108 protein-coding genes, 1 tRNA gene and 1 pseudogene (1 of these 110 cut by a window edge) are annotated in these 111652 nt (G+C 68.9%); 42 read left to right on the top strand and 68 right to left on the bottom strand.

The window, feature by feature from the left end; all coding sequences use genetic code 11:
* The 3 genes in view from VEC11_RS13680 to VEC11_RS13670 are tightly spaced (at most 60 nt apart) and all read left to right on the top strand, a layout consistent with a single transcriptional unit that may run on beyond the window.
* Positions 1 to 192, top strand: the 3' portion of a protein-coding gene (locus tag VEC11_RS13680; RefSeq protein WP_464132307.1) for a DUF3618 domain-containing protein. Its footprint begins 117 nt before the window's first position; only the last 192 of its 309 coding nucleotides appear in the window; its start codon lies beyond the left edge, outside the window; its stop codon occupies positions 190 to 192.
* Positions 193 to 252: 60 nt separating this feature from the next.
* Positions 253 to 636 carry a hypothetical protein gene (locus VEC11_RS13675; RefSeq protein ID WP_464132305.1) on the top strand — a complete coding sequence of 128 codons (384 nt, stop codon included), beginning with the start codon at positions 253 to 255 and terminating at the stop codon, positions 634 to 636.
* Between the two features lie 46 nt (positions 637 to 682).
* A complete protein-coding gene (locus tag VEC11_RS13670; protein WP_464132304.1) occupies positions 683 to 910 on the top strand; it encodes a DUF4170 domain-containing protein in 228 nt (75 codons plus the stop codon).
* 40 nt (positions 911 to 950) lie between these two features.
* Here the strand turns inward: VEC11_RS13670 and VEC11_RS13665 are convergent, their stop codons facing one another.
* The 6 genes from VEC11_RS13665 to carA form a co-directional block, all read right to left on the bottom strand.
* On the bottom strand, positions 951 to 1598 hold the full coding sequence (locus VEC11_RS13665) for a rhomboid family intramembrane serine protease (RefSeq protein WP_464132302.1): 648 nt from the start codon (positions 1596 to 1598) through the stop codon (positions 951 to 953).
* Positions 1599 to 1615: 17 nt separating this feature from the next.
* Positions 1616 to 2095 carry a transcription elongation factor GreA gene (gene greA, locus VEC11_RS13660; RefSeq protein ID WP_464132300.1) on the bottom strand — a complete coding sequence of 160 codons (480 nt, stop codon included), beginning with the start codon at positions 2093 to 2095 and terminating at the stop codon, positions 1616 to 1618.
* Positions 2096 to 2177: 82 nt separating this feature from the next.
* A complete protein-coding gene (gene carB, locus VEC11_RS13655) occupies positions 2178 to 5513 on the bottom strand; it encodes a carbamoyl-phosphate synthase large subunit (protein WP_464132298.1) in 3336 nt (1111 codons plus the stop codon).
* On the bottom strand, positions 5513 to 5809 hold the full coding sequence (locus VEC11_RS13650) for a hypothetical protein (RefSeq protein ID WP_464132296.1): 297 nt from the start codon (positions 5807 to 5809) through the stop codon (positions 5513 to 5515). The genes carB and VEC11_RS13650 overlap by 1 nt, the downstream gene beginning before the upstream one ends.
* 91 nt (positions 5810 to 5900) lie before the next feature.
* Positions 5901 to 6515 (bottom strand): hypothetical protein, encoded by a 615-nt coding sequence (locus VEC11_RS13645; RefSeq protein ID WP_464132294.1) that lies wholly within the window; start codon positions 6513 to 6515, stop codon positions 5901 to 5903.
* Positions 6512 to 7702, bottom strand: coding sequence for a glutamine-hydrolyzing carbamoyl-phosphate synthase small subunit (carA, locus tag VEC11_RS13640; protein ID WP_464132292.1), 1191 nt, complete (start codon positions 7700 to 7702; stop codon positions 6512 to 6514). Before carA ends, VEC11_RS13645 begins: the two co-directional genes overlap by 4 nt.
* A gap of 138 nt (positions 7703 to 7840) precedes the next feature.
* On the opposite strand from carA, the gene VEC11_RS13635 reads away from it, so the two are divergent.
* Genes VEC11_RS13635 through rpoD form a run of 3 tightly spaced genes read left to right on the top strand, consistent with a single transcriptional unit; the run spans position 7841 to position 12223 of the window.
* Entirely contained in the window at positions 7841 to 8296 is a 456-nt protein-coding gene (locus VEC11_RS13635) for a GatB/YqeY domain-containing protein (RefSeq protein WP_464132290.1), read from the top strand.
* 16 nt (positions 8297 to 8312) lie between these two features.
* A complete protein-coding gene (gene dnaG, locus VEC11_RS13630; RefSeq protein ID WP_464132288.1) occupies positions 8313 to 10178 on the top strand; it encodes a DNA primase in 1866 nt (621 codons plus the stop codon).
* A gap of 26 nt (positions 10179 to 10204) precedes the next feature.
* The gene (gene rpoD / locus VEC11_RS13625) at positions 10205 to 12223 is read left to right on the top strand and encodes an RNA polymerase sigma factor RpoD (protein WP_464132285.1); all 2019 of its coding nucleotides are present in this window, start codon (positions 10205 to 10207) and stop codon (positions 12221 to 12223) included.
* Between the two features lie 51 nt (positions 12224 to 12274).
* Here the strand turns inward: rpoD and VEC11_RS13620 are convergent, their stop codons facing one another.
* Positions 12275 to 12688, bottom strand: coding sequence for a hypothetical protein (locus VEC11_RS13620; RefSeq protein ID WP_464132283.1), 414 nt, complete (start codon positions 12686 to 12688; stop codon positions 12275 to 12277).
* A gap of 212 nt (positions 12689 to 12900) precedes the next feature.
* Between VEC11_RS13620 and VEC11_RS13615 the strand changes: the two are divergent.
* Positions 12901 to 12999: pseudogene (locus VEC11_RS13615) on the top strand (sigma-70 family RNA polymerase sigma factor); the annotation flags it as partial.
* A gap of 176 nt (positions 13000 to 13175) precedes the next feature.
* Here the strand turns inward: VEC11_RS13615 and VEC11_RS13610 are convergent.
* Positions 13176 to 13736 (bottom strand): VOC family protein, encoded by a 561-nt coding sequence (locus VEC11_RS13610; protein WP_464132281.1) that lies wholly within the window; start codon positions 13734 to 13736, stop codon positions 13176 to 13178.
* A 193-nt stretch (positions 13737 to 13929) separates the two neighbouring features.
* Between VEC11_RS13610 and VEC11_RS13605 the strand changes: the two genes are divergently transcribed.
* From VEC11_RS13605 to VEC11_RS13590, 4 genes are read left to right on the top strand one after another with little or no spacing between them, the layout of a single operon-like run.
* Positions 13930 to 14265, top strand: a complete 336-nt coding sequence (locus VEC11_RS13605; protein WP_464132279.1) for a hypothetical protein — start codon at positions 13930 to 13932, stop codon at positions 14263 to 14265.
* 51 nt (positions 14266 to 14316) lie between these two features.
* Entirely contained in the window at positions 14317 to 14949 is a 633-nt protein-coding gene (locus tag VEC11_RS13600) for a VanW family protein (protein WP_464132277.1), read from the top strand.
* Between the two features lie 10 nt (positions 14950 to 14959).
* Positions 14960 to 15742 carry a hypothetical protein gene (locus tag VEC11_RS13595; protein ID WP_464132275.1) on the top strand — a complete coding sequence of 261 codons (783 nt, stop codon included), beginning with the start codon at positions 14960 to 14962 and terminating at the stop codon, positions 15740 to 15742.
* A gap of 2 nt (positions 15743 to 15744) precedes the next feature.
* On the top strand, positions 15745 to 15981 hold the full coding sequence (locus tag VEC11_RS13590; RefSeq protein ID WP_464132273.1) for a hypothetical protein: 237 nt from the start codon (positions 15745 to 15747) through the stop codon (positions 15979 to 15981).
* A gap of 25 nt (positions 15982 to 16006) precedes the next feature.
* Here VEC11_RS13590 and VEC11_RS13585 read toward each other — a convergent pair whose 3' ends face one another.
* Positions 16007 to 17332: a hypothetical protein gene (locus tag VEC11_RS13585; RefSeq protein WP_464132271.1), complete on the bottom strand. Its 1326-nt coding sequence runs from the start codon at positions 17330 to 17332 to the stop codon at positions 16007 to 16009.
* A gap of 173 nt (positions 17333 to 17505) precedes the next feature.
* Here VEC11_RS13585 and VEC11_RS13580 point away from each other — a divergent pair, with 173 nt between their 5' ends.
* From VEC11_RS13580 to VEC11_RS13565, 4 genes are all read left to right on the top strand, one after another.
* Positions 17506 to 18165 carry a DUF6975 family protein gene (locus VEC11_RS13580; RefSeq protein WP_464132268.1) on the top strand — a complete coding sequence of 220 codons (660 nt, stop codon included), beginning with the start codon at positions 17506 to 17508 and terminating at the stop codon, positions 18163 to 18165.
* Positions 18166 to 18317: 152 nt separating this feature from the next.
* A complete protein-coding gene (locus tag VEC11_RS13575; RefSeq protein ID WP_464132266.1) occupies positions 18318 to 19163 on the top strand; it encodes an AAA family ATPase in 846 nt (281 codons plus the stop codon).
* An 82-nt stretch (positions 19164 to 19245) separates the two neighbouring features.
* Entirely contained in the window at positions 19246 to 20220 is a 975-nt protein-coding gene (locus VEC11_RS13570; protein ID WP_464132264.1) for a hypothetical protein, read from the top strand.
* A gap of 5 nt (positions 20221 to 20225) precedes the next feature.
* A complete protein-coding gene (locus tag VEC11_RS13565; RefSeq protein ID WP_464132262.1) occupies positions 20226 to 21353 on the top strand; it encodes a hypothetical protein in 1128 nt (375 codons plus the stop codon).
* A gap of 18 nt (positions 21354 to 21371) precedes the next feature.
* Here VEC11_RS13565 and VEC11_RS13560 read toward each other — a convergent pair whose 3' ends face one another.
* A complete protein-coding gene (locus VEC11_RS13560; protein WP_464132260.1) occupies positions 21372 to 22778 on the bottom strand; it encodes a methyl-accepting chemotaxis protein in 1407 nt (468 codons plus the stop codon).
* 141 nt (positions 22779 to 22919) lie between these two features.
* Positions 22920 to 23750 (bottom strand): helix-turn-helix transcriptional regulator, encoded by an 831-nt coding sequence (locus VEC11_RS13555; protein WP_464132258.1) that lies wholly within the window; start codon positions 23748 to 23750, stop codon positions 22920 to 22922.
* Positions 23751 to 23931: 181 nt separating this feature from the next.
* Here VEC11_RS13555 and VEC11_RS13550 point away from each other — a divergent pair, with 181 nt between their 5' ends.
* From VEC11_RS13550 to VEC11_RS13535, 4 genes are all read left to right on the top strand, one after another.
* A complete protein-coding gene (locus tag VEC11_RS13550) occupies positions 23932 to 25611 on the top strand; it encodes an alpha/beta hydrolase family protein (protein ID WP_464132256.1) in 1680 nt (559 codons plus the stop codon).
* On the top strand, positions 25502 to 27565 hold the full coding sequence (locus VEC11_RS13545; protein ID WP_464132254.1) for a S9 family peptidase: 2064 nt from the start codon (positions 25502 to 25504) through the stop codon (positions 27563 to 27565). Before VEC11_RS13550 ends, VEC11_RS13545 begins: the two co-directional genes overlap by 110 nt.
* A gap of 228 nt (positions 27566 to 27793) precedes the next feature.
* Complete coding sequence (locus VEC11_RS13540; protein WP_464132322.1) at positions 27794 to 28972, top strand: vWA domain-containing protein; 1179 nt, start codon at positions 27794 to 27796, stop codon at positions 28970 to 28972.
* Positions 28969 to 30423 (top strand): M16 family metallopeptidase, encoded by a 1455-nt coding sequence (locus tag VEC11_RS13535; protein WP_464132250.1) that lies wholly within the window; start codon positions 28969 to 28971, stop codon positions 30421 to 30423. Before VEC11_RS13540 ends, VEC11_RS13535 begins: the two co-directional genes overlap by 4 nt.
* 83 nt (positions 30424 to 30506) lie before the next feature.
* Here the strand turns inward: VEC11_RS13535 and VEC11_RS13530 are convergent, their stop codons facing one another.
* Genes VEC11_RS13530 through VEC11_RS13505 form a run of 6 tightly spaced genes read right to left on the bottom strand, consistent with a single transcriptional unit; the run spans position 30507 to position 36876 of the window.
* Positions 30507 to 32075: a sodium:solute symporter gene (locus VEC11_RS13530; RefSeq protein WP_464132248.1), complete on the bottom strand. Its 1569-nt coding sequence runs from the start codon at positions 32073 to 32075 to the stop codon at positions 30507 to 30509.
* Positions 32076 to 32097: 22 nt separating this feature from the next.
* Positions 32098 to 33399 carry a M24 family metallopeptidase gene (locus VEC11_RS13525; protein WP_464132246.1) on the bottom strand — a complete coding sequence of 434 codons (1302 nt, stop codon included), beginning with the start codon at positions 33397 to 33399 and terminating at the stop codon, positions 32098 to 32100.
* Positions 33399 to 34595 (bottom strand): exo-beta-N-acetylmuramidase NamZ family protein, encoded by a 1197-nt coding sequence (locus tag VEC11_RS13520; RefSeq protein WP_464132243.1) that lies wholly within the window; start codon positions 34593 to 34595, stop codon positions 33399 to 33401. The genes VEC11_RS13525 and VEC11_RS13520 overlap by 1 nt, the downstream gene beginning before the upstream one ends.
* A complete protein-coding gene (locus tag VEC11_RS13515; protein ID WP_464132241.1) occupies positions 34592 to 35110 on the bottom strand; it encodes a DOMON-like domain-containing protein in 519 nt (172 codons plus the stop codon). The genes VEC11_RS13520 and VEC11_RS13515 overlap by 4 nt, the downstream gene beginning before the upstream one ends.
* A 39-nt stretch (positions 35111 to 35149) precedes the next feature.
* A complete protein-coding gene (locus tag VEC11_RS13510; protein WP_464132238.1) occupies positions 35150 to 35578 on the bottom strand; it encodes a GFA family protein in 429 nt (142 codons plus the stop codon).
* 11 nt (positions 35579 to 35589) lie between these two features.
* Positions 35590 to 36876, bottom strand: coding sequence for a glycosyltransferase (locus VEC11_RS13505; RefSeq protein WP_464132236.1), 1287 nt, complete (start codon positions 36874 to 36876; stop codon positions 35590 to 35592).
* A gap of 152 nt (positions 36877 to 37028) precedes the next feature.
* On the opposite strand from VEC11_RS13505, the gene tyrS reads away from it, so the two are divergent.
* The gene (gene tyrS / locus VEC11_RS13500) at positions 37029 to 38246 is read left to right on the top strand and encodes a tyrosine--tRNA ligase (protein ID WP_464132233.1); all 1218 of its coding nucleotides are present in this window, start codon (positions 37029 to 37031) and stop codon (positions 38244 to 38246) included.
* Positions 38247 to 38321: 75 nt separating this feature from the next.
* Here the strand turns inward: tyrS and VEC11_RS13495 are convergent, their stop codons facing one another.
* From VEC11_RS13495 to VEC11_RS13485, 3 genes are read right to left on the bottom strand one after another with little or no spacing between them, the layout of a single operon-like run.
* Positions 38322 to 38843: a DUF3828 domain-containing protein gene (locus tag VEC11_RS13495; protein WP_464132231.1), complete on the bottom strand. Its 522-nt coding sequence runs from the start codon at positions 38841 to 38843 to the stop codon at positions 38322 to 38324.
* A 36-nt stretch (positions 38844 to 38879) separates the two neighbouring features.
* Complete coding sequence (recG, locus tag VEC11_RS13490; protein ID WP_464132227.1) at positions 38880 to 40934, bottom strand: ATP-dependent DNA helicase RecG; 2055 nt, start codon at positions 40932 to 40934, stop codon at positions 38880 to 38882.
* The gene (locus VEC11_RS13485) at positions 40934 to 41716 is read right to left on the bottom strand and encodes a prolyl hydroxylase family protein (RefSeq protein WP_464132225.1); all 783 of its coding nucleotides are present in this window, start codon (positions 41714 to 41716) and stop codon (positions 40934 to 40936) included. The genes recG and VEC11_RS13485 overlap by 1 nt, the downstream gene beginning before the upstream one ends.
* 200 nt (positions 41717 to 41916) lie before the next feature.
* On the opposite strand from VEC11_RS13485, the gene VEC11_RS13480 reads away from it, so the two are divergent.
* Positions 41917 to 42189, top strand: coding sequence for an FAD assembly factor SdhE (locus VEC11_RS13480; protein WP_464132223.1), 273 nt, complete (start codon positions 41917 to 41919; stop codon positions 42187 to 42189).
* The gene (gene mfd / locus VEC11_RS13475) at positions 42186 to 45635 is read left to right on the top strand and encodes a transcription-repair coupling factor (protein ID WP_464132220.1); all 3450 of its coding nucleotides are present in this window, start codon (positions 42186 to 42188) and stop codon (positions 45633 to 45635) included. The genes VEC11_RS13480 and mfd overlap by 4 nt, the downstream gene beginning before the upstream one ends.
* Positions 45636 to 45649: 14 nt before the next feature.
* On the opposite strand, the gene VEC11_RS13470 is transcribed toward mfd, so the two are convergent.
* Positions 45650 to 45892 (bottom strand): hypothetical protein, encoded by a 243-nt coding sequence (locus tag VEC11_RS13470; protein ID WP_464132218.1) that lies wholly within the window; start codon positions 45890 to 45892, stop codon positions 45650 to 45652.
* Between the two features lie 221 nt (positions 45893 to 46113).
* Between VEC11_RS13470 and VEC11_RS13465 the strand changes: the two genes are divergently transcribed.
* A complete protein-coding gene (locus VEC11_RS13465; RefSeq protein ID WP_464132216.1) occupies positions 46114 to 46659 on the top strand; it encodes a CHAP domain-containing protein in 546 nt (181 codons plus the stop codon).
* Here VEC11_RS13465 and VEC11_RS13460 read toward each other — a convergent pair.
* Genes VEC11_RS13460 through VEC11_RS13450 form a run of 3 tightly spaced genes read right to left on the bottom strand, consistent with a single transcriptional unit; the run spans position 46656 to position 51657 of the window.
* The gene (locus VEC11_RS13460) at positions 46656 to 47975 is read right to left on the bottom strand and encodes a M10 family metallopeptidase (protein ID WP_464132214.1); all 1320 of its coding nucleotides are present in this window, start codon (positions 47973 to 47975) and stop codon (positions 46656 to 46658) included. The two genes, VEC11_RS13465 and VEC11_RS13460, sit on opposite strands and share 4 nt — an antisense overlap.
* 60 nt (positions 47976 to 48035) lie before the next feature.
* A complete protein-coding gene (locus tag VEC11_RS13455; protein WP_464132212.1) occupies positions 48036 to 49667 on the bottom strand; it encodes an alkaline phosphatase family protein in 1632 nt (543 codons plus the stop codon).
* A gap of 1 nt (position 49668) precedes the next feature.
* Entirely contained in the window at positions 49669 to 51657 is a 1989-nt protein-coding gene (locus VEC11_RS13450; protein ID WP_464132208.1) for a putative bifunctional diguanylate cyclase/phosphodiesterase, read from the bottom strand.
* A 104-nt stretch (positions 51658 to 51761) separates the two neighbouring features.
* On the opposite strand from VEC11_RS13450, the gene VEC11_RS13445 reads away from it, so the two are divergent.
* Both VEC11_RS13445 and VEC11_RS13440 read left to right on the top strand, forming a co-directional pair.
* Positions 51762 to 52541 (top strand): NAD kinase, encoded by a 780-nt coding sequence (locus tag VEC11_RS13445; RefSeq protein ID WP_464132205.1) that lies wholly within the window; start codon positions 51762 to 51764, stop codon positions 52539 to 52541.
* A gap of 67 nt (positions 52542 to 52608) precedes the next feature.
* Positions 52609 to 52683, top strand: a tRNA-Asn gene (locus VEC11_RS13440).
* An 8-nt stretch (positions 52684 to 52691) separates the two neighbouring features.
* On the opposite strand, the gene VEC11_RS13435 is transcribed toward VEC11_RS13440, so the two are convergent.
* The 3 genes from VEC11_RS13435 to VEC11_RS13425 are packed head-to-tail and all read right to left on the bottom strand — an operon-like array spanning position 52692 to position 55881.
* Complete coding sequence (locus VEC11_RS13435) at positions 52692 to 53462, bottom strand: toll/interleukin-1 receptor domain-containing protein (protein ID WP_464132203.1); 771 nt, start codon at positions 53460 to 53462, stop codon at positions 52692 to 52694.
* A 43-nt stretch (positions 53463 to 53505) separates the two neighbouring features.
* Positions 53506 to 54570 carry a YARHG domain-containing protein gene (locus VEC11_RS13430; RefSeq protein ID WP_464132199.1) on the bottom strand — a complete coding sequence of 355 codons (1065 nt, stop codon included), beginning with the start codon at positions 54568 to 54570 and terminating at the stop codon, positions 53506 to 53508.
* Between the two features lie 36 nt (positions 54571 to 54606).
* The gene (locus VEC11_RS13425; protein WP_464132196.1) at positions 54607 to 55881 is read right to left on the bottom strand and encodes a TIR domain-containing protein; all 1275 of its coding nucleotides are present in this window, start codon (positions 55879 to 55881) and stop codon (positions 54607 to 54609) included.
* 175 nt (positions 55882 to 56056) lie between these two features.
* Between VEC11_RS13425 and VEC11_RS13420 the strand changes: the two genes are divergently transcribed.
* Positions 56057 to 56674 carry a hemerythrin domain-containing protein gene (locus tag VEC11_RS13420; RefSeq protein WP_464132193.1) on the top strand — a complete coding sequence of 206 codons (618 nt, stop codon included), beginning with the start codon at positions 56057 to 56059 and terminating at the stop codon, positions 56672 to 56674.
* A 103-nt stretch (positions 56675 to 56777) separates the two neighbouring features.
* On the opposite strand, the gene secA is transcribed toward VEC11_RS13420, so the two are convergent.
* From secA to VEC11_RS13385, 7 genes are all read right to left on the bottom strand, one after another.
* Positions 56778 to 59504, bottom strand: a complete 2727-nt coding sequence (gene secA, locus VEC11_RS13415) for a preprotein translocase subunit SecA (RefSeq protein WP_464132189.1) — start codon at positions 59502 to 59504, stop codon at positions 56778 to 56780.
* A 106-nt stretch (positions 59505 to 59610) separates the two neighbouring features.
* Positions 59611 to 59859, bottom strand: a complete 249-nt coding sequence (locus VEC11_RS13410) for a hypothetical protein (protein ID WP_464132187.1) — start codon at positions 59857 to 59859, stop codon at positions 59611 to 59613.
* A gap of 78 nt (positions 59860 to 59937) precedes the next feature.
* On the bottom strand, positions 59938 to 60282 hold the full coding sequence (locus VEC11_RS13405) for a thioredoxin family protein (protein ID WP_464132185.1): 345 nt from the start codon (positions 60280 to 60282) through the stop codon (positions 59938 to 59940).
* A gap of 32 nt (positions 60283 to 60314) precedes the next feature.
* The gene (gene trxA / locus VEC11_RS13400; protein ID WP_464132182.1) at positions 60315 to 60659 is read right to left on the bottom strand and encodes a thioredoxin; all 345 of its coding nucleotides are present in this window, start codon (positions 60657 to 60659) and stop codon (positions 60315 to 60317) included.
* Between the two features lie 52 nt (positions 60660 to 60711).
* Positions 60712 to 64110 carry a double-strand break repair helicase AddA gene (gene addA / locus VEC11_RS13395; protein ID WP_464132180.1) on the bottom strand — a complete coding sequence of 1133 codons (3399 nt, stop codon included), beginning with the start codon at positions 64108 to 64110 and terminating at the stop codon, positions 60712 to 60714.
* Between the two features lie 67 nt (positions 64111 to 64177).
* Complete coding sequence (locus VEC11_RS13390) at positions 64178 to 64300, bottom strand: hypothetical protein (protein ID WP_464132178.1); 123 nt, start codon at positions 64298 to 64300, stop codon at positions 64178 to 64180.
* Positions 64301 to 64312: 12 nt separating this feature from the next.
* Positions 64313 to 64873 carry a methylated-DNA--[protein]-cysteine S-methyltransferase gene (locus VEC11_RS13385; RefSeq protein WP_464132173.1) on the bottom strand — a complete coding sequence of 187 codons (561 nt, stop codon included), beginning with the start codon at positions 64871 to 64873 and terminating at the stop codon, positions 64313 to 64315.
* A gap of 237 nt (positions 64874 to 65110) precedes the next feature.
* Between VEC11_RS13385 and VEC11_RS13380 the strand changes: the two genes are divergently transcribed.
* Together VEC11_RS13380 and VEC11_RS13375 are read left to right on the top strand one after the other, a co-directional pair.
* Positions 65111 to 65506, top strand: a complete 396-nt coding sequence (locus VEC11_RS13380; protein ID WP_464132169.1) for a twin-arginine translocation signal domain-containing protein — start codon at positions 65111 to 65113, stop codon at positions 65504 to 65506.
* A gap of 123 nt (positions 65507 to 65629) precedes the next feature.
* Positions 65630 to 65815, top strand: a complete 186-nt coding sequence (locus tag VEC11_RS13375) for a hypothetical protein (protein WP_464132165.1) — start codon at positions 65630 to 65632, stop codon at positions 65813 to 65815.
* A 17-nt stretch (positions 65816 to 65832) separates the two neighbouring features.
* Here the strand turns inward: VEC11_RS13375 and VEC11_RS13370 are convergent, their stop codons facing one another.
* Positions 65833 to 66783 (bottom strand): PilZ domain-containing protein, encoded by a 951-nt coding sequence (locus tag VEC11_RS13370; protein ID WP_464132163.1) that lies wholly within the window; start codon positions 66781 to 66783, stop codon positions 65833 to 65835.
* 169 nt (positions 66784 to 66952) lie between these two features.
* On the opposite strand from VEC11_RS13370, the gene VEC11_RS13365 reads away from it, so the two are divergent.
* A complete protein-coding gene (locus VEC11_RS13365; RefSeq protein WP_464132161.1) occupies positions 66953 to 67723 on the top strand; it encodes a sulfite exporter TauE/SafE family protein in 771 nt (256 codons plus the stop codon).
* Here VEC11_RS13365 and addB read toward each other — a convergent pair.
* From addB to VEC11_RS13340, 5 genes are all read right to left on the bottom strand, one after another.
* Entirely contained in the window at positions 67713 to 70667 is a 2955-nt protein-coding gene (gene addB, locus VEC11_RS13360) for a double-strand break repair protein AddB (RefSeq protein WP_464132159.1), read from the bottom strand. The genes VEC11_RS13365 and addB overlap by 11 nt on opposite strands.
* Positions 70668 to 70772: 105 nt before the next feature.
* Positions 70773 to 71537 (bottom strand): nucleotidyltransferase family protein, encoded by a 765-nt coding sequence (locus VEC11_RS13355; protein WP_464132157.1) that lies wholly within the window; start codon positions 71535 to 71537, stop codon positions 70773 to 70775.
* The gene (locus tag VEC11_RS13350; protein ID WP_464132153.1) at positions 71534 to 72526 is read right to left on the bottom strand and encodes an aminoglycoside phosphotransferase family protein; all 993 of its coding nucleotides are present in this window, start codon (positions 72524 to 72526) and stop codon (positions 71534 to 71536) included. Before VEC11_RS13350 ends, VEC11_RS13355 begins: the two co-directional genes overlap by 4 nt.
* Complete coding sequence (tsaE, locus tag VEC11_RS13345) at positions 72523 to 72957, bottom strand: tRNA (adenosine(37)-N6)-threonylcarbamoyltransferase complex ATPase subunit type 1 TsaE (protein ID WP_464132149.1); 435 nt, start codon at positions 72955 to 72957, stop codon at positions 72523 to 72525. The genes VEC11_RS13350 and tsaE overlap by 4 nt, the downstream gene beginning before the upstream one ends.
* Positions 72954 to 75347 (bottom strand): sensor histidine kinase, encoded by a 2394-nt coding sequence (locus VEC11_RS13340; protein ID WP_464132146.1) that lies wholly within the window; start codon positions 75345 to 75347, stop codon positions 72954 to 72956. The genes tsaE and VEC11_RS13340 overlap by 4 nt, the downstream gene beginning before the upstream one ends.
* A 240-nt stretch (positions 75348 to 75587) precedes the next feature.
* Between VEC11_RS13340 and VEC11_RS13335 the strand changes: the two genes are divergently transcribed.
* Positions 75588 to 78770, top strand: coding sequence for a TonB-dependent receptor domain-containing protein (locus tag VEC11_RS13335; RefSeq protein WP_464132143.1), 3183 nt, complete (start codon positions 75588 to 75590; stop codon positions 78768 to 78770).
* A gap of 134 nt (positions 78771 to 78904) precedes the next feature.
* Here VEC11_RS13335 and VEC11_RS13330 read toward each other — a convergent pair whose 3' ends face one another.
* The 6 genes from VEC11_RS13330 to VEC11_RS13305 form a co-directional block, all read right to left on the bottom strand.
* Positions 78905 to 80086 carry an aspartyl/asparaginyl beta-hydroxylase domain-containing protein gene (locus tag VEC11_RS13330; protein ID WP_464132141.1) on the bottom strand — a complete coding sequence of 394 codons (1182 nt, stop codon included), beginning with the start codon at positions 80084 to 80086 and terminating at the stop codon, positions 78905 to 78907.
* A gap of 96 nt (positions 80087 to 80182) precedes the next feature.
* On the bottom strand, positions 80183 to 81595 hold the full coding sequence (gene ahcY, locus VEC11_RS13325; protein WP_464132138.1) for an adenosylhomocysteinase: 1413 nt from the start codon (positions 81593 to 81595) through the stop codon (positions 80183 to 80185).
* Positions 81596 to 81813: 218 nt separating this feature from the next.
* Positions 81814 to 82272 carry a hypothetical protein gene (locus VEC11_RS13320; protein ID WP_464132135.1) on the bottom strand — a complete coding sequence of 153 codons (459 nt, stop codon included), beginning with the start codon at positions 82270 to 82272 and terminating at the stop codon, positions 81814 to 81816.
* A 196-nt stretch (positions 82273 to 82468) separates the two neighbouring features.
* Positions 82469 to 83356 (bottom strand): sigma-70 family RNA polymerase sigma factor, encoded by an 888-nt coding sequence (locus tag VEC11_RS13315; protein ID WP_464132130.1) that lies wholly within the window; start codon positions 83354 to 83356, stop codon positions 82469 to 82471.
* A complete protein-coding gene (locus VEC11_RS13310; RefSeq protein ID WP_464132127.1) occupies positions 83353 to 83817 on the bottom strand; it encodes a carboxymuconolactone decarboxylase family protein in 465 nt (154 codons plus the stop codon). Before VEC11_RS13310 ends, VEC11_RS13315 begins: the two co-directional genes overlap by 4 nt.
* Before the next feature lie 84 nt (positions 83818 to 83901).
* Positions 83902 to 84462 carry a YqgE/AlgH family protein gene (locus VEC11_RS13305; RefSeq protein ID WP_464132125.1) on the bottom strand — a complete coding sequence of 187 codons (561 nt, stop codon included), beginning with the start codon at positions 84460 to 84462 and terminating at the stop codon, positions 83902 to 83904.
* 93 nt (positions 84463 to 84555) lie between these two features.
* Here VEC11_RS13305 and VEC11_RS13300 point away from each other — a divergent pair, with 93 nt between their 5' ends.
* On the top strand, positions 84556 to 85038 hold the full coding sequence (locus VEC11_RS13300; RefSeq protein WP_464132121.1) for a redoxin family protein: 483 nt from the start codon (positions 84556 to 84558) through the stop codon (positions 85036 to 85038).
* A gap of 27 nt (positions 85039 to 85065) precedes the next feature.
* On the opposite strand, the gene VEC11_RS13295 is transcribed toward VEC11_RS13300, so the two are convergent.
* The 11 genes from VEC11_RS13295 to VEC11_RS13245 form a co-directional block, all read right to left on the bottom strand.
* Positions 85066 to 85254 (bottom strand): hypothetical protein, encoded by a 189-nt coding sequence (locus VEC11_RS13295; RefSeq protein WP_464132118.1) that lies wholly within the window; start codon positions 85252 to 85254, stop codon positions 85066 to 85068.
* A 399-nt stretch (positions 85255 to 85653) separates the two neighbouring features.
* Entirely contained in the window at positions 85654 to 86190 is a 537-nt protein-coding gene (locus VEC11_RS13290; RefSeq protein WP_464132116.1) for a YbjN domain-containing protein, read from the bottom strand.
* Between the two features lie 8 nt (positions 86191 to 86198).
* Positions 86199 to 86984, bottom strand: a complete 786-nt coding sequence (locus tag VEC11_RS13285) for an SIMPL domain-containing protein (protein ID WP_464132114.1) — start codon at positions 86982 to 86984, stop codon at positions 86199 to 86201.
* A 44-nt stretch (positions 86985 to 87028) separates the two neighbouring features.
* A complete protein-coding gene (locus VEC11_RS13280) occupies positions 87029 to 88933 on the bottom strand; it encodes a M2 family metallopeptidase (protein ID WP_464132112.1) in 1905 nt (634 codons plus the stop codon).
* Positions 88934 to 88997: 64 nt separating this feature from the next.
* The gene (locus VEC11_RS13275; protein ID WP_464132110.1) at positions 88998 to 89750 is read right to left on the bottom strand and encodes an alpha/beta fold hydrolase; all 753 of its coding nucleotides are present in this window, start codon (positions 89748 to 89750) and stop codon (positions 88998 to 89000) included.
* The gene (locus VEC11_RS13270; protein ID WP_464132108.1) at positions 89747 to 91006 is read right to left on the bottom strand and encodes an MFS transporter; all 1260 of its coding nucleotides are present in this window, start codon (positions 91004 to 91006) and stop codon (positions 89747 to 89749) included. Before VEC11_RS13270 ends, VEC11_RS13275 begins: the two co-directional genes overlap by 4 nt.
* The gene (locus tag VEC11_RS13265) at positions 90987 to 91430 is read right to left on the bottom strand and encodes a GFA family protein (protein ID WP_464132106.1); all 444 of its coding nucleotides are present in this window, start codon (positions 91428 to 91430) and stop codon (positions 90987 to 90989) included. The genes VEC11_RS13270 and VEC11_RS13265 overlap by 20 nt, the downstream gene beginning before the upstream one ends.
* A complete protein-coding gene (locus VEC11_RS13260) occupies positions 91423 to 91857 on the bottom strand; it encodes an acyl-CoA thioesterase (RefSeq protein ID WP_464132103.1) in 435 nt (144 codons plus the stop codon). The genes VEC11_RS13265 and VEC11_RS13260 overlap by 8 nt, the downstream gene beginning before the upstream one ends.
* A gap of 11 nt (positions 91858 to 91868) precedes the next feature.
* A complete protein-coding gene (locus VEC11_RS13255; protein WP_464132101.1) occupies positions 91869 to 92996 on the bottom strand; it encodes an iron-containing alcohol dehydrogenase in 1128 nt (375 codons plus the stop codon).
* A gap of 54 nt (positions 92997 to 93050) precedes the next feature.
* Complete coding sequence (locus VEC11_RS13250; RefSeq protein ID WP_464132098.1) at positions 93051 to 93509, bottom strand: DUF1465 family protein; 459 nt, start codon at positions 93507 to 93509, stop codon at positions 93051 to 93053.
* An 86-nt stretch (positions 93510 to 93595) separates the two neighbouring features.
* A complete protein-coding gene (locus VEC11_RS13245; RefSeq protein ID WP_464132096.1) occupies positions 93596 to 93808 on the bottom strand; it encodes a YdcH family protein in 213 nt (70 codons plus the stop codon).
* Positions 93809 to 93957: 149 nt separating this feature from the next.
* On the opposite strand from VEC11_RS13245, the gene VEC11_RS13240 reads away from it, so the two are divergent.
* A complete protein-coding gene (locus VEC11_RS13240) occupies positions 93958 to 94122 on the top strand; it encodes a DUF465 domain-containing protein (RefSeq protein WP_464132094.1) in 165 nt (54 codons plus the stop codon).
* 109 nt (positions 94123 to 94231) lie between these two features.
* On the opposite strand, the gene dksA is transcribed toward VEC11_RS13240, so the two are convergent.
* The 3 genes from dksA to VEC11_RS13225 all read right to left on the bottom strand — a co-directional run bounded on the left by dksA (position 94232) and on the right by VEC11_RS13225 (position 96581).
* Positions 94232 to 94672, bottom strand: a complete 441-nt coding sequence (gene dksA / locus VEC11_RS13235) for an RNA polymerase-binding protein DksA (protein WP_464132092.1) — start codon at positions 94670 to 94672, stop codon at positions 94232 to 94234.
* 647 nt (positions 94673 to 95319) lie between these two features.
* Positions 95320 to 95769 carry a hypothetical protein gene (locus tag VEC11_RS13230; RefSeq protein WP_464132090.1) on the bottom strand — a complete coding sequence of 150 codons (450 nt, stop codon included), beginning with the start codon at positions 95767 to 95769 and terminating at the stop codon, positions 95320 to 95322.
* 371 nt (positions 95770 to 96140) lie between these two features.
* Positions 96141 to 96581 (bottom strand): host attachment family protein, encoded by a 441-nt coding sequence (locus tag VEC11_RS13225; protein ID WP_464132088.1) that lies wholly within the window; start codon positions 96579 to 96581, stop codon positions 96141 to 96143.
* A gap of 90 nt (positions 96582 to 96671) precedes the next feature.
* On the opposite strand from VEC11_RS13225, the gene surE reads away from it, so the two are divergent.
* Positions 96672 to 97436: a 5'/3'-nucleotidase SurE gene (gene surE, locus VEC11_RS13220; protein WP_464132086.1), complete on the top strand. Its 765-nt coding sequence runs from the start codon at positions 96672 to 96674 to the stop codon at positions 97434 to 97436.
* Positions 97433 to 98491, top strand: coding sequence for a potassium channel family protein (locus VEC11_RS13215; RefSeq protein WP_464132084.1), 1059 nt, complete (start codon positions 97433 to 97435; stop codon positions 98489 to 98491). Before surE ends, VEC11_RS13215 begins: the two co-directional genes overlap by 4 nt.
* A 39-nt stretch (positions 98492 to 98530) precedes the next feature.
* On the opposite strand, the gene VEC11_RS13210 is transcribed toward VEC11_RS13215, so the two are convergent.
* Positions 98531 to 98698, bottom strand: a complete 168-nt coding sequence (locus VEC11_RS13210) for a hypothetical protein (protein ID WP_464132082.1) — start codon at positions 98696 to 98698, stop codon at positions 98531 to 98533.
* A gap of 231 nt (positions 98699 to 98929) precedes the next feature.
* Here VEC11_RS13210 and rimO point away from each other — a divergent pair, with 231 nt between their 5' ends.
* The 4 genes from rimO (at position 98930) to VEC11_RS13190 (ending at position 102996) form a co-directional block, all read left to right on the top strand.
* Entirely contained in the window at positions 98930 to 100276 is a 1347-nt protein-coding gene (rimO, locus tag VEC11_RS13205; protein ID WP_464132320.1) for a 30S ribosomal protein S12 methylthiotransferase RimO, read from the top strand.
* Positions 100277 to 100285: 9 nt separating this feature from the next.
* On the top strand, positions 100286 to 101674 hold the full coding sequence (locus VEC11_RS13200; protein WP_464132079.1) for a leucyl aminopeptidase family protein: 1389 nt from the start codon (positions 100286 to 100288) through the stop codon (positions 101672 to 101674).
* Between the two features lie 121 nt (positions 101675 to 101795).
* Complete coding sequence (locus VEC11_RS13195; protein WP_464132077.1) at positions 101796 to 102170, top strand: MarR family transcriptional regulator; 375 nt, start codon at positions 101796 to 101798, stop codon at positions 102168 to 102170.
* Between the two features lie 91 nt (positions 102171 to 102261).
* On the top strand, positions 102262 to 102996 hold the full coding sequence (locus VEC11_RS13190; protein WP_464132075.1) for a C40 family peptidase: 735 nt from the start codon (positions 102262 to 102264) through the stop codon (positions 102994 to 102996).
* A 9-nt stretch (positions 102997 to 103005) separates the two neighbouring features.
* On the opposite strand, the gene VEC11_RS13185 is transcribed toward VEC11_RS13190, so the two are convergent.
* The 5 genes from VEC11_RS13185 to VEC11_RS13165 all read right to left on the bottom strand — a co-directional run bounded on the left by VEC11_RS13185 (position 103006) and on the right by VEC11_RS13165 (position 106704).
* Entirely contained in the window at positions 103006 to 103485 is a 480-nt protein-coding gene (locus VEC11_RS13185) for a hypothetical protein (RefSeq protein WP_464132073.1), read from the bottom strand.
* 2 nt (positions 103486 to 103487) lie between these two features.
* On the bottom strand, positions 103488 to 104474 hold the full coding sequence (gene mltG / locus VEC11_RS13180; protein ID WP_464132071.1) for an endolytic transglycosylase MltG: 987 nt from the start codon (positions 104472 to 104474) through the stop codon (positions 103488 to 103490).
* Between the two features lie 14 nt (positions 104475 to 104488).
* Positions 104489 to 105745 carry a beta-ketoacyl-ACP synthase II gene (gene fabF / locus VEC11_RS13175; protein ID WP_464132069.1) on the bottom strand — a complete coding sequence of 419 codons (1257 nt, stop codon included), beginning with the start codon at positions 105743 to 105745 and terminating at the stop codon, positions 104489 to 104491.
* Between the two features lie 108 nt (positions 105746 to 105853).
* The gene (locus VEC11_RS13170; RefSeq protein ID WP_395613342.1) at positions 105854 to 106090 is read right to left on the bottom strand and encodes an acyl carrier protein; all 237 of its coding nucleotides are present in this window, start codon (positions 106088 to 106090) and stop codon (positions 105854 to 105856) included.
* 95 nt (positions 106091 to 106185) lie between these two features.
* Positions 106186 to 106704 carry a hypothetical protein gene (locus VEC11_RS13165; protein ID WP_464132065.1) on the bottom strand — a complete coding sequence of 173 codons (519 nt, stop codon included), beginning with the start codon at positions 106702 to 106704 and terminating at the stop codon, positions 106186 to 106188.
* 98 nt (positions 106705 to 106802) lie between these two features.
* On the opposite strand from VEC11_RS13165, the gene VEC11_RS13160 reads away from it, so the two are divergent.
* Positions 106803 to 108020: a glycosyltransferase family 87 protein gene (locus VEC11_RS13160; RefSeq protein ID WP_464132063.1), complete on the top strand. Its 1218-nt coding sequence runs from the start codon at positions 106803 to 106805 to the stop codon at positions 108018 to 108020.
* Here VEC11_RS13160 and fabG read toward each other — a convergent pair.
* Together fabG and fabD are read right to left on the bottom strand one after the other, a co-directional pair.
* Positions 107995 to 108732, bottom strand: a complete 738-nt coding sequence (gene fabG / locus VEC11_RS13155; protein WP_464132061.1) for a 3-oxoacyl-[acyl-carrier-protein] reductase — start codon at positions 108730 to 108732, stop codon at positions 107995 to 107997. The genes VEC11_RS13160 and fabG overlap by 26 nt on opposite strands.
* 29 nt (positions 108733 to 108761) lie before the next feature.
* Complete coding sequence (gene fabD, locus VEC11_RS13150) at positions 108762 to 109685, bottom strand: ACP S-malonyltransferase (RefSeq protein WP_464132059.1); 924 nt, start codon at positions 109683 to 109685, stop codon at positions 108762 to 108764.
* Between fabD and VEC11_RS13145 the strand changes: the two genes are divergently transcribed.
* The 3 genes from VEC11_RS13145 to rpsR form a co-directional block, all read left to right on the top strand.
* On the top strand, positions 109639 to 110913 hold the full coding sequence (locus VEC11_RS13145; protein ID WP_464132055.1) for an alpha/beta fold hydrolase: 1275 nt from the start codon (positions 109639 to 109641) through the stop codon (positions 110911 to 110913). The genes fabD and VEC11_RS13145 overlap by 47 nt on opposite strands.
* Before the next feature lie 144 nt (positions 110914 to 111057).
* Positions 111058 to 111465 (top strand): 30S ribosomal protein S6, encoded by a 408-nt coding sequence (gene rpsF / locus VEC11_RS13140; protein ID WP_464132318.1) that lies wholly within the window; start codon positions 111058 to 111060, stop codon positions 111463 to 111465.
* 17 nt (positions 111466 to 111482) lie between these two features.
* Positions 111483 to 111652 (top strand): 30S ribosomal protein S18 (gene rpsR / locus VEC11_RS13135; protein WP_464132316.1); only part of this gene is annotated, 170 nt, incomplete at its 3' end.

The following is a 111652-nucleotide window of genomic DNA, read 5'->3' as shown; positions in this document are numbered from 1 at the left end:
GCCTGGACCGGGGTCAAGGACAAGACCGCCGAAGCGGCGGGCAACGCCGTCGACGCGGTGAAGCAGCGGCCGAGGACGGTGGCCCTGGTGCTGGGCGGGCTGGCGCTGTTCCTGGCGCGCAAGCCGATCGGCCGGGCTGCGACGAAAGTCGTCTCGCGCCGCAAGCGCAAGGGAAACCGGGACGGGGATTGAGGGTTTGATCGTGCGGGCGATCTCGCGCCCGCGCCAGTATGCAGGAAGGACGATTTGGACATGGCCGAAGACAGCGACGCGCCCCGGGGCAAGGCAGCCAGCGCACTCGCCGCAGCGCGCGACCGGACGGCATCCGCCTATGAGGCGGCGCGCAACCGCGCCTCGGACGCGACCCGCAAGGCGAACGAGCAGCTCAGCATCTATCCGCTGAGCGCCGTGGTCGGCGGCTTCCTGCTCGGCGCCCTGGCCGGCGCGATGATCCCGCGGACCGAGCGCGAGACGAAGCTGATGGGCAAGGCCGGCCGCAAGGTCGCCGGCGCGGCCAAGGATGCCGCCCAGCGCGGCATCGATGCCGGCCGCGAGCAGCTAGACCAGCTCAAGTCCAGGGCAGCCGAGACGGTCAGCGAGGCGGTGTCCAGCCTGGCGGGCGGCAAGAAGGACTGACGGGCGTGCTTGCGCGCCGCTCGCTTCCCTCCTACCGCCCTCGCCCATGAGCAAATTGCATTTCGTGTTCGGCGGGCGGGTCAAGGATCCGCGCGGCCTCGACTTCGACCTGGCCACGATCGACATGGTCGGCCTCTACCCCGATTATGCGAGCGCGCTCGACGCCTGGCGCGGCAAGGCGCAGCGCACGGTCGACGATGCCGAGATGAAATATGTCGTCGTCCACCTGCACCGGCTGCTCGATCCGGCGGCCGAGGAAGCGGCGAAGGCCTAGTTCGTCATTCCAGCTTTGGCCGGAATGACGGTTTTTCGCGTCAGGCCTTACGATATTTGAACAGCAGCAGCGGGTTCGCCAGCAGCAGGCCGACGGCAAAACCGCCGATATGGGCGGCGACGGCGATCGTCACCCCTTCGCCGCCGGTGACGAAGGTCGCGCCGCTCAAAGCGACGCCGAGGCAGATCTGCAGCACCACCCAGGCGGCCATCAGCCAGAGCGCGTTGAGCCAGAGCGCGAGCGTCGGGCTGGACACCTTCACCTTGTTGCGGCCGAACAGCATCGCATAGGCGCCGAGCACGGCCGAGATCGCGCCGCTCGCCCCGATCATCGGCGCGATGGCCAGCGGATTGGCCAGATATTGCGCACCGGCCGCCGCATAGGCGCCGAGGACGTAGAGGACCGCCAGCGCGGGCGTGCCGAGCACGGACTCGACGGGACGGCCGCAGAAAACCAGCACGATGATGTTGAACAGGAGGTGGCCGAGACCGGCATGGACCAGCGTCGCCGTCAGCGGCTGCAGCCAGACCGGAACCGGTCCCGGCGCCGGGTTTGCCGGCCAGAAGCCGAACATGTCCGCCGCCCAATATTCCTGCTGGAACAGGGCGGCGAGCAGCCAGGCGCCGACCGTCGCGATCGTCAGCACGGCGGTCAGGGGAGCTTTGCTCCAGGTGTCGGGCAGGCGCATGGCCGCTTCCGCGCGATCTAGACGAACTGGATCTTGCTGATCTCGTAATATTTGTCGCCGGACGGGGCCGAGAACTCCACCTCCTCGCCCTTCATCCGGCCGATCAGCGCCCGGCCGAGCGGCGAGGCATAGGAGATGCGGCCGACCTTGGCGTCCGCCTCGGTCTCGCCGACGATCTGATATTTGATCTTGTTGTCATTCTCGTCGATCAGATGGACGGTGGCGCCGAAGATGACCTTGTCGCCCGAGAGCGTCGTCGGGTCGATCACCATCGCCCGGCTCAGCCGGTCCTCGAGATCGGCGATCTGCGCCTCGATCTGGCCCTGCCGCTCCTTGGCGGCATGATATTCGGCATTTTCCGAGAGGTCGCCATGGGCGCGCGCTTCCTCGATCGCGTCGATCACCGCGGGGCGCTCGACCGTCTTCAGGTGCCGCACGTCGGTCTGGAGCTTCTCATAGCCCTCGGCCAGCATCGGCAATTTATCGACCGTCGCCATTCAACGATGCCTTTCACTTCAAAAACATTCCCGGAGCGACGCTGCGAGAGCACCGCCTGATCTTTCGCCGATTGTGGAAGGATCATGCTCCGGAGGTGGAATAATAGTCCTGGAGCGAGCGCACTTCAAGGCCGCGCTCCCTGAGCACCGCGATTGCCCTCGCCACCGCGTTGGCGGAGGAGGCCGTGGTGAAATAGGGAACCTTGCCCATCAGGGCGGCAGCGCGGATCGAGGCGGAATCCTTGTGGCTCTGCCAGCCCTCGGTGGTGTTGAAGACGATGTCGACGCCATTGTCCTTGATCCGGTCGACGATGTGCGGCCGGCCCTGCGCCACCTTGTTCACCCGCTCGACCGGCAGGCCGCGACCGGCCAGATAGCTGGCGGTGCCGCCCGTCGCGATCACGTCGAAGCCCAAGGCGAGCAGCGCCTCGACGGCGGGCACGACGATCGGCTTGTCGCTGTCCTTGACGGAAACGAACAGAGTACCCGAGGTCGGCAGGTCGAGCCCGGCGCCCTGTTGCGACTTGAGAAAGGCTGTGGCGAAATCGCTTGCGATTCCCATGACTTCGCCAGTGGATTTCATTTCCGGCGAGAGGACTGGGTCGATGCCGGGGAAGCGGGCGAATGGGAAGACGGCCTCCTTGACCGCGATATAGGAAAGGTCGCGGCCGAGCGCCGGCAGGTCCTTCAATTTCTCGCCCGCCATCACGCGGGCGGCGAGCTTGGCGACCGGCGCGCCGATCGCCTTGGCGACGAAGGGCACGGTGCGGCTGGCGCGCGGATTGACCTCGATCAGATAGACGACGCCTTCCTTCACCGCGAACTGCACGTTCATCAGCCCGATCACGCCCAGGCCTTCGGCCAGCAGGCGCGTCTGCCGCTCGATCTCGGCGACGATCGCCGGCTCGAGGCTGTAGGGCGGCAGCGAGCAGGCGCTGTCGCCCGAATGGACGCCCGCTTCCTCGATATGCTGCATCACGCCGGCGATGACGACGTCGCTGCCGTCGCAGATCGCGTCGACGTCGACCTCGATCGCGTCACGGAGATATTGGTCGATGAGCACGGGGCTGTCGCCCGACACCTGCACCGCGGTGTGGATGTAATCGTCGAGCTGGACCGGGGAATCGACGATCTCCATCGCCCGGCCGCCGAGCACGTAGGAGGGCCGGGTCAGCACCGGATAGCCGATCCGCTCGGCCACCATGATCGCCTCGTCGCGGCTGCGGGCGATGCCGTTGAGGGGCTGGCGCAGCCCGAGCCGGTCGACGAGCCGGGCGAAGCGCTCGCGGTCCTCGGCCAGGTCGATCGCGTCGGGCGAGGTGCCGAGAATCGGGATGCCTTCCTCGGCCAGCGCCTGCGCCAGTTTCAGCGGCGTCTGCCCGCCGAACTGGACGATGACGCCGTGGAGCGTGCCCCTGGACGCCTCGACATGGAGGATCTCGAGCACGTCCTCCACAGTGAGCGGCTCGAAATAGAGGCGGTCGGAGGTGTCGTAATCGGTGGAGACCGTCTCCGGATTGCAATTGACCATCACGGTCTCGAAGCCCGCCTCCTTCAGCGCGTAGGCGGCGTGGACGCAGCAATAGTCGAACTCGATCCCCTGGCCGATCCGGTTCGGGCCGCCGCCGAGGATAACGACCTTCTTCCGGTCGGAGGGCTGGCTCTCGTCCTCGGGTTCCCCAAAGCTCGGCGCCTCGTAGGTCGAGTACATATAGGGCGTCTTCGCCTCGAACTCGGCGGCGCAGGTGTCGATCCGCTTGAACACCGGGCGGACGCCGAGCCGGTGGCGCAGGCGGCGGACCTCCGTCTCCGTGGTCGCGCCGATCATCGCCTTCACCGCATCGTGAATCAGGCCGTGGGAGCGCGCACGGGTCTTGACCCCGCCGCCGGCGATGTTCGCCGACTTGAGGTTGAGCTCGGCCAGGCGGCGATCGGAAAAGCCCATCGCCTTCAGGCGGCGCATCCCCTGCGCATCGGCGGGCAGGCCGTCGCGGCAGATCGCTTCCTCCTCCTCGACCAGCTCGCGGAGCCGCTCGAGGAACCAGGGATCATATTTCGTGACCGCATGGACCTCGGCGACGCTCAGCCCCTCGCGCAACGCCTGGGCGGCGACGAGCAGCCGGTCCGGCGACGGCACGGCCAGCGCGGCCTCGATATCCTCCTTCGCGGCGCCATAGAGGCTGCGGACCCCGTCAAGGCCGTTGAGGCCCGTCTCCAGCCCGCGCAGCGCTTTCTGCAGGCTTTCGTGGAACGAGCGGCCGATCGCCATCACTTCGCCGACCGATTTCATCGCGGTCGAGAGCAAGGCCTGGCTTTCCTTGAACTTCTCGAAGGCGAAGCGCGGGATCTTGGTGACGACATAGTCGATCGTCGGCTCGAACGAGGCCGGGGTGACGCCGGTAATGTCGTTCTGGATCTCGTCGAGCGTGTAGCCGACGGCGAGCTTGGCAGCGACCTTGGCGATCGGGAAGCCCGTGGCCTTGGAGGCGAGCGCGGAGCTGCGGCTGACCCGCGGGTTCATCTCGATGACGACGAGCCGGCCATCCTTGGGATTCACTGCGAACTGGACGTTGGAACCACCTGTTTCGACGCCGATTTCACGCAGCACCGCGATACTCGCGTTGCGCATGAGCTGATATTCCTTGTCGGTCAGGGTCAGCGCCGGTGCGACCGTGATCGAATCCCCGGTATGGATCCCCATCGGGTCCACATTCTCGATCGAGCAGATGATGATGGCATTGTCGTTGCGGTCCCGCACGACCTCCATCTCATATTCCTTCCAGCCGAGCACCGATTCCTCGATCAGCACCTCGGTGGTCGGCGAGGCCTCCAGCCCGCCGCGGACGATCTCCTCGAACTCCTCACGATTATAGGCAATGCCGCCGCCCGTCCCGCCGAGGGTGAAGCTGGGGCGGATGATGGCGGGCAGGCCGACATGCTCCAGTGCCGCCATGGCGTCATCCATACTATGGGCGATCCGGCTGCGCGGGCTTTCGAGCCCGATCCGGTCCATCGCCTCGCGGAACTTGAGCCGGTCCTCCGCCTTCTCGATCGCCTCGGCGTCGGCGCCGATCAGCTTCACGCCGTACTTGTCGAGCGTCCCGTCCTTGTAGAGCGCGAGCGCGGTGTTGAGCCCGGTCTGCCCGCCCATGGTCGGCAGCACCGCGTCCGGCCGCTCCTTCGCGATGATCTCGGCGACATAGGCCGGCGTAACCGGCTCGACATAGGTCGCGTCGGCGGTCTCCGGATCGGTCATGATCGTCGCTGGGTTGGAGTTGACGACGATGACCCGATAGCCCTCCTCCTTCAGCGCCTTGACCGCCTGGCTGCCGGAATAATCGAACTCCGCCGCCTGCCCGATGACGATCGGGCCGGCGCCGATGATGAGGATGGAGGAGATGTCGGTACGCTTGGGCATCAGTCGCGGGCTTCCACAATGGTCAGGGTCACGCCGTGCTCGCGCGCCCAATGGGTCATGCAGGCGATGCGCCCCGCAATGGGCGCCTGGTCGCGCGCAGCATAGGCGGCAGTCGGCAAAGCGAGTCGATAGCGCCTGGGCGAACCGGTCAGGGTGGCGCCCGTCAGCTCGCAATTGACGAGGAGCTCCGCATTGGCCTCCTCTTCGGCGGCGCCGCGGATCAGGCGCTCTTCCGTCGTCTCACAGGCGCCCAGCATCAGCCCGGTCGCCGCGATGGTCAGCCATGCTCGACTCACCGGAAGTGCCCATGAATTTGCCGGCCAGGCACAGGCTGTCCCCCGGGCCCGATCGCCCGCGGATGATGGTGCCGGCTGAACACCCCGCCCCTCATTTGTCCTGCGCCGATTGCGCGGCGCGGCGAATTTCCTCCTCGCGCTGATGAAGGAAGGCGAAACCCTTGCGCGGATCGGGGGGCTGGCGGTCGCGCTCCCGTTCTTCCAGATAGGATCTGTAGCGATCGACGATCAGCGTCGCCAATCGGTCCGGATCGGTCCAGAGCGGCCGCGCATAGACGTCGACAATGTCGTCGCGCAGCCTCGGACCGATCGCCTCCAGCTCGTCGCGCGAGGAAAAGAGCCAGAGCTCGTATCGCGCCTGCACTTCGGATTCCGGGATCGCGTACCAAAGACCGATACTGTCGAAGCCGGCAGGGATGGCAGGCGGGCGAGGACCGCGCCGGAACATCCTCAGGAGGCTCTGGGTCAAACTCCAACGCCGGGTCAAACCGATGGTCAGCATCGGCGAAAAGCGGGGCGCGTCTTCGACATAGTGGTGAAGCTCGAGCCAGCAGGGCTTGCAGCCATAGCGCACGGCGGTGGCGTCACTCTTTACGAGCCTGAAGCCTTGCCGCTCGAAATAGGCGTCGAATGTCGCCCGGCAGACGGGCTCGAAATAATCGGTGGCGAGCGCGGACCAGTCCAGTTCGGGCACAGGCTCTCTCATCGGGGCGCCTTCGCAGGGGAACCTGCCGGCAGCAGCCCGACGAACTTGCCGAACAGATACTGGCTGTCCTGCGGCCCCGGGCTCGCCTCCGGATGATATTGCACGCTGAACGCAGGCCGGTCGGTCAGCTCCAGCCCGCACAGGCTGCCGTCGAACAGGCTCACATGGGTCGGCCGCGCATTCTCCGGCAGGCTCTCCGCCTCGACCGCGAAACCGTGGTTCATGCTGGTGATCTCGACGCGGCCATCGGCGAGGCGCTTGACCGGATGGTTGGCGCCGCGATGGCCCTGGTGCATCTTCACCGTGCGGCCGCCGACGGCAAGGCCCAGCAATTGGTGGCCGAGGCAGATCCCGAAGAGCGGCTTGCCCGTCTCCAGCATCGAGCGGATGACGGGCACCGCATAGTCGCCCGTCGCGGCGGGATCGCCGGGGCCGTTGGAGAGGAAGAAGCCGTCCGGCTGGTGCGCCATCACCTCGTCGAAGCTGGCGGTGGCGGGGAGCACGGTCACCCGCGCGCCGGCATCGGCGAGGTTGCGGAAGATGTTGCGCTTGGAGCCGTAATCGATGGCGACGACATGGGGGAGCTGCTCGTCATGCTCCCGTTCCTCATAGCCCTCGCCAAGCCGCCACTTGCCGCCCGCCCAGCGGTACATCTGCCGGCAGGAGACCTCCTTCGCCAGGTCCATCCCCTCCAGCCCCGGCCAGGCGCGGGCCTTCTCGAGCAGCGCCGGAACGTCGAACCCCCCGTCCTCGCGATAGGCGATCACGCCATTGGGCGCGCCCTCCGTCCGGATCTTGCGGGTCAGGGCTCGCGTGTCGACGCCGGAGAGGCCAACCCGCCCGTTCGCGCGCATCCAGTCGACGAAGGTCTGCACCGCCCGGAAGTTGCTCGGCGCGGTGACGTCCTGCCGCACGACGCAGCCCAGGGCGAACGGATTGTCCGCCTCCAGGTCCTCGTAATTGGCGCCGACATTGCCGATATGCGGGAAGGTGAAAGTGACGATCTGCCCGGCATAGGAGGGATCGGTCATGATCTCCTGATAGCCGGTCATCGCGGTGTTGAAGCAGACCTCGCCGACCGCCTCGCCTTCGGCGCCGAAGCCTCTGCCCCAGATGATGCTGCCGTCGCTGAGAACCAATACGCCCGTGGCCCCTTCAGGCGCAGGCGTGGTCGTGGCGTCGGCCATCGTGGCGGGCACTCCTTCTCGGGTTTCGCGATGTCGCTAAGTCCCTGCCGCTAGAGCCCGCACCGGGGAGCGTCAATCTATTAAAAGCCGGGCCGGTTCTTTATGCTGGCGGTTTCCCTTTTCATGCCCCGAGGGCTCATGATTCGCGATGACATCAAACAGGCGCTGGTCGGCGCCATGAAGGCCGGCGACACTGCAAAGCGCGACGCGATCCGCCTGATCCAGGCGGCGCTGAAGAACCGCGACATCGAGCTGCGCGGGTCGGCCAACCCGCCGGAGGACGACGTGCTCGTCACCGAGGTGCTGCAGAAGATGGTGAAGCAGCGCCGGGAATCGATCGCCATGTACGAGCAGGGCGGCCGCAAGGAGCTGGCCGAGGCCGAAGCCGCGGAAGTTGCGGTGATCGAGACCTTCCTCCCCCGCCAGCTGGACGATGCCGAGCTCGCCGCCGCGGTGGATGCGATAGTGGGCGAGACCGGGGCGGAGAGCGTCAAGGACATGGGCCGGGTGATGGCGCTGCTCAGGGAGCGTCACGCCGGCGAGGTGGACATGGGCAAGGCCAGCGGCGCGGTGAAGGCGCGGCTTTCGGCATGAGGGGAGCCGGCGGCCGGTGACCCTTTCTCCTCAGTTTCTCGACGAGCTGCGCGCCCGGACGACTTTGTCCAGCCTCGTCGGGCGGACGGTGAAGCTCACGCGGGCGGGGCGGGAGTTCAAGGCCTGCTGCCCGTTCCACAACGAGAAGACACCGAGCTTCTATGTCAATGACGAGAAGGGCTTTTATCATTGCTTCGGCTGCCAGGCGCATGGCGACGCGATCCGCTGGCTGACCGACCAGCGCGGCCTGCCCTTCATGGATGCGGTGAAGGAGCTGGCGGATGCGGCGGGGATGGAGGTGCCGGCGCCGGACCCGCGGGCGCAGGAGAAGGCAGAGCGGGCAGCGGGGCTCTACGAGGTGATGGAGGCGGCGGCTTCGTGGTTCGCGGAGCAGCTGGATGTTGGCGAAGGTGCCGCGGCGCGTGACTATCTGGAGCAGCGGGGAGTCGGGGGGGAGACCAGGCGACGGTTCGGGTTCGGGCTGGCACCGGATGGGCGAGGCAGGCTCAGGGGTGCGCTGAAGAAATTCGGGAATGACAAGCTGATAGAGACCGGACTCCTCATTAAACCTGAGGACGACCGCGAACCTTATGACCGGTTTCGCGGGCGGTTGATGTTTCCGATCCGGGACGCGCGCGGGCGCTGTATCGCCTTTTCGGGACGAATCCTCGGCGACGGGGAGCCCAAGTATCTCAACTCCCCGGACACCCCCCTGTTCGACAAGGGCCGGACCCTGTTCAACCTGCACAATGCCGGGCCCGCGAGCCGCCAGCTCAGGCGCGTGATTGTGGTCGAAGGGCAGATGGATGTTGTCGCATTGGACGGGGTAGGGTTCGCGGAGACGGTCGCGCCGCTCGGCACCGCGCTCACCGAGGCGCAGCTCGCCTTGCTCTGGAAGCTCTCCCCTGCCCCGCTCATGTGCTTCGACGGCGATGCGGCCGGGCAGAAAGCCGGTGTGCGCGCGGCGCTGAGGGCCCTCCCCTATGTCGCGCCGGGCCGCTCGCTGAGTTTCGTCACCCTGCCGGCGGGCCAGGACCCGGACGACCTGGTCCGCGCGGGCGGGCGCGCCGCCTTCGAGGCGCTGCTGGCGACGCCGGAGAGCCTGGTCGACCGGCTCTGGCGGCACGAGCGCGACGCCGAGCCGCTGGCGACGCCCGAGCAGAAGGCCGGCCTCAGGCGCCGGCTGATGGACCATGTCGCCACCATCCAGGACCCGGACGTGCGCGAGCAATATCGCCACGAATTGATGGGCCGTTTCCAGGCGCTCACCCTGCCGCAGCGGGAGCGGCGGCCCTGGACGCCCGGCGGCGGCAGGGGCGGCTTCGCGGGCGGGAGCCCGGGTGGCGGCCGCTTCCCGGCGATTCGCCCCACCAGCGCGGAGGCGAAGACGCTCGGCCGGACCGGCCTCAGCCCGGAGCTGAGCCGCGCCGTCCTGCTCGGCCTCGCCCGTTTCCCGGCCCTGATCGGCGAGCATGCCGAGCAGATCGCCTCGCTTCATTTAAGCGATACTGCCGCCGCCCGTTTGCGGGATTTGATGGTGGAGGCGGCGATGACGCACGCCGCGCTTGATCCGGAGGCGCTCAATACCATATTGGCCGACAATGGCGGGGCGTCTCTGCTGGAGACGCTCGGCCGCAAACGCGGACTGGGATTTTCCTTCACGCGACGTGACGTCGAGCCGGACCGCGCCTGCCGCGATCTGGCTCTTGCCATAGAGACGCTCGCGGCCCGACCCGGGCTGGACGCGGCACTGGAAGCGGCCACGGCGCGTTTGAAGGATGAAGGGGACGAAGCGGCGTTCGACGAGCAGCAACGGCTACGGACGGCGCGCGACGAGGCAGACCGGCAGCTTGCGACATTGTTCGAGGCCGGCGGGGACTAAGAGCCCCAAAGAGATAAGGCTGGTAAATGGCGAAGACGAATACGGCGGAAACCGAAGAGAAGACCGAAACCGGCGACGCGCCGCTCATCGATCTCAACGAGGCCCAGCTGAAGAAGCTGATCAGCCGCGCCCGCAAGCGCGGCTACATCACTTATGACGAGCTGAACGACGCGCTGCCGCAGGACCAGATGTCCTCCGAGCAGATCGAGGACGTGATGTCTGCCCTCAGTGAAATGGGGGTGAACATTGTGGAAAACGAAGAGGCCGACGAGGACCAGGAGCAGGACCAGGACAGCGGCCCCGAGGAGATGGACGGCGGCGTCGAGACCTTCGTGCTCGAGAAGAAGAAGGAAACCGTCGACCGCACGGACGATCCGGTGCGCATGTATCTGCGCGAGATGGGCGCGGTCGAGCTGCTCAGCCGCGAGGGCGAGATCGCGATCGCCAAGCGCATCGAGGCCGGCCGCGACACGATGATCTGGGGCCTCTGCGAAAGCCCGATCACCTTCAACGCGATCATCGACTGGTCGACCGCGCTCAACAACGGCCAGATGCAGCTGCGCGAGATCCTCGACCTCGAGGCCATGCTCTCCAAGGGCCCGACCGCCGAGCAGGTCGAGGGCGCCGAGAATGAGGATGACGGCGCCATTTCCGAAAGCACCGCCGGCCCCAGCTTCAAGGAAGAGGAAGAGGTCGAGGAGGCTCCCGAGGAGGAGGACGAGGATTCGATGGTCGAGCGGCGCGCCCCGCGCCCGACCGAGGACGATGACGAGGACAACACGCTCTCCCTCGCCCAGATGGAGGAGACGCTGAAGCCCGCCGCGCTCGAGAAGTTCGCGGCGATTACCGACCTCTACAAGAAATTCTCGAAGCTGCAGCAGGCGCGGATGGACGCCATGTCCGGCGCGCAGGAATTCTCGGCGAACGACGAGAAGAAATACCAGAAGCTCTCGGAGCAGCTCACCGCCGAGGTGGAGAGCGTCCAGTTCCACGGCGCCAAGATCGAATATCTGGTCGACCAGCTCTACAGCTACAACCGCCGGCTCACCACGCTCGGCGGCCAGATGCTGCGCCTCGCCGAGCGCCACAAGGTGCCGCGCAAGGCCTTCCTCGACGCCTATATGGGCCATGAGCTGGACGAGGGCTGGGCCGAGCGCGTCTGCGGCATCGACAAGAAGTTCGCCGCCTTCTGCGCGGCCGAGGCCGGCGCGATCGAGCGCATCCGCACCGAGATCGCCGAGATCAGCCAGGCGACCGGCATGAGCCTTTCCGAGTTCCGCCGGATCGTGAACCAGGTCCAGAAGGGCGAGCGCGAGGCGCGCATCGCCAAGAAGGAGATGGTGGAGGCGAACCTGCGCCTCGTCATCTCGATCGCCAAGAAATACACGAACCGCGGCCTGCAGTTCCTGGACCTGATCCAGGAGGGCAATATCGGCCTGATGAAGGCGGTCGACAAATTCGAGTATCGCCGCGGCTACAAGTTCAGCACCTATGCGACTTGGTGGATCCGGCAGGCGATCACCCGCTCGATCGCCGACCAGGCCCGCACCATCCGCATCCCGGTGCACATGATCGAGACGATCAACAAATTGGTCCGCACCAGCCGGCAGATCCTGCACGAGATCGGCCGCGAGCCGACCCCGGAGGAGCTGGCCGAGCGCCTCTCCATGCCGCTCGAGAAGGTCCGCAAGGTGATGAAGATCGCCAAGGAGCCGATCAGCCTCGAGACGCCGATCGGCGACGAGGAGGATTCGCACCTCGGCGATTTCATCGAGGACAAGAATGCGGTGATCCCGGTCGACGCGGCGATCCAGTCCAACCTCAAGGAGACGGTGACGCGGGTGCTCGCCAGCCTGACGCCGCGCGAGGAGCGCGTGCTCCGGATGCGGTTCGGGATCGGGATGAACACCGATCATACGCTGGAGGAAGTTGGGCAGCAGTTCTCGGTGACGAGGGAGCGCATCCGGCAGATCGAGGCGAAGGCGTTGCGGAAGCTGAAGCATCCGAGCCGGTCGCGGAAGATGCGGTCGTTCCTCGATCAGTAGGGCAAGTCAGAGAAGGCGAATGCGCGGCATTCGCCTTCTTCGCATTCGGCGCTAGCTCCTCGTGCAGGCCCTCAGCGTGACATAGGGGGCGTTCGTGCCGGGTCTTACCGTCTCGCCCTGGTTTCTGGGTGTCGCCGCACCCACGTTCACATCCGCGTAAGACCAACCATTATCGTCATCTGCAGAGGCGTCCTCTCTACGCCCCTGCCGATCGATAAGACGGCCGGCATGACCGTGATCCCCGGTTACCCGGTTCTCGCCTGGAGAAAGCGCCTCACCTACCAGCTGGCCACGCCCCTCGTTGCCCATCACGACATAGCGCCCGTTCCAGTCTCCGGTGACGGCGGCCCATCCTTGCGGGCATCCCTCGGTGTTGAAGAACCCGACCATGTCGCGCGGGACATGAGCGCACCCGCCGACCAGGACCACCGCCAGCAGGGTGGTCGCCACCTTCATATTCATCATCGCCTCTCCCTTCTTCGGTCAATTCGTTACCCTGTGCCGCCGGTCCGGCTTGCGATCAGGTCGACGCCTCGATGGGCGCGACGAGTTCTCGCCGATCGGGGCGCGACCGAGCGCTACCCGAGATCAGCGACGCGACGCGTGACGGCGATCACGCGGTCGGGCGGTCGGGCTGTCGAGCTGTCGAGCTGTCGAGCTGTCGGGCAGCAATCCCGGTCACGAGGGAGCGGACCAGGCAGTTTGACACGAAGGCATTGCGCAAGCTCAAACACCCGTCTCGGTCCAGAACGATGCGCTCGTTCGTCGACCAGTGACGCGCCGCCGCAGCCGGATGCCGAAATCAGCGTTTCGATATGGAAGAGAACGCGATCGGAAAAGCCGCGCAACTGCGCAACTTGCTCGTCGGACGCCTCCTGCTCATTAGGTCCAGGCTGCAGCTTGAGGTGGATCCCGGATCAAGTCCGGGATGACGAGGATGGGATACCTGATCTCAGGTCATCCCATGCGCCGCCGGGATCGGCGAAGGTTCGCCGACCGGCTGCACCAGCAGACTCTCCTCCGGCTCCCCGCTCATCAGCCGCGCGACCAGCGCCTCGGGGTCCCACAGCACCCCCACCGGATTGTCCGTCGCCGCGAGCAGCGCCCTCCCCTCCTCCGCGCTGCAGGCGTCGACCTGGAATTCCATGCGGTTGCCGTCGGGATCGACGTAGTAGAGCGACAAGGTGGTGCCGTGGTGGACCGGCCAATAGGGGTGGATGCCGGCCGCCTTCAGCCGCTCGTACGTGCCGAGCAGGTCGGTGACATTGGCGTAAGTGTAGGCGACGTGGTTGACGCCGATCTGGCCGCGCTCGTCGGGACCGCCGCCGCCGGGCTTCAGCAGGTCGAGATTGGCGAAGGCGAAGCGGTGATGCTCGTCGTCATAGGTGAGGAAGGCGAGCGCCGGGTCCATGTTGACGATCTCGGCCTCGAACACGTCCCGATACCAGGCGATCATCGCCTCGTAGCGACGGGTCTGGTAGACGACATGGGCGAATTTGACCGGTCTGGCCATGGCGGGCTCCTGTTCTTTCGAGGAAGATAAGCCAGGCTGACGGGCCGCGCGGCCGTCCCCCCGGCCGCCGTGCGGAGACGAGGCTAGCATCGGCGCGGGGCGATGTCCAAGCGGGCGGGCCGGGCGGTGCCGGCGCGGGTGCGGACCGGGTGCGCAGCTTGACATAAGCGGGGGACCGTCGCCTGCTCGGGCGATGTTCCGACTGCTTTCCCGCTTCGGGCCGTGGGTGCTGCTCGCGGCCTTCCTGTTCGTCACCGGCCTCGTCCTCGCTCTGCTCGGGCTGCTGCTCGGCTTCGACCTGGGCGACGTCGATGCCTGGCTGGAGGCGCAGGGCGGGGTGTTGAACGCCGTGGGGGTCCTGCTGCTCAGAATCCTTTGCGGGATCGTGCTGCTGCTTTGCGTGCTGGCGCTCGTCGCGCCGTTTTTCTGGCGGAAGGACAAGGATGCGGACCGGCCGGGCTGGGGCTGCGCCCTGCTCGCCATTCCGGTGGGCTGGTTCGCCTGGGTCGGGATGACGATGTCCTATTAGGGCGCGTGGCAGGTTATTGCGTCCGCCCGCCCTTTCTGTTTCCCTTCCGCAATGTCCGGAGGGGAGATCGCGCTGGAGCCCAGGCGGGCGCATGCCGCCCGCGGACGCTTCGTCTTCTGGGCGAAGTCGCGGCTGCTGATCCTCAGGCGGACGGTGCAGAACCTCCTCGCAGGGCCGCCGCGGCTGCAGCGGGCCGCCCTTCCCGCCGGTGCGCGCCTGCTCGCTCATGACGAGCACCGGCTCTACAGCCTCGCCGATCCGCGCGAGCGGGCGCTGGAGCTGGGCAAGGTGCAGAACCTGCGGGTCGCGGCGGCGGCGGTGGACGGGCTGGTGCTGGCGCCCGGCGAGACGTTCAGCTTCTGGCGGGCGGCGGGGCGGCCGACGCGGGCGAAGGGCTATGTGACGGGGCGGGAGCTCAGGCTCGGCTGCATGATTCCCTCGGTCGGCGGCGGCATCTGCCAGCTGACCAACGCGCTGTCGCGGGTCGCGCACCGGGCGGGGCTGGAGATCGTGGAGCGGCACAGCCACAGCGTCCATCCCGAAGGCTTCTTCATCGACGACGCGACCGACGCGACGGTGTTCTGGAACTATGTGGACCTCCGCTTCCGCAGCGAGCGGCGGGTGCGGATCGGTGCGGTGCTGACCGAGACCACGCTCGTCGTCCGGCTGGACGCGCTGGCATGAGCCGCCGGTCGTGATCGGGGCGCCGCGCAGCTGCACGAGCTGCGGGGAGACGGGCTGCGCGATGCAGCGGCGGCACGGGATCGAGGCGCCGGCGGGGGCGCGCTCGGCCTGGCTGCTCGACGAGGTCTGGCCCGAATATGCGAGCATGGTCGCCGCGATGCGCGGGCCGGAGGACCAGTTGCTGGCGCCCGGGCTCCGGGGCGCGCGGCCGGGGCGCTATGCCTGGCCCGGAGCGGTGCGCCATCCGGCTGGCTTCGCGACGCTCGGGCGGCATCTCGCCATGCGGCGGGTGGCGAAGGCGCCGGGCGGGGTAAGGCAGCGCGCCTATCTGGTCCACGACCGCAGGGTGGCGCGGGCGCTGGCGCGGCGGATCGACTATCGCTGCAGCCATCTCGTCGTCGCGCAGACCCTTTTGCCCTGGCTGGACGAGGCGGGCGTGCTGGGCGGGCGCAGCTTCGACGTCATGATGAGCCGCCATCCGCTCGCCGAGATCCATCGCCGGCTGGACGAGGCCGCGGCGGCGATGGGGCCGTCGGCAACGATCGGGGATTTCCGCGCCGACCCGGGGCTGGTCGAGCGGGAGAGCGCGCTGCTGGCGCGGGCGCGGCGGATCTTCACGCCGCATCACGAGATCGCGGCCCTGTTCCCGGCGCAGGCGGCGCTGCTGGCCTGGCACCGGCCGGCGGCGACGGCGCGCGTGCCGGGGGAAAGGGTCGCCTTTCTCGGGCCGACCATCGCGCGGCAGCGGCCGGATCTGGTGCGGGCAATGGCTGGGGCCTGCCGGAGCCGCTGATCGTGTTCGGGGCGATGCTCGAGGGGGCCGAGGCCTGGGCCGGGGTGACGATCGAGCGGCGCGGCTTCGGGCCGAACTGCCTCGACGGGATCGGCGCGATCCTCCACCCCGCCGCGCTCACCGCCCAGCCGCGACGGCTGCTGCAGGCGGCGGCGAGCGGGGTCGCGGTCTATGCGACGGCGGCCTGCGGGATGGACCCGGGGGAGTGGCGGCCGCTCGAGGACTTCCGGCGGGGCTAGCCCGCCGCGGCCGGGCGCTGCAGGTTCAATCCCATCCGGTTTCGGCGTGGGCACGGTGCCAGATCAGCGCCGCGTCATAGCCGTGGATAGTGCGGACCAGATCGGGGTTCAGGGCCTCGGCGCCGCGCGCCGCGAGCGGGCGCAGGGGTCTGAGATCGATGACCTCGTGGCCGGTCGCAGCGGTGCCGGCAAGCGCCCGGTCGAGCCGGTTCTCGCCCGCGCGAAGCTCGTCATAAGCGTCGCTGGCGACGGGCGTCGGGGCGAAGTCGCGGCCCGGCACCGCCAGGCTGGAGCCCGGCCCGGGCAGGACGAGGAGATGGAAGGAGCGGCCGCCTTCGAGCGCCGCGAGCTCGGGGGCGAGCGCGCCGAGATCGAAGATGTTGAAGTAATTGGCGCCGCGGATCAGGTGGTTGTGGCCGAATTTCACCATCACCCTCGGGACCGGGCCCGGCGCGCGGGCCTCACGGAGGTTGCGAAGGAGGTTGCTCCGGTGGAGGGCGGCGCGGCGCTCAAGATACTGGTAGAGGCGCGTGTGCGACAGGGAGCCGATCACCAGGCTCTCCTCGAGCGTCTCGAGGATGAGGCCGCTTTCCGGATCGGGGCGCGGCCACGCGGCGCGGACCGCGGCGGCCAGGGCCGGGTCGGCGGACAGGCTGAACATGTTGTCCGGATTCGGATCGGGGCTTCGCGCGAGAGCGGCCCAGGATTCGGTGGACGCAGCCTGCAGGCGCTCGAAGGCGGCGCGGGCGGAGGCGGGCACGCGGGGCGCGAGCTTCGCGATCAGATAGCGGTCGTTGAACAGGTCGCGGTCGAGCCCCCAGATCCCGCGCGCCGCCGCGGCGCTCCGGACGAAGAATTCCATGCCCTGGCGCCAGCCATAGAGGCCGCCCGCGACGCCGGCTTCGGCCATGAAGCGACGGAGGCCGGCGATCCCGCCGCGCCCCGCGGCCGCCGCCATGTCCCGGGCGACGGTCGGCGCGAGCTCCAGGGCAAGCGCGCCATAGCCCGCCGGGATCAGCGCCTCGAACAATGCGGCCGCCAGCCGCTCGGTCTCGACGACCCCGTGCACCTCGCCGAACAGAGTGAAGCGCGCGGCGGCGGCCTCGCCGAGCAGGAAATCCCAGCCGGCTCCCGAGGGCCGGCCATCCTCCAGGGCGAGCGGCAGCCGGCCGCGCTGCAGCCCCTCGAGCAGCCGCTGCCGGGCTGCGGTGCGCCGCTCGTCGGGTCCGGGCGGCGTCGGCGGCACGGCAGGCTGGGCCAGGACCGGTGCGGCCGGCAGGACCGCAAGGCCGGCGGCGCATAGCAGCGTGCGGCGATCGATGGCGATGGCTTCCTCCCTTCCGGAAAGCATGCGCAATGGGCGGGCCCGCCCCACATGCCACAAATGTAGCGGGCCTGCAAATGATTGCCGGAGGAGTGCGACAGGGCGGGACATCCCCGCAATGGTCGTAAACCTCCTCTTTACGCCGGTTGATATATGTCAGCCCCGAGACAGGCCGCTGCGCGGGCCCGGAGGTTTTGTTGATGGCTTCACTCTCGGTCGAATCGGCGGGCGTAAGGACTGGCAGCCTGCTTGCCGACTGCGTCGCGCAGCATGGCAGCGCGACCCATCCATGGTTCCACAGCGAGGCCCTGCTCGCGGGGCCCGAGGCGTCGCGCAACCTGGCCGACGCGATCCACCTGCTCTGCGCGCTGCACGGGCGCCATCCCGGCGTGGTCGACCATGCCGCGACCCGCACAGTCGAGCCGGGAGGCCGGTCCTGGCTGGTCGCCGCGACCGGCGCGGCGGCGGCGGAGCGCACCCTGCTCACCCGGCTCGCCGTGGCGGCGGGGCCGATCCCGTCAACCCCGGGCGGCGGCGGCAGCGAGGCGGCGATCCAGGCGCAGCGCGGCGCGCTGGCGACGCTCGCCCAGTCCGACCGCAGGGGCACCGCTCTGGGCGCGGCCCTGGCCTTCGCCTGCGACTGGGCGCCGGTGCGCCGCAACGTGATCGAGGCGGCGGCGAGACGGCTCGGCGTCGAGACGGCGCCGCACGGCTTCGGCGACGAAGAGGTCTGGCGCATGGTCGCCGACGGGGCCGGTGCCAGCGAGCGGGCGCTTCTGTTCGGCGCGCAGCAGCTCGCCCTCCAGCACCGCGCGCTTTGGGACCTGCTCGAGGCCCGGGCGCAGGCGCGGCTGGGCTGATCGTCACCCCGGACCTGATCCGGGAACTCCCTGCCCGCGCCGACCCTGCCAGGCGAAAGGAGATTCCAGCTTTCGCTGGAATGGCGGGGACGGTTCGCTGGAAACGACGGGGAAGGTTGCGCCGCTTGCACCCCACCGCTAGGCCGGGCCCCATGCGCTTCGAAGGCACCAAATCCTATGTCGCGACCGAGGACCTGAAGGTCGCGGTCAATGCCGCGGTGACGCTGCGCCGGCCTTTGCTCGTCAAGGGCGAGCCCGGCACCGGCAAGACCATCCTCGCCCATGAGATCGCCGCCGCGATCGGCGCGCCGCTGATCGAGTGGCACGTCAAGTCGACGACCAAGGCGCATCAGGGGCTCTACGAATATGATGCGGTGGCGCGGCTGCGCGACGGCCAGCTCGGCGACGAGCGCGTCCACGACATCCGCAACTATATCAAGCGGGGCAAGCTCTGGGAGGCGTTCACCTCGCCCGAGCTGCCGGTCCTGCTGATCGACGAGATCGACAAGGCCGACATCGAGTTCCCGAACGACCTGCTCCAGGAGCTCGATCGCATGTCGTTCGACGTCTACGAGACGCACGAGACGATCGCGGCGAAGGAAAGGCCGATCGTCGTCATCACCTCGAACAACGAGAAGGAGCTGCCCGACGCGTTCCTCAGGCGCTGCTTCTTCCACTATATCCGCTTCCCCGACCGCGAGACGATGCAGGCGATCATCGACGTCCACTTCCCGGGTATCCAGAAGCTGCTGGTGCAGAAGGCGATGGACATCTTCTACCAGGTCCGCGAGGTGCCCGGGCTCAAGAAGAAGCCATCGACCAGCGAGCTGATCGACTGGCTGAAATTGCTGCTGCACGAGGATCTGCCGCTCGACGTGCTGCAGTCCAGGGACCCGGCCAGGGCGATCCCGCCGCTGCACGGCGCCCTGCTCAAGAACGAGCAGGACGTGATGCTGTTCGAGCGCCTCGCCTTCATGAGCCGGCGCCCTGGCAACTGAGGCCCCGGCTGAAAAGCCGATTGCTCCCAAAATCTTGCGCCTATAGGCTGGCCTCCTGAATGTCCTGGGGAGGGGAGCGGGCATGCGTATCGTCTGGATCGTGGCGGCGGCCCTGGCCGCGCTGGCGCCGAATGCGGCTGCGGCCGAGGGCTGGCGGCACCGGCCGAGCGGGGTCAACGTCCCCGATCTGCCGCAGGGCTTCTCGCTCGGCCGGGCGACGGAACGGCATGAGGGCGGCGACGTCTTCGTCCAGTTCGGCACGGAGCAGGAGCCGGTCACCGTCTACGTCTACCGCTCGGCCTGGCCGAACGTCGCGCTCTGGTTCGAGCGCACGCGGCTCGCGATGAACGTCAATGTCGGCTCGGGCGAGGCGGCGGTCGAACCGCGCAGCTTCACGCTCGGCGCCTCCCCTGCCCCGAACGGCCTGCGCGAGGAGATCGCGCTTCCCGCGGGCGGGCGCTTCCGCTCGACCGCGGTCGCAATGGCCCAATATGGCGAGTGGATCGTGAAGGTGCGGATCACCTCGGCCAACCTGGACCAGGCGGGGGTGCGCGCGAAGATGGACCGGCTGCTCGCCTCGATCCAGCTGCCGGGGACCGTCCCCGCGCCCCATCCGATGCGGGTGCCGGGCCTCTGCCCCGACGACGGCAATTTCACAGGCCGGGCGCTCACCAGCAGCGACCTCAATGCCGGCGCCGGCGCCGCGCTCCGGCTCGCGGCGGCGGAAGCGCGCGGCCGCGGCGGCCTCGCCGCCAATCCCGATGGCTGGTGCCGGGCGCGGGCGCCCATGCCGAGCCAGCTCGGCACGCTCTACCACCGGCGCGACGGACGCGGCTGGACGGCCCTGCTCAGCGATGCCGGGATCGGCATCGCCGCCTATCCGATCGACCTCCCGGACGCCGACGGCGCCGCCACCTTCGCGGTCAATCCGGGGATGACCGGGCTTGTCCAGATCTTCGATCACGTCCCCCCGCCCCAGTCGGCGCTGGAGGCGGGCATTCAGGTCCTGGTCGGCCGTGCCCAGCCGCAGAGCCGGCTCGAGGCCAACGGGCGCTGAGAAGGATGCTCCGTTCCCTGCTGCTCGCGCTGAGCCTTGCGGCCGCCGGTCCGGCGCTCGCGCAGACCAGCGAGGCGCCGCCGCCGCGCACCTATACGCAGGCCGATATCTGGAGCCGGAGCGGCGACCGGATCCGCTTCACCCTGGCCGGGATCAGCGTGCCGGCCGCATTGGGCACGCTCCGCTTCGGCCGGACCGCGGAAGCGAGCCGGGAGGGCCAGGCGCTCGACAATGCCCTGCTCTACGCATCCGCGGACCAGGCGGTGTTCGCCACGGTCTATATCTACGCGCCGGCCTTGCCCGATGCCGCCCTCACCGCCTTCATGACCGACCATGCGATCCATCTCCAGTCGGGGTCCGAGCTCAGGGTGCTGCGCCGCAGCGTCGCCGCCGCGGGCGGCCGCGAGGGCGTCGCGATCCGCGCCGATTATGCCGGCTTCCGGCAGGACCGGCTGGCGAGCAGCGCCGCGTTCCTCCGGGTCGGCCGCTGGATCGTGAAGCTGCGGGTCTCGGGCCCCGAAGCGCGCCGCGCCGAGGTCGAGGAAGCGATGAACAGCCTGCTCCGGGACATCCGCTTCGAGGGCCGCGTCATGCCGGCGGCGGCAACGCCCATTGCTGTCGGCAATTGCGAGCGCGCCCCCGAGCGGGCCGGCCGGCCGATGCCGTCGGAGGATGCCGACACGATGGAAGATGCGATCATGGCGGTCTTCCTGTCCGAGGACGACGTGGCGGAGGGACGCAGCGCCCCGCCGCCGCCGGCGCGGGTCGGGCCGGGCTGGTGCCGGTCGGAAGGCTATAGCATTCCCGATGCGCTCGGCCCGACGCCGGTGCTCCGCGACCCGAACGTCGCGACGGGGGATGACATCAGGCACAGTATCGCGATCGCGCTCTGGGGCGACAACGGGACGATGCTCGAAGTGGTGGAGCGGCGCTTCCGGCAGCGCAGGCGCTTCGTGCTGGTCCATCACCAGATCGGACAGACGACGATTCTCGGGGCCTATGATGCGGTGCCGACCGACGCGCAGCTCAGGGACGTCGCCATGGGCACCGACCGCGAGGGCGGCCGGATACGGGCGTCGATCGTCTACCGGGCAGGCGGCGGCAGCGACGTCAATCTCGGGATCGGGCGCTAGCCGGCCGGGACCGGCGCGTCAGCGCAGCCCGTCGCGATAGGCGAGCTCGAAATTGCCCCAGCGGCGGCCCTGGATCCAGAGCGGCACGAACACATTCTTGACCGCGAGATGGCCGCCCGAAAACTCCATCGAATAGGTGGAGAGCATCGCCTCCTTCTCGCTCGCGATCGCGCGCCGGGTGATGTCGTCGACGAAATTGCGGCGGTTGCGGCAATGGTCGGCATTCCAGTCGGGATCGTTCGGCCGCTGCGGCTGCGAGCGCTCGGTGATGTGCGTCGGCAGATAGCCGTTAATGTCGGTGAGCGCGGTGGCGATCAGCCTTTGCTCGTCCCGCATCAGCCGGTCGAGGATCGGCCGGACATAGGCGTCGGCGAAGGCGCAGAAGCGCACCTCATACTGAATCGGATTGGTGCCCGGCATGGCGATGTAATCGGTGTCGAACACGTCGTCGACGCTGACCTCGCCGCGCGCGATCCCCGCCTCGATGACGTCGCGGATCTCCGCGCAGGCGCGCTGCGCATATTCGATGAAGGGCGTGTCGTCGATGCGGACGCCCGACGAGGCGAGCTTGTCGAGCATCTCGTTGGAGAGCAGTTCCAGCTTGGTGAGCCGGTCATGGGTCTCGCGCAGCTGCCCGCCATTGTCCCGCGCGTCGGCGGCGAAGCTGGAGAGGCCGCTCTTCACGCTGTCGACGCTGGCCTGGATGTGGCTGGTCGACTGCGCGATGCCGTCGGTCTGGCGGTCGACCAGAGCGACGATGTCCGAGACGTCGCGCACCGTGTCGTTAATCGTGGAGAAAGTCGACTTGGCGACGCGGCTCTTCTCGACGCCGGACTTGATCTCGGTGGTCACCGCCTCCGCCTCGCGGGTCAGCGAGGCGATCGTGCCCGCAATCTCGCCGGTGGCGGCGCGGGTATCGTGGGCGAGCTTCTTCACCTCCGCGGCGACCACCGCGAAGCTGCGCCCGGCCTCGCCGGCGCGCGCCGCCTCGATCGTGGCGTTCAGCGCCAGCATGTTGGTCTTGCTGGCGATCGATTCGATGCTCGAGGAGACGCTCTGGACGCGGGTCATCGCCTCGGTGAAGCCCGCCATGCGCTCGCCGAGATGGCCGACGAGATCGGTGAGGCCGGAGAAGATGCGGATCGTCTCCTCGATCGCCGCCCGCCCCTGGTCGAGCTTGGCCCGGGCCTGTTCGGCGAGCACGCGCGCCTCGTCGGTGGAATCGGCGACGCGGGCCTGGTCGGCCATCAGCCGGGTGGTGACCTCCTCGAGGCCGTCGAGCATCCTGAGGTTGCGCGAGATGCGCTCGTTGACGCCCGCGACATAGCCGGCGACGTCGCTGCATTCGATCGACAGGGACCCGCAATCGCGGGCCACCTGGTTGATCGCTTCGCCGTCCGTCCGCTCGCTCGCGCTGCTCGCCACAGAGAGTCCCCGTTCTCGTTGTGACGGATGGGCTAAGCCGAATTGGTTGAAACGGCGTTAACTATGGGATGCGGGAGGGCACGTGCCCGGACCTCTCCCCTCAATCGAGCTTGACCGCGACAGGAGCGGCGCGCCCGCGGCTCATAGCTCCGCGGGGATGATGAAAATGCGCGGATCGCCATCCAGCTTCAGCCTGCGATAATGGCCCGGCGTAATCCCGGTATGGCGGACGAATTCGTGAATCCCGTGCGCCTGATCCACATAGCTCGGCTCGATCAGCTCGTCCCTCGCGCCCCACGAACTGGGATGGAGCTCGCGCACGCGTGCGGCGAAGCGTTCGAGAAGCGCCCAGCGCTTCGGCTTGACCCCCAGTTCCTGCTGGAAGGAGGTTCTGAGCCTGTGCCGCGAACAATCGAGCGAGTCCGCCAGCTGCGGAAGCCGCACGTCCCCGGCGGACCGCCGGCAGAGGTTGAGGCCGGCCCTCACCAGCGGATCCGACTGCCGGGCGGCGATGGTCCGCATCATCGCCTCCTCCAGCAAGGCGAGCCCGGCGACCGGCTCGCGGAGCCCCGAGAGCCGGTCGTAGAGCCTGCGGGCTTCGACGCGCCACAACGGTTCCAGATCGACGACCCGGTTATGGAGTTCGGCGGCAGGGATGCCGAACATTCCCGCGATCGCCCAGGGTTCGAGCAAAGCGACGAAATACTCGGCCCGCGTCGCCGCCGGGTCACAGCCCTCGGTCCACGTCGTCGAAGCGCCGCGGAGGGCGATGCGGGGAAAAGCCTGCCATTTGCCGCCCGGCAATCGCCAGTCGCCTGGCTCGCTGAACGTCACGACGAGGCTGACCCAGGGCAGCGGCAGCCGCCTGTAGCCCAGGTCGGACTCGGCGCTGCAATGATATTGGAGGAGGAACAGACCGCGCTCGCGGGCTTTTCGCGAGCATCGCACGAACAAGGCGTTCTCGGGTCGCATCGCGCCCTTCCTCCCTGTCCCCAGGGCGAAGATGCTGCCGGTCTCCCCCTCTGTCAATCGGCTCTCCGACGATGGCATCGGGCGTGCCGCGGACGATGGGCGTACATTGCACTTTTTCACAATTCGCGGCGCGAGGCCGGCGCTACGATAGCGGAGGGGACCGACAGGAGGAGTATGCGTAATGACCAGCCCTATCGGAAAGCTCGTCCGACCGTGGAGCCTTTTCCTGGCGGTCGCCCTGCCCGCCGCTGCCCTTGCCCAGCCGGCAGCAGTTGCCCAGCCCGCATCAGTTGTCCAGCCGGTTTCTTTCGCCGGCGGCTATGCCGGCGGCTACGGTATTCCGGGCACCACCTTCACATACACGACGATCCGGCTCAGGGAGCCGGAGGCGTCTCTTACCGGTCGCATCGGCCAGGCCTACAACCGCACCGACGCGCCCGACATCACAGGGCTTGAGCGACAGGGAGCGCGGATCCGCTTCGAAGCCGGTGGTCTGCGCTTCGATCTCAACCGTACTGCGACTGGCTTACAAGGCACGGTGCAGCCGCCCGGAGGCGTGCCGCAGCCGGCCTATTTCGCGATTCGGCCGGGTGCGGTGCCAGTGGAGCAGGTCGCACGCTACGAGGGCACCTATGCGCTGGGTGGCGGGCGGCTGCTTTCCCTGGCGCGCAACTCCTACGGTTACAATTTGTGGTATCTGGAAATGCCGTCCGGGCGCACCGGCTTTCTGTTCAACCTGTCCAGCACCGACCGGGGCGGCGACTGGATCGGCGGTCCATGCATCTTCTGCGCCGGGCCCGAGCGCCTGCGGATTCGCCTGCTGCCGGAGACCGACGCAGAGCCGGGGCCGCGAATCGCGGTCACGCTGGACGGCCGCGAACGGACGCTGCGCCGCCTGGCGACCTACCGGGCCGAGGAGGTCAGCTTCACTTCGCGCGACGGCACCCGCCTGACGGGCACGCTCTTCCTCCCTTCCCGCGGCCGTCGGCACGCCGCGGTGGTGGTGACGCATGGCTCGGGAGCGACCGGCCGGAACGGGTTCAACGGCACGATCCGCTTTATTGCCGAGGCCTATGCCCGACGGGGAATCGCGGCGCTTATCTACGACAAGAGGGGCACCGGCAGCTCCACCGGAGATTGGGAGCGAGATGGCTTGGACGACCTCGCCGACGATGCGGCGGCGGCGTTGCGGTTTCTCGCGGGCCGCGCCGACATCCGGGCGGATCGGCTCGGCCTTTCCGGCGCAAGCCAGGCCACCTGGGTCCTCCCGATGGCGGCCAGCCGCTTTCCGGGCGTCCGCATTCTGCAGATGCGGGTCGGCTCGGCACCGATGGGCGTTGAGGAATCCGAGCGCATGCGGCTGGAAAGGCAAATGCGGAGTGACGGCTTTCCGCAATCGGAGATCGAACAGGCACTGCGCATCCGCTCGATGATGGATGACTATGCCCGGACCGGGCAAAACTGGGATAGCCTTGCCGCCGCGGCCGAGGCGGTAAAGGACAGGCTCTGGATGACCCGCTATATCGCCGGGCTTCCTGCGCGGGATGCCCCGGACTGGCCGTGGCTGCGCGAAGCGTTCGCCGTCGACGTCCGCCCCGATCTTGGGCGGTTCCGCGGCAGCATCCAGATGCTGTACAGTGGAAAGGACGAGCTGCTCGATCCTGCCGAACCGATGGCAATGTTGCGTGCCGCGCTGCGCGGCGGCGCGGCGCGCGATGTCCAGATCGAGGTCATTCCAGATGCGAATCACAATGGCCTGGACGCAGTGGAGGGCACGGAACGGGAATTTCCACGCCTGCAGCGTTACATGCCAGGCTATATCGACAAGATCGTCGACTGGGCGGTGCGTCGCCTGCGCTGAGGGAGGCGGTGCGCCGCTGCTCGTTTTGCGGGGGAGGAGACTGATGAAGCAACATAGGGGTTTTGCGCCGTTCGCTTCGGCGGCTCTGCTGCTTGCCTATCCGCCCGCGGCGTCGGCCCAGGCGCAACCCGCACCTTTCGCGTCCGCGGGCGACATCGCGAGCACGGTCGAAGCGATCGCGCGCATTCGTTTGGCCATGTCGCCCAGCTTTTCGCCGGACGGGCGCACCATCGCCTTTCTTTCCAATGCCAGCGGCAGCCCGCAAATCTGGCTGATGCCGGTGGCGGGCGGAGAACCGAGGCAGCTCACCAACCTCCCGGATCCGGTAGAGAGCGTGTTCTGGTCGCCCGCCGGCGACTGGCTCGCCTACAGCGTTTTGCCCGGTGGCGGCCTCAATGCCCAGATCTACGTGATGCGTCCCGATGGCAGCGGCGCCCGCCGCCTGACCGCGGGCGGCCGGGAAACCAATTCATTGTCCGGCTGGACCGACGACGGGCGCCGATTGCGGATGGGCTCCAACGCGGCCAGCCCGAATGGTATCGACGCCCAGCTGATGGATCCCGCGACCGGTGCGGTGACCCGGGTCGCTTCCGGTGGGCTCAACACGATCACCGATGTCAGCAGCGATGGCCGCTACGCCATCGTTTCCCGGTTGGTCAGTCGCGGCGACGACAACCTCTATCTGGTCGACCTGCGCACCGGCACCGAAACCCTGCTGACTCCCCATGAGGGGCCAGGGGAATTCGGCTGGGGCCAGTTTTCGAACGACGATCGGCGCATCCATCTGGTCTCCAACGCCGGTCGCGACCTGACCGCGATCGGCACGATCGAGCTTGGCGCTGACGGCGTGCCGGGTCCTATCCGGATTGTCGTTGCACGCGACGACGCCGAGGCCGATGGCGGCTTGCTGTCGCGCGACGGCGCGCGTGCCGCATTGGTCTGGAACGCGTCCGGCCGGACCGAGGTCGACATTCTCGAAACGGCCACGGGCCGAACCACGCGAGTCGCCTTGCCGTTCGACGTAAATAACGGCCGCATGGAATTTTCTCCCGACGGGACGATATTGGCGCTGGGCGGGATCGGCGCGACCAAGCCCAACGACATCTACTTCGTCGATCTCGCCACCGGCGCCGTCTCGCAGCGGACCCACAGCAGGCATGACGGAGTCGACCTCACACGCCTCGTGTCGCCGCAACTCATCACCTATACCGCTCATGACGGACTTCCGCTGTCGGGCTGGCTCTATCGGCCGGCCGGCGCCACCGGGCCTGGACCGATGGTGTTCGACTATCATGGCGGCCCGGAATCGCAGGCCCGGCCGGCGCTGAACAGCACCATCCAGGGACTCGTCGCCAGCGGCATCAGCGTTTTCGTGCCCAACGTGCGCGGCTCCAGCGGCTTCGGAAAACGGTTCGTGAATCTGGACAACGGAGCGCTCCGCGCGAACGCGGTTCGCGACATCGAAGCGACCAGCCGGGCGATGGTGGAGCGCGGCATCGCCGATCCGCGCCGGCTCGGCATCAGGGGCGGATCCTATGGCGGCTACATGGTGATGGCCGGGATCACCGAATATCCGGATATGTTCGCCGCGGCCTCCAATTCATTCGGAATCGTCAATTTCGCGACCTTCTTCGCCAATACGGAACCCTATATCGCCGCCGCTTCGACCACCGAATATGGCGATCCGGTCAGCCAGGCCGATATGCTGCGCGCCTTGTCTCCGATCCATAAGCTCGATCGCATCCGGACGCCGCTGAGCGTTCTTCACGGCGCCAACGATACGAACGTGCCGGTCGTCGAGGCCGAACAGATCGTGGCCAACCTCCGGTCGCGCCGGATACCGGTCGAGTATATCCTCTTCCCCGACGAGGGACATGGCTGGCGGCAATTGCCCAACAGGGTCCGCGCGACGGTTTCCATCGTCAATTTCTTCAACCGGTGGCTGAACCGCTGAGGAAGGGGAGGCTGCATGAACTGGATGAATCGACTCGCCTTCGGGCTTGCCACCTTGTCATGCCGACCTTCCAGACCGACAGATCTCGCATGCGGTCCCGCCCGATCGCTCACTCATGACCTTCCCCGATGCGAGGAGCCCAAGCCGGCGATAGCGCGTCCGATGTCGGTGCCACGTGCCCTCCCCGGGGTGACGTTGAAGGCCGAATGGAATACAGCCTTCGGTGCCATGTTCTTCTCCTTCGTCGACGAGCTTCGTGCCGCGGGAATTCCCGCCTCGATGAAGGAGCATCTGACGCTGCTGGAGGCGCTGGACGCGGACGTGATCGGCGCCAGGCCCGAGGACTTCTATTATCTGGCGCGGGCGACCTTCGTGAAGGACGAGGGGCTGCTCGACCGCTTCGACCAGGTATTCGGCAAGGTCTTCAAGGGGCTGGAGGCGAGCTACGGGCCTGACGCGGCGCCGGTGCCCGAGGAATGGCTGAAGGCGGTCGCGGCGCTCTATCTCACCGAGGAGCAGATGGCGGAGATCCGCTCATTGGGCTCCTGGGAAGAAATCATGGAGACGCTCAAGAAGCGCCTTGAGGAGCAGCAGGGGCGACACCAGGGCGGCAGCAAGTGGATCGGCACGGGCGGCACCTCGCCCTTCGGCAATTCGGGCTACAATCCGGAAGGGGTGCGGATCGGCGGCGAAGGCGGGCAGAAGCGCGCGCTTAAGGTCTGGGACAAGAGGGAGTTCCGCAACCTCGACAACCAGGTCGAATTGGGCACGCGCAACATCAAGGTCGCGCTGCGGCGGCTTCGGCGCTTCGCCCGCGAGGGCGCGGCCGAGGAGCTGGACCTGGACGAGACCATCTCGGGCACGGCGCGCAAGGGCTGGCTCGACATCCGGATGCGGCCGGAGCGGCACAATGCGGTGAAACTGTTGCTCTTCCTCGACGTCGGCGGCTCGATGGACCCGCATATCCAGCTGACCGAGGAATTGTTCTCGGCGGCCACCGGCGAGTTCAAGAATCTCGAATTCTTCTACTTCCACAATTGCCCCTATGAGGCGCTCTGGAAGGACAATCGCCGCCGCTTCCAGGAGCGCACGCCGACCTGGGAGGTGCTCCACAAATATGGCCACGACTATAAATGCGTGTTCGTCGGCGACGCCTCGATGAGCCCCTATGAGATCAGCCATGCGGGCGGCTCGGTGGAGCATTATAACGAGGAGGCCGGGGCGACCTGGCTGCAGCGGCTGACCACGACCTATCCGGCCGCGGTGTGGCTGAACCCGGTGCCCGAGAAATATTGGGGCTATACGAGCTCGATCCAGCTCGTCCGCCAGCTCATGCAGGACCGCATGTACCCGCTGACGCTGCAGGGGCTGGACGACGCGATGCGGACGTTGAGCCGGAAGGCATGAGCCTGGCGGGACTGCTGCTCGTCGCGCTGGGGCTAACCGCCCAGGCCCCGCCTCCCCCTTCCCCCGAAGCCCGTGCCGCCTGGCAATTCGACCGGAGCGACCTCACCCCCGATCCGCGCATCCGCTTCGGGGTGCTGGCGAACGGGATGCGTTATGCGATTCTGCCCAACCGGACGCCCGCGCAGGCGGTTTCGATCCGGCTGCTGGTGCGGGTCGGAGCGACGGCGGGGGCGCCGGGCGAGGCGCATTATCTGGAGCATATGGCGTTCATGGGATCGCGGAACGTGCCGGAGGGGGCGCGGGCGCGGCTGAGCGGGCGGGAGCGGCTGCGCGAGGGCACCGAATATAACGCGCATACCGGCGACTATGACACCTATTACCGGTTCGACCTGCCGGGGCCGGACCGGGCGCAGCTCGGGCGCATCCTGTTCCTGCTGCGCGAGATGGTCAGCGAGCTGACCTTGAGCCCCGAGGCGGTGGTGCGGGCGCGGGCGGAGATCCTGGCGGAGGTGCGCCAGCGCTCGGGGCCGGACGACCGGCGCGACCGGGACCAGATCGCCTTCTTCCTGCCCGGCACGCGCATCGCCCGGGCGACGCTCACGGGCAGCGAGGCAGAGGTGGCGGCGGTCGGCGCCGAAGGCCTGCGGCGGCTCTACGAGGCCTATTATTCGCCGGAGCGGACGACCCTGATCGTCGTCGGCGATGTCGACCTTGCCCGGCTCGAGGCGCAGATCGCCGAGCGGTTCGGCGACTGGCCCGCCGAAATGGACGCGATGGATCCGCCGCCGGAGCGGATCGAACCGACCGAGGGCACGCGGTTCCGCATCCTCGTCGCGCCGGTCGGGCCGACCTGGGCGACGGTGGCGGTGACCGGGCCGCGCGGGGGCGATGCGGCGGGGCCGCGGGACCAGGGCTTCCTGCAGTCGCTGGCCGCGGACATGCTGGCGGCGCGGGTGACCGGTCATCGGGGCGGCGACCGGCCGTTCATGGATACCGACGCGGCGGTCGAGGATTATTACCGCACGGCGCGGATCGCGCGCTTCGCGGTGCGCGCGCTCGACAATGACTGGCGGATGGCGGTGCGGGTCGCCGAGCAGGAATTGCGCTGCGCGCTGGAGAACGGCTTCACGCATGACGAGCTGGCGATCACGCTGGAGCGCGAGGCCGAGCGGCTGGCGGCGTTCCGCGGACCCGAGACCAGCAGCGCGATCGCCGACCGGCTGACCGAGATGGTGGGCATGGGCGTCGTGCCGACGGCGCCGGGCCGGGTGGAGGACACGCGCGCCTATCTCGGGAGGATCCGGCTGGAGGCGGTCAACGCCGCCTTCCGCGCTGCCTGGGCCGCGCCGGGGCGGCGCGTCCATCTCGCGCACGACCGGCCGGTCGAAGGGGGCGAGGCGGCGGTGGCGGCGGCGTGGCGGGCGGCGGCGCCCTGCCCCCGCCCCCAATAGTCATCCCGGCGCAGGCCGGGACCCATGAACGCCGAAGTAGCAAAATGAGTCCCTGCCGCCTTCTCTCATTCAAGGCGCGGTGTTCATGGGTCCCGGCTTTCGCCGGGATGACTAATTTCTTCCCTTCCCTCCATCCTGCGCTGCTTGCCGACGATGCAGGTCGCGAAGGCGACGGCGGTGCCGAGACAGAGCTGCCAGGGGAAGGCCAGGGATTTCCAGGACGCGGGCAGGCCGAGCAGGTCGACGACGTAGCTCTGCTGAAGGCCGATGGCGACGAAGCCGGCGACGAGCGCGGCGATCACCGAGGCGGTCGAGCCGCGCCTGGTGAAGAGCAGGGTGAAATAGACGCCGAGCAGGCCGGAATAAGCGAAGGTCATCACCCCGAGCGCGAAATCGAGCAGCGGCGCGGCGGTGTAGCGCTGCCAGTAGAAGCAGAGCACCGACATGCCGAGCAGGGCCAAAGCGAGCAGGACCATACCGATCCGGCCGGCGCGGACATAATGCGCCTCGTCCCGCGGCCCGCGCCGCTCGGCCAAGGGCCGGTAGAAATCCTGGATCAGCACCGAGCTCATCGAGATCAGGCCCGAATTGACCGCGGCCGCGGCGAGCACGCCGACGGCGACGAAGCCGCGGATGCCGGGCGGGATCTGGGTCAGGATATAGTGCATGAAGATGGTGATCCGCTCGCCCCCGAACTCGCGCGAGGCGGCGGCGGCGCCGGGGCCCATCAGGTCCGGCCGGTCGTAGACGATGTGGAGCAGCGAGCCGATCATCAGGAAGAGGAGGACAACCGGAACGGCGGCGACGACCGAGGCATAGAGCGCGCGCTTCGCGTCGCCGGAGTCGCGGCAGGCGAGGAAGCGCTGGGTATTGTCCTGGTCCAGGCCCTGGCTGGCGAAGAACAGCAAAGTGATGCCGGTGACGATCGCGAGCATCGAGAAGGATGAGGTCAGGTCGATCGAGAAATCGACGAGCCTGAGCTTGTCCGCGCCCTGCAGGGCCGAGACGATCTCGCCGGTCGGGGCCGGGATGCTGGTCCACAGGATGATGAGGACGACCAGCGCCGCGCCGACATAGAGCAGGACCTGGACGAGATCGCTCCAGATCACCGAGCGAAGCCCGCCGATGAAGGTGAAGACGAGCCCGAGCACGACCAGGGCCGCGGAGGCCGCCAGCACATAGCCCGGTCCGATATCGGCGAAGATGATCATCGAGACGGCGATCGCGGCGAGGTAGAGCCGGGCGCCGCTCGCGAAGATCCTCCCGATCAGATACATGGCGCCGGCTGCGCGCATCGCCGTCGCGCTGAAGCGGCTGCGGAGCAATTCGTAGACAGTCGTCACGCCCTCCGCGTAGAGGCGGGGGATCAGGAAGCGGGAAAGCAGGAAGGCGGCGAGCAGCGGGCCGAGGAAGCTGGTGAGATAGGTATAGTCGCCGCGATAGGAGAAATCCGGGGCGCCGAGGAAGGTCGCCGCCGACTGGGTCGTCGAGAGCACCGAGACGGCCACGAGCCAGACCGGCACGCGGTGGCCGGCGAGGAAATAATCCTCGGTGCTGCGCTGGCGGCGGGTCGAGAGGATGCCGGCCAGCGCCAGCACGACGATATAGCCGCCGACGATCGCCCAATCGAGGAGGGTGAAGCGGGCGTCCATGCCGGTCCCCCCTCCCCGCCCGTCAGCGCCGGATCAGGTGGAAGCGGGTCTGCCGCTCGTCGAGCCAGCGGACCGCGCGGCCGTCGAAATAGGCGTCCTGCTCGAGCCGGAACTCGATCTCCTGCCCGCCCCATTCGGGCACCGCGCGGCGGACGTTGAGCTCGATCGACCAGGCGGTGTCGGGACGAAGCCGGTGGGCGCCGCGCGGGTCGGCATTCTGGTTGTCCCAGAAGCCGATCGCGGCGCCGGCGCCATGGCCGTGATAGCCGAGCGGATGGGAGTAGATGGTGGCGCGGATGCCGGCCGCGCGGGTCCGGGCGAGCGCCGCGGCGAGGATCTCGTTGCCGCTGAGGCCGGTCCGGAAGCTGGCGCGCAGCATGTCCTGGACCCGGTTCGCCTCGGCCATGCCCGCGCGCAGGCCCTCGGGCGCGTCGCGCTCGCCGGGGCGAAGGACGTAGGCGAGCTGCTGCGTGTCGGTGTTGAGGCCGAGATAGGTGATGCCGAAATCGGTCCAGAGCATGTCGCCGGGCTGGATCACCGCATCGCCCTCCAGCGGCTCGGGCGACCCGCGGCGGACGATCTCGACCGAGGGGTGGAACCAGGTGGCGAGGCCGAGCGCGGCGATGCGCTCGCGATACCACCATTGCAGGTCCGCGGCGGTGGTGGTGCCGGGGCGGATCGTGCGGCCGGAAAAACCCTCGGCGATGATCGCATGGGCAATGCGCACGATCTCCGGATAGCGGGCCATTTCCGCCGGGATGCGCGTTTCCAGCCAGCCCACGGCCAGCTCGTCGGTCGGCCGCACGCGGGCGCGGAAGCGCGGCGGCAGCGCGGCGATGAAGGATTGATACTGGCTGTGCGTCAGGCCGTCGGCGAAGGCGGTATTCGGCGAGACGTTGATCGCGATCCGGCGCGGATTGCGCTGCGCGACGAGCGCCGCGAGACGGCGGAACTGGTCCGGCTCGGCGGCGGGATCCCAGGACGGCTGGAACAGGCCGGCGAGCCCGTAGCGGCTGACCGTCAGCCGCTCGAGCGGCCCGCCGCCGGGATCGAAGAAGACCAGGATGGTGCGGCGGCGGGCGCGCATGCTCGTCGCGTTGAGCATGGTCGTCATCACGGGGTCTTCGAGATATTCGCGGGCGATCAGCACCCACATGTCATAGCCCTGCTCGCGCATCAGCCGCGGCACCACCGTATCCAGCCGCTCGGCGAGCCAGGCGTCCTGGACGCGGGCGCGCTCGCGCAGCGGGAGGATGTCGGGCATATCCTGCGCCAGTACCGGGACGGGCAAGAGCAGGGCCAGGAGAGCGAGGAGCCAGCGCATCAGTAGAGCAGGTGCGGCCGGCGGGCCTCGGCCCAGGCCTCCTCGTCGGGGACGGTGACGGCGTCGAGGTCGCCGGGCGAAGCGGCCGCATCGTCCACCCATTCGCGCAGGCCCGGGCCGCCGTTGATCACGTCGATGGCGAGCTTGTCGAACTCATATTCGTAGGGGAAGTCGCGCCAGAGATCGTAGTCCGGCTGGAGCGCGCGGATCGCCTTGAAGCCGAGCGCCTGCAGCCGCCAGGGGCGGAAGGCGCGATGGTCGTAGGCGCCGCCCTCGGCGTGGATGAAGACGCCGGAGCAGAGCTTGCCGACATGCTTGTGGAAGGTCGGCTGGAACCAGATGTCGCGCAAGGTGCAGCCGGCGAGCCAGTCCGGCGCGGTCCGGCGCATCCCGGCGATCACCTGCTTCGCGTCCACGTCCGGGGCGCCGAACAGCTCCAGCGGCCGCGTCGTGCCCCGCCCTTCCGACAGGTTCGTGCCTTCGAGCATCACCGTGCCCGCATAAGCGCGGGCCATGTTGAGAGTCACGGCATTGGGGCTCGGGTTGATCCAGACCCGCTCGGGCGGCCAGCCGAAGCCGGGCCCCTCGTCCGGCTGCCAGCCCTCCATCGCGATCACGCGGTAAGCCACGTCGAGCCCGAAGTGGGCGATGAACCAGTGGCCCATCTCGCCCAGCGTCAGGCCGTGGCGCATCGGCATCGGCCCGGCGCCGACGAAGCTCTCCCAGCCGTGGCGGAGGGTCAGCCCCTCGACCGGGCGGCCCGCCGGATTGGGCCGGTCCAGCACCCAGACCGCCTTGCCGTGCTGCGCCGCGGCCTCGAGCACGTAGAGCAGGGTCGTGACGAAGGTGTAGATGCGGCAGCCCACGTCCTGCAGGTCGACGAGAATGATGTCGAACGTGCCCATGGACTGGCCCGACGGCCGCCGCACCTCGCCGTAGAGGCTGAACACCGGCATGCCGTAGGTGGGATCGGTATAGTCCGGCGACTCCATCATATTGTCCTGGAGGTCGCCGCGGACGCCGTGCTGCGGCCCGAACACCGCCGAGACGTTGAGACCCGTGGCGATGAGCGCGTCGAGGCTGTGGGTCAGGTCCGCCGTCACCGAGGCCGGGTGGGCGAGCAGGGCGACGCGCTTGCCCTCGAGCGGCTTGCGGAGGTCCGCGTCGGCGAGCAGGCGGTCGATCCCGGTTTTCATGCGCCCGGTGCTGGCGGCAGTTCGAGCGCAAAGCAAGCGTCGTGGTGGAAATCGGGCTCGCCCGGCGGATGCGCGAGCGCCCACCAGGATTTGCTGCCGTCCTTCGCTACGATGATCGCGGAAAGGCCCATCGGCCCGAGCACCGGCATGGCGAGCGCAACACGCATTTCGAAGCGGTCCACGCCAATCAAAGTCTCGATGTGCGGGGGATTGATCGCGGCAGCTCGCATGCCGCTGCGGTGGCTGTCGAAGCGCCAGGCCGCCCATTCGGTCGAGGGCGAGAAATTGAATTCGAGATAGCCGGGCGCGTTGGCGAGGAAGGCCTCGAAGCAGGTCTCCTCCCACAGGCCGTCCCTGCGCTCGGGCGGACGCGGGCGCGGCATGGCGATCGCGGCGGTGGTGCCCCGGACGAGGTAGCGAAGCGTCAGCTGGCGCGGGCCGGGACGGTCGACCTCGACCTGGATCGACCGGACAGCATCGCCGGTTGAATCGGGATGGGGAAGCAGGGAATACATGGCGCCCCGATAACGCGGCGCCCCCCTCCCGTCATCCCGTCACTCGGCCATCGTCTCGCCCGAGCCGCCGATCTCCGCGGGGAAATCGCGGAGCTTGGGCAGGCCGTCGCGCATCGGGTGGCGGGTCGAGGCGTAGTTGAGATGGGCACTCGGCGCGAAGTCCAGGCTCGGCAGCTTGCCGGCGGGGATGTCGACGAGGCCGAGCGTCGGATGCTGGATGAAGGCGGCGCCGCCGCACTCCGCGCAGAAGCGGCGGTTGCTGAAGCCGGTCCGGTTATGGCCGCCGAGCCGGTCCTCGCCCTGCGTGACGCTGACCGCGTCCGCCGGCCAGAGCGACCAGCCGGCCAGGGGCGCGCCCGACCAGGCGCGGCAGTCCTCGCAATGGCAATAGCCCATGTCGAGCGGCGCGCCGCGCGCCTCGAAATGGACGGCGCCGCAGAAGCAGCTGCCTTGGTGAGTGTCGGTCATGTCAGCCTCCCTCAGGCGGCCTCGAGCCGGGCGCAGCCGCGGACTGCGAGGCACTCCAGCGTCTCGGCCACCGTGGACTTCTCTACTTCCTCGGCCACCCGGGCGCCAAGCGCCGCTGCCGCCGCGGCGTAACCGGGATCGGCCAGCACGGACTCGATCGCGCCGCGGAAGGCATCCGCCGCCGCGGTGGCCGGGAGCATGAGGCCGGCGCCGCGGGCGGTCACGCGGGCCGCATTGTCGTTCTGGTCGCGGCCGTGCGGCACGACGATCAGCGGCTTGCCGTGCATGAGCGCGCGGGTGACGGTGCCATGGCCGCCATGGGTGACGACCAAAGCCGTCTCCGGCATCACCGCATTGTGCGGCGCGCTGTGCACGAGCGCAGTATTGGGGCCGGGGAACAGCTCCTCCGGCGCGATCGTGTCGCCGAGCGTGACGAGCAGCCGCACCGGCAGGGCCGAGGCGCCGTCGATCACCGCCTGCAGCACGCCGACATGGTCCTGGAAGGTGGTGCTGAACGCGGCGAGGACGAGCGGGCGAACGTCGTCCGGGCTCCAGGGCGACTGCCAGGGCGCGGCCCAGGGCGGATCGGCGAGCTGCGGGCCGACATAGGCCATGTTCTCCGGGAGGGAGGGCGGCGCGAAGTCGAAGGCCTCGGCGGTACCGAGCAGCAGCGCCTCGGCCGGCTCGAGTTGGTCGGCGAGCCGGGCGAGCGGACGCAGGCCGAGCAGCCGGCGCGCGGCGTTCAGCGCCGGCAGGCCCATGGCGAACAGCGCCTCGTTGCCCGCCGCGACCTCGCGATGCAGGGCCTCGTCCTCGGGCGTTTGGGCCGGTACGAGGCCGGGCCCGACCGGGGGCACGCCGGGCGTCCCGAACAGGTTGATGTTGCAGGTGAGCGCGACGAAGCGCTGGCCGATCGCCTCGCAGCCGGCCATCACGCCCATCAGCATCTCGCTGGAGATGACGAGGTCGGCGGGCTCGCGGCGCAATTCCTCGACCACGTCCTCGGCATAATCGAGCGCCGGGCCGGCCCAGACCCGCTCGAGCACCAGCCGGATCTGGTCCTGCGGCGTTTCCGCCTTCCAGTCGCGGAAGCTGTCGCTCTCCCGGCTGCGGTCGGGGCGGCTGGGCGCGCGGGTCCAGGGAATGAAGGCGGCGCCCGCCGCCTCGGCCTCGGGCCGGTTGCACCGGTCGCTCATCACGCGGACGCGGTGGCCGCGGTCGGCCAGCTTGCGGGCGACGGTCAGCATGGGCATGACCGAGCCGCCACCTTCCCAGGTGGCGATGAGGAAGTTCGTCATCTCGTCTACTCCTGACGCTACACGCTTCCCCTTGTGGCGGCCGCCAAAGCCCATGGCCGCCCGCCGAACAATGGCGGCGAGACGGAGATGACGCTTGCTGCGACGAAAGCGACGGATGACCGCGGGCGAATCTGTGCTAAGCGCCGCCGGCCATGACGACCTACGCATCCGATCTCCTGCGCCTGCTCGCCGAGCGCGGCTATATCCACCAGATCACCGATCCGGAGGGGCTGGACGCGCTCGCCGCCAGGCAGGTCGTGCCCGGCTATATCGGTTTCGACGCGACCGCGCGGTCGCTCCATGTCGGCAGCCTCGTGCAGATCATGCTGCTCCGGCGGCTGCAGCAGGCCGGGCACAAGCCGATCGTGCTGATGGGCGGCGGCACCTCCAAGATCGGCGACCCGAGCTTCAAGGACGAGGCCCGCAAATTGCTGACCGCGGAGACGATCGACGCGAACATCGCCTCGATCCGCCGGGTGTTTGAGGCCTTCCTGACTTTCGGGGACGGGCCGAGCGACGCGGTGATGGTCAACAATGCGGACTGGCTGGACGCGCTCGAATATATCCCCTTCCTGCGCCAGATCGGCCAGCATTTCTCGGTCAACCGGATGCTGAGCTTCGACTCGGTGAAGCTGCGCCTCGACCGCGAGCAGTCGCTGAGCTTCCTCGAGTTCAACTACATGATCCTTCAGGCCTATGACTTCCGCGAGCTGGCCCTGCGCGCGGGCTGCCGGCTGCAGCTCGGCGGGTCCGATCAGTGGGGGAATATCGTCAACGGCATCGAGCTGACCCGGCGGATGGACTCGGTCGAGGTCTATGGCGTGACCACGCCGCTCATCACCACCGCGGACGGCGGCAAGATGGGGAAGACCGAGAAAGGCGCGGTCTGGCTGAATGCGGACCAGCTCAGCCCCTACGATTATTGGCAATTCTGGCGGAACACGCAGGATGCGGACGTGGGCAAGTTCCTGCGCCTGTTCACCGACCTGCCGCTCGATGAGATCGCGCGGCTGGAAGCGCTGGAGGGCGCCGGGATCAACGACGCCAAGAAGGCGCTGGCCGACGCGGCGACGGCGATGCTGCATGGAGCGGAGGCGGCGGCATCGGCGGCCGAGACCGCGCGGCGGACCTTCGAGGAAGGCGCCGCCGGCGAGGATCTGCCCACGCTGAAGGTGACGGGCGAGATCGGCCTCGTCGATGCCCTGGTCGGCCTGGGCCTCGTCGCCTCGAAGAACGAGGCGCGGCGGCTGATCCAGCAGGGCGGCGCCCGCGTGAACGGCGAGGCGGTCACCGGGGACGGGCCGGTCGCCGTGTCAGGCGAGGTCCGCATCTCGGCCGGGAAGAAGAAGCACGGGCTGCTTGTTTCCTGATCGTCATTGCGAGGAGCGCAGCGCCGCGGCAACCCAGACTGGGTTGCTTCGCTTCGCTCGCAATGACGCCGAAGGCTACCGTCTGCCGCCCGCGAGCAGGCTGTCGCTGCCCTCCTGGATGTCGGCGACCAGCCAGCGGTCGTTGCGGTGGTCGAGCAACAGGGTCACGCGGTGGCTTTCGCCCAGATTGGTGAAGGAGATCACCGCCCGCGCCCCGCCATTGTCGCGGCGCTCGACCGACTGGATGGTGTAGCGGAAATTCTCGAAATCCTGGCAGCGGCAAAAGGGGTCGTAGCCGAGCCCGGTGTCGCCGTCGCTCTGCCGGGCGATCGCGACAGCGAGCTCGGGCGTGTAGAGATTGCCGGTCCGGGGCGTCTCCCCGCGCAGATAGGGCTGGTAAATCTCCCCGATCAGGACGCGGGCGCCTTCCAGGTCCGGCGCAGGCGCGGCGGCGGCCGGAGGCGGCGGCGCGGAAGCTGCCGTGTTGGTGGCGAGCTGCGCCGAGGCGGTTCCCGCGCCATTGTTGCTGGCGGCCTCATTATTGTTGCAGGCGGCCATGGGCAGCAGCGCCAGCCCGGCAGCGATCGTCAGTCTCATGCGCCGATCCCCCTCGTCGCGGGGGAGCCTATGGCCTCACCCGCCGCGCAGCAAGCCCACGGCAGCGTCGCGCTCCATCAGATAGAGGAGGATGCGGGCCGCTTTGCCCCGCTCGCTGTCGAGGCCGCCGTCGCGGTCGACGAGCAGGCGGGCATCGTCCATCGCCATGGGCGCGAGGTCGCGGATCTGCTCTGGCGTGGCGAGGCGGAAGACGGCCTCGCCCGACTGGCGCGTGCCGAGAATCTCGCCGGCGCCGCGCAGGCGCAGATCCTCCTCGGCGATGCGAAAGCCATCATTGGTCTCGCGCATCAGGGCGAGGCGAGCCCGCGCGGTTTCGCTGAGGACATTGCCGCGCAGCAGCAGGCAGATGCTGTGCTGGTCGCCGCGCCCCACCCGCCCCCGCAGCTGGTGGAGCTGGGCGAGGCCGAAGCGGTCGGCATGCTCGACGATCATCAGGGTCGCATTGGGCACGTCGACGCCGACCTCGATCACCGTGGTCGCGACCAGCACGCCGATCCGGCCCGCCGCGAAGGCGTCCATCACCGCGTCCTTTTCCGGCCCCTTCATCCGGCCGTGGACGACGCCGACCTTGTCGCCAAAGCGCAGCTGCAGGAGGCGGGCGCGCTCCTCGGCGGCGGCAAGGTCCAGGGCCTCGCTCTCCTCGACGAGCGGGCAGACCCAATAGGCCTGCTTGCCCTGCGCGAGATGACGGCCGAGCCCGTCGACCACCTCGAGCAGGCGCTCGTCGCTGATCACTCGGGTCTCGATCGGCTGGCGGCCGGGCGGCATCTCGTCGAGCCGGCTGACGTCCATCTCGCCATAATGGGTGAGCGTCAGCGTCCGCGGGATCGGGGTGGCGGTCATGACCAGCAAATGCGGCGGGCGCTCGGCCTTCTGGCTCAGCATCATGCGCTGGGCAACGCCGAAGCGGTGCTGCTCGTCCACCACGGCGAGGCCGAGATTCCGGTACGCGACATGCTGCTGGAAGATGGCGTGGGTACCGACGAGGATGTGGATCGAGCCGTCGGCGAGGCCCATCAGGCAGGCCTCGCGCGCTTTCCCCTTCTCGCGGCCGGTCAGGATGGCGACGTTGACGGGCAGGCCGGCGAGCATGCGCGAGAGCGTGTCATAATGCTGCCGGGCGAGAATCTCGGTCGGCGCGAGCAGGGCCGCCTGGGCGCCGGCCTCGACCGCCGAGAGCATCGCCAGCAAGGCGACGAGCGTCTTGCCAGAGCCGACATCGCCCTGCAGCAGGCGGAGCATCGGCACCTCCTGCTGCAGGTCGCCCTCGATCTCGCGCACCGCCCGCTGCTGCGCGCCGGTGGGCATGTAGGGCAGCTGAAGGCGGTCGCGGAGGCTGCCGTCGCCGCGAAGCGGGACGCCCTTGCGGCGGCGCGAGGAGGCGCGGACGAGCATCAAGGCGAGCTGGTTGGCGAAGACCTCGTCATAAGCGAGCCGCTCGCGCGCCGGCGCCGCGGCGGGATCGCGATGGGCGATGGCGAGCGCCTCGCCCCAGTCAGGCCAGCCCTGCTGCGCCTTCAGGCTGGGCTCGATCCACTCGCCCAGGTCCGGCCGCCGGCCGAGCGCCTGCGCGGCGAGATCAGAGAGGCGATGGTTGGTGAGCCCTTCGGAGAGCGGGTAGACGGGCTCGCGCTCGGGGATCGTGCCGGCCTCCGCGGCGGGCAGCACATAGTCCGGATGGACCATCTGCAGCTCCTGGCCGTAGCGGTCGAGCCGGCCGGAGACGATCTTCGTCTCGCCGAGCGGCAGCTGCTTCTTCGCCCAGCCGGGATTGTTGAAATAGGTGAGCGTCACATAGTCGCCGCCCTCATCCTCGGCGAAGATGCGCAAGGGACCACGCCCGCTCTGGCGGAAGTCGCGCGGGGTCAGCGCGACGGTGATCACCCGGCCGACATCGGCCACGTCGAGCCGGCCGACGCGCTTCCGGTCGATCCAGTTGACCGGCAGGTGGAAGAGGATGTCGACGACCCGGTCCAGCTTCAGCCGGTGCAGCGGCTTCGCCAGGGTCGGGCCGATGCCCTTAAGCACCTCCACCTCCGCGAACAGGGGGTTGAGGATGTCCGGGCGCATCAGGCCAGGTCTTCGGGCCGGAAGGGAAAGGGCTTCGCCCTGACCCACTGCGAGAGCACCCATTTGCGGCCGCGCGTCGGCGGCAGGCCGCAATGCCGGGTGTTGAAGTCCGGGCTTCCGTCCGGGAGCACGTTGACGAAGACGATCGCGTCCCCGACCCCGCCCCGGAAGGTCACGCCGGCATCGGGGAAATGCGTCTCCGCGCCCTCGAAATCCGTGTTCAGATAGGTGACGATCGTTGCCGTGCGCTGGCCCATCGACTGCAGCTCGGCCTGAAATTCCGGGACGCGCGGATCGATATAATCGACGTGCAGGCCGAATTCCTGCCCCGGCTCGTAGCTGATGATGTTCGGCGGCTCATGATAGTCGACGGGCAGGCTGACGAGGCGCGCCGCGCGTTCCTGGATGATCGCCACGACGAGATCGCGCTGCCGGGGGCCGAAGGCAAAATCGCGGGCCGAGCGCACCACGGTAACGTCGCCGGCCTGGTTCACCGAGGCCGGCACCAGCCGGTCGCGGGCCCGATCGATCAGCCATTCGGCGAAGCCCGGCGGGGCGAAGCCGCGGCAGGCGGCGATGGCCGCGACATCCGTCAGCCGCTCGATGCGCGGGGGTGTCAGCAATTCTTCGATCGGCGCCTGGGTTACCAGCTCAAGCTGCCGCCCGGCCCCTTCCTCGCCGGCCTTGGCGGCGTCCGCCAGCAGAGCAAGGGCGTCCGCCCAGCTCTGCGGTCGATGCCACCCGTACGCCGCCCGAACGGCCTGTTTCGCCAGCCCCTCCATCCCGCATCTCTAGCGCGGGCTCCCCTTCCCGTCATGCCGGACTTGATCCGGGTTCACCTTCTTGTGCCGGCCAGGATGAAAAGGTGGCCCCCGGATCAAGTCCGGGGTGACGAAGTGGGAGAACGGCACTACATGCCTCACCCGAACTGATCAGCCGACTGGCCCTCAAAAGCCTGCCGGCCAATTGCCTATGGAGCTCCATGGACCGCGACGCCCGCCTGAAGCGCCTGAGATTCCGTGCCTGGCACCGGGGGGTGCGGGAGGCGGACATGCTGGTGGGCGGCTATTTTGACCGCTGGCATGGCGCCTGGTCCGACGCGGAGATCGACTGGTTCGAAGATTTCCTCGAGGAGCAGGATGTTGACATCCTCGCCTGGGCGATTGGAACCGTGGCGGTGCCCGCGCGCTGGCAGGGGGAGATGATGACCCGCCTCCAGCGCCTCGATTACATCACCAATCCCCGGCACTTATGAGCGACGATCTGCAGAAGATCCTGACGGCCAGGGCGCCGATCACGCTGGCCGGCGTGCCGGGCGGATTCATGCCATGGCTGGCGGCCGACCTGGCGCGGGCAGCGAAAGGGAGGGCGGTGTTCGTCGCGCCGGACGAGGCGGCGATGCGGGCGCTGGCCGACACGGCCGCCTATTTCGCGCCGGAGCTGGAGGTGCTGACCTTCCCGGCCTGGGACTGCCTGCCCTACGACCGGAGCTCGCCTTCGCTGCGCAGCACCTCGGAGCGGCTGGCGACGCTGCACGCGCTGCAGCGCCAGACCACGAAGCCGCAATTGCTCGTCACCACCGTCAATGCGGCGACGCAGCGGACGCTGACGCCCTTCCGGATACGCCAGCTCGTCGCGCGGCTCGCGCCGGGGGAGCGGATCGACCTCGACCGGCTGGCGGCCCTGCTGCAGGCGAACGGCTATGGCCGCACCGAGACGGTGCGCGATCCGGGCGAGTTCGCGGTGCGCGGCGGGCTGGTCGATCTCTTCCCCGCCGGGGAGGAGCAGGCGCTTCGGCTCGATTTCTTCGGCGACGAGATCGAGAGCGTGCGGCGCTTCGACCCCGGCACGCAGCGCACCGTCGACCGGATCGAGGGCTTCACCCTGCTCCCCGCCTCCGAGACCCTGCTCGACGAGGCGAGCGTCAAGCGTTTCCGCGCCGCCTATCGCGAGCTGTTCGGCGCCACCGCCACGGGCGACCCGCTCTACCAGGCGGTGTCGGACGGGCGGCGGATCGCGGGAATCGATCACTGGCTGCCTTTGTTCGAGGAAAAGCTCTCGACCCTGTTCGATCATCTGGCCGACGAGGACGTCATCGTCCGCGACGCGCATGACGGCGGCGCGGTCGAGGCGCGGTTCGAGGCGATCGCCGATTATTACGAGAATCGGCAGCGCGCGCAGACCAGTGACCCCGGCTCCTACCGGCCGCTGGCGCCGGAGACGCTCTATCTCGCGCGCGAGGAATGGGATGCGCTCGTCGCCCAGCGGCCGCTTCACCAGCTCACCCCGTTCCACGAGCCGGCGAGCGCGACCGTCATCGACCTCGGCATGGATGCCGCGCGCGACTTCGCGCCGGAGCGCGCGCAGGGGACGAACGTCTACGAGGCGGTGGTCGCGCATGTTGCCGCGCTCAGGCGGGAGAAGAAGAAGGTCATCCTCGCCTCCTATTCGGGAGGCTCGCGCGAGCGGCTGAAGGGGCTGCTGCACGATCATGGCCTGACCAAGGTCGTCGAGGCGGAGAGCTGGCAGGAAGCGCTGGGGGCGCAGGGCGTGGCGCTCGCGGTGATCCAGCTCGACCACGGCTTCAGCGGCCGCGACGTGGCGGTGCTGACCGAACAGGACATGCTCGGCGACCGGCTGGTCCGCCGCCGGAAAAAGCGGAAGGGCGCCGACGCCTTCCTCTCCGAGCTCGCCACGCTCTCGCCGGGCGACCTCGTCGTCCACGCCGATCACGGCATCGGCCGCTATGAAGGCCTGACCCAGATCCCGGTGCAGAAGGCACCGCACGATTGCGTCGCGATCGAATATGCGGGCGGCGACAAGCTCTACGTCCCGGTCGAGAATATCGACATCCTCTCCCGCTACGGGGCCGAGAGCGAGGGCGTGGCGCTGGATCGGCTGGGCGGCGAGGCCTGGCAACGGCGCAAGAGCCGGATGAAGGAGCGGATCCGGGAAATCGCGGGCGACCTCATCCGGATCGCTGCCGAGCGGGCGCTGCGTCCCGGCGCGATCGCGGAGCCCGATACCGGCTATGCCGCCTTTGCCGACCGCTTCCCCTATGAGGAGACGGATGACCAGGACCGGGCGATCGACGATGTTGTCGGCGATCTCGGCGCCGGCCGGCCGATGGACCGTTTGGTCTGCGGCGACGTCGGCTTCGGCAAGACGGAGGTGGCGCTCAGGGCAGCCTTCGTCGCGGCGATGGCAGGGCTGCAGGTGGCTTTGGTCGCGCCGACCACCCTGCTCGCCCGCCAGCATTTCCAGAATTTCAGGGAGCGCTTCCAGGGCTTCCCGATCGAGCTCGGGCGGCTCTCGCGCCTCGTCCCCGCGGCCGAGGCCAGGGCCACCAGGGAAGGGTTGAAGGCCGGCAGGATCGACATCGTGATCGGCACCCATGCGGTGCTGTCGAAGACCGTGGAGTTCAGGAAGCTCGGCCTCGTCATCGTCGACGAGGAGCAGCGCTTCGGCGTCGCGCACAAGGAGCGGCTGAAGACCCTGCGCACCGACGTCCATGTGCTGACGCTGACCGCGACGCCGATCCCGCGGACGCTGCAGATGGCGATGTCGGGGCTGCGCGAGCTGTCGGTGATCCAGACGCCGCCGGTCGACCGCCTGGCAGTGCGCACCTATGTCATGCCCTGGGACCCGGTCGTGGTCCGCGAAGCGCTGCTGCGCGAACATTATCGCGGCGGGCAGAGCTTCTTCGTGGTGCCGCGCATCGCCGATCTGCCGGACATCGAGGAGTTCCTGCGCAACGAAGTGCCCGAGGTCCGCTATGTCGTCGCGCACGGGCAGATGGCGCCGACCGAGGTTGAGGAGCGCATGTCCGCCTTCTACGACCGGAAATATGAGGTTTTGGTGTCGACCACGATCGTGGAGAGCGGGCTCGACATTCCCTCGGCGAACACGCTGATCGTCCACCGCGCCGACCGCTTCGGCCTCGCCCAGCTGTATCAGCTGCGCGGGCGCGTCGGGCGGGCGAAGATCCGCGCCTATGCCTATTTCACCACGCCCGCCAACCGGCTGCTGACCGAGACCGCGGACAAGCGCCTCAAGGTGCTGGCGGGCCTCGACAGCTTGGGCGCCGGGTTCCAGCTCGCCACCCACGATCTGGACATCAGAGGCGCGGGCAATTTGCTCGGCGACGAGCAATCGGGGCATATCAAGGAGGTCGGCTTCGAGCTCTATCAGTCGATGCTCGAGGAGGCGATCCTCGAGGCCAAGGCGGGCGGGCTGGAGCCGCGCGCCGAGCAATTCTCGCCGCAGATCACGGTCGACGCGCCGATCCTCATCCCCGACGATTATGTCCCCGATCTCGACCTGCGCATGGGCCTCTACCGGCGCATGAACGAGTTCGAGACGCCGGAGGAGATCGATCCGTTCGCCGCTGAGCTGATCGACCGCTTCGGCAAGCTGCCGGCGGAGACCGCGAATCTGCTCAAGGTCATCGAGATCAAGATGAACGCGAGAAAGGCGATGGTCGCGAAGCTGGACGTCGGCCCGAAGGGCGCGCTCGTCACCTTCTACAACGACCAGTTCCCGGATCTGCCGGGGCTGCTCGCTTATGTGGAGCGACTGAAGGGCACGGCGAAATTGCGACCGGACTCGAAGCTCGTGATCACGCGGTCCTGGCCGGACGCAGAGGGGCGGCTGAACGGAGCGCTGCAGCTATCGAAGGGGCTGGCGCGGATCCTGTCCTAGCGCGCGCTCGCCTTTCACGGGCTGGCCGGCATTGCATCGGAGCCGCTGTCCGCGAGCGCGACGACGGCGGCGATCAGGAAGAAGAGCAACACCAGCCCGCCGATGATGACATAGCCGCCGCCGTGATGGTCCAGCTGGCCGCGATCAGCGATCGACAAGGGGGCGGCGGTTGGCGCGGGCATCGTCTGTGCTGCCGCAACCGGGCTCGCCGCGAGCGAGATCGAAGCCAGAGCCCCAATGAACAGACGGGAAGCCATGAATTCCTCCATCAAAGCAACGGGCACAGGATGGCGCGGCCGCTTTCGGCCCGTCAACCGGCTTTCCCGGACGGCCGGACTGACCGATCGTTAACCGCTTCCGACGGGAGAGGCCGCCTGCCGGGACGAACCGTTCACCGGCCGGGACGCGCCGACCCCGACCCGGGCTATTTGCTTCACTGAATCCCGCTAGGGTGGCGACATCCGATCCGGGGGGATTCATGTCGATTTCTGCCTTCCTTTCGCGCTTCCTCGTTCGCGCGCTGCTCGCTCTGGGCCTCGCCACTGCCGCCGCCTCGCCGGCCGCCGCGGCGCTGCAGTGCGTGCCTTATGCGCGGGCCCAGTCGGGGATCGAGATCCGCGGCAATGCCGGGACCTGGTGGGCGCAGGCGGAGGGCCGCTACAATCGCGGCGCCGAGCCGCGGGTCGGCGCGGTGCTGGTCATGCGCCCCTCGCGGGCCATGCCGATCGGCCATGTCGCGGTGGTCGCCGAGATCGTCGACGAGCGGACCATCTATCTGAACCACGCCAATTGGTCCGGCCCCGGCCGCATCGAGCGCCGGGCGCTGGCGGTGGACGTCTCGGAGAATGGCGACTGGAGCAGCGTCCGGGTCTGGTACGCGCCGCAGGGCTCGCTCGGCCTGCGCACCAACGCGACTTTCGGCTTCATCTATAACGAGGCGCCGGGAGCGCCGACCGCCGTCACGCCGCGGCTGACGATCGCCTCGGTGGTCCTGGCCGACCTGCCGGTGCGCGGCACCAACTAGAAGACGAAATCGCCGGCGAGGATCGCCGGCGCCGAAGCGACGATGATCAGGTCGGCAAAGCCGTTGCCGTCCGTATCCCCTTCGATCCTGACCTGGCCGCCGACCGCGACCGCGCGGAGCTGGCCGGCGACGTTCGTGAAGGCGGCGGCGCCGATCCAGCTGAACGCGTCGTTCGCCTCCGTCCCGCGCACGGCGTCGATCGCCGAGAGGTCGATCCGGTCCTGACCCGAGACGAAATCGGCGATCGTGTCGGGCAGCATCTTCTTGCCGTCGGAGCGCAGCCAGCCCGCCTGGGCGTCGCGCTCGGTGAAGGTGAAGACGTCGCCGCCGCCCCCGCCGGTCAACCGGTTCTGCAGCTCGTTGGCGATGATGGTGTCGCCGGCCGCGCTGCCGACCGCATTCTCGATCTCGGCGCCGAACGCGATGGAGATGTTGGCGGTCAGCTCGCCGGCGTCGCTGAACGCGCCCTGGTGCAGGTCGATCCGCGCCGGGTTGATAAAGCCCGAGAGGTCCAGCGTATCGCGGCCGCCCGCATCCCAGATGGTGAACACGGCATTGGGATGGAGCGCGAGATCGAACACCTCGCGGCCCGCGGTGGAATTGAAGCCGTAGACCGTATTGCCGGTCCGCGTCGTCATGTTCGCGCCGTAGAGATATTGGAGCGCAGCGACGTCGTAGAGCAAGGGCGTCGAGGCGAACCAGGGGACGCCGTTGCCGTCGACATGGTCGGCGCCGGTGACGCTCGCGAGCCAGTAGGACATGACGGTGAACTGGTTGCTGTCCTGCTGGAACAAGGCCTGCGTCTCATAATCGGCGCTGTCGCCATTATAATTGCCGGCATGGTCGAGCCCGAGCGTGTGCAGCAGCTCGTGCATCAGCTTGCGCGGGTTGGATTCACCGATGCTCCAGCCGCCCTGCTGGTTGGCGCGCCAGAGATTCACGGCCGAATTGACGCCGTAAATCTCGCCATTGGGCTCGGTTTCCGACTGCACCGAATAGTCCTTGGCGACGCCCCAATAGGGCACGTTGCTGCCGTTGACGTTGTAGAAGCCGATCCGCTTGTTGCCCGGGCCTCCCGCCAGGCCGTTGTCCGGCACCTCGACGAAGCTCAGATTGGCGACGTCGGAGATGAGCTGCATGTGCCGCGCGAGCGCCGCCCGCTGGAGAATGCTGAACTGGCTGAAATTCGGGCTCGAGCCCAGATAGGCATAAGGCTGGGTGAGGAAGGTGTAGGCGATCGGGCCCTGATTGTCCCAGCGCGCCTCCCAGTTGGTGAGCTGCGCGACGATCTGTTCCGACGTCCAGACAGGCTTCATCACACTCCTCCCGCGAGTGCCAGCAGCCCCGCGCAGCATCGCCCCCGCGAGGGCGAAATGTCAATGGCTTAGGGCGATCGGCAACGGGACTGGCGCCGCCTCCGGATCGGCGAGCGCCGGCTGAACCCGTCCGTCCACATCGGCCAGCGTCACGCCGAGGCGGGCGGCGATGCTCGGCCCCAGATCCTCGACCGCGACCGGGGGCAGCACCTCCCCCGCCCCGAAGCCCGCGCCGCGCGCAAGCAGCAGGCCGCCCGGCAGATGATCCCCGGTCCGCCACATCGTGTAGGGGATGTGGAAGCGGCCGGTCCTGGGCGAGGACAGGGTCTCGACCGGCGCGCTCCGGTCCCATTCGACGAACAGGTCCGGCAGCGTGTCCCCGGGCGTGCGCGCATAAAAGGAGTCGGCGCGCGTCACCTTCAGCACCGCCGGCCGGCCGGTCGCCTCGTTGACCAGCGCCAGCAGATCCTCCTCCAGGCCGGCGCAGACCCGTTCCACCTCGTCGGGGCGGATCACGCCGTCGGGCTCACGGCCGACCAGGTTCAGCCTGATCCCGCCGATCACCGAATTGTTCGGCGCCTTGAAGAAGGCCTGGGCGGCGCGGACCCGCGCGGAATCGCGCTGGGCGGGGCGCGCGGCCAGCCGGCGCAGCGGGCCGGGAAGCCGGGCCCGCTCGACCAGCCGGCGGACCCTGCGCACCGCGGCGGTACTGAACCGCGCCCGCCGCGGCGCCGCGCCGGGGCGCGCCGCGTCGAGCCGGCGCAGCAGCTCCTCGAGCAGATGATCGCCGTCATGATGGGCCGTCATGCCGTGGCTGCAATGGACGAGCAGCAAGGTCTCCGGCCCCAGCTCCTCCAGCAGCGCGCCGAGCGCCGCGTCGATCGCGCGATAGACGTCGAGCAGCGGATCGCCGCCGAGCCGGGCCCGCGCCGCCATGTCGAAGCGCGGATGCGCGGGATCGTGCAGGTGCCAGAGCTGATGCCCGATCGCATGCGCCTCCCCGAACACGGCGAGGAAGAAGTCCCACGGCTCCGCCGCCAGCAATTCACGCACCAGCCGGCCCTTGCGCACGGCGCCGGCAGTCGTCGCCGCGACCAGCGCCTTTTCCTCCGCCGCCGTGCGGTGCAGGCCGCGGCGGAAGACATGGTCGTCGGGCGCGAAATGCCGCTCGCCAATGGGGTGGATGCCGAGCACCGGGTGCAGGCCATGGGCGGCCGCGACCTGGCCCGCCAGCGCGGGAGGCTGGCTGTGCAGCCCGTAATGGCGGTCGTGGCAGCCCCATTCGCAGAGCTCGACGCCGTGGAGCGACGCGGGCGCGCGGCTGTGCGGCACGTCGACCGCCGCGACCCGCCGGCCGGCATCGCCGATCCGCTTCCAGAAGCTGTCGAAGCGCTCCGGCATGGGCGGACAGTCGCGAAAGCCGTAGCCGCCGGGCGCGATTTCCTGCCAGCAGTGGAAGCCGTGCCGGTCGGGCCGAAGCGCCGAGGCGAAGTTGACCCAGAGCGCGCCGACGAACAGGCCGTAGGGATTGGCTACCTCGCAGCTGGCCGCCTCCCGGAACAGCCGGCCAAGCACGGGCAGGTCGCCCGATGCCGCCCAGCGCCGGGTCAAAGTCGGATCGAAGGCGTCGAGGCCGATCATCACGACGCGCTCGCGCGGTCCGCCGGCGCCGTCGAAGGATGACCCTGTCACGCTAGGTTCGATCATCGACGAGGGAAGCGAGCCTCCGGCCGTCTATGGGCGGCGAGCAGAGGAAGCCTTGGTAGAGGGTGCAGCCTTCCTGGGCAAGGAGACCCAGCTGCTCCTCCGTCTCCACGCCCTCCGCGATCACGTCGAGGCCCAGCGAGCGGGCCATGTCGATCACGCTGCGCACGACGATCCGGTCGCGGGTGGAGCCGGCAATGTCCTGGCTGATGCGCTTGTCGAGCTTGAGATAATCGAGCGGCAGCGCCTTCAGATAGGCGAGGTTGGAATAGCCGGTGCCGAAATCGTCGATGGCGACGCGCAGCCCGCCCTGGCGCAGCGCCGCAAGCAGGTCGGCGGCGGCGGCGAGGTCGTCGATCAGCCCGCCCTCGGTGACCTCCACGGTGAGCCGGGCGGGATCGAAGCCGCTGTCCCTGACCAGGGCGAGGAAGGAGGCCGCGAAGCCCGGGCGGAGCATGTCCGCTGCGGTGATGTTGACCGAGAGCCGCAGGTGCCCGAGCGCCGCGGGCCAGGCGGCCGCCTCCTCGATCGCCTTGCGCTGCACATGGTCGGAAAGCTGGACGAGATAGTCCGAGCCCTCGGCGACGCTGAACAGGGTCAAGGCGCCGAGCTCGCCATATTGGGGATGGTTCCAGCGGGCGAGCGCCTCGACGCCGGTGACCGCGCCGGTCGTGACCGAGACCTGCGGCTGGTAGCGAATCTCGATCTCGTCCTGGTCGAGCGCGCGGCGGAGGTCGATCTCCAGACGGTCACCGCGCGCGGTGGCGGTCTCCGCGCCTTCCTCGAGCACGCGGACCGGCGCACTGTCGACCTCGCGCGCCTCGGCCAGAGCGGCGCTGGCGCGGCGGAGCAGGGCGGCGGCATCGTCCCCGCTCTGGGCGGCGGCGACGCCGGCCTTGGCGCCGAGCGTGATGACATGGTCGCCTGAGGCGAAGGGCCGTCCGATCGCCTCGACCAGCTCGCCGGCGAGGAAGCTGCCCTCGTCCAGGGTCGCGGGCGGGGCGAGCAGCAAGGCGAATTCGGCCCCGGCCATGCGCGCGACGAGCCGGCGGCGCCCGTCCGCCTCGACATGGCGCTCGATCCGCCGCGCCGCCGCCTGCAGGACGGCGTCGCCCGTCGCCCGGCCGAAGGCGGCGTTGATCGCGTCGTAGCGATTGACCGAGAGCAGGACGACGACCGGGCCTTCCCCCTGCTTCAGCTGCTCGCCGAGCCAGAGGCGGGCGGCACGGCCGTCGCGCAGGCCGGTCAGCGGATCGCGGCCGGCCGGCAGCCGCTCGGGCGTGTCGAGCGTCTCGGCCCGGCCGAATATCTCGCCGGCGCCGCCCACCTGCATATGATGGGCGATCCGCCCCTCCCCCGCCTCGCCGCGATGGGCGAAGGCGGTGGCCTGGCCGGTGCCGAGCAGCCGGTCGACGGCGTTGCGCGCGGCGCGGCGGCCGTCGGGATCGAGCTTGCGGAACAATTCCATCAGGCTGATCCGCCGCCCGTCATCCTCGCCGAGCCCGGCCTGGCGGGCGAGCGCGGGGCTGAGCTCCACGCTGCGCGAGCCGGGCAGCCAGCGCCAGGAGGCGCCCTCCCCCTCGTCGCGGCGCCGTGCATCGCCGCCGGCCCGCTCGGCATGGCGCCGCGCGAAGAGCAAGGCGTGGAGCAGCTGCGGCTCGGTGAACGGGCTCACGAGAAAGTGCGTCGCGCCATGCTGGTGGAAGGCGTCGAGCGCGCCGGCGTCCTTGCGCGAAACCAATACGAGCAGGGCCGCCGCATTGGCCTCGACCGCGTCGGCGATCGCGCGCACCGCCGCCAGCCCCTCGTCGAGCGCGCCACGCGCGTCGACCAGGGCGACCGACGCCCCGGACGCGACGAACCGCGCCTCGACATTGTCCGCCCGCCGCGCCGCGATCGGCTGCCAGCCCGCCCCCTCGACAAGCCGGGTCAGCTCGTCGCGGTGGCGGAAGGAGAGAATGAAGAGCGCTGCCCCCATGAACCGAGGTCTAGCCCGCCCGCGTCGCCGCGCCAATCACCCGGCCCGCCTGCATCCCGCGTTGGCACATTGACGGCGGCGGGTCCTGCCCCGTAGCTAGCCCTATGTCCGGACAGGCTCGGAAGATGGCGCTGGTCGCCTCCAATGCCGAGGCGGCGCAGGCGGCGGAACTGCTGCTGCGCGAGCGCTACCACTTCGTGCCGATGGAGGAGGCCGAGCTGATCGTCGCCCTGGGCGGCGACGGCTTCCTGCTGCACACCTTGCGCGACCGCCTCAGCCTCGGCGAGGTCTGCCCGGTCTTCGGGATGAACCGCGGCACGGTCGGCTTCCTGATGAACGAGTTCCGGCTCGACGGCCTGATGGAGCGGATCGAGCGGGCGAAAAGGTTCACGGTGAAACCGCTGGAGATGAAGGCGGTCACCGACGATGGCGAGACAATCAGCCATCATGCGATCAACGAGGTCTCCCTGCTGCGCGAGACGCGCGAGACGGCGCGGATCGAGGTGACCCTGAACGGGCGCGTGGTGATGCCGGAGCTGGTCTGCGACGGCGTGCTGGTGGCGACGCCGGCGGGCTCGACCGCCTATAATCTCTCCGCGGCCGGGCCGATCCTGCCGCTCAACTCGAAGCTGCTCGCTTTAACCCCGATCAGCCCGTTCCGGCCGCGGCGCTGGCGCGGCGCATTGATCCCCGACGACCTGAAAATCTCTTTCCGCGTGCTCGATCCGGAAAAGCGGCCGGTCTCCGCCGTGGCCGACCAGATCGAGGTGCGCGACGTCGCCACGGTCGAGGTCTGCGTCGATCCGACCGACGTGCTGACCCTGCTCTTCGACCCCGAGCATGCGCTCGACGAGCGGATCACGATGGAGCAGTTCGCGGTCTGAAATCAGGATGCGGCAACGGGTTGCGTTATCCGAAAAGCCCGTGCTAGAGGCGCGCCCTCGCAAGTGTTCCCCGGTAGCTCAGCGGTAGAGCATCCGACTGTTAATCGGACGGCCGATGGTTCGAATCCGTCCCGGGGAGCCACCCTTCTCTCAATAATCGCTGCCCGTCTCCGGCGCTTCCTCGGCGGGCTCGACCTCGCCGCTCTCGGCGGCTTCGTCTCCCGACCCGACGGGCAGGTCGACCGTCACCGTCTTCGGCGGCGTGATGGCGGGCGCCGGCGCCTGGGCGGGCGCGGGAGATGCGGCCGGCGCAGGCGCGGCGCTGGCCTGTGCGCTCGGCGGCCCCTTCAGCAGCACCAGCCCGCCGACCGTCAGGATGACCGCCAGCGAGGCGGCGATCGTCACCCCGGCGAGGCGATGGGCGCGGCTGCGCGACCTGGCCGGGCGCTGCGGCGGCCGATAGACCGCGGCGGGCGGCAGCTTCGCCGCCGGCACGGCGATCGGCGCCGGCTCGATGGCCTCCACCGGTGCCGGTCCGCACAGAGCGGCGAGGCTCGCCTTCGCCTTGCGCCAGCCGGGATGATCGTCCTCGCCCGCCCAGTCCCCGATCGCGGCATACTGGATCTGGTTGAACGGCAGAGGCGGCGGGCAATCGTCGATCGAGGTCTGGATCAGTTTCTTCTGGTTGCGGGCCATGTCGGCCTCGGCGCGGACCCATTCGGAGGCCGCCGATTCGGCCGACCAGACAACGAGCGTGGCCCTCGCCTCGACGATCTTCGCGGTGATCACCTCGCCATAGGAAAGGTGCGCGGGCAATTCCTCGTCCCACCAGACGACATAGCCGAGCCGGCCGATCGCGTCGGCGAGGCGGCAGACGATGTCGCGATTGGCGCGGGAATAAGAGATGAAGACGTCGACCATCGCCGCCGCCCTACAGCGAAAATTTTAACTTAACGTCACCCGGCTAGCGGTTCTCGGCGGCGCTGAGAAATTCGACATTTGCCTGCTCGACCGGGCTCAGCGCGACCTCGTCGCTGGTCGGCTCATACCAGGAATAGCGAGAGAAATGGGCGCTCAGGGCCGGATCGGCGAAGGTGCGGCCGTGCCGGGCATAGATCTCGTTCCGCGCAAGGCGAAGCTGAGCGACGCTGAGCCCTTCGATATCGTCTTCGGTGAGCCGCCGGCTGTCCGATCCCGGCAGGGTCTCGGACGGGTCGCGCCCGGTGTCGGCGGCGCTGCGGCCGTCCGCCGCCTCCGATCCGTCTTGCCTCTCCTCGCGGCCTTCGCCGGATGCATTGGCCGCTCCGGTCTGGGCATTGCCCGGCGCAGCGGCCGCAGCGGCGACCGCATTGGCCGGGACGGTACCGGCCGGCGCGCGATTCCTGAACAAGGTGATGCCGCCGATCACCAGGATCACGGCGACGGAGGCGGCGATCGCCGCGACCAGCACGGTGTTCGATTTCCGCGGCGCAGGGGCAAAGACAATGACTGGCTGAGTCCGCTGGGTCGGCTCATGCAGGGGCGGCGCGACGACTGGGGGCGCGGTCGGCTCTGATAGCGAGGTGGGCGCGGGCGGCGCTTCGGGTGGCGGCGGTGGCGCGGGCGGCTCGGACAGCGATGTCCCGCTCTCCCCGGGCGGCGGCCCGCACAAGGCGGTCAGGCTGGCCTTCACCTTGCGCCATCCCGGATGGTCTGAAGCCCCGTTCCAGTCGCCAATCGAGGCGAACTGGATCTGGTTGAACGGCATGGGCGGCATGCAATTGTCGAGCGCGGTCTGGATCAGTTTCTTCTGGTTGCGGGCGAGATCCGCCTCGGCGCGTACCCATTCCGAGCCGATCGAGCCCGCGGACCAGACCACGATGGCGGCCTTCGCCGCGCCGATCTTTTCGGTGATGACGTCGCCATAGGAGAGGTGCGGCGGAAGCTCGTCATCCCACCATACGACATAGCCGAGCCGCTTCACCGCCTCCGCCAGCTGCCGGACAGCGTCCTGGTTGCCCCGCGAATAGGAAATGAAGACGTCGACCATCACCTCCCCTTCCCGACCAGAAGCGGGCAGCCTCCCCTAGTCGGTCCGCTGCCGCCGGCGGGGGCTCAGCCCGAGCTGGCGGCATTGCGGAGTGCCCGCGCCCGCACCCTTGCAATAATCGTACATTACGCCGGCATTCTCGCTGTTGATCCGCGGATCGGGCCGCGGCCGCCTGTCCTCCCGCGGCGGGCGGGGCCGCTGCTGCTGCGGGTTCTGCTGCTGGGGCGTCTGCTGTTGCGGATTGGCCGGCGCCGGGGCCGGCGCGACCTGGTTGCCGGGAGCCGGCGCCGCCTGGTTGCCCGGCGCGGGCTCGAGCGGCGGCACGGCGACCGGCGCGCGCATGCGGATGCGGGCGCGCTCGATATAGCCGATCAGGCCGCCGGCAATGCGCACGCGCCACCACACGCCGTCCTGCTGGTAGGTGCTGAAGGTCTCGCCGGCATTGATCCGCGCCACGATCGGCGCGTCCGCGGCGGGGCCGGAACGCACGTTGGCGAACTCGTCCTCGCCCTGCAGCACCGCCTCCTGGCTGAAATTCTCGCCGGGCGCCGGCGCCATCCCGTTCTCGGCCGGCCCGGCGACATTGCTGTCATTGCCCGGCGCGGCCGAGCCGCCGCCCTTCATCAGCGCGAGCACGCCGACCGCGCCGATGATCAGGACTGCGAGGACGATGATGATGATCAGGAGCTTGTTGCCGCCCGTGCCGCGCGGCGCGGGAGCCGCGGGCGGGGGTGGAGGTGACGGGGGTGCCGGAGCCGGTACCGGCGGCACTGGCACGGGAGCGGGTTCCGGAACCGGAGCGGGCGCGGCGGGCGGCTCGGGCGGCGGCGGCGCGGCGGCGACGGCTGCCGCGGCGGCGACCGGGGCGACGGGCGGAACCGTCGGCGCCTCGGCCGGCGGCGGCGCGGCCGCGGCCGCCGGCGCGCCGGCCAGCGCGGCGAGGCTTTCGCGAACCTTGGCCCAGCCCGGATGATCCGCCTCGCCCTGCCAGTCGGCGAGCGAGACATAATGGAGCTGGTTGAACGGCATGGGCGGCTCGGCGCCGTCGATCGTCGTCTGGATCAGCTTCTTCTGGCCACGCGCCATGTCGGCCTCGGCGCGCACCCATTCCGACGCGGCCGCATTGGCCGACCAGACCACGATCGCGGCCTTCGCGCCGCCGACCTTCTGCGCGATCACGTCACCATAAGCGAGATGCGGGGGCAATTGATCGTCCCACCAGACATCATATCCCAGCGCCTTTACGGCCTCCGCGAGGCGGCGCACGACCTCCTGATTGTCGCGCGAATAGGAAATGAAGACGTCGCTCACTCGCTCTCCCCTTCGGCCCAAGCGTAGCAAATGCCGGGGGCCGGGAAAACCCGAGCCAGGGCCGCCCCGCCGTCCAGCCGGCAAACGCGATATTACGCCGTTGAAACGAGACGTTTTGCGGGAACCGGCGCCAGTCCCGGCGGGTTGCCCGCGCAGTTTTCTGAAGGAGAGTGACATGGCCACACGTTCGCGTTCGCGCGCCTCGGCGCGAGGATCTTCCGGCAATTCGGAGGGCTCTGCCTTCAGCTGGGGCAACCAGGCCGGCACGCTGGCGCTCGCCGCCGTGGCCGGGGCCGCCGTCGGCCTCGCCGCCAATTTCGGCCGCAAGCTGATGGTCCAGGGCATCGCCGGCAAGGCCGGAGCCTGGGACGAGGTGCTCCACATGGAGCATGAGACGGTCCTTGCGCTGTTCGACCAGATCCAGGCGACGAGCGACGACCAGGTCCGCACCCGCACCCACCTGCTGGCGAAGATCAAGGCGGCCCTCGGCAAGCATGCGCTGCAGGAGGAGAATGTCATCTATCCGGCGCTGCGCGAGTTCAACAATGCGCACGACGCCGACGCGCTCAACGGCGAGCACGGCTATGTGAAAACCTTCCTCTACGAGCTCGAGAACAGCGATCCGGCGAGCACCGACTGGCTCGCCAAGGTCCGCACCTTCCGCGCCATGCTGGAGGAGCATATCCGGATGGAGGAAGACGAGGTGTTCCCCGCCCTCAAGGCCGGGCTGGACGAGGCGGGCAATGCCAAGCTCGGTGCCGCGATGCTGAAGGAAGGGATGAAGCTGGCCTAGACCAGCCTACCTCGTCATTGCGAGCGCAGCGAAGCAATCCAGCGCGGTTTCGAGGCCGTCTGGATTGCTTCGTCGATTATGCTCCTCGCAATGACAGCTGCGGTTACGCCACCGCGCCGTGGCAGTGCTTGAACTTGCGCCCGGAGCCGCATGGGCAGGGCGCGTTGCGGCTGGCGGGAGCGATCACCTCGCCGTCCGGCGCCGGATAGTCCGGCTGCGGCGTCTGCAGCGGCGGCAGCCGCGAGAGGATCGCGCCGGTGCCCGCGTCGATGTCCGCAGTGTCGTCGTCGCCGCTGAACGGATCGATATGGGTGGTGAGGAAGGACGGCAGCACCGGCAGGTCCGGCAGGTCCTGCGGCGCGATCTGGGCGCGGGCCAGCACGCCGGTGACGTCCTCGCGGATCACGGCAAGCATCCGCTCGAACATCGCGAAGGCCTCGTGCTTATACTCGTCGATCGGCTTCTTCTGGGCATAGGCCCGGAGATGGACGACCTGGCGGAGCGCATCGAGCATCGACAGATGCTCCTTCCAGTGATGGTCGAGGCTCTGCAGCAGGATCTGCTTCTCGAAATAGACCCAGTCCTCGGCATGCACCTCCGCGACCTTCTCCTCCATCTGCTTGTCGACCAGCGCCTGGAGCCGCTCGACGAACATTTCCGGCTCGACCGACTCCTCCTTCACCCACTCATCGAAGGGGGGCTGGAGCATGAACACGCGTTCGGTCCGCTCCTTCAGCCGCTCGATGTCCCACTGCTCCGGATAGGAGTTGGGCGGAATCGCCTCGCCGACGATCGCGTTCACCGTCTCGGCGCGCATGTCGCTCACCACCTCGCCGACCGTCTCGGCGTCCATGATGTCGGCGCGCTGCTCGTAGATCACCTTGCGCTGGTCGTTCATGACGTCGTCATATTCGACGACCTGCTTGCGGATGTCGTAATTGCGCGCCTCGACCTTCTTCTGCGCGGTCTCGATCGCCTTGGAGATCCAGGGCGAGATGATCGCCTCGCCGTCCTCCAGATTCTTGTTGAGCAGGCGCGCGAACATGGTCTGCGAGCCGAAGATGCGCAGCAGATCGTCGTCGAGCGACAGGTAGAAGCGCGACAGGCCGGGATCGCCCTGGCGGCCGGAGCGGCCACGCAGCTGGTTGTCGATGCGCCGGCTCTCGTGCCGCTCGGTACCGAGCACGAACAGGCCGCCGGCGGCGATCACTTTCTCCTTCTCTTCGGCAACCTCGCGGCGGATCTTCTCGATGGCGGCGTCGCGCTTCGGCCCGGGCTCCATATCCTTAAGCTCGTCCTCGATGCGGAACTCGACATTGCCGCCGAGCTGGATGTCGGTGCCGCGGCCGGCCATGTTGGTGGCGATGGTGACGGCCTTCAGCCGGCCCGCCTGCGCCACGATATGGGCCTCCTTCTCGTGGAAGCGGGCATTCAGCACCTCGTGCTTGACCTTGGCCTTCTTGAGATAGTCGGAGAGCATTTCCGACTTCTCGATCGAGACGGTGCCAACGAGGATCGGCTGACCGGTCGCCTGCTTCTCCTTGATCGCCTTGACGATGGCGGCGAACTTGTCGCCCATATTCTTGTAGAATTCGTCCTCGTCGTCCGCGCGGCGGACCGGCAGGTTGGTCGGGATCGAGACCACGTTCATCTTGTAGATGTCGAAGAATTCCGCCGCCTCGGTCGCCGCCGTGCCGGTCATGCCCGAAAGCTTGGGATACATGCGGAAGTAATTCTGGAAGGTGATTGAGGCGAGGGTCTGGTTCTCGGGCTCGATCTCGACGCCCTCCTTGGCCTCGACCGCCTGGTGCAGGCCTTCGGACCAGCGCCGGCCGTCCATCATGCGGCCCGTGAACGGATCGATGATGATGACCTTCTCGTCCTTCACGATATAGTCGATGTCGCGCTTGTAGGCGACGTTCGCGCGCAGCGCCTGGTTCAGGTGATGGACGACCTGCGTGTTCTCGTAATCGTAGAGGTTGGAGCCGATCAGCAGCCCCTGCTCCTCGAGCAGCCGCTCCATCCGCTCGGTGCCGTCCTCGGTCAGGAGGACGCGCTTGTCCTTCTCGTCATATTCGTAATCGTCGGAGGGGATCTCCTTCACGATCCGGTCGAGCGACAGATAGAGCTCGGACTTGTCCTCGGTCGGGCCGGAGATGATGAGCGGGGTGCGGGCCTCGTCGATCAGGATGGAGTCAACTTCGTCGACAATGGCGAAGTTGAAGGGGCGCTGCACCATCTGCGCGCGCTCATATTTCATGTTGTCGCGCAGATAGTCGAAGCCGAGCTCGTTGTTGGTGCCGTAGGTGATGTCGCAGAAATAGGCGGCGCGGCGCTCGTGATCCGGCAGGTTCGGGACGATCACGCCGACGGTGAGGCCGAGGAAGCGGTAGATTTGCCCCATCCAGTCCGCGTCGCGCTTGGCGAGATAGTCGTTGACGGTGACGACGTGGACGCCCTTCCCTTCGAGCGCGTTCAGATAGACGGCGAGCGTCGCGACCAGGGTCTTGCCCTCGCCGGTACGCATCTCGGCGATCTCGCCCCGGTGGAGGACGATGCCGCCGATCAGCTGAACGTCATAATGGCGCTGGCCGAGGGTGCGCTTGGCCGCCTCGCGGACGGTGGCGAAGGCCTCGGGGAGGATGTCATCGAGCGTCTCGCCCGCCTCCAGCCGGTCCTTGAACAGACGAGTCTGCTCGCGCAGCCCCTCGTCGGTCATCACCTCGAGCTGGGGCTCGAAGGCGTTGATCTTGTCCACGATCTTGCGGAGCGACTTGACGTAGCGGTCGTTGGACGACCCGAAAATGGCTTTGGCAATCCCACCGAACATGCTGGAAATCCTGATCTATATGGATACGCCCCGCGCCGGGCCGGGACAGAAACGAGACTGAGGCAACTGGGCCCAAAGCGGGCCGGAAAAGCGCGCGGGGCGCGGCTTATTCGAGCAGCCTGTCGGTCTCGACCGGCGCGGAGGGGAGCGGCGCGGCCGGCGCCGGCACGGGCGCGGCCTGCACGATCTGCGCTGGAATCGCCTGGGTCGGCCGCGCCGCGGGGACCGCGACGGTCGCCGACGGCGCCGCCACGGCCACGCTCTGCGTCGCCGCGGGCTGATGCAGCCGCGCCTCGGCCGGGCGCGTGCCGGCGAAGGCGCCGGTCACCGCGCTGAGCAGCGCAGACAGGATCATCAGGAATTCCATCGCGGCGTCACATAGTGGCGCGCGCGGGGAAGGTCCAGTTATGTCCATGCGATAAGGTGGGGAAAATCAGGACAGGGCCGTCTGCAGGTGCGGCCCCAGCAGGGTCTCGATCTTGCGCAGCGGCATATAGCCGTCGAGCCGCTCGATCTCCTCGCCTTCCCTGAACAGGATGCAGAGCGGATAGGTCTCGACCCCGAAGCGGTCGGCGGTCGCGGGATTGGCGTCGACGTCGAGCTTGCCGACGACCAGCCGGTCGCGATGCGTCGCGGCGAGCGCGCGCAGGGCCGGGCTCAGCAGCTGGCAGGGGCCGCACCAGGGGGCGCCGAAGGCGAGCAGGACCGGGCGGCGCGCGCCGAGCACGTCGCGTTCGAAGGACGCGTCGGTGACGATCCGAACGATCCCTGCGCCCATGACGGCATTCGACCCCCCGGCTGGTCGAGACGCTAGGCGGCGCTGGCGGTCGAGCCGGCGAGCGCGTCCTCCAGCCAGGCCTGGATCCTGCTCTTCGGCTCGGCTCCGACCTTGGTCGCGGCGGGCTGGCCGTCCTTGAACAGGATCATGGTCGGGATGCCGCGCACGCCGTAGCGGCCCGGCGCCTCCGGATTCTCGTCGATGTTGAGCTTCACGATATTGACCCGGTCGCCGAGCTCCGCGCTCAGTTCCTCGAGCGCCGGCGCGATTATCCGGCACGGGCCGCACCATTCCGCCCAGAAGTCCACGAGCACGGGCTTGTCGGCCCCGAGCACGTCGGACTGGAAAGAGGAATCGGTGACGGAGGTGGTGGCCATGGACTGTCTCCTGAGAGGGCTGGTCCGGATGTAGGATGCGGCGCGCCGCTGCTCAACCACCGATCGGCATGTATGGGTCCAGCAGCGCGTCGGGCAAGGCATGGAGGACAGGGGCCGCGGTGTAGAGCAGGGCCGTCTCGACCTGACGGTCCGGGAAGATGACGCGCAAGGCCGCGCGATAGGCGGCCATCTGGCGCAGATGGGCGGGCGGGATCGAACCAGGATCGGCGGGCGCGCTCCGGCCGGTCTTGAAATCGGCGACGAGGATTCGATCGTCGGCGACGAGCAGCCGGTCGACCGTGCCCGAGACCACGGTGCCGCCAGCGACGACGGCGGCGATCGGCGCCTCGGCAAGCGCCTCGGGCGCGAACAGGTCGGCGAAGCGCGGGTCGGCGATCACGGCGCAGGCGGCTTCCGCCAGGGCCTCGCGCTGCGCTGCATCCGCGACGCCGGCCGAACGTTCCAGCCAGGACAGCGCAAGCGCCTTCCGTTCGGCCGGCGCCACCCCCGGCAGGCGCTCGAACAGAGCGTGCAGCCATTTGCCGCGCTCGGCGGCGGCCCGCTGGGCCGGGCCGGGCGGCGGATCGGCGACGTCGTCCTCGCCGAGCGACGAGGGGGCGAGCGGGCGCGGGGGGCGTTCCTCAGCCGGCGCCGGCCGGTGCAGCCAGTCCGGAAGCGTTGCCGTGCGCTGCGCCGGCAGGCGTATGGCGCGGGGCGGACCCTCGTCCGTGCCGAAGCGGAGGGCGCGGTCCCAGAGCGGCGCCTCGGCCCAGGCCGCGCCGAGCCCGGCCAGCGCCTTCTCCACCGCCGCATACCAGCTCGCCTCGGGCGGGCCGTTCCGATCGCGCGTGCCGAGCGCGCCGCCGATGTAGAGGCGCTCCTCGGCCCGGGTCAGCGCGACGTAGAGCAGCCGCCAATGCTCCTCACGGTCGAGCCGGTCCTGGCGCTCGACCTCGCTCCTGAGCGGCTCGGCCAGCTCGTCCTTCTTCGGCCGGAAGACGGGCACGGACGGCTCGCCCTCACCGAGCGAGAGCCCGGCGAGGCGCAGCCCGGGATTGCCGGCGCGGTCGGGATCGGCGCAGGCATCGGCGAGGATCAGCACCGGCGACTGCAGGCCCTTGGCACCGTGCACGGTCATCACCCGCACCGCGTCCATCGGCGCCGAGGGATCGCGCACGATCTCCACCTCGCCACGCGCGAACCAGTCGAGAAAGGCCTGGAGCGAGGCGGCGGCATTGCCCTCGAATTCCAGCGCCGAGGAGAGCAGCTCCTCGATCGGATCGCGCGCCTCGGCGCCGAGACGCTCGAGCAACTTGCGGCGGCCGTCGAGCGGGCCCGAGAGGATGGTCTCGAAGAAGGGGTGCGGCGGCGCATAATCGGCCATGGCGAGGATCGACTGCAGCCCGGCCAGGCGGTCGGGCGGCTGCCGGGCGCGCAGGTGCGGCCAGAGCGCGCCGGTGCGGCCGAAGGCGGCGTCGTAGAGCGCATCCTGGGTCCAGCCGATGAGCGGCGAGACGAGCAGGCTGGCGAGATTGAGGTCGTCAAGCGGCTGGGCGGCGAAGCGGGCGGCGGCGAGCAGGTCCTGGACGGCGAGCGGCGCGGAGAGCGAGAGCCGGTCGACGCCGGCGACGGGCACGTCCAGCGCGTGCAGCCGCGCGACGATCAGGCTGGCCAGCTCGCCGCGGCTGCGCAGCAGGATGAGGATGTCCTCGGGGCGCAGCGGCCGGTCGCGGCATTGGAGGAAGAAGGGCTTGTCGAGCCAGTCGCGGATCTGACGGGCGAGCTTCGTCGCCAGCTCCTGCCGCGCCGGGCTGACCCAGCCCTCCTCGCCCGCATCCTCCGCGGTCTCTTCCGAGCGCGGCAGCCAGAGCGTGACCGAGCCGCCCCGGCCGACATGGCTGCTCTCGTGTGGATTGGCGGCGCCGGGCAGGCCGAGCGCGTCAGGACCGAGCTCTGCCATCACCCGGTCGACCATTTCGAGGATCGGCGGCGAGGAGCGGAAGCTCCGGTCCATGCTGAGGTCGAGGAAATCCTGCTCCGCCGCCTCAGCCTCGCGGGCGAACCAGGCGCGGGCGACGTCGAAGCTCTGCGGATCGGTCCCCTGGAAGCCGAAGATCGCCTGCTTGTAGTCGCCGACGGTGAAGATGGTGCGCGGGCCGCGCGCCGCCCCCTCCCCCGCAAAATATTCGAGAGCGAGCGCGCGTACGATGTTCCACTGGCTGGTGTTCGTGTCCTGCGCCTCGTCGACGAGGATATGGTCGGTCTGCTGGTCGAGCTTGTAGCGCACCCAGTCGCCCATGCCGTCGGTCAGCAGCAACTTCTCCGCCTCGCGGATCAAATCGTCGAAATCGACAAGACCGGCGGCGCGCTTGGCGCCCTCGTAGGCGCGGGCATAGGCCTGGCCCGCGCGCAGGCCCGCGGCGAGTGGCGCGACCATCGCCGCGGTCCGGCGCAGGAGCAGAAGGCGGCCGCAGCATTGGAAGGCCGCCTCGGCCAATGCCGGATAGTCCAGGTCCTGCGGCGCCTGGCCCTTGGCGAAGCTGCGGAGCTCGCCGTCCGACTTGCTCCACACCCGGTGCAGTTGCTCCAGCAGGCGCGCGCGTTCGGTCGGCGTCGCGGCAAGCCATTGTTCGCATATGGAGGCGCGGTCGCTGCCCCCCTTGGTCGCCCATTGCGCGTTCATCGCGCCGATTCGGCGCAGCGCCGCTACGTCGAACACTTCGTCCGCGCATTCGCGCGCGATCGCCTCCTCGACGTCGCCGAGCGGCAGGCCGAACAGGTGGCGGAGCCGCGCCTCCACGCCCTCGCGCGACCCCAAGGCCGCCATCCCCGCGGGCGCGCGGGCACATGCGCGCAGGAAGGCCTCGGCCCCGCCCTCGCCCAGCCTGAGGCTCAGCGCCTGCAGGTCGCGGATCAGGCCGAGATCGCCTTCCCGCTCCGCCGCGACAAGCAGCTCGGCGAGCGTGGCGCGGGCGAGCAATTGCTCCTCGCGCCCCTCGAGCGGCCGGAAGCCGGGCACCAGCCCGGCCTCGGACGGGAAGCCGGCGAGCAGGCTCTGCGCGAAGGCGTGGATAGTCTGGACGCGGAGGCCGCCGCCGGTGGAATCCAGCAACCGGGCGAAGAGGGTGCGGGCCCGGTCACGGGCCTCCGGGGTGTGATCCTCGCCAAGCGCGATCAGTTCGGCGGCGAGGTCGGTGTCCTTGAGCCGCACCCAGCGCGCCAGCCGCTGATGGATCCGCCCCGCCATCTCGGCCGCGCCGGCCTTGGTGAAGGTGAGGCACAGGATCGAGGCCGGGTCCGCGCCCGAGAGCAGCAGCCGCAGCACCCGCGCGGTCAGCACATGGGTCTTGCCCGTGCCCGCCGAGGCCGAGAGCGCCGCGTGGCCGCCGGGCCGCGAGGCGAGTTCCTGCGCGCCTTCGAGCGGTTTCAGCGGCTTCAGGCGATGGCCCATCCCCTCCTGTCGCGCAGGGCGGGGCCCGGCGCAAGGCGGGTCAGGGCGTCAGCAGCCGCAGGCCGTCTCAGAAAATCCAGGCGCCGGCGACGAAGCCGATGATCGCGCAGACCCAGTCCCGCACCTCGATGCGCCGAATGATATCCATGAAAGCCTCCTGTGCCCTTTGTGTATTGCTGACATAATACACTAAGGCAGGAGTTCAAGGGTCAGGGCTGGAGGAAGCGAAGAGCGGCAGGGAGTCGGCGGCGAGCGCGCCCTCCAGCTCGAGCAACTTGAGCTTGGTGCGCTGCCCGCCCGGCGCCGAAAAGCCGCCCATCCAGCCGCCGGCGCCGGTCACCCGATGGCAGGGAATGACGATCGGCCAGGGATTGCGGCCCAGCGCCTGCCCGACCCGGCGCGCATGGCGCACGTCGCCGAGCGCGGTGGCGATCGCGCCATAGGTCGAGGTCGCGCCGGCGGGGATCGCCCGCGTTTCCTGATAGACCGCGCGGTCGAAGGCGCTCACCGCCCGCCAGTCGAGCGCGAGGTCGGCGAAATCGTCCTTCGCGCCGCCGAGCGCGGCCGCGATCCGCGCCATCGCTGCCGCGATCGCCGGCGGCGGCGCGCCGTTATGCGCCTCGGGAAAGCGCCGCTGAAGGCGCCGGGTCGCGTCCCCGCGACCGGCCTCGGGCAATTGCGTGCCGGTGATGCCGCGCGCGTCCCAGACGATCGCGCAGAGCCCCAGCGGCGTGTCGAAGAAGGCGAAGCTCGATCTCTCCATGACGAGACTTTAGCCGATCAGTGCCGCGCGCGCGTCCTGCTTTTTGCGGTGAAACACTCCCCGCCGGGGCCGAGGAGCTAGCAACGGCAGCGCGACCTCCCTCTTTTGCCTTGTAATCATGACGGTCCCGCAACTTCTTGACAGGACGCCGCGCCCGCCTAGTGTGTGCCCGTTCGCGGTTCCGACACCATTGCAGGCTGCCTGGGTCGGGGGCTGTCCGCGGGCGGGGAGAGACCAATGAAACCCACACGCAAATTGAGCCGGCGCTCCTTTCTGGGCACCGTCGCCGGCGGGGCGATCGCGGGCGGCGCGGCGCTGACCGTCCTCACCGGCCCCGCGGAAGCGATGCAGGGCTGCAGCGACTCCGACAGCGGCCGCTATGGCGATCCGGCCGGACGGGGACGGCGCTGCGGCGGCTGCACCGACCGCGATACGGGCCGCTATGCGGACGGCGTCGGGCGCGGACGGCGCTGCGGCCGCTCGGGCCTGACCGACGGCGATTCGGGCAACCACAGCGATCCGGGCGGCAACGGACGCGGCCCGCGCCGCGGCCGGGCGACCGGCGTGACCGACGGCGACAACGGGCGCTATGCCGACCGCGCCAATTTCGGACGCGGCCCCGCACGCCGCTAGGCTGCTTCGCATCGCATCAAGGGGATGGCGGCCCTGGCTGCCGTCCCCTTTTGCCATCCGGCCCTTGGCATTGCCGCGCGCGAGCGTCTAGGGTCGGGCCCCGGCAACCGACGAGTGAGCATGATGGCCGACGACGACAGCGACTCCGAGCATCCGACGAGTGCCGCCAGGGCTGCGGCGGACCAGGCGAAGGACAAGAGCGCCCGGAACAAGCGCCTGATCACCGGCGCCGCGATCGGGATCGGCTCCGCGGCCTTGGTCGCCGCCCTGCTCTACGCCAATCGGTCGCGCAAGTCGGGCCGGAGCTGAGCTTCGCCCCTCAGGGCCTAGTCCCGGCCCGCCTTCGCCAGCTTCAGCACGCGCTCCAGCACCGCGGGATGGAGCGGCTGGGTGAATTCGCAGGTGAAGCGATAGCCGTTCACCGCCACGATCCGCGCCGGCCAGCCTTCGAGGCCCGGCAGCACGATCCACAGCAACGAGCCCATGCCGAGCGCGGCGAAGCTGTCGAAGCTTACGGTCCGCGTCGTGATCGAGTTGACGTCGATCGACCAGCGGCGCGTGCCCTCGCGCACCCGTGCCGGCAGGTTGAGCTGGATGCCCTCCTCCTGCTCGGGCTCCGGGACCGGCGGCGGCGCGGCCGGCTCGGGCGCGGCCAGCGGCGCCTCGCGCTTCCTGCGGCGCCTTTCCTTCAGCCAGACCATCAGCTCCTGCCAGCGCAATTCGGGCAGGAAGGCGATGCCGGCGACATGGTCGGTCGACCAGCGCACGACGCCGGGCTGCGGCGGCAGGCCGTCGAGCGTGATCAGCACGCGCTCCTCGACCTTGAGCTGGAACGGGACGTCGAGCTTGGCGCCGCCCTGCGAGATGTCGCGGGTGGTGACCAGCTCGGTGCCCTGCTGCGTCTCGAGCAGGGCCTGGACGACGAGCTCGACGCGCGGCATGCGGCGGCGCTCGCCGGGCTGCGAGACGATGTCCTGCGCGATCACCGCGAAGACGTCGATCGGCTCGTCGAAGCGCAGGGCGACCTCGCTGCCGCGCTGCCAGGCGATCGTGCCGCCCAGTTGCTCGCCGGTCATCAGCTCGAGATCCAGCCGCTCGCCGGGAATGACCGGCCCGTCGACCTGGACGATGGCGCCGCCCGCGGAGAGTTTGCGGATCGAGCAGACCTGGCGGATCGAGCCCACGGTGAGCGCGCCGGGCCAGAAATCGGCGGTGTCCGCCCCGGCGACATCGTCCACCGGCGGCACGTCGCCGGACAGGGAGTAGATGGTTTCCACGCGCAATCGTTCCTTGCCGATGGGCCGCCCCATTGCCCTGTTGCGCGTAGTTTCCGCCCCCGGAGGTTTACGTTTCCCTAAGCCTGCGCCGAAAGATGCGCGGCGAAGCGGATATTTGCACCGGCCCGGCGCATCTCTATGGGGACAACAGATTCGCCGTCCGGCGTCGATGGAGTCCTGCTTGCCCGAACTGCATCTCGCCGAGATCCTGCCCTTCATCCTGGTGGGATTTGCCGCGCAGCTCGTGGACGGCGCGCTCGGCATGGCCTTCGGGGTGATCTCGACGACCCTGCTCGTCAGCCGCGGCGTCGATCCGGCAGTCGCCTCGGCCAGCGTCCACGCGGTGGAGGTGTTCACGACCGGCGCCTCGGGGATCAGCCACACGATCCACGGCAATGTGAACTGGCGGCTGTTCCGCCGGATCGTCATCCCCGGGATCATCGGCGGCGTGCTCGGCGCCTATGTCCTGACCCAGATCTCGGCGGCGACGGCGCGGCCCTTCGTGCTCTCCTATCTGACTGCGATCGGTTTCTACCTGCTCTGGCGCGCGATCCGGCACCAGCAAAGGCACAAGAATCCGCGGCTGGTCGAACCGCTCGGCCTGGTCGGCGGCTTCCTCGACGCCGCGGGCGGCGGCGGCTGGGGACCGGTGGTGACCTCGAACCTGCTTGCCCAAGGCGCGCATCCGAGGAAGGTGATCGGCACGGTCAACACCGCCGAATTCTTCATCGCGCTGACCATTTCAGCGACCTTCCTGGTCTCGCTCAAGGCCGAGGCTTTCACGACGGCGATGGCGGGGTTGCTGATCGGCGGGCTGGCGGCCGCACCGGTCGGGGCTTTGGTCGCCAAGAGGCTGCCGACGCGGCCGCTGCTGATCCTGGTCAGCATCGTGCTGATCCTGACCAGCGCCTACGGGATCTACACCTCGCTCAGGGGCTGAGGTCCTCGCGGCCATACCATTCGTCGAGCCGCATCAGCTGGTCGTAATCGCCATACGGCGCATATTCGGGGTGGAGCTTGGCGGTGAACGGCTCGCTGCCGGTCAGCCAGCTCTCTGCCGCGGCGATGAAATGGGCGGCGGCGAGCGCGGTGAAATCCGCCGCGTCCAGCCCGTTCCGGCCGCCGATCGGGCTGGCGACATAGCCGCGCTGCCCCGCCCGCTCGCCGGAAGGCGCGCGCGCCAGCGACCAATATTCGAAGCAGGCGGCGGCGCCGTCTATCCCCTCGAAGCCGCCTTGCTCCGCGATCAGGCCGAGCAGGCCGAGCTGCAGCGAATAACCGGCGCCGACCGCCTTCTTCTGCGGCGGCTGGCCGGTCTTGTAATCGACGATGGCGAGGCCGCCGTCCGCCATCCGGTCGACCCGGTCGAACTTGCCGCCGAGCTTCACCCCGGCAATCTCGATCGCACCCCAGCGCTCGGCGGCGAGCGGGCGGCGGCCTTCCTTCTGGTTGGCCTCGACCTGGCCGGCAATGAAGTCGATCGCCTCGCTGAGCAGAGGCTGCCAGAGCGCGCGCATCAAGGGGTGCGCTTCCTGCGCCTCCAGCAACGCGTCGGCGCGGGCGCGCAGCTTCGCCGGGTCGCACTCGTCCTCCTTCATCCAGGCCTCGAGCACCTCGTGTACGGCGCTGCCGCGCCAGGCCGCGGTGGGATCGGCGTCGACCGGATCGAGCGCCATCAGGTTCAGCAGCTTGCGGGCGTAGAAGGCATAGGGATCGGCCTTCAGCCGGTCGACCTCGGTGACCGAGATGGTGCGCGGTCGCTCGGCGCTGTCAGGTGAAGGCGCCGGACGATTCGCGGGCCGATGGCCCGCCGGCCGGTCGATCGCCTCCGCCCATTTGCGAAGCGCGGGCGCGCGGGTGAGGCCGCCCGTCATCGCTTCCAGCCTGAGCCAGAAGCGCGACGCGATGGCGGGAGCGCGGGCGTCGCGGCGGGCGCGGGTGACGAGCACGCGCGGGGCGCCCAGCGCGGAGGCGAAATCGTGCGCGGCAAGGCCGATCCGCCGCTCCAGCGAGGGCAGGCCGAGCTCGGCGCGGAGCCGCGGCGCCAGCCAGGGGTCGGGCGCGGGCAGAGCGGGCCAGGTGCCCTCGTTGAGGCCGCCGAGCACGAGCAGGTCCGCATGCTGCAACCGGGCCTCGAGCAGACCCCAGATGAACAGGCGCGGATGCTGGCCATAGGGCGGGCGCACCGCCTCGGCGGCGAGCAGCGAATCGAGCAGGGCCGGAAGCTCCGCCGCCTGCACGCGCTCGGGCCCCTGCGCCGCCGCCAGCTCGTAATCGGCGAGCATCTGCGCCGCCGCCCGCCCCTCGGGCCGCGCCCAGGCCGCGTCGCCGGCCAAAGCCGTCACCGCGGTGCGGAGCGCGGCGAGCAGGTCGGCCAGGCTGGCGGCCGTCTCCGCCGCCTGCTCCAGCGGCGCGAGCAGGGGGACGGCCCCTGCCCACCAGCGCGCCGCCTCCGCGCGCAGGCGCGCGGTCCGGTCGTCGCCCTCGGCGAGCCGGGCGGCGATCCCGTCAAGGCCGGCGGGCGGGCGCGGCCCGCGCAGCGCCAGGTCGAGCAGGCGCACGCCGTCGAGCCAGCCGAGCCGGTCGCCGCCGGCCATGACCAGGGGATGCTTGAGGAAGGCGAGCAGCGCCACCGGCGCGAAGCGTTCGGCGGCGGCGCTGGCGGCGGCGAGCAGCAGGGTCCCGGGCGGCGTCTGTGACAGCGGGCGGCCGGCCGAATCGTCGGCCTCGATCCCCCAGCGGCGCAGATGCGCCGAGACCCGGCGGGCGAGGTTGCGGTCGGGGGTCACCAGCGCGGCGGTCCGGGCCGGTTCCTCCAGCGCCTCGCGCAGCGCCAGCGCAATCGCCTGCGCCTCCTCGGCCGGATCGGCCAGCTCGAGCGCGCGGACGCCGGTCAGCCGGCGCTCGGCGGCGTTCAGCGCCTGCCATTTGCTGGTGAAAGCGGGCGGCGCCATGGCATGGGCGATGGCGCGGCTGCGCGCGGCGGGCGCGTCCCTGCCGCCGCCCCGCCACCAGCGCATGACCTCGCCGCGGCCGACGCCCATCCGGTCGAGCAGCAGCTTCAGGTGGAATTGCGGATGGGTCTCGAGCGACGGCCGGCGGCGGCCGGTCGACTCGTCCGCATCGTGGGGGCCGAGCGCGCGCCATTCGCCCTCCGGCATGGCGAGATCGAGCCCGGGGAGCACCACCGACCCCTGCTCCAGCCGCGCGACGGCGGCGAGCAGGCGGGCGACGGCCGGCGCTGAAGTGGTGATGCCAGCCGCACAGACGAAACCGGCCGGGGGCCGGGAGCGCCAGCGCGCGGCGACGGCATCGAGCAGGCGGTTGCGCCGCGCAGCGAGGTCGAGCCGGCCGAGCCGCGCCAGCTCCGCCGGCCAGTCGGCGAGGATGAGCTGGAGCTGGTCGAGCGATTTCTGCCAGTGGATGGAGAGATCGGGGAGGTCCTGCGCGAAGCCGCGGAGCCGCGCCGGCTCCACCTCCTCGATCAGCAGCTGGTCGAGCGTCCGGCCCAGTTCCCCGGCAAGCCGCAGCGCCTCGGCGGCGTCGCATGAGCGGTGGCGCTGGACGAGGCGGGCGAGCAGCATCAGCCGCCGGGCCGGCTCGATCGCGGGCGGCACCGGCGCGCCGTCCAGCGGCTCCAGCATGCCGCCGATCCTCTCGTCGAGCGCCGGATCGCCGACCGGCACCAGCCGCGGCAGCAGCAGCCCGCCGCCCGAGCGCCGGACGAAGGCGTCCTGGATCGCCCGCGCCGCGCGATTGTTCGGCACCAGCACGATGCCTTGGGCAAGGCCGGTGACGGCGCGGCCATGCTGCGCGATCAGACCCGCGGCGAGCGCATCCGCGAAAGCACGGTGGGGCGGAATGGTGAAGACCTTCGGCGTCACGCGGTCAGGCTAAACGGCACCCAACCGTCATTCCAGCGAAAGCTGGAAACTCACTTCCTGAAGGCAAAGGGATTCCAGCTTTCGCTGGAATGACGAGAACCTGGCCTAAGCCGCTTCCAGCAGCGCCTCGGTCACCGCGATATTCTCCGGCTGGCCGATGTCGAACCACAGGCCCTGATGGACCGCGCCAAAGCAGCGCCCGGCCGCGATCGCCCGGTTCCAGAGCAGGTTGGTCGAGAAGGGCCCCTCCGGCACGTCGCCTTCGAACAGCCGCTTCGAAACCATTTGAATCCCGGTGTAAACGAAGGGCGCCACGCCATTGGGCTTGCGGCGCCTGAGCGCGCCCTGGGCGTTCATGTGGAAGTCGCCGCGGCCGCGATGGCAATTGGCGCGGGCATGGGGGACGACGAGCAGCAGCGCGTCCATGGTCGCGTCGTTCCAGTGCGAGGCGAGCAGGCGCAGCGTGTCCACCGGCCCGTCCACCCAGAAATTGTCGGCATTGATGACGAGGAACGGATCGGCGTCGATCAGGGGCAAGGCCTTGACCACGCCGCCGCCGGTTTCGAGCAATTGCTTGCGCTCGTCGGAGACAATGATCTCAATATCCTTCACGCGGTTCTTGAGATGCGCCTCCAGCTGTGGAGCGAGATAGTGGACGTTGACCACGGCCTTTCGGACGCCGGCCGCTTTCAGATGGTCCAGGCAATGATCGATCAGGGTGACTCCGGCCACGGTCACCAGCGGCTTGGGCCGGGTCGCGGTCAGCGGCCGCATGCGCTTGCCGAGCCCGGCCGCCATCACCATCGCGGTCCTCGGCACCGCCGCCTCCGGATCCGGCCGGAGGGCCAGGGGTTTCCTGTAGCGGCTCATGCCGCGATCTCCTCGAGCCAGGGGGCGGCGCGCGCCGCTTCAGGGATATGGGTATCGAACCAGGCGCGGACCGGAGCCAGCGACGGCTGCACCAGGTCACGTTCGAGCAGCCCCCACATGCGCGGCTGGAACTTGCGGTAGCCGGGCTTGCCGTCGCGCTTCCACAAGCGCGTGAAGACGCCGAGGATGCGGGTGTTGCGCTGCGCGGCGAGCGCCCAATAAGCGCGTTCGAAGTCAGGACCTTGCCCCGTGGCCCTCAAATAGCGATCGATCATCGCCCGCTCGACCGAAGGGGTGACGTCGCGCCGCGCATCCTCGAGGATGGAGACCAGGTCGTAGGCCGGGTGGCCGGAGACGGCGTCCTGAAAGTCGAGCAGGCCGAGACGGGCGATGCCGTCGCGTCCGGCGATCAGCATGATATTCTCCGCATGATAGTCGCGCAGCACCGTCACGGGGCCGAGACCGTCGGCGGCGACCGGCGCGAGCACCTCGGTCCACGCGGCCTCCCAACCCGGCATGTCGGGCTCGATGCCGAAGGTGGGACAATACCAGTTGGTGAACAGGTGAAGCTCGGACAGCCATTCGTCGAGCCCGTGCGGCCTCAGGCCCGGCATGGGCGGCTGGCGATGCAGATGGACGAGCAAATCCGTGGCGGCCTCGTACAGCGCCGTTTCCCGGTCCAGCGCCACATCGAGCGCCTCGCGGAGGCGGTCGTCGCCGAAATCGTCGATCAGCAGCAGGCCGCGGTCGAGATCCCGGCCGATTATAGTCGGCGCCGAGAGGCCGGCGCCGCCCAGCCATTCGGCGACGGCGATGAACGGCCGCGGATCCTCGTGGGGCGGCGGCGCGTCCATGAGCACGGCACGGCGCCCCGCGCCGACGACCCGGAAATAGCGCCGGAAGCTGGCATCGCCGGCCAGCGGCCTGATCTCGCAATCGCCCCAGCCGAGTCCGGCAAGGAATTCGGGCGCTTCAGGGGGGGGAATCATGGGGGCGGCCATCGGCCTCCCCAAGCGGGCGGCACCTCAGCTGTCAAGGCGCGCGCGCCGTCCGGCCGGATCGCAAGGCTGAGCCGCAGGCAATCGTCCCAAAGCCGGGGCAGCCGCTCGGGCCATTCGATCAGAAGCACCGCGTCGATCCGGGCGTCGTCCAGGCCGAGCTCGGCAAGCTCCTCCTCATGCTCTATCCGGTAGAGATCGACGTGCCAGAGCGGCGGCACGGTGTCGTAGACCTGCACGATCGGGAAGGTCGGGCTCGCCACGTCGCCGGCGAAACCGAGCCCGCGCAGCACGCCCCGCGCCAGGGTGGTCTTGCCCGCGCCGAGCGTCCCGAACAGGGCAACCGCGTCGCCGGCGCGGAGTTGCGCGGCGAGGGCGTGGCCGAGACGTTCGGTCGCTTCCGCATCCGGCAGCAGGATCATTCCGCGACCTGCGGTACCGGCCAGTCGGCCTGCTGCTCGGCGGTGCGCGGCAGCCGGATGGTGACCGTCGTCCCCTCCCCGACCGCGGACTGCAGCGCGATCGAGCCGCCATGCGCCTCTACGAACTGCTTGGCGAGCGGCAGGCCGAGGCCGACCGCCGCCTCCTCGCCGGTGCGCCCCTCGACGGTGCGGCTGAAGCGGTCGAACACCCGCGCCTGGTCGGCCGGGGCGATGCCGGCGCCATTGTCGGAGACGATGATCCGCGCCTCGTCGCGGTCGCCTTCGGCACGGAGCAGGATGCGGCCGCCCGCCTGGGTGTAGGAAATGGCGTTCTTGAGGATATTGCCGAGCGCCTGGCCGAGCCGGCGCGGATCGCCGGTGACAATCCCGACCTCGGGCTCGATCTCGGCGACGAAGGTGATGCCGCCGCGCACCGCCGCCTGCTCGACGGGCCCGGCAATGTCGGTGCAGAGCAAAGCGAGATCGACCTCGTCCTCGGCAAGCAGCAGGCTGCCGGTCTCGCTCTGGGTGAGGTCGAGCACATTGTCGATCAGCGCGCCGAGACGGACGACGCTGTCGAGGATCGCCGTCACATATTCGGTGGCCACGGGCGGCAGCGCGCCGCCATAGCCCTCGGCCAGCATCTCCGCGAAGCCGCCGATCGAGGTCAGGGGGGTGCGCAGCTCGTAGCTCATGTTGGAGACGAAGGCGGTCTTCAGCCGGTCCGCCTCCTCCAGCGCCTCGGTGCGCTCGCGCAGCGCCGCCTCGACCTTCCGGCTGTCGGTGATGTCGAGCATGATGAAGAGCGCATTGCCGTCAGGCAGTGGCACCGCGGCAAACTCGAACTCCCGCCCGTCGACGAGCGCCACGCGGCCGCTGCGCTGCTTGCGCTCGACGGTGGCGCTGCGGACCAGCTCGCGGACCAGGCCGGCATGGCTGGCGCGCTTCAGCTTCGGTGCGAGCAAAGGCGTGAGCGCGTCGACGCGCGGATGGCCGGCGAGCTGCTCCTCCTCCAGACCCCACAATTCCTTGAAGCGGTTGTTCCAGAGGTTGAGCCGGCCGTCGGCCGCGAACACGCCGACCGCCTCGAACAGATTGTCAAAGGTGGCGGTGCGCACGCGCAGCAGGGTGTCGCGGGCGGAGGCGAGCTGGATCTGCTCGGTCCGGTCCTCGAAGATGGTGAGCAGGCCGCCGTCGGGCAAAGGCTGGGCGACGACGCGCAGATGATTGCCGCCGGGCAGCAGCCAGTCCTCCTCCTCCGCCGCCAGGCCCGAGGTGAACCACTGGCGGTGCTCCTCCTTCCAGTCCGGGAAGTCGCGGACCTCGGGCAGGTTCCCCGCCTCGCGCATCGCATCGATCACCCGGTCGAATTCGGGCCGGTCGGCGAGGAAGTCCGGCGTCAGCGAGAAGAGCCGGGCGAAGGGCTGGTTGAAGAAGATCAGGCTGCGGTCCCGGCCGAACTGGGCCACGCCGGCGGAAAGCCGGTCGAGCATGTCGCGCTGGGCGCGGACGAAGCGGTTCAGGTCGACGCGCGCCTGCTCCTGGTCCTCGACGTCGATCGCATAGCCGGCGACGCCGCCCTGGCCGAGCGGCACCTCGACCACCTGCATCATCCGCCGCTCGCCCGAGATGGTGGCCGGGACGGTGCGGATCACCGCCTCCTGCCCGTCGCGGACCCGCGCCGCCGCCGCTTCCGGGCCGAGCCCGTCGGTATCGTCGGTCAGCTCGATTCCCGCCCGGATCACGTCGCCGGCGTCCTCGCCCTCGACCGCCCGGACATAGGCGCCGTTCACCATGGCGAGCTTCAGGTCCGGACCGCGGTGCCACATCGGGAACGGCGCGGCCTCGAGCAGGCCGGACAGAGCGTCGAGCGCGGCCGAGCGCCGCTCGAGCCGGCCGGCGAGCGCCGCCGACGCCTCCTCGGCTTCGGTCACGTCGATGAACCAGAGCAGGACGGCGCGCTCGCCATGACCGGCCGGCGCCGGGCCGCCGTCGACCCGGAAGCTGCGCGTCGAGCCGGCCGGGCGCAGGGTCAGGGTGAAGCTGCCGCCCGCCGCCGCGTCGGCGACATGGCCGCCGAGTCCGGCCGCCGCGTCCGCGGCGAAGGGCGCGTCCTCGCCGAACAGGCCCATCCAGCGCGCCGGCAGCGCGGCGAGGCCGAGCGCGCCCGCCAGCCGGGGCGAGCCGGCAATGCTGCCGTCCGCAGCGACGATCAGAGCCATGGCCGGCCCGGCTTCGAGCAGGGAGGCGAGCCGCTCGCTCTCGCCGGCAACCGCCTCCGCCCGCTGCGCCGCGTGCCAGGCGCGGCGCGTCAGCCAGAAGGCGGCGGCGAGCCAGGCGCCGGCGACCAGGGCGACGAGGATCAGAAGAAGCAGTGAGGGGGCCGGCATCGCGCCTGTCTAAACGCCGCGAGGGGCAAGCGGAAGTCCGGCCGGGAAGCCGCCCGGGCGCGCGGCCGGCGGCCGCATATGTGGGCCGAAACAACATGTTGCAAAAGCGCTACACTGGCTGAACTTTCGATGAACGTCCGCACGATCCTCTTGAATCGCAGGGGTAAGTGGGCTGTGGCTGCATGGTCTACCTGGCACATGTCGTGTTCCGGTGCGATTCTCTTTGGGGGAGAATAGATAATGAAGAAGTTTGGACTGCTCAGCTCGAGCGCTATGGGCTCCGCTGCGCTCTTTGGCCTGTCGCTGGCGTTTGCGGCGCCGGCCTACGCCCAGGACGATCCGGCCCCGCCGGCCACTGCGTCCGATCAGGACCAGGCCGATGACCAGGGTGGCCAGAACGTCGAAGTGACCGGCACCCGCATCCGCCGGCCGAACATCGAATCGAACGTCCCCATCGTCTCGGTGACGGCGGACGAGATCGCCGACGGCGATCCCAGCGTCGGCGACGCCCTCAACGACCTGCCGTCGCTGCGTTCCACCTTCAGCCAGGCCAACTCGGTCCGCTTCATCGGCACGACCGGCCTCAACATCCTCGACCTTCGCGGTCTCGGCACCGCCCGCACCCTGGTGCTGGTCAACGGCCGCCGTCACATCACGGCGAGCCCGGGCGACTATCTGGTCGACGTCAACACCATCCCGAGCGACCTCATCGAGCGCATCGACGTGATCACGGGCGGCAGCTCGGCGGTCTACGGTTCGGACGCCATTGCGGGCGTGGTCAACTTCGTGCTGCGCCAGGACTATGACGGCATCCGTCTGCGCGGCCAGGGCGGCATCTCCCAGCAGGGCGACCGCGGCATCCAGTTCGTCTCGCTCACCGCGGGCCGCAACTTCGCGGACGATCGCGCCAACGTCGCGATCAACCTCGAATATGTGAATGCCGAAGCCCTCTATTTCGGCGACCGCCCGATCCTCACCGGTGCCTATGACGGCCGCTGCCAGGTCAACCTGGCAGAGTTCACCGCAGGCGAGCCGCAGGCCGGCGACGGCGTGCCGGATCAGCTGTTCTTCTGCGGCGTCCGTAACGCCAGCATCTCCAACGGCGGTACCGTTCCGGGCAATGCCACTGCGGCGCAGTGTCAGAGCGCGGCCTTCGGTCCGCTGGGCGCGAGCGCGGCACTCGGCGCGGCGCGCTGCCTCAATCCCGGCACGCCGCTCGGCCAGCCGCGGCTGTTCCGCTTCAACGAGCTGGGCCAGCTCCTCCAGGACGTCCCCTGCTTCGACTTCCGGCCGTTCGCGTCGGGCAACATCATCTCCTGCCCGACCAGCACGGTTCCGGGGGCGACGCTGCGCAACACCGGCCAGATCGCGCCGGGCCTCGACCGCTACACGGCGAACATCCTGTTCCACTTCGACATTTCGGAGGCGTTCAGGCCGTTCTTCGAGGGCAAGTACGTCCACATCTTCTCGCGGCAGCAGGGCCAGCCGAGCTTCTTCGGCCCGGTCTCCGGCACGTTCGGCCTGCCGGCCTCGTTCAACCAGCGCTGCGACAACGCCTTCCTCGACGCGGCGGACATTGCGACGCTGCGGTCGATCGGCGAGTGCGAGACGGCGGGCGGCGCGTTCAACCCGGCCGACACCTTCCCGCTGCAGCGCTTCAACACCGACTTCGGCGGCCGCGCAGAGCTCGTCACGCGCGATACCTATCGCTTCGTGGCCGGTATCCGTGGCGACTTCAACGAGGACTGGAACTACGAGATCTCGTTCAACTACGGCCATGTGGACATCCACCAGGACGAGCTGAACGACCTCATCCTCACCGACATCAACGGCAATTTCGACGGCTTCTTCCTCGCCTATGATTCGGTGCTGGTGAACGGCGTTCCGACCTGCCGGGTCAATGCCGACGCCGATCCGACCAACGACAGCGCGGCCTGCGTCCCGGTCGACCTGTTCGGCCAGGGCCGGCCTTCGGCTGCGGCGATCGACTTCATGACCACGACCTCGTTCGTGGACCAGGAAGCGAGCGAGTATAACGTCGTTGCCTATGTGAACGGCGACCTCTCGCAGCTCTTCGAGCTGCCGGGCGGTCCGATCCGCTTCGTGGTCGGCGGCGAGTATCGCCGCGAGACTGCCTTCCTCGAGGCCGATCCGCTGTCGGCGGCCGGCGGCACCTTCTTCAACGCCTTCGCGACCTTCGATCCGCCGGCGCTTGAAGTCTGGGAAGCCTTCGGCGAGGTCGAGATCCCGCTGCTCCGCGATCTTCCGTTCGCGCAGGAGCTCACGCTCACGGCGGCGGGCCGCTACTCGGACTACAACGATGCCGCTGGTACCGCGGGAAGCACCTTCTCGTACAACATCAACGGCACCTGGGCTCCGGTTCGCGACATCCGCTTCCGCGCCAACTACTCCAAGTCGGTCCGCGTCCCGACGCTGACTGACCTGTTCACGGTGGCGTCGCAGAACTTCGCGTTCATCCAGGATCCGTGTGACGTCGTGAACATCGGCAACGGCACGGCGAACCGCGGACCGAACTGCGCGGCGGACGGCATCCCGGTCGGCTTCATCAACACGCCGGCCCGGACGCAGTCGACGGGCTTCTTCTCGCAGGGCAACCCGTTCCTGACCGAGGAAACCGGCAAGTCGCTGACGGTCGGCACGGTGATCACGCCGCGCTGGGTCCCGGGCCTGAGCATCACGGTCGACTATTACCGGATCCGGGTGGACAACCTGATCGCCGTTCTCGGCGCCCAGGTCATCCTGAACCAGTGCTACGACCTGCCGCGTCCGAACCAGTTCTGCACGTTGCTGTTCCCGCGTAATGCGGACTTCACGTTCCAGAACCCGGCCCTGATCTCGGGCGGCGTGAACTTCGCGAAGTTCGCGGCGGACGGCATCGACATGGAGCTGAGCTATCGCCGGACGTTCGAGAACGGGCATCGCCTGAACCTGCGGGCGATCGCGACCTACGTCATCCGTCGCGACAACTTCACCAGCCCGACCGATCCGACGTTCCGCGACCGGATTCTCAGCGAGCTGGGTGATCCGCAATGGTCGGCGAACCTCAACATCAGCTACGGGATCGGGCCGTGGGATCTGCGCTGGTCGATGAACTATATCGGCAAGCAGGTGATCGCCACGCCGGCGCAGGGCGGCTACGAGACCGCCTTCGGCATCGACGGGCGTCCGCCGCAGAATGCGGATCTCAACTCGCCGATCTACTATCCGGACGTGCTCTATCATGCGGTTCGCCTGAGCTATCGCGTGAACGAGCGGTTCCAGTTCTATGCCGGTATCGACAATGTGTTCGACACCGATCCGCGCCTGTTCCGGAACACTTTCGGGTCGACCGGCTCCGCGGGCGGCTCGGCCTACGACTATATCGGCCGCTACTTCTACGCCGGCGCGATCGTCGACTTCTAGGTCGGGGATTCACCGGAACCTTTCGGGGCCGCCTTCGGGCGGCCCCTTTTTTTTGCGCGGACAAAGGCAGGCACAGAGGCCGCGCCGCGGAGGCCGCCCCGGATCGTCCTGCCCTGCTGTGATGAAGGCCGGCGTCAGCCGGCGGCCTGCCCGGGGTTCTGCGCGTCGATGGCCTCGAAGATCGCGGTGACGGCGCGCCGCTCGTCCCCGCTCAGCTCGGGGCGCCAGATGTCGAAGATCAGCACGACCCGATCCTCCTTGCTGTCGTTCCAGGCCTCGTGCTCGATCGTATCGTCGAAGATCAGCAGCTTGCCGACCTCCCATTCGCGCACCTCGTTGCCGACGCGGAAGCCGCAGCCCGGCGGCACGATCAGCGGCAGGTGGCAGATCAGGCGCGTGTTGATCATGCCGTTATGCGCCTCGATCCGGGCCCCCGGCTTCAAAAGCGAGAACAGGATGGACGGCGCGCGCGTGGTGATGTGGGGGAGCGGCAGGCGCTGCATCGCCGCGAAGCTCTTCGGAAAGCGCGCGACATTCTGCTCCACCGGCCCGCCATTCTCCCAGAGGTAGAGCGTGCTCCAGTCCGGATTGTCGAGCAGCCCGTGAAAATCGTAGGTGGGCCGGTCCTCCCGCGCCTGCAGATAGGGGCGGAAAGGCACGTCCGCGGCAAGCGCGGCATTGAGCTCCTCGAGCATGTCCCCGGCGGCGGCCTCGACAGCCGGGACCCAGTCGAACTCCTCGCGCTCATAATATTGGCGCTGCGGCAGGCCGGGGAAATAATAGGCGCTGGGCTGCTGGAAATAGACCTGCTTCTCCTCGAGCAGGATGGCAATCGATTCCCGGAACCGCGCCGATTGCGCCTCGGGGCCGAGGCCTGCCTCGGCGAGATAGGCTTCGAGCCGCGCGCGGGAGCGGCCCGAAAAGGCGCGCGCCGCCTGCTCCACCCTGGCCAGCTCGGCCTTGAGGTCGGCCGGCAGCTCGCCGAGCTGCGCCGCAAGCCTCAGCACATTGTTGTAGAAGCTGGCCGCGGCCGCCTCGTCGCCGCCGGCACCGCGCGCATCGCCCTTCATGATCAGCGCGCGCAGGTTGCGATTGTCGCGCCGCAGCACCTCGTCCGCGGCCCGCTCGGCGGCGCCATGATCGCCGAGCGTCGCGCAGCTGTGCGCGAGCAGCAACCAGATCTGGGCATTGGCGCGCCCGCTCGCCGCGAGCCGTTCGAAGCTCTGGCGCGCGGCCGCGGCATTGCCGGCGCGCAGCGCCTCGGCGCCGGCGCGCGCCAGCTGTTCCGCATCGGCCATGCTGAGCTGCTGCTGCATATCCTTCCGATGCCGCGCCGATCCGCCGCTGTCCAGCGCGGCCCACGAAAAAGGGCCCGGACGAAGCCCGGGCCCCTTCCCTTTCCGACGTCCGGATCAGTAGCGGTAATGATCCGGCTTGAACGGCCCCTCGACCGGCACGCCGATATAGTCGGCCTGCTTCTGGCTGAGCGTCGTGAGCTTCACGCCGAGCTTGTCGAGGTGGAGCGCCGCGACCTTCTCGTCGAGATGCTTGGGCAGGACGTAGACGTCGTTCCTATACTGGTCCGCCTTGGTCCAGAGCTCGATCTGGGCGAGCGTCTGGTTGGTGAAGCTGGAGCTCATCACGAAGCTCGGATGGCCGGTGGCGTTGCCGAGGTTCACGAGGCGGCCCTTGGAGAGGACGATGATCTTCTTGCCGTTCGGGAACTCGACCTCGTCGACCTGAGGCTTGATCTCGGTCCACTTCATGTTGGCGAGCGCGCCGATCTGGATCTCGCTGTCGAAATGGCCGATGTTGCAGACGATCGCCATGTTCTTCATCTCGCGCATGTGATCGAGCGTGATCACGTCGGCATTGCCGGTCGCGGTGACGAAGATGTCGGCGCGCTTCGTCGCCTCCTCCATGGTGACGACCTCATAGCCCTCCATCGCCGCCTGCAGCGCGCAGATCGGATCGATCTCGGTGACGAGGACGCGGGCGCCGCCGTTGCGCAGCGAAGCGGCCGAGCCCTTGCCGACGTCGCCGAAGCCGGCGACGCAGGCGACCTTGCCGGCCAGCATCACGTCGGTGGCGCGGCGGATCGCGTCGACCAGCGACTCCTTGCAGCCGTAGAGATTGTCGAACTTCGACTTGGTCACGCTGTCGTTGACATTGATCGCCGGGAAGGGAAGCTTGCCCTTCCTGGCGAGGTCGTAGAGCCGATGGACGCCGGTGGTGGTCTCCTCGGAGACGCCTCTGATGTTCTGCACGGTCCTGGTGAGGTAGCCCGGCCGCTCGGCAAGGAAGCGCTTCAGCGTCGCGACGAAGATTTCCTCTTCCTCGTTGGTCGGGGTGAACAAGTCCTCGCCGCCCTCGACGCGCGCGCCCCAGAGGGCGAACATGGTGGCGTCGCCGCCATCGTCGAGGATCATGTTGCAGGTCGTGTCCTGGCCCCAGTCGAAGATCCGGACGACATAGTCCCAATATTCCTCGAGCGTCTCGCCCTTCACGGCGAAGACCGGCACGCCCGTAGCCGCGATCGCCGCAGCCGCGTGATCCTGGGTCGAGAAGATGTTGCACGAAGCCCAGCGCACCTCGGCGCCGAGCGTGGTCAAGGTCTCGATCAGCACCGCGGTCTGGATCGTCATGTGCAGCGAGCCGGTGATGCGCGCGCCCTTCAGGGGCTTCGCCTCGCCATATTCCGCGCGCAGGGCCATCAGGCCGGGCATCTCGGTTTCGGCGATCTCGATCTCCTTGCGGCCGAAGCCGGCGAGGGAGAGGTCGGCAACGACATAGTCGGTGAAGTCGGACTGGGGCTGGGTGGCCACACTGGGTCTCCTGAAAGTGAAAAGACCGCCATATCCAGGGCGGCCGGATGCCAGCTTCAGCCACGCAGTGCCCACACCGCGCAGAGCGTCCGGAGGGATGCACTGGCCCGCGCTCCCTAGCCGCAGCCGCTCTCAAATGCAAATATAAAGATATCTTTATATGTGATCGCGAAACGGTCGAGGGGCGGGCCGGTTTCCGGTCCGCCCGCCCCTCCCCGTCAATGGCCGCCCGCGAAGGTGACCGTGCACTGGCCGCCCGGCAGCGCGGCAACGAAGCCGAGCCGGTCGGCGATGGCGATCAGGGCGTCGGTGTCGCCCCGGGCCGCAGCCGCCTCCTCGGCGAGCACCACCGTCTCGGCGCAGACCGAGCTGCTCGTGGCATCGTCGCCGTAGATGTTGGCGAGCGCGGTCGTGAAGCGATCATAATGGACCTGTGCCTGACGGCCGTGCACCGTCTGGAACTGGGCCATCAGCACCGCATTGGCGCCGCGGATCGTCTCCCGGTTGGCGGCGAGGAAGCGGTTATAGGCCGCCGCCACATTCTCGCCCATGGCCGAGCAGCGCAAGGTCGCCACCATCAGCCGGCTCTGCAGGTCCCGCACCTTGGCGGCCGCGACCTGGGTCTGGTTCCAGCAGCCCGCCTGGGCACTGGCCGTCGCCGGGACGCAGATCATCATTGCGCCCGCCACGAGGACGGCGCGCCCTTTCTTCGGTCCACTCATATGTTCCCCCACACAACTCGATCCTGCGCGAGATGCGCGGGATCGACTCGAAGGTCTCATGGGGGTGGTTTTCGGGGTGTGAAATTTCAGGGTTAATTCTTGTGCGCCAGAGACTTAGTTTCCGCGGGCGGCTTCGGCGCAACAATCTGGATCAGGTTTCGTCCGGCTCGAGATGACGGAGCTTGTCGGGGTTGCGGACGATGTAGATGCCGGCGATGCGCTCGTCCTCGATCAGCAGGGCCGTGGTCTGGAGCAGGCCGTCCGCCTCGCGGGTGACGAAGCCCGGCAGGCCGTTGATCATCCGGTAGCCGAGAAGCGTGCCCGGGTGGCGCTGGAGCAAGCGGGCGATCGCCGACAGGACGGCGAGCACGTCCTTGCGGCCGAGGAAGGGCCGGTAACCGGCCGCACGCTTGCCACCGCCGTCCGACCAGACGCCAACGTCCTCGGCGAGCAGGTCCTGGAGCGCCGCAGTGTCGCCGCTGCGCGAGGCCTCGAAGAACGCCGCGGCCAGCTCCATGCCCCGCGCCTTCGCCACCGGGAAGCGCGGCCGGCTCGCGCGGACATGGTCGCGCGCCCGCGCCGCGAGCTGGCGGACCGCGGCGGGCTCGCGCTCGAGCGTCGCGGCGACCTCGTCGAACGGCAGGTCGAACACGTCGTGCAGCAGGAAGGCGGCGCGCTCCAGCGGAGAGAGCCGGTCCAGCGCCATCAGCAGCGGCAGGGTCACGTCCTCGTCCACGTCGAGGCCGGTTTCGGGCTCGACGACCGGCTCGGGCAGCCAGGGGCCGACATAGGTCTCGCGGCGGTGGCGGGCCGATTTCAGCTGGTCGAGGCAGAGACGGGTCACCATCCGGCGCAGGAAGGCCTCCGGGCTGCGGACGCCTCCCCGATCGGTGCGGAGCCAGCGCACGAACGCCTCCTGCACCACATCCTCGGCGTCGGCGATGGAGCCGAGCATCCGATAGGCGATGCGGGCGAGCGTCGGCCGCAGCGGCGTGAAGCTCGCTGCGGCCTCGGCGGGGGCGTTCGTGCCCGCGCTCATGCCGCGAGCGCGTCCAGCTCGGCGTCGCTCGCGAACAGATGAAAACCGACCGCAAGCCGGTTCCAGCCGCTGATCGCGTTGATCAGAAGGGTGAGCTTCACCTGCTCTTCCTCGCTGAACTGCGCGGCGAGCTCGGCATGCACCGACTCGTCCGGCGGCCCCCTGGTGGCCAGCAAGGTCAGCGCGTCGGTCCAGGCCAGGGCCGCGCGCTCGCGATCGCTGTAGACCGGCGCCTCGCGCCAGGCCGACAGCAGATAGAGGCGCTGCTCGGTCTCGCCATCCCGCCGGGCTTCGCGCGTGTGCATGTTGATGCAATTGGCGCAGCCATTGAGGATCGACGCGCGGATCTTCACCAGATGGGCGAGGGTCGGCTCGATGGCTTCGGCCGCCTTGCGGCTCCACGAGAGCCAGGCGCCCATTTCGGCGCGGGCGGCCTCGAAGGGGTTCAGGATCGGAGTCATTCTGGGTCCTTTCGGCTTGCGTTGATGCAGCCAAGACGAGGCCGGAGTGCCCCGTGTGACATCCCCCCGAATTTTTTTCGCGGCTCAGGCCGTCCCGAATTCCGCCGTCAGCAGCCGCGGGTCGACACCCGCCCCGGCGAAGGCGGCGGCCCAGCGCTCGTCCACCGCGCGGTCGTAGAGCAGATCTTCGTCGCCGGGAGTCACGAACCAGCCGTGGCGGCGCATCTCCTGTTCGAGCTGGCCGCCCTGCCAGCCCGCATAGCCGAGCGCGGCCACCCAGCGCGTCGGCCCCTTCCCCGCCGCAATCGCCTTCAATATGTCGAGCGTCGCGCTCAGCACCCAGCGGCCGCCGACGTCGATCGAGTCGGCGCCGCCCCAGTCCGGCGTGTGCAGGATGAAGCCGCGCGTCGGCTCGACCGGGCCACCTTGGTGGATGGCGGCGTTGGGCGCCTCGCCCGGGTCGATGTCGAGCTGCTTGAGCAGGTCGTGAAAGCCGATTCGCGGCGCGATCCGCCCCAAGCCGATGCCGAGCGCACCATCCTCGTCGTGCACGCACATCGCGATCACCGCCTTTTCGAAGCGCGGATCGCCGATGCCCGGCATGGCGAGCAGGAACTGGCCCGAGAGGAAACGCGGCGCGTCCATCGGACGGCTTATAGGGAAGCTGCGGGAGCGCCGCCACTATGCCGGGGCGAACCGGCTTGCTAAGGGGCCGGCCTGTCCGAAGGAGATTCTCAGATGACGATCAAGGTTGGCGACCGCATCCCAAGCATGACCCTCGTGAAGGCCACGGCGGAAGGACCCCAGCCCGTCCAGACCGACGACTATTTCGCCGGCCGCAGGATCGCCTTGTTCTCCGTGCCGGGCGCGTTCACGCCGACCTGCTCGGCGCGCCACCTGCCGGGCTTCGTCGAGAAAGCCGAGGAGCTGAAGGCCAAGGGTGTCGACGAGATCGCCTGCACCGCGGTCAACGACGCCTTCGTGCTCGGTGCCTGGGCGAAATCGGCGGGCGCCGAGGGCAAGGTGACCATGCTCGCCGACGGCAATGGCGACTTCGCCGAGGCGCTTGGCCTCACCATGGACGGCTCCAAGTTCGGCCTCGGCAAGCGCGGCTCGCGCTGGTCGGCAATCGTCGAGGACGGCGTGGTGAAGGAGCTCAACGTCGAGGAGCCGGGCGCGTTCAGCGTCTCCAGCGCGGAATTCCTGGTCGGCCAGCTTTAGGCGGAACAGATTTCGGCCGCGCGGAGGCTAGCCGAGGCTTCTCCATTTGCTGTCGATCACGACCCTGCGAGCCCCGGTCTTCATCAGGTTTGCCGGAAAGGCGATGAGGTCACCCGGCGCGCGGCCATAATATTGCTGCTCGAACCGGAGGATGATGAAGTAGGTGTCCCGCTCGGCGGTCGACGTTCGCGTGACCGTCCCGGCTTGGTCAGCCACGACGAACCAACTTATCCGGGCCGCGGGCTGCCTCTGCCCCGGCCCCACATCATTCTCCCACGTGCCGGTGCCATCGGGGTTTAGCTGCACGCACCCGTGCCGCGCGTCCGAGGCCGCAACGCCTCCCTCGCATAAGGGAGCCCCGACGAACTCACGCGGAAAATCGGAGTTTCCGCCTGGATAGGCGTTCACCGGATTGCCTCGATAAGTGAGGGTCACTGGCCGCGACTGGGCAAAAGCGGGTCCGGCGTAGGCCGCGAAGGCGGCGATGGCAGGCAGGGCAAATCGGAGCATTCCAATTCCTTTCGCCAAGGTGATTGGGCTCACTGGGCGAACAGTCTGAACCGAATACGTTCTGGATGTCGAGCACTGAATTGCTGATCGGGCAACAGGCCTGGACTATTGTGACGGCGAGCGCGCCGGCGGTGCGGCTGCCGGCGCCTGCAGCACTTCGATGACGAAGCGGTCGATCTGGCCGGCGAAGACGATCAGGTTCACCGCCAGATTGCCGCGGATGAAGCCGTAATCGGCGGTGAGGTAGCGCTGCAGCGACGGCCGCCCGTCGGCCGCGACCAATGCGCGCGAGAAGGCGTACCTCTGGTTGAAGGCGGCGATCGCGCCGCCGAGCTGCGCCGCGCCGGCCCCGGTGGGCGGGTTCCATACCGCCTGGATCGAGATCGCCCGGCAGGCCGTGCCCTGGCAGGAGCCGAACAGGATGGCGGCGCTGCGGCCATTGGCGAAGGTGACGGTCAATGCCGGCCGCTCCGCATCCCCCGCCCGCTCGAAGCGCGCGCCGATCTGGGTCAGCACCGGCTCCACGGTCGCATAGGAGAAGCTCGGCAGCACCTGCCGGTTTTCGGCGGCAGCGGCGTTGAACGGACCGGCGGCGGGCGGCTGCGCCGCCGTCGCGGCAAGGAGAACCGCCAGCAGCGCCACGCCGCCGCCTAGCGGGGCGCCAGGGCGAAATCGACGCCCACCGCCACCATCGTCTGGACGTCGGGCCCCGCAGGCCGCATCGCTCCCGGCGTGAAGAGGCTGGTGACGAGCTGCGACTCGCTCACCATCATGCCGAGCAAGTCGAGGCCCACCCGTTCGGTAACCCGAACCACCCGGACCACCCGCATGTTGAGGGCGCCCGCATAGGCCTCGGCGTCGGCCCGCGCCTTCTGCAGCGCCTGCGCCCGCGCGAGACGCCGGGGCGCGCTGTCGTCGTTCAGATGGTAGACCGCGCCAGCCAGCACGAAGATGCCGCGCTGCATCAGTGCCGACTGGATCGCCGGGGCATTGCCCACATTGCGTATGACGACTTCCGCCTGCGCACTGGCCGGGACGGACATGTCCTGCATTGCCGAGGCTGCGTTCATGTCCGCCGGAGCCTCTTCCATCGCGATGCTGGCGTTGGTCATCGCCATGTCCGCCCCGGTGCCGGCAGCGATGGGCTGGATGCGGATATCCGCGTCGGCGATCCCCTGACTGCGGAGCATGGCACGGACGTCGGCGATATTCTGCTGCACCGCGCTCCGCGCCTCGGTCTCGGTTCCGCCATAGCCGCTGATGGTGAACGACAGGGTCGCCCGGTCGGCACGCGTCGTCACCATGCCGAGCGCATTGACCTCCACCAGCACCTCGCCCGGAGCAAGGGGCTGGATGGTGACCGGCGCCTGCGTCGACGCCGCCAGCGGCACCGACGCCGTCAGCGCCAAGGCGAGTCCGACAATGATCAACCGCATCTCACCCCCCTTTCTCCGGGCCGCCGATCAGCGCGGGCGGAGCTCTACCAGCCGCACCGCCTGCCGCGATTTTGCTCGCGCAGCCAGCCGAGCAGGGGCCGGAAATATTCGACCATCGGCTCGGCGCTGATCTCGCGGGTGCCGGTGAAGGCTTCGAGCGCGTCCGGCCAGGGCCGCGAGGCGCCCATGGCCAGCATCGCGTTCAGCCGCCGGCCGACCTCGCGATTGCCGTAGAAGGAGCAGCGGTGCAGCGGCCCCCGCCAGCCGGCAATGTCGCAGGCGGCCTTGTAGAACTGGAACTGCAGGATGCGGGCGAGGAAGTAGCGCGTATAGGGCACGCTCGCCGGCACATGGTACTTCGCGCCCGCGTCGAAATTGCGCTCGCTGCGCGGGCTCGGCGGGACGATGCCCTGATATTGCAGCCGCATCCGGTCCCACGCCGCCTGATATTCGCCCGGGGCGATCTGGCCGGAGAAGATCCCCCAGCGATAGCGGTCGACGAGCAGGCCGAAGGGCAGGAAGGCGATCTTGTCCAGCGCCTGGCGGAGCAGCAGCTGCCGGTCCTGCTCGGCATTGGGCATCTGGTTCTGCCGGAGCAGGCCGATCTGGACGAGATATTCGGGCGTGACGGAGAGCGCGATCATGTCGCCGATCGCCTCGTGGAAGCCGTCATTGGCGCTGTCCAGATAGAGGAAGGGCTGCCGGTTATAGGCGCGCTGATAATAATTGTGGCCGAGCTCGTGATGGACGGTGATGAAGTCGTCCGCGTTCACGCGCGTGCACATCTTGATGCGCAGGTCCTCGACATTGTCGACGTCCCACGCCGAGGCGTGGCAGATCACCTCCCGGTCCCTGGGCTGGGTGATCATCGAGCGCTCCCAGAAGGTCTGGGGGAGCGGCGCGAAGCCCAGCGAGCTGAAGAAGGCCTCGCCCTGCCGGACGATCCGCTCCGGCGTGTAGTTCGCCCGGGTCAGCAGCTGGGTCAGGTCGTAGGCCTCGCGCGTGTTCGAGCGCGGCGCGACGACATCGTAGATATTGCCCCATTCCTGCGCCCAGAGATTGCCGAGCAGGTCGGCGCGGATCGGCCCTGTGGCCGCCTGCACCCGGTCGCCATAGGTGCGGTTGAGGCCTGCTCGGGTGAAGCAGTGCAGCTCGTCATAGAGCGGCTTCACCTCGTTCCACAGCCGCTCGGTCAGCGCCGCGAACTCGTCCGGGCTCATGTCATATTTGGAGCGCCACATTGCGCCAAGATCGGCATAGCCGAGGTCCCGCGCGCCCTGGTTGGCGATCTCGGTCATGCGCTGATACTGGGCGCGCATCGGCGAGCCGACATTATCGTTCCAGCTCGTCCACATCTCGCGCAGCTGGTCCGGGTTGCGGACGGTGCCCATCCGCGCCTCGATCTCGTTGCCGGTCAGCTGCTGTCCGTTCATCGTGCCGCGGCCGCGGCCATATTGCGAGCTGAGGTCGGTGGAGATGCGGTTCAGCTCGGCCGCCGCGCCTGGCGTGGTGGGCGCCGGCAGGGTGAGCGCGCTCCTCAGGATGTTGAGCTTGCGGCGCGTGTCGTAGCTGAGGTCCGGGACGTTGCTGTAGCGCGCCGCCTCATTGGCGAAGCGGACGCCCATCTCGGTGCCGATCGTGCCGAAATGAGCGGCGATCGCGTCGGTATCCTGGGTGATGTAGGTCGCGTTCACCCACTGGGCGCGGCTCGAGATCACGGTGAACTCGGCCAGCTCGCGCTCGGCCCGGGCGACGAAGGCGTCGGCCTCGGCGGCGGTCGGCTGGGCCGCAGCGGCGGGCTCCGGGGCCGCAATGGCTGAATTTGCGGCGACTGCCGCGGCCGCGTCGGCGCCGCTGTCGGCCTCAGCAGAACCGACACCTGTCGTGGCGCAGGCCGCGACGAGGCCGGCGGCAGCGGCGATGGCGAGAAGGGAGACGGTGGACTTCATGGCAAGCATCCCTCGTTGCTTTCTATCGGACTGAAAACGCCCATGAACCCGCCGCAAGCTGCGGTCAACGGGCGAGAAAATCCGCGATCGCCTGGCCAAGCTCGGGCTTGATCACGGCGCTCATATGGCCGCCCGGCACGGCCGCATATTCCCCGTTCGGGAGCAGGTCGGCGAGGGCCTGCGGGGAGCCGTTGTCCTCGTCCTCCTCGCCGCTCACCACCAGGGTCGGCATCGCTATCCGGGCAATCGCCGCCTCGGGCGTGTCGACGAAGCTGTCGAGCAGAGGCAGCAGCGCCTGGGGATCGCCCTTCGTCGTCTTCAGGAACGCCTCCGCCATCCATTCGGGCGAGCCGCGCTCATGCGTGCCGAGGCCGGTCAGGATCTTGCGGAAATGCTCGGAGCGGCGGCCCGTCGAGTGCAGGCCGGTGAGCCCCATGCCGCCGATGACCAGCTTGCCCGGCGCGGCGCCGCGCGCGACCATGCGCACGCTGGTCCGCGCGCCCAGCGAATAGCCGCCGAGATCATAGTCCTTGAGGCCGAGCTGCGCGAGCAAAGCCAGCCCGTCGTCGGCGAGGATATCGGGCGGGTAGCAGGCGGGATCGTGCGGCTTGCCGCTCTGCCCGTGCGCGCGCAGGTCCGGCATAATCACCCGGAAGCCCCTGGCCGCGATCGCCGCGGCATGGCCGTAGCGCAGCCAGTTGGTGAAGGCATCCGAGAAGAGCCCGTGGATCAGGACCACCGGGCGCCCCTCCCCCAGCTCGTGCCAGGCGAGCCGGATGCCGTCGGCGGCGGTGAAATGATGCAGGGTCGCGTTCATGGCCGAGTCGTCAGCCGCGGCACTACGAGGAACAGGGTGATCAGCAAAGCGAGGAAAGCGAGCGCGCTGGCGAGCAGGAAGGCGCCGCCCGGCTCGCCGCGCTCGGCGCCGAAGGCCAGCGCCTGGGTCAGGATCAAGGGGCCGACGATCGCCGCGACGCTGCCGATGCTGGACATGCCGCCCATCAACGCGCCCTGGCGGGACGGATCGGTGAGGCGGGAAAGCAGGGCGTTGATCGAGGGGAAGACGAGGCCGGTCAGCGCGCTGAAGGCGATCAGCGCGAACACCATCCAGTCGCGGGTGACGAAGACATAACCCAGGAAGACGAGCACACCGACGCCCATTCCGATCACCACCGTGCGCGCCTCGCCGAAGCGGGCGATCGCCCGGCCGGTGATGAAGATCTGTGCGATCGCCATGGCCAGTCCCGAGGCGGCGAGCGAGAGGCCGATCTGGCCCGCAGTCCAGTGCCGGTCGAGCTCGGCCCAGAAGGCCCAGGTCGCCGGATAGACCATATGGGCGAGCTGCCAGATCAGCGAGACGAAGATGAGCGCCGTCGCCCCGCCCGCATGGAAGAGCGGCTTGAACGCGCCGAAGACATGCGCCTCGCCGAGCCGGAACGGCCGCCGCCGCTCCTGCGGCAGCGTCTCCGGCAACAGGAAATACATCCAGGCGGCATTGGCCGCGGCGATGCAGCCGGCGGCGATGAACGGCGCCCGCGTGCCGAGGCCGGAGAGCAGGCCGCCCACCGCGGGCCCCAGGATGAAGCCGAGCCCGAAGGCCGCGCCCATCAGCCCGAAGGTCGCACCGCGCTTCTCCTGCGAGGTCACGTCGGCGAGGACGGCATTGGCGGGCCCGTAGACGGCGCCGGCAATGCCTGCGACGAGCCGGCCGAAGAACAGCCAGATCAGGGTCGGCGCCACCGCCATCAGCGCATAATCGAGCGCGAAGGCGATCATCGAGAAAAGCAGGACCGGGCGCCGCCCGAAGCGGTCGCCGAGATTGCCGAGCACCGGTCCCGCGAAGAATTGGGCGCCGGCATAAGCAACGAGCATGTAGCCGGCGATCCGCGTCGCCTCGGTCATCGAGACATGGCCGAGCGAGACGATGAGGTCGGGCAGGACCGGAAGCACGATGCCGAAGCCGATCGTGTCGATCAGGACCGCGGCCAGCACGATCGGCACCGCGGGATGGTGGAAGCGCCCTTTGCCCCCGCCGCCGTCCGCCGCCGCCGGCTCAGTCGGGGAGCTTGCCAACGGCCTTCATCCAGCGGTCGACCAGCGGCTGGTGCTCCTCGGTCCGATATTCGGGCAGGCCCTCGGTGTTAAGCCAGTTCCGGTGCAGCGACTCTGCCCCGAAATGGTGGATCGGCCGGAAGCGCGAGGGGTCGTCGAACGCGGCGACGGTGAGGTCCATTTTCTCGCTGTCCGGAAATTCGAAGCCCAATGAGGCGCCGCAGGCCGCGCAATAAGGCCGCTGCGCGATCGGCGAACTCTGGTACCAGTCGGGCTCGCTCTCCCAGGTCACGTCGCTCTTCGGCATGTTCTTGAAGGCGATCGAGATGCTGCCGGTCGCCCGCTGGCACATCCGGCAATGGCAGAGATAGGCCTCGTCATTGGCGACTCTCGCGGTGAAGCGCACCTTGCCGCAGGCGCAGCCCCCGGACATGTCCTCAGCCATCTCTTCCTCCAAGTTTGATCGTTTCGAGCTTCGCCCGCCACGCTTCGGGAAGCGGCACCGGGCGCCGGCTTTCCCGGCCGACATAGACATGGGTGAAAAGCCCCTCGGCCGCAGCCTCTGCCGCGCCCCTGGCGAAGACGCCGAGCCGGTAGGTGACGCTGCTCCCGCCCAGCCGCTCCACCCCGAGCCCGATCTCGACCGGCTCGGGATAGGCGAGCGAGCCGGCATAAAGACAGCCCGTCTCGACGACGAGCCCGATCGGGTCGCCATGGGTGACGTCGAGCAGGCCGTTCTCGATCAGCCAGGCGTTCACCGCCGTGTCGAACCAGCTGTAATGGACGACATTGTTCACATGCCCGTAGGCGTCATTGTCGGCCCAGCGCGTGGCGATCTCCCGCCAGACCGGATAGGCGCCCCGCCCTCTCAACGGCTCCCGGCTCAAAGCGCCGCCTCGTAGAGCCGCCGCGCATCGGCCTCGGTGATCGGGCAGGGATTGTTCACCAGCAGCCGTTCCTGCTTCATCGCCTCGGATGCGAGCAGGTCAAGATGCTCGGGCCCGATGCCGACGGCGGACAGGCGCTGCGGCACGCCGGCGGCGCGCGACAGCCGTGACAGATGCTGCACGAAGGCCTGGGCCTGGCCCTGCTGGCCGATATCCCTGGAGGTCGGATCGAGCATCGCGCCGAGCTCGGCATAAAGCGGCCGCGCCGCCTCCATATTGTGGCTCAGCACATGGGTCAGCATCAGCGCGTTGGAGAGGCCGTGCGGGACGTGGAAATGGCCGCCGAGCGGATAGGCCAGGGCATGGACCCCGGCGACCGGCGCATTGTCGAAGGCGATGCCCGCCAGATGCGCGGCGGTCAGCATCTTGCCGCGCGCCTCGAGGTCGTCGGGCCGGTCGCAGGCGATCAGCAGATTGTCGGAGATCAGCCGCAACGCCTTGCGCGCGAACATGTCCGACATCGGATTCTTGCGCCGCGCCGACGTATAGGCCTCGATCGCATGGACCATCGCGTCGATGCCGGTCGCAGCCGTCACATGGCGCGGCAAAGTGAGCGTGAGCTCGGCATCGAGCACCGCCCAATCGGCGTAGAGGGCCGGGCTGTTGACCCCGCGCTTCTCGCTGCCGCCGACGGTGATCACCGTTACCGCGGTCGCTTCCGAGCCGGTGCCGGCCGTGGTCGGGACCAGCGCGAGCGGGAGCTTGCGGCCGAGCGCCTTCCCGACCCCCCAAAGGGTGTCGAGGTCCTCGCCGGTCGCGATCAGATAGGCGGCGAGCTTGGCGACATCCATCGGACTGCCGCCGCCGAAGCCGACCACCGAAGTGCAGCCTTCCCCTGCCGCGACCGCGGCCATCAAAGTGTCGCGCGACGGATCCTCCTCCACCGCGTCGAACACGATCGGGTCGGGAAGCGCCGCCAGCACCCCGTCGGCCAGGCCGAGAGCACGGACATTGGCGTCGGTGACGAACAGGCTGCGGCCCGCGGGCAGCACCTCGGCCAGGCGGCGCGCCGCACCGGGGCCCGAGATCAGATGCGGGCCGTATCGGAATTCATACCCCTGCATGGCGGCAAGGGTAACGCCCCCGTCATCGGCGCGAAAGGCGTAATCCGGCTCCGGTCAGAAGGAGCGCTGCAGCCGGCTGAGCAGGCTGCGTGCGGGGCTGCCCGCCTCCTCGGCGAAGCTGCCCTGGTCGAGGCGGCTGACCCGGCCGTAAAGCTCCTCGCTGGCGTGGATCAGCTCGACCGCCGCTTCGGGCAGGCGGGCGAGCAGCGCCCCGTCCGTGTCTGCCGCGACCCCCAGCCGGCGCTCGGCCATGCCGGCCTGGGCGCGGCTCAGCTCGCCGGCGGCGACCGCGCGCTGGGTGAGCAGCCAGGCGATGACGTGCATCAGCCGCGTCGTCACCTTCAGCGACTCGCAGGAGAAGCCGACCCGGTCGAGCGGATCGAGCGCGAGCCGGTCGTCGCGGCCGCCCGTGTCGAAATAGGAACGCGCCTCGTCGGCGAGCACCATCGCCTCGACATAGAGCCCGTCGATGAGCTTGGGCGTCAGCTGCCCCTCGGTCATGGAATCCCCCATGGCCCTGAAATGCCACAGCGTTCCGCGCGCACAAAACGGAAAAGAAGGTAAATCCTGTCCCGTTCTGGACGGGACGCGCCGCCGCTTCAGGCGATGATGTTGGGGACGGCCTGGTCCTCGAGGATCTTGATCTCGTCCTTCAATCGGAGCTTTCGTTTCTTGAGGCGGGCGAGCTGGACGTCGTCGCTGGTGTTCATGGCATTGAGCGCTTCGATGGCGCTGTCGAGATCACGATGCTCGGTGCGCAAAGTCGCGAGTCGCGACTCCGGATCCTGAGCGGCTGAGTGGTTCCCTTCCATGGGTCTCCCTCGCTCCCTCTCACTTGAGGGGGCTACCTTAAACCTTCGGCAAGCCGCCGTACATATGTGTTGGATCGCCGCCCCCAGGGGAGACAAACCGCGCGGTTCGTGGTTAGATGCAGGTACCCAAGTATGAGGAGAGCTTAACAATGCACCAGGCGCACGTTTCGGCCCTTCAGGCCAAGCATGCCGGTCTCGAAGCCAGGATCATCGAGGAAAGCCAGCGGCCGCTGCCCGACATGGCCACCCTCTCCAGGCTGAAGAAAGAAAAGCTCAAGGTGAAAGAGGAAATGTCGGGCCTTACCGAGCACTAGCAGCCAGCTCGGCAAGGCAGGCCCCAAGAGGGCCAGGCCCGCAAAAAAAGGGCAGGACCGCCGCCCCGGCAAATCTCCGGGGCGGCGTTTTTATTTCGGCCGTGAAAATTCAGTCGTCGCGGGAGATGCGCTCGTTCTTCTCGTGGCGCTCCTGCGCCTCGACGGTCATGGTGGCGATCGGCCGGGCCTCCAGCCGGGCGAGGCTGATCGGCTCCCCGGTCACCTCGCAGAAGCCGTAATCGCCCTGCTCGATGCGGCGCAGCGCCGAGTCGATCTTGGCGATCAGCTTGCGCTGCCGGTCGCGGGTGCGAAGATGGATTCCCCAGTCCGTCTCGCTCGACGCGCGGTCGGTCAGATCCGCTTCCTGGATCGGACCGTTGGCGAGCGCCGCCATCGTCTCGCGCGATTCCTTGACGATGCTTTCCTTCCAGGCGAGCAGCTTCACCCGGAAATAAGCGAGCTGCTCGTCATTCATGAACTCTTCGTTGGCGCTGGGCCGGTAGCCGCCGGCCACCTGGATATGCAAAGCGTCACTATGAAGCGTAGCCATTACCCCTCCACTCCCGTCTCCCCGGCATAAGCCGGAGGGTCCGAACATGGGGCCTGAGGCGATTGTTCTGGCTTCATATGAGCCTCCCACCCCAAGCGCGCCCTATAGTCAGATTTTCTGTAATCACAAGTCATTCAAAGGGGACCGGAAATCCTTTCTGCGCTCGTTTCGCATGCGGCATATGAACAGCAAATGAGCCGTGCGGGCGGGCATAGCGCCGCCTCCCGAATCGGGCCTGCGGGGCGTCCTGTTAACCCTGGCGCGGAGGAATCTGCGGGGGCCTTGTGTTCACGGCCTGAGAGAGTTTGTTCAACAATGGGACGGAAGCCGCCGAATGGGCCCGAATCCGGCTCATAAGTTGGTTAATTCCTTGCGCTTAAACCGATCGTTTGCATCTGCTCGCTAGGTCCGCACCGGCGATGAATTCGGGCTTCGGCCCAGGTTCCTCAAAACCGGACGGTCTGGAACAGGGATGCGGTTATGTCTGTGAGAATGGCTCTTGCGAAACTCTGCGCTTGCACCTGCGGCGGCGCAATCATCGGCGGCAGTGCCGTCCATGTCGCGGAAGGCACGTCTGCGCGGGCCTCGACGGTCGTGGAGCGGTCGGCCGCTTCCTCGCACAGCGCGCGGAGCGCCTCGCGGACAACCTATCGGCGCACGACCACCCGTCGCTCCTCGCATGGCCGCCGGCTGGTCCGCCGCACGGTGCGGCGCGTCGGCTGCGACGCCCCGACCCAGACGGTGACGCGGACGATCATCCCGCCGATGTTCGCTCCCCCGCCGCCGCCCCCGGTGGCGGTCGCATCGAGCGGCGGCTCCAGCGGCATGGTCGTGGTCGGCGGCTCGTCCGGCGGCTTCGGCTTCGGCGGCGGCTTCTTCTCGGGCGGCTTCTTCGGCGGCAGCTCGACGGGCGGCATCATCATCTCGAGCACCTCCTCGGGCGGGTCGACCTCGACCTCCAGCTCGACCGGCGGCAGCTCGACCTCGACCTCCACGGGCGGCTCGTCCACCTCGACCTCTTCGTCGTCCTCGAGCTCCTCCTCCTCGTCCAGCTCGTCCAGCACCTCCTCGTCGACCTCGAGCGGCAGCTCCAGCAAGGGCTCGTCCAGCCACGGTTCCTCGAGCCATGGCTCGTCCAGCCACGGCAGCTCCAGCCACGGCTCCTCGAGCCACGGCTCGTCGAGCTGGGGCAGCTCCAGCCACGGCTCGTCCTCCTGGGGCAGCTCCAGCCACGGCTCGTCGAGCCATGGCAGCTCCAGCTATGGCGGCTCGTCCGGCGGCGGCTCCTCGACCGGCGGCACGCAAGTGCCGGCGCCGCCGATGATCCTGCTGTTCGGCGCCGCCGCCGCGACCCTCGTCGCCCGCAGGCGGCTCGGCAAGAAGCAGGCCGCCGAGGCCTAAAGACCTTCCGCACCCAAGGCCCCGCCGGCACGTCCGGCGGGCCTTTTTCTTTGTCGGGGGACGGGGCTCAGGCGTCCTGCAGGATCTTCTCGATCTCCGGCACCGGCGTGTTGACCAGGTCCTTGGGCAGTTCCGCGACCAGCCGCTTCTCCACCTCCTTGTGATAATGCTTGCGCAGCTCGCCGAGCGTCCGCGGCGGCGCCACGACGACGAGCGCGTCATATTCGTTGCGCAGCGCCCGCTCGTTCAGCATCTCCGCGGTCTCGGAGGCGAAGCGGTCCTCGTCCAGCTGGTGAAAGTCCGCCTCCCCCATCGTGCCGCCCATCCCGGTCGTCGTCTTCATCGCCTGGCCGGCGAGGTCACTGGCGATCTCGTGATGGGCCGCGTCCTTGCGCCCTTCCTTCTCAACGACGCTGAGATTGGGGAAATCGGCATCGCCCTGGTTGCGGAAGAACAGGCTCTTGCGGCCGTCCGCGACGAGAATGACGCTGTTATGGGGGACCTGCATCGCGCGCTCCGTTTGCTGGCTGTCGGCGATTGAACGCAGCGCCCGCGAACTTGGTTGCCGCCGCCGGTGCGCGCCGCCATAGCGGAGGCGATGCGCGTCCTGCTGACCAACGACGACGGCGTGAACGCGCCCGGTCTCGAAGCCCTCGAGCGAATCGCCGCCCGCTTCTCCGACGACATCTGGATCGTCGCGCCGAGCGAGGAGCAGTCCGGGGCCGGCCATTCCCTGACCCTCACCCAACCCCTGCGCCTCCGCAAGCTGGGCGAGCGCCGCTTCTGCGTCACCGGCACGCCGACCGACGCGGTGATGATGGGCCTCGCCCACCTCCTCGCCGACGGCAAGCCGGACCTGATTCTCTCGGGCATCAATCGCGGCGCCAATCTGGGCGAGGACGTGACCTATTCAGGTACCGTCTCCGCCGCGATGGAGGGCGCGCTCGCGGGCATCCCCTCGATCGCGCTCAGCCAGAGCTATGCGCGCGAAGGCATGGGCGACACCGTGCCGTTCGCCGCCGCGGAGGAATGGGCGGAGCGGGTCCTCGCCCCGCTGATCGCCGCTCCCTTCCCGGCCAACACTTTGGTCAACGTGAACTTCCCTGCGCTCGCGCCGGCCGAGATCAAGGGCGTGCGCGTCGTCCGCCAGGGCATTCGCGACTATGGCCGGCTGCGGATCGACAAGCGCACCGATCCGCGCGGCTTCAACTATTACTGGTTCGGCCTGCGACCGATTCACCACACGCCGGGCCATGTGACGGACCTCGAGGCCCTTGCCGACGGTTATGTCACGGTGACGCCGCTGCACCTCGATCTGACGCACGATCCGTCGCTCGCGACTTTGGGCGCCCTCTACGAATGATCAGGCCATTGCTCCGCCGGCGTCTGCGCGAAAGCGTCACGCTGCGGCGCAAGAGCCCGCTGCCCGTCTGGGTGCAGATCGGCTGGCGGGTCGGCCTCGTGCTCGGCCTTCTCGTCTTCGCCGTGCTCGTTCACTGGATCGAGCGCGACGGCCTCAGGGACAATTATGACGGGCATGTCTCCTTCCTTGACGTGATCTATTTCACGATGATCTCGATCACGACCACCGGCTATGGCGACGTCGTTCCCGTGGCCGACAATACGCGGATGTTCGACGCTTTGGTGGTGACGCCGATCCGCGTCTTCTTCGTGCTGATCTTCATCGGCACCGCCTACACCTTCGTTTTCCGCCGGACATGGGACAAATGGCAGATGGCGAGATTGCAAAGAAAGCTGACCGGCCACGTCGTCGTCGCCGGCTATGGGACCAGCGGCTCGGACACGGTGGACGAGCTGATCGCGCGCGGCACGCCGGCCTCCGGGATCGTCGTCGTCGATTGCGAGCCTGAGCCGCTCGAGGCGGCCGAGGCGCTGGGCTGCGCCGTGCTCCAGGGCGACGCCACGCGCGACAAGACGCTGCAGGCCATCCATATCGACCGGGCCAAGGCCCTGGTCGTCTCCGCCGGGCGGGACGACACGTCGATCCTGATCTCGCTGACCGCGCGCCACCTGGCGCCGGGCCTCAAGATCAGCGTCGCCGTCCGCAACGCCGACAACGAGCTGCTCGCCCGCCAGGCGGGGGCGACCACCGTGATCAATCCTGTCAGCTTCGCCGGCCTGCTGCTCGCCGGCTCGACGGAAAGCGCGCATATCGCCGACTATATCGCCGATCTCGCCAGCAGCTCCGGCCGCGTCCAGCTGCACGAGCGCGAGGTCACGGCGGAGGAATGTGGCAAGCCGCTTTCCGCCATCACCAAGGGACTCGGCGTGCGTCTCTACCGCGACGGCAGGCCCTTCGGCTTCTGGGAGCCGGAGGCCCGCTCGCTCGTCCCCGGCGACTGCGTCGTGGAAATCCTGCCAACATCGCGGACCGAGGCGGAACTGGGGCCGACCTGAGGCCAGCCGCCAGTCCCGGGGTTAATCTCAACCGGTCGCTCAGGGCTCGATCGGCATGTCCACACAGAAGATGGGACCATTGGGGTAGATTTGGAAACAGCCCGGCGGCAGGGTGGTCTGGGACCGCACCGTCTGGGTTTGCGCCGCCGCGACCGGAGTTGCCATCGTCGAGAGTGCGAGCGCCGCAGAGCAAAGAAGTGCCTTCATGATTCCTCCCTCGTATTATTACCGTATTAGCTTCGTTGATAAGCCGGGATTCGACTTATTCTTCGAAAGTTATCGATCAATTCTATGTGAGTCAAAGACGATTCTTGAGTTCGGCGATTTTCGCTTGAACAATTTTGACGGTCCTGTCGCCCCTAGGAAAATCGGGCGTTTGCCACTATGTGGCGCGCTCCCATGGAAACGATCGAACTTCCCGCCCCGCCGAAGGTCGGCATGGTGTCGCTTGGCTGTCCCAAGGCCTTGGTCGACAGCGAGCGCATCCTGACCAAGCTGCGTGCCGACGGCTACCAGATGTCGCCCGATTATGCGGGGGCCGATGTCGTGCTGGTCAACACCTGCGGCTTTCTCGACAGCGCCAAGGAAGAGAGCCTCGGCGCGATCGGCGAGGCGATCGCCGAGAACGGGCGGGTGATCGTGACCGGCTGCATGGGCAAGGAAGCCGAGCTGATCCGCGCGCGCTTCCCCGAGGTGCTCGCGATCACCGGCGCGGCGCAATATGAGGATGTGGTCGGCGCGGTCCATGTCGCGGCGCCGATCCCGCCATCCGCCTATCTCAATCTCGTGCCGGATGCGGGCCTGAAGCTCACGCCGCGCCACTACAGCTATCTGAAGATTTCGGAGGGCTGCAACCATCGCTGCGCCTTCTGCATCATCCCGAGCCTGCGCGGCGACCTGGTGAGCCGCCGGCCCGACGCGATCCTGCGCGAGGCGGAGAAGCTGGTCGCGGCTGGGACCAGGGAATTGCTCGTCATCAGCCAGGACACGTCGGCCTATGGCGTCGACCTGAAGCACGCCTCCTGGCCCTGGAAGGGCGGCGAGGTGCGCGCGCACATGACCGACCTCGCCCGCGAGCTCGGCAAGCTCGGCGCCTGGGTGCGGCTCCATTACGTCTATCCCTATCCGCACGTGGACAAGGTGGTGCCGTTGATGGCGGAGGGGCTCGTCCTCCCCTATCTCGACATCCCCTTCCAGCACGCCTCGCCGACGGTGCTGAAGGCGATGAAGCGGCCGGCCAACGAGGCCAAGGTGCTGGAGCGGATCCGCGGCTGGCGCGAGATCTGCCCCGACATCGCGATCCGCTCGACCTTCATCGTCGGCTTTCCCGGCGAGACGGACGCGGATTTCGACTATCTCCTCGAATGGCTGGACGAGGCGCAACTCGACCGGGTCGGCGCCTTCAAGTTCGAACCGGTCAGCGGCGCGGCGGCAAACGACCTGCCCGGCGTGGTGCCGGAAGCGGTCAAGGAAGAGCGCTACGCCCGCTTCATGGAGAAGACCGCCGCCATCTCCGCCGCCAGGCTCGAAGCGAAGATCGGCCGCACGCTCGACGTGATCATCGACGCGGTCGACCCCGAAGGCGGCGCGACCGGCCGCTCGCAGGCCGACGCGCCCGAGATCGACGGCGAGGTCCACCTGCGGGACGCCGGCCATCTGCAGCAAGGCGACATCGTCCCGGTCCTCGTCGAGGATGCGGACGAGCACGACCTGTATGGGGTGCCGGCCCGGGCCCCGGGCACGGCCGGCCTCCGCCGGTTGGCGGTGCGGGCGCGGTTGGGCTAAGGCGCGGCCATGATCGATCTCAAAGCCCTGCTGAAGCCCGATCAGGGCCAGCCCGCCACCCCACTCCACCTCGTCGACAAGAAGGGCTTCGAGGCCTGGCTGAAGGAGCAGCCGGCGCGGGCGCGCAAGGCGGTCGAGGCGCAGGGCTTCAAGGGCGAGGGCTTCCAGCTCGCCATCCTCCCCGGCGAGCGCGACGAATGGACGGCGGTGCTCGGCGTCGCCAATGTCGACGAGCTCAGCCCCTGGTGCCTCGCCAAGGCCGCGGAGAGCCTGCCCGAGGGCCTTTATCGCGTCGCCGGGCGCGGGCCCGGGCCGGCGGTGCTCGGCTGGCTGCTCGGCCAGTACCGGTTCGAGCGCTACAAGAAGGAGCCGTCGGCCAGGGGCGCGCGCGTGCTGCTGACCGACGAGCCGGCGCGGATCGACGAGGCGGTGCTGCAGGCGGAGGCGACCTTCCTGGTTCGCGACCTGGTCAACATCCCTGCCGGCGATCTCGGCCCCGCCGAGCTGGAAATGGCCGTGCTGGCGCTGGCCGACGAGTCGGGCGCGCAGGTCAATGTCACCCGCGACGAGGCGCTGACCGAGGGCTATCCGATGATCGCCGCGGTGGGCCGCGCCGCCGCACGGGGCCGCGAGCCGCGGCTGCTCGAGCTGGACCATGGCGACCAGCGCCATCCCCGCATCGCCGTGGTCGGCAAGGGAGTCTGCTTCGATTCGGGTGGCCTGGACATCAAGCCCTCGGCCGGCATGCGGCTGATGAAGAAGGATATGGGCGGCGCCGCGCACGCGCTGGCGCTGGCGCGGCTGATCATCAAGAGCCGGCTGCCGGTCCGGCTGCACCTGCTCATTCCGGCAGTCGAGAATGCGGTGTCCGGCGCCGCCTTCCGGCCCGGCGACATATTGAAGAGCCGCAACGGCCTCACCGTCGAGGTCGGCAATACCGATGCCGAGGGGCGGCTGATCCTCGCCGACGCACTGACCCGGGCGCTCGAGCAGAAGCCCGAGCTGATCGTCGACTTCGCCACCCTGACCGGCGCCGCCCGCGTCGCGCTCGGGCCGGACCTCCCGGCCCTCTTCGTCAATGACGAGGGGCTGGCGGAGGCTTTGCTGGCCAGCGGGACGCAGGTGTCCGATCCGCTCTGGCGGATGCCGCTCTGGGAGCCCTATGCGGAAATGCTGTCCTCGGACGTCGCCGATCTCGGCAATGTCGCCGACGCGCCGATGGCCGGGGCGGTGACCGCGGCGCTGTTCCTGCAGAAATTCGTGCCCGCGGGCACCGCCTGGGCGCATCTCGACACCTTCGCCTGGCGGTCGGCCGCGAAGCCCGGCCGGCCCAAAGGCGGCGACGCGCTGGGCCTCCGTGCCGCTTGGGAAATGCTCAAGGGCCGCTTCGGGAAATGACGAAGTTGCTCCTTTTTAAGACAGAATCGCAACAAAAAGGCGGCTGACTGGTTCTTGCCCCGTAACGTCGACAGGTAAATCTGGAGCAGTTCCCGTGGCAGACCAAGCCCTTGGCAGCTGGATGCGCACCCTCATCGCTTATGTGCGCTCCGGCGAGCCCGACCTCACCAACCGGCAGATGGCGCTCATGCTGCTTGTCTATCTGACCCCGGGGCCGCACACCGTGCGCGGCCTCGCGGAGCGGCTGGGCGTGTCGAAACCCGTGATCACGCGCGCCTTGAATACATTGGGCGCGCTCGGCTATCTGCGGCGCGTTCGCGATGAGAGCGATCGGCGTAACGTCTTCGTCGCGAAGACCGGCAGTGGACAGGACTTCCTTGAAAGCTTCGAACGTAATCTCGAGCAGGCAAGCCAGCGCGGCGGAAACGAAAGCGGCGGACGCACCGCCGGATCCGCAGCCTCCGGCGAACGGAGCCTCCTCTTCCAGAACGGATGAGTGGTTCCGCCTGACCGGACCGTCGCTGACGCTCGATCCGCGCATTCACGCCTATCGCGACGACATCGCCGATATCGGGCTGGCCGGCCAGGTGCTGGCCCCCCATTATGCGCGCCCCCTGGTCCGCGGCTGCGGCTCGCGCGCCGCCACGATCCACGCCGCCCCCGACGAGAACAGCCAGGCGATCACCGAATTGCTGCCCGGCGAGGAGTTCGCCGTGCTCGAATATGCGGGCGGCTGGGCCTGGGGCTATGGCCGCGCCGATCATGTCACCGGCTATGTCGAGGCGATCGCGCTCGTCGATCCGATCGTGGCGACGCACATCGTCTGCGAGAAATGCGCGCCGGTCGCGCCGGACGGCCGCATCACCTCGACGATCATCGCGCATCTGCCGATGGGCGCGCGCCTGCACGGCCAGGAGCAGGGCGCCTGCCTCACGACCGAATATGGCTGCGTCAGCCTCGCCCATCTCCGGCCGCTGGGCGATTGCGAGCCCGATCCGGTGCGGAGCGCCGAGCGGCTGATGAATGTACCCTACCGGGCCGGCGGCCGGACGCTGGAGGGCATTGACGGGCCCGGCCTGATCCAGCTCGCGCTCAGCCTGGCCGGCCTGCCCGCGCCGCATTTCACCGACCAGCAGCGCCGGCTCGGCAGCGAGGTGCCGGACCTCGCGCCGTCGCGGCGCGGCGACCTCGTCTTCGGCGAGGAGGGGGGCAGCGGGCTGATGATCGACGACCTGCTGATGATCCATGCCAGCCGCGCCGCCGGCAAGGTCACCGTCTCGCCGGCGTCCAGCCTCGGCAACCTCGTCCGCCGACGGCTCTGAGCGGCTGGTCTAGACTTCGTCCCGATCGAGCAGCGCCTGCGCAGCCTCGACATCGCCCTCGGCGACCGCGAGTGCGGCCGCGACGGAGACTTGCATCGCCTCGTCTGCGGATGAGCCGTGCCGGCTCGCGACCTCAACGAGACCAGCAATCGCGCCCAGATAGGCATCGGCGAGTTCGGGCGGCAGCTCGGGTGCGTGCCCTGTTTTGCGGGCGATTTCGACCGACGTGGGAAACAGCAGGAACGAGAAATCGATTGGCCCCCGAGCCGCCAGCGCAATCCGGATCACATGCGGCACGGTTGCATAGGAAGCCGTATAGGCGTCGTCCTGGTGGCTCAGAGCGGACCAGAGACTAGACCAGGGCTCGTCTTCAAAATCCCCCGTTGGCCCGGGCGAGGCTTCGAGCGCCCGCAACAAATCGGGGATATCCGATGCAGCCCCGTACGCGTGGTGAAGCGCGTTCCAGCGCGGATCGTCGAGCGCCAGCATTGCTAGGGCAGCTCGCCCCGCGCCCGCCGGATGGCGCGCCAGCGCTCGACATTGGCATTGTGCTCGGCCAGCGTGTTCGCGAAGACGTGCCCGCCGGTGCCGTCGGCGACGAAATAGAGCGCCGGGGTCGGCGCCGGGTTGAGCACCGCGGCGATCGAGGCGCGGCCCGGATTGGCGATTGGGCCGACCGGCAGCCCGCTCATCGCATAGGTGTTATAGCCGTTGCGGGCCCTGAGCTCGGACAGCAGGATGCGCCGGCCGAGCGGACGCCCCCGGGTGACCGGATAGATGACGGTCGGATCGGCCTGGAGCGGCATGTTCTGCCGCAGGCGGTTCGAATAGACGCCGGCGACCAGGCGGCGCTCGGCGGCCCTGGCGGTCTCCTTCTCGACGATCGAGGCGAGGATGATCGCCTGCTCGGGCGTGGTCACCGCCGCCGCGGGCCGCCGCGCCGCCCAGAGCCGCGCCAGTTCGGCGCGCATCGCATTCTGCATCCGCGCGAGCACCGCCGCCCGGCTCTCCCCGCGCCGGTAGGTATAGCCGCCGGGCAGCACGCTGCCCTCGGCCGGCACCGCCACGTCGCCGCTCAGATATTGGGCCGCCAGCAGCCGGTCTCGCACGAGCACCGAGGGCAGCCCTTCGGGGATGACGACGGTGCGGACCACCGGCCGCCCGTGCTGGAGCTGGTCGAGAATCCGGGCCGCGCTGGCGCCGCGGGGAATGACGAACTCGCCGGTCTGGATCGGGTCGCGCGAGCCGAGCACGCGCGCGAAGAAGCGGAAGCTGCCCGCCCCGCCCCTGATCAGGCCCTGCTCGGCCAATTGGTCCGCGACCCGGCTGACGCTCGTGCCCTCGGCGACGATCAATGTCGTATCCTGCCCCGCCGGCCCCGGCCCGGCCCAGAGCAGCCAGACGGAAAGGAGCGCCGCCAGCAGCAGCGCCACCGGCACGAAGATCAATATACGCCGTTTCGTGACGAGGCGGCGCATGGCGAACCCTGTCCTCAGATCGATTTCATCACCAGGCTGGCATTGGTGCCGCCGAAGCCGAAGCTGTTGTTCAGCACCGCCTTCACCTCGCGCTGCCGCGCCTTGTGCGGCACGAGATCGACGCCTTCCGTGCCCTCGTCCGGATTGTCGAGGTTGAGCGTCGGCGGCACGATCTGGTCGCGGATCGCGAGGATGCAGAAGATCGACTCCACCGCGCCGGCGCCGCCGAGCAGATGGCCGATCGCCGACTTGGTCGAGCTCATCGAGACCTTGCCGATCGCATTGCCGAACAGCCGCTTCACCGCGCCGAGCTCGATCGTGTCGGCCATGGTCGAGGTGCCGTGCGCGTTGATATAGTCGATGTCGGCGGGCGTCAGCCCGGCCTTCTTCAGCGCCATCTCCATCGACCGGTAGGCGCCGAAGCCTTCGGGGTGCGGCGCAGTGACGTGATGCGCGTCGCCGGACAGGCCGTAGCCCACGACCTCCGCATAGATTTTCGCGCCGCGCTTTTTGGCATGCTCATATTCCTCGAGCACGATCACGCCGGCGCCCTCGCCCATGACGAAGCCGTCGCGGTCCTTGTCATAGGGCCGGCTCGCCTGCTCGGGGCGGTCATTATAGGTCATGTTCAGCGCGCGGGCCTGGGCGAAGCCGGCAATGCCGATCGGACAGATGGTCGCCTCGGCGCCGCCCGCCAGCATGATGTCGGCATCGTCGTCGCGGATCATCCGCGCCGCGTCGCCGATCGAATGGGCGCCCGTGGAACAGGCCGTCACGACCGCATGGTTCGGCCCCATCAGCCCGTATTTGATGCTCACCTGGCCCGAGATCAGGTTGATCAGCCGCCCGTGCACGAAGTGCGGCGAGACCCGGCCCGGCCCCTTCTCGGCCAGCAACAGGCTCTCGCTCTCGATCCCCGGCAGGCCGCCGATCCCCGAGCCGATCGAGACGCCGGTGCGCAGCCGCGTCGCCTCGTCCATGTCGGTCAGGCCCGCATCCTCCAGCGCCTGCCCGGCCGCGTCGAGGCCGTAGATGATGAAGGGATCGACCTGCCGCTGGATCTTGTGATCGACCCGCTTGCCCGGGTCGAAGCCATATTCGTGGTCGGCCGGCTTCACCTCGCAGGCGATCGTGCATTTCTGGTCGCTGGCGTCGAACCTGGTGATCGGCCCGGCGCCGCTCTTTCCTGCGATCAGGTTCCGCCAGCTGGTCTCGACGTCCCCGCCCAGCGGCGTGACAAGACCCAGACCAGTAACAACGACGCGGCGCATGGGCGCACTCCTTGGAAGACAAAACGGCTCCCCGAGCTAAGGCGGGGAGCCGTTATTTCAATGATCGGCTCTTGTCACCGCCTCGGGGCGGGAGACCTCGCAGGCCGCTCAGGCCTTGTTCTGGTCGATATAGTCGATCGCGTCCTTGACGGTGGTGATCTTCTCGGCGGCATCGTCCGGAATCTCCACCCCGAACTCCTCCTCGAAGGCCATGACGAGCTCGACGATATCCAGGCTGTCCGCGCCCAGATCGTCGATGAAGCTGGCCTCTTCGGTGACCTTGTCGGCCTCGACGCCGAGATGCTCGACAACGATCTTCTTAACGCGGTCGGAAGTCTCGCTCATATTCCACCTTTCCCTAGCGGTGTTTCTTTGTTGGGACACGCCCTAGCCGCTCCCAAGGCCCTTAGGCAAGTGTGGAAGCCGTGCAGGGAATGCACTCACCTGTCGGCGAACCACGACCTGATGCTCGCCATCGCGAACCGGGAGGCGATGTAAATCCCCATCATGGTGAGCTTCTCTTCGCTTTGCCGGGATTGCGGCCCGGCAAGCGACATCATGTAGCGCCGGTTGCGCTCGACGAAGCCGAGAGCCGCTGCCCGGGCGGCGTTCAGATCGGCCGACACGTCCTGCAGCCCCTGGTCCGCGGCCAGTCTCCGCTCCAGCGAAGCGACGTCGATGCCATGTGCGACAAGCCGCCGACGTGCCAGATCGACGGCAACGGCAACGAAGACATAGCCCGTCGCCCGGCCGGTGGCATCCGGAGGCCAGTCAAAACGGCCGGCACAGAGCTGTGCGACGCGATGCACGGATTGCGTCCGCGGGTCAGTGTTTGGGCGTTGCTCGACGATCACCTGCTCGAGTGCGGTTCGCTCGGCTGCGGTCATTTCCGCCAACGGGCAATCCAGCTGCGCCGGATGGGCATAGAGCAAGGTCGCAGCGAGCAGGCCTGTAATCATCCACGATCCCCGGAATTCTCTAAAGCTTATGCGGCGGCCGGACGATCGTCCAGCATGCTTAACCCTTCCTTTCCGGCTGTCCCGCCATAACCTCCCCCATGATCGAGAGGCTCCGCGACGGCAGCTGGCTGACCGCCGACCGCATCCGTGCGGTTGCGCTGGTGTCGCTCGCCCTCACGGTCCTTTCGCTTCTCTACCTGCTCGCGACCGCGCACGGCACCCTGGACGCCTGGGGGCGGCCGCTGGGGACCGATTTCTCCAACGTCTGGACCGCCGGGCAGATGGCGCTGGAAGGGCGCGCCCCCGAAGCCTGGGACTGGGCGGCGCATTATCAGGTGCAGCAGGCAGCCCACGGCGATCCGGCCGTGCCCTTCTACGGCTGGCACTATCCCCCGCCCTTCCTGCTGCTGGCGGGCGTCCTGGCCCTGCTGCCCTATCTCGCCGCCCTCGCCGTCTGGCAGGCGGCCTCGCTCTGGGCGGCTGCGAAGACCTTCCGCGCGATCCTGCACGGCCGGCCGGCACTGCTGGTCGCGCTCGGCGCGCCGGTCGTGCTGGTCTGCCTGACCCATGGCCATAACGGCTTCCTGACCGCCGCTTTGCTCGGTGGCGGCCTCCTGCTGCTCGACCGCAAGCCGCTGCTGGCGGGCCTGCTGTTCGGGTGCCTCGTCTACAAGCCGCAATTCGCGCTTGTGGTGCCGTTGCTGCTGCTCGCCGGCGGCCATGTCCGGGCGATCGCCGGCGCCTTCCTCTCGGCCGCCTTCCTGATCGGCGCGACGCTCGCCATCTGGGGCTGGCCGGTCTGGCAGGCCTTCCTCGATTCGCTGCCGCTCACCCGCCAGATCGTGATCGAGCAGGGCGAGACCGGCTGGCACAAGATCCAGAGCCTGTTCGCGATGGTGCGCATGTGGGGCGGCTCGGTGCCGCTCGCTTATACGCTGCAGGGGGCGGCGACCCTGGCGGCGATGGGCGCGACTTTCTGGCTGGCCCGCACCGCCCGGCCGAACCTGCGCAATGCCGCCGCCTGCGCCGCGGCCATGCTCTCGACGCCCTATGTGCTGGACTACGACCTGGTCGTGCTCGGCCTCGGCGCGGCCTTCCTCGTCGCGGACGGCATGGAGCGCGGCTTCCGCCCCTGGGAGAAAAGCCTGCTCGCCCTGGTCTGGATCGCCCCGCTCGTCTCGCGCACCTTGGCCGGGGCGGCTCTGGTGCCCCTCGGGCAGATCGCCATCGTCACCGTGCTCGCCCTTGCGCTGCGCCGCGCGCTGGCGTTGGACGGCGGCGGCCTTCTGCCTAGAGCATCGCCATCCCGCCATTGACGTGCAGCGTCTGGCCGGTGACGTAGCCCGCCTCGCGGCTCGCTAGATAGACTGCGGCAGCGGCGATGTCCTCGCCCGTACCGAGATCGCCGACCGGGATGCGGCCGAGCAAGGCCTCCTTCTGCGCGTCGGGCAGGACGTCGGTCATCGCCGAGCGGATGAAGCCCGGCGCGATGCAGTTGACGGTGATGCCGCGCGACGCGACCTCCTGCGCCAGCGCCTTGGACATGCCGATGATGCCGGCCTTGGACGCCGCATAATTGGCCTGGCCGGGATTGCCGGTGACGCCGACCACGGAGGTCACCGAGATGATCCGGCCGAAGCGGGCGCGCATCATCGGCTTCAGCGCCGCGCGGGCGAGGCGGAAGGCGGCCTCCAGGTTGATGCGGATCACGTCGGACCATTCCTCGTCCTTCATCCGCATGGCGAGATTGTCGCGGGTAACGCCGGCATTGTTCACGAGGATGTCGATCTGGCCCAGCGCCTCCACCGCCTGCGGCACCAGCGCATCGACTGCGGCGCCGTCGGAAAGGTTGCAGGCAATCGCAACATGATCGCCGCCCAGCCCAGCGCGAAACGCTTCGAGCTTCTCCACATTGGAGCCCGAGACGGCGAGCCGCGCCCCCTGCGCCGCCAGCCCCTTCGCGATCGCCGAGCCGATCCCGCCCGAGGCGCCGGTGACGAGTGCGGTCATTCCTGAAAGGTCGAACATGTGCCTCTCCCTGTCCGTGATCCGGACGCCTAAATTGCCTTCACCAGCGCGTCGATGTCCTCCATTGCGATCACGCTGGTGACCTCGACCTCGGGGGCGATGCGTTTGACCATCGGGCCGAGGACCTTGCCGCCGAACTCGACGAAGTGGGTGACGCCGGCAGCCGCCATGTTGGCGACGCTCTCGCGCCAGCGGACCATGCCGGTGACCTGCTCGACGAGCAACTCGCGGATCGTGTCGGGGCTGTCGACCGGCGCGGCGGTGACGTTGGCGTAAAGCGAGACCGCAGGCGGCTCCATCGCCGCACCCGCCAGCGCCTGCTGCATCGCCTCGGCCGCCGGCTTCATCAGCGGGCAGTGGAAGGGCGCGGAGACCGGCAGCAGAATCGCCCGTTTCGCGCCCTTGTCCTTCGCGAGCTCGAGCGCCCGCCCGATCGCGGTCCGGTGGCCGGAGATCACGACCTGCGAGGGATCATTGTCGTTCGCGACGGTGCAGATTTCCCCCTCGGCGGCCGCGTCGCAGATCGCCTGGGCGATGGCGAGGTCGGCGCCGAGCAGGGCGGCCATCGCGCCCTCCCCCACCGGCACCGCCGCCTGCATCGCCTGGCCGCGCGTCTTCAGCAGCCGCGCCGCGGTGGCAAGGTCGAAGGTGCCGGCCGCATAGAGCGCCGAATATTCGCCCAGGGAGTGGCCGGCGACGAAATCCGCCTTGGCCTGGAGATCGATGCCGGACGCGCGCAAGGCGGCGACCGCATTGGCCATGATCGCCGGCTGGGCATTTTCGGTCAGGGTCAGCTCCTCCGCCGGCCCCTCGGCCATCAGCCGCGCCAGATTCTGGCCGAGCGCCTCGTCCACCTCCTCGAAGACCGCGCGGGCGTCCTTGCTCGCGTCGGCGAGCGCCTTGCCCATGCCGACCGACTGGCTCCCCTGCCCCGGAAAAATGAATGCGCGCATGTCTGCCTCCTGTTGCGCGGGGCTGGTAGGCCAGCGCCTCGATCAAGCGCAAGCCGCGAGATGCACCTTTCCTCGACGCCATGCTATGGGACGACCGGGAGGCGCCATGCTGCTGTCACGTCGTTTCTTGATCGGGAGTGCCCTGTCCTTCGCGATGTTCTCCAGGGCCGCCAACGCGGTGAGCGAGCCGGGCGTTCCTGCATTCGATCGCGAACTGCGCGTCCCGGTGCGCGGGGGCAATATCTATGCCCGGGTGAACGGAAATCTGGATGGGCCGCGCGCGCCTCTCCTGTTCGTGCATGGCGGCCCGGGCGCGGCGCTCTGGCAGTTCTTTCCGGCTTTGCCGCTGGCCGCGGATCGCGCAGTCATTCTTTACGATCAGCTCGATTCCGGCCGGTCGGACGCCCCCGGCAATTCCGCCAACTGGACCGTCGAGCGCTTTGTGGACGAGATCGAGGCGATCCGTACCGCCCTCGACCTACAGTCTCTGCATATCCTCGGCCACAGCTGGGGCGGCATCGTGGCGAATCGCTATGCCGCCCGCCGTCCGCGCGGACTCCGAAGCCTGATCCTGCAGGGTGCGCCGCTGTCGGCCCGCCGCTTCAAGGACGGCGTACTGACCCTTGCGGCCGAGCTTCCGGCCGAGGACGCCGCCCTCATCGCAACCCGCCACCGCGACGGCAGGGCCGCGGTCGACGCTGCGGCCTACCGCCGGGCGACCACCGCCTTCATGCGCCGCTATATCGGCCGCACCAGCATGCGCGACGTCGCAATGCCCTATATGGCGCCGACGCCCGAGGACCGGGGCCAGGCGGTCGGCGACTTCATGGTCGGCAACGATCTGTTCGGCGCCGGCTTTGAAGGCGCGCTCGCCGGCTATGACGACGAGCCATTGCTGTCGCGGATCCGGGTGCCGACCCTGTTGCTGCGGGGCGAGTTCGACATCGTGACGCGCGAGGGGACCAGAGCGCTTTTGCCGCGCCTGCGGAACGGAAGCTATGCGGAAATCGCCGGGGCCGGCCATATGGCCCAGTTCGATCAGCCCAGGATCTGGCGCGACACGCTCGCCGCTTTCGTCGCCCGCCATGACAATGACCCGGCGAGACGCAATCGGGGAGGCCAGGCCGGATCATGGCGGGGGTCGGCGGTTGCCCCCTCCCCGGCTGCCCCCTGCGCGGCTCGCGGAGTCGCGGACGGAGGGTATCGAGGCGGCGCCCGCCGGGGTTGATTTTTCTCCCGCTTTCGGCCACATGCCCGCCCATCCGGGGCGAGAGCTGTGGCTTTCGGCCCCGGAATTGCTTTGAGACGACAGCCGGAGGGGCGTCCGCAACGGGCGGCGTCAGCGATCGGCCAAGAGAAGGAAATGCGCCACATGCCGCTCTACGAGCATGTCTTTTTGGCGCGTCAGGACCTGGCCCAGGCCCAGGTGGACGCGCTGGCGGAAAACGCCACCAGGATCATCGAGGACAATGGCGGCAAGGTCGTCAGGACCGAGACCTGGGGCCTCCGCAACATCGCCTACCGCATCCAGAAGAACCGCAAGGCGCATTATGTCGCGCTCGATTTCGAGGCGCCGGCGCCGGTCGTCGCGGAGCTGGAGCGCCAGACCCAGATCAACGAGGACGTGATCCGCTACATGACCGTGCGCGTCGACTCGCACGAACAGGGCCCGTCGGCGATGATGCGCCGCGGCGAGCGCGACCGCGATCGTGGCGATCGTGGCGACAGGGGTGATCGCGGCGGCCGCGACCGCGCTCCCCGCGACTTCGCCGACGCTTGAGCGAAAGGACCAGCAACATGGCACGCCCATTTTTCCGCCGCCGCAAGAGCTGCCCCTTCTCGGGCAAGGACGCTCCGGTCATCGACTATAAGGACGTCCGGCTTCTGCAGGGCTTCGTCTCCGAGCGGGGCAAGATCGTCCCCAGCCGGATCACCGCCGTCTCCGGCAAGAAGCAGCGCGAGCTGGC

Source organism: Allosphingosinicella sp. (assembly GCF_035626655.1).
Lineage (GTDB): Bacteria > Pseudomonadota > Alphaproteobacteria > Sphingomonadales > Sphingomonadaceae > Allosphingosinicella.
The sequence above is the reverse complement of the archived record's forward strand: the minus strand, read 5'-3'. Positions and strand labels throughout refer to the sequence as shown.

Coding starts and splice junctions, on each gene's coding strand:
- VEC11_RS13675 (WP_464132305.1), top strand. CDS start 253: ATGGCCGAAGACAGCGACGCGCCCCGGGGCAAGGCAGCCAGCGCACTC.
- VEC11_RS13670 (WP_464132304.1), top strand. CDS start 683: ATGAGCAAATTGCATTTCGTGTTCGGCGGGCGGGTCAAGGATCCGCGC.
- VEC11_RS13665 (WP_464132302.1), bottom strand. CDS start 1,598: ATGCGCCTGCCCGACACCTGGAGCAAAGCTCCCCTGACCGCCGTGCTG.
- greA (WP_464132300.1), bottom strand. CDS start 2,095: ATGGCGACGGTCGATAAATTGCCGATGCTGGCCGAGGGCTATGAGAAG.
- carB (WP_464132298.1), bottom strand. CDS start 5,513: ATGCCCAAGCGTACCGACATCTCCTCCATCCTCATCATCGGCGCCGGC.
- VEC11_RS13645 (WP_464132294.1), bottom strand. CDS start 6,515: ATGAGAGAGCCTGTGCCCGAACTGGACTGGTCCGCGCTCGCCACCGAT.
- carA (WP_464132292.1), bottom strand. CDS start 7,702: ATGGCCGACGCCACGACCACGCCTGCGCCTGAAGGGGCCACGGGCGTA.
- VEC11_RS13635 (WP_464132290.1), top strand. CDS start 7,841: ATGATTCGCGATGACATCAAACAGGCGCTGGTCGGCGCCATGAAGGCC.
- rpoD (WP_464132285.1), top strand. CDS start 10,205: ATGGCGAAGACGAATACGGCGGAAACCGAAGAGAAGACCGAAACCGGC.
- VEC11_RS13620 (WP_464132283.1), bottom strand. CDS start 12,688: ATGATGAATATGAAGGTGGCGACCACCCTGCTGGCGGTGGTCCTGGTC.
- VEC11_RS13610 (WP_464132281.1), bottom strand. CDS start 13,736: ATGGCCAGACCGGTCAAATTCGCCCATGTCGTCTACCAGACCCGTCGC.
- VEC11_RS13605 (WP_464132279.1), top strand. CDS start 13,930: ATGTTCCGACTGCTTTCCCGCTTCGGGCCGTGGGTGCTGCTCGCGGCC.
- VEC11_RS13600 (WP_464132277.1), top strand. CDS start 14,317: ATGTCCGGAGGGGAGATCGCGCTGGAGCCCAGGCGGGCGCATGCCGCC.
- VEC11_RS13585 (WP_464132271.1), bottom strand. CDS start 17,332: ATGCTTTCCGGAAGGGAGGAAGCCATCGCCATCGATCGCCGCACGCTG.
- VEC11_RS13580 (WP_464132268.1), top strand. CDS start 17,506: ATGGCTTCACTCTCGGTCGAATCGGCGGGCGTAAGGACTGGCAGCCTG.
- VEC11_RS13575 (WP_464132266.1), top strand. CDS start 18,318: ATGCGCTTCGAAGGCACCAAATCCTATGTCGCGACCGAGGACCTGAAG.
- VEC11_RS13570 (WP_464132264.1), top strand. CDS start 19,246: ATGCGTATCGTCTGGATCGTGGCGGCGGCCCTGGCCGCGCTGGCGCCG.
- VEC11_RS13565 (WP_464132262.1), top strand. CDS start 20,226: ATGCTCCGTTCCCTGCTGCTCGCGCTGAGCCTTGCGGCCGCCGGTCCG.
- VEC11_RS13555 (WP_464132258.1), bottom strand. CDS start 23,750: ATGCGACCCGAGAACGCCTTGTTCGTGCGATGCTCGCGAAAAGCCCGC.
- VEC11_RS13550 (WP_464132256.1), top strand. CDS start 23,932: ATGACCAGCCCTATCGGAAAGCTCGTCCGACCGTGGAGCCTTTTCCTG.
- VEC11_RS13545 (WP_464132254.1), top strand. CDS start 25,502: ATGGCCTGGACGCAGTGGAGGGCACGGAACGGGAATTTCCACGCCTGC.
- VEC11_RS13540 (WP_464132322.1), top strand. CDS start 27,794: ATGTTCTTCTCCTTCGTCGACGAGCTTCGTGCCGCGGGAATTCCCGCC.
- VEC11_RS13535 (WP_464132250.1), top strand. CDS start 28,969: ATGAGCCTGGCGGGACTGCTGCTCGTCGCGCTGGGGCTAACCGCCCAG.
- VEC11_RS13530 (WP_464132248.1), bottom strand. CDS start 32,075: ATGGACGCCCGCTTCACCCTCCTCGATTGGGCGATCGTCGGCGGCTAT.
- VEC11_RS13525 (WP_464132246.1), bottom strand. CDS start 33,399: ATGCGCTGGCTCCTCGCTCTCCTGGCCCTGCTCTTGCCCGTCCCGGTA.
- VEC11_RS13520 (WP_464132243.1), bottom strand. CDS start 34,595: ATGAAAACCGGGATCGACCGCCTGCTCGCCGACGCGGACCTCCGCAAG.
- VEC11_RS13515 (WP_464132241.1), bottom strand. CDS start 35,110: ATGTATTCCCTGCTTCCCCATCCCGATTCAACCGGCGATGCTGTCCGG.
- VEC11_RS13510 (WP_464132238.1), bottom strand. CDS start 35,578: ATGACCGACACTCACCAAGGCAGCTGCTTCTGCGGCGCCGTCCATTTC.
- VEC11_RS13505 (WP_464132236.1), bottom strand. CDS start 36,876: ATGACGAACTTCCTCATCGCCACCTGGGAAGGTGGCGGCTCGGTCATG.
- tyrS (WP_464132233.1), top strand. CDS start 37,029: ATGACGACCTACGCATCCGATCTCCTGCGCCTGCTCGCCGAGCGCGGC.
- VEC11_RS13495 (WP_464132231.1), bottom strand. CDS start 38,843: ATGAGACTGACGATCGCTGCCGGGCTGGCGCTGCTGCCCATGGCCGCC.
- recG (WP_464132227.1), bottom strand. CDS start 40,934: ATGCGCCCGGACATCCTCAACCCCCTGTTCGCGGAGGTGGAGGTGCTT.
- VEC11_RS13485 (WP_464132225.1), bottom strand. CDS start 41,716: ATGGAGGGGCTGGCGAAACAGGCCGTTCGGGCGGCGTACGGGTGGCAT.
- VEC11_RS13480 (WP_464132223.1), top strand. CDS start 41,917: ATGGACCGCGACGCCCGCCTGAAGCGCCTGAGATTCCGTGCCTGGCAC.
- mfd (WP_464132220.1), top strand. CDS start 42,186: ATGAGCGACGATCTGCAGAAGATCCTGACGGCCAGGGCGCCGATCACG.
- VEC11_RS13470 (WP_464132218.1), bottom strand. CDS start 45,892: ATGGCTTCCCGTCTGTTCATTGGGGCTCTGGCTTCGATCTCGCTCGCG.
- VEC11_RS13465 (WP_464132216.1), top strand. CDS start 46,114: ATGTCGATTTCTGCCTTCCTTTCGCGCTTCCTCGTTCGCGCGCTGCTC.
- VEC11_RS13460 (WP_464132214.1), bottom strand. CDS start 47,975: ATGAAGCCTGTCTGGACGTCGGAACAGATCGTCGCGCAGCTCACCAAC.
- VEC11_RS13450 (WP_464132208.1), bottom strand. CDS start 51,657: ATGGGGGCAGCGCTCTTCATTCTCTCCTTCCGCCACCGCGACGAGCTG.
- VEC11_RS13445 (WP_464132205.1), top strand. CDS start 51,762: ATGTCCGGACAGGCTCGGAAGATGGCGCTGGTCGCCTCCAATGCCGAG.
- VEC11_RS13435 (WP_464132203.1), bottom strand. CDS start 53,462: ATGGTCGACGTCTTCATCTCTTATTCCCGCGCCAATCGCGACATCGTC.
- VEC11_RS13430 (WP_464132199.1), bottom strand. CDS start 54,570: ATGGTCGACGTCTTCATTTCCTATTCGCGGGGCAACCAGGACGCTGTC.
- VEC11_RS13420 (WP_464132193.1), top strand. CDS start 56,057: ATGGCCACACGTTCGCGTTCGCGCGCCTCGGCGCGAGGATCTTCCGGC.
- secA (WP_464132189.1), bottom strand. CDS start 59,504: ATGTTCGGTGGGATTGCCAAAGCCATTTTCGGGTCGTCCAACGACCGC.
- VEC11_RS13410 (WP_464132187.1), bottom strand. CDS start 59,859: ATGATCCTGTCTGCGCTGCTCAGCGCGGTGACCGGCGCCTTCGCCGGC.
- VEC11_RS13405 (WP_464132185.1), bottom strand. CDS start 60,282: ATGGGCGCAGGGATCGTTCGGATCGTCACCGACGCGTCCTTCGAACGC.
- trxA (WP_464132182.1), bottom strand. CDS start 60,659: ATGGCCACCACCTCCGTCACCGATTCCTCTTTCCAGTCCGACGTGCTC.
- addA (WP_464132180.1), bottom strand. CDS start 64,110: ATGGGCCATCGCCTGAAGCCGCTGAAACCGCTCGAAGGCGCGCAGGAA.
- VEC11_RS13385 (WP_464132173.1), bottom strand. CDS start 64,873: ATGGAGAGATCGAGCTTCGCCTTCTTCGACACGCCGCTGGGGCTCTGC.
- VEC11_RS13380 (WP_464132169.1), top strand. CDS start 65,111: ATGAAACCCACACGCAAATTGAGCCGGCGCTCCTTTCTGGGCACCGTC.
- VEC11_RS13375 (WP_464132165.1), top strand. CDS start 65,630: ATGGCCGACGACGACAGCGACTCCGAGCATCCGACGAGTGCCGCCAGG.
- VEC11_RS13365 (WP_464132161.1), top strand. CDS start 66,953: ATGGAGTCCTGCTTGCCCGAACTGCATCTCGCCGAGATCCTGCCCTTC.
- VEC11_RS13355 (WP_464132157.1), bottom strand. CDS start 71,537: ATGAGCCGCTACAGGAAACCCCTGGCCCTCCGGCCGGATCCGGAGGCG.
- VEC11_RS13350 (WP_464132153.1), bottom strand. CDS start 72,526: ATGATTCCCCCCCCTGAAGCGCCCGAATTCCTTGCCGGACTCGGCTGG.
- tsaE (WP_464132149.1), bottom strand. CDS start 72,957: ATGATCCTGCTGCCGGATGCGGAAGCGACCGAACGTCTCGGCCACGCC.
- VEC11_RS13340 (WP_464132146.1), bottom strand. CDS start 75,347: ATGCCGGCCCCCTCACTGCTTCTTCTGATCCTCGTCGCCCTGGTCGCC.
- VEC11_RS13335 (WP_464132143.1), top strand. CDS start 75,588: ATGAAGAAGTTTGGACTGCTCAGCTCGAGCGCTATGGGCTCCGCTGCG.
- VEC11_RS13330 (WP_464132141.1), bottom strand. CDS start 80,086: ATGCAGCAGCAGCTCAGCATGGCCGATGCGGAACAGCTGGCGCGCGCC.
- VEC11_RS13320 (WP_464132135.1), bottom strand. CDS start 82,272: ATGATGATCTGCGTCCCGGCGACGGCCAGTGCCCAGGCGGGCTGCTGG.
- VEC11_RS13315 (WP_464132130.1), bottom strand. CDS start 83,356: ATGAGCGCGGGCACGAACGCCCCCGCCGAGGCCGCAGCGAGCTTCACG.
- VEC11_RS13310 (WP_464132127.1), bottom strand. CDS start 83,817: ATGACTCCGATCCTGAACCCCTTCGAGGCCGCCCGCGCCGAAATGGGC.
- VEC11_RS13305 (WP_464132125.1), bottom strand. CDS start 84,462: ATGGACGCGCCGCGTTTCCTCTCGGGCCAGTTCCTGCTCGCCATGCCG.
- VEC11_RS13300 (WP_464132121.1), top strand. CDS start 84,556: ATGACGATCAAGGTTGGCGACCGCATCCCAAGCATGACCCTCGTGAAG.
- VEC11_RS13285 (WP_464132114.1), bottom strand. CDS start 86,984: ATGCGGTTGATCATTGTCGGACTCGCCTTGGCGCTGACGGCGTCGGTG.
- VEC11_RS13280 (WP_464132112.1), bottom strand. CDS start 88,933: ATGAAGTCCACCGTCTCCCTTCTCGCCATCGCCGCTGCCGCCGGCCTC.
- VEC11_RS13275 (WP_464132110.1), bottom strand. CDS start 89,750: ATGAACGCGACCCTGCATCATTTCACCGCCGCCGACGGCATCCGGCTC.
- VEC11_RS13265 (WP_464132106.1), bottom strand. CDS start 91,430: ATGGCTGAGGACATGTCCGGGGGCTGCGCCTGCGGCAAGGTGCGCTTC.
- VEC11_RS13255 (WP_464132101.1), bottom strand. CDS start 92,996: ATGCAGGGGTATGAATTCCGATACGGCCCGCATCTGATCTCGGGCCCC.
- VEC11_RS13250 (WP_464132098.1), bottom strand. CDS start 93,509: ATGGGGGATTCCATGACCGAGGGGCAGCTGACGCCCAAGCTCATCGAC.
- VEC11_RS13245 (WP_464132096.1), bottom strand. CDS start 93,808: ATGGAAGGGAACCACTCAGCCGCTCAGGATCCGGAGTCGCGACTCGCG.
- VEC11_RS13240 (WP_464132094.1), top strand. CDS start 93,958: ATGCACCAGGCGCACGTTTCGGCCCTTCAGGCCAAGCATGCCGGTCTC.
- dksA (WP_464132092.1), bottom strand. CDS start 94,672: ATGGCTACGCTTCATAGTGACGCTTTGCATATCCAGGTGGCCGGCGGC.
- VEC11_RS13225 (WP_464132088.1), bottom strand. CDS start 96,581: ATGCAGGTCCCCCATAACAGCGTCATTCTCGTCGCGGACGGCCGCAAG.
- surE (WP_464132086.1), top strand. CDS start 96,672: ATGCGCGTCCTGCTGACCAACGACGACGGCGTGAACGCGCCCGGTCTC.
- VEC11_RS13215 (WP_464132084.1), top strand. CDS start 97,433: ATGATCAGGCCATTGCTCCGCCGGCGTCTGCGCGAAAGCGTCACGCTG.
- VEC11_RS13210 (WP_464132082.1), bottom strand. CDS start 98,698: ATGAAGGCACTTCTTTGCTCTGCGGCGCTCGCACTCTCGACGATGGCA.
- rimO (WP_464132320.1), top strand. CDS start 98,930: ATGGTGTCGCTTGGCTGTCCCAAGGCCTTGGTCGACAGCGAGCGCATC.
- VEC11_RS13200 (WP_464132079.1), top strand. CDS start 100,286: ATGATCGATCTCAAAGCCCTGCTGAAGCCCGATCAGGGCCAGCCCGCC.
- VEC11_RS13195 (WP_464132077.1), top strand. CDS start 101,796: ATGCGCACCCTCATCGCTTATGTGCGCTCCGGCGAGCCCGACCTCACC.
- VEC11_RS13185 (WP_464132073.1), bottom strand. CDS start 103,485: ATGCTGGCGCTCGACGATCCGCGCTGGAACGCGCTTCACCACGCGTAC.
- mltG (WP_464132071.1), bottom strand. CDS start 104,474: ATGCGCCGCCTCGTCACGAAACGGCGTATATTGATCTTCGTGCCGGTG.
- fabF (WP_464132069.1), bottom strand. CDS start 105,745: ATGCGCCGCGTCGTTGTTACTGGTCTGGGTCTTGTCACGCCGCTGGGC.
- VEC11_RS13170 (WP_395613342.1), bottom strand. CDS start 106,090: ATGAGCGAGACTTCCGACCGCGTTAAGAAGATCGTTGTCGAGCATCTC.
- VEC11_RS13165 (WP_464132065.1), bottom strand. CDS start 106,704: ATGATTACAGGCCTGCTCGCTGCGACCTTGCTCTATGCCCATCCGGCG.
- VEC11_RS13160 (WP_464132063.1), top strand. CDS start 106,803: ATGATCGAGAGGCTCCGCGACGGCAGCTGGCTGACCGCCGACCGCATC.
- fabG (WP_464132061.1), bottom strand. CDS start 108,732: ATGTTCGACCTTTCAGGAATGACCGCACTCGTCACCGGCGCCTCGGGC.
- VEC11_RS13145 (WP_464132055.1), top strand. CDS start 109,639: ATGCCGACCGACTGGCTCCCCTGCCCCGGAAAAATGAATGCGCGCATG.
- fabD (WP_464132059.1), bottom strand. CDS start 109,685: ATGCGCGCATTCATTTTTCCGGGGCAGGGGAGCCAGTCGGTCGGCATG.
- rpsF (WP_464132318.1), top strand. CDS start 111,058: ATGCCGCTCTACGAGCATGTCTTTTTGGCGCGTCAGGACCTGGCCCAG.